At 54.8% G+C, this 115,343-nt stretch carries 100 protein-coding genes, 2 tRNA genes and 1 other RNA gene (2 of these 103 cut by a window edge); 49 read left to right on the top strand and 54 right to left on the bottom strand.

Going from position 1 to position 115,343, the window contains the following annotated elements:
• Positions 1-499, bottom strand: partial view of a sugar O-acetyltransferase gene (locus WA429_RS10395; RefSeq protein WP_287465981.1) — the 5' portion only. The gene continues 53 nt to the left of window position 1, outside the view; only the first 499 of its 552 coding nucleotides appear in the window; its start codon is at positions 497-499; its stop codon lies beyond the left edge, outside the window.
• A gap of 160 nt (positions 500-659) precedes the next feature.
• Complete coding sequence (locus tag WA429_RS10390; RefSeq protein ID WP_287465979.1) at positions 660-1,805, bottom strand: patatin-like phospholipase family protein; 1,146 nt, start codon at positions 1,803-1,805, stop codon at positions 660-662.
• A 190-nt stretch (positions 1,806-1,995) separates the two neighbouring features.
• Here WA429_RS10390 and WA429_RS10385 point away from each other — a divergent pair, with 190 nt between their 5' ends.
• Positions 1,996-3,543 carry a hypothetical protein gene (locus WA429_RS10385; protein ID WP_287465977.1) on the top strand — a complete coding sequence of 516 codons (1,548 nt, stop codon included), beginning with the start codon at positions 1,996-1,998 and terminating at the stop codon, positions 3,541-3,543.
• 8 nt (positions 3,544-3,551) lie between these two features.
• Here WA429_RS10385 and WA429_RS10380 read toward each other — a convergent pair whose 3' ends face one another.
• Complete coding sequence (locus tag WA429_RS10380; protein ID WP_287465975.1) at positions 3,552-4,559, bottom strand: alpha/beta hydrolase family protein; 1,008 nt, start codon at positions 4,557-4,559, stop codon at positions 3,552-3,554.
• 226 nt (positions 4,560-4,785) lie between these two features.
• Here WA429_RS10380 and WA429_RS10375 point away from each other — a divergent pair, with 226 nt between their 5' ends.
• Positions 4,786-5,373: a TetR/AcrR family transcriptional regulator gene (locus WA429_RS10375; RefSeq protein WP_287465974.1), complete on the top strand. Its 588-nt coding sequence runs from the start codon at positions 4,786-4,788 to the stop codon at positions 5,371-5,373.
• 441 nt (positions 5,374-5,814) lie between these two features.
• Here the strand turns inward: WA429_RS10375 and WA429_RS10370 are convergent, their stop codons facing one another.
• Positions 5,815-6,972, bottom strand: coding sequence for a LysR family transcriptional regulator (locus WA429_RS10370; RefSeq protein WP_287465972.1), 1,158 nt, complete (start codon positions 6,970-6,972; stop codon positions 5,815-5,817).
• 1,151 nt (positions 6,973-8,123) lie between these two features.
• Here WA429_RS10370 and WA429_RS10365 point away from each other — a divergent pair.
• Positions 8,124-11,171 (top strand): FAD-binding and (Fe-S)-binding domain-containing protein, encoded by a 3,048-nt coding sequence (locus WA429_RS10365; RefSeq protein WP_287465971.1) that lies wholly within the window; start codon positions 8,124-8,126, stop codon positions 11,169-11,171.
• A gap of 26 nt (positions 11,172-11,197) precedes the next feature.
• Here WA429_RS10365 and WA429_RS10360 read toward each other — a convergent pair whose 3' ends face one another.
• The 5 genes from WA429_RS10360 to WA429_RS10340 form a co-directional block, all read right to left on the bottom strand.
• Positions 11,198-11,662 (bottom strand): RES family NAD+ phosphorylase, encoded by a 465-nt coding sequence (locus tag WA429_RS10360; protein ID WP_287465970.1) that lies wholly within the window; start codon positions 11,660-11,662, stop codon positions 11,198-11,200.
• A complete protein-coding gene (gene parS / locus WA429_RS10355; RefSeq protein ID WP_287465969.1) occupies positions 11,659-12,108 on the bottom strand; it encodes a type II RES/Xre toxin-antitoxin system antitoxin in 450 nt (149 codons plus the stop codon). Before parS ends, WA429_RS10360 begins: the two co-directional genes overlap by 4 nt.
• 198 nt (positions 12,109-12,306) lie before the next feature.
• Positions 12,307-13,818: a YaaC family protein gene (locus tag WA429_RS10350; protein WP_287465968.1), complete on the bottom strand. Its 1,512-nt coding sequence runs from the start codon at positions 13,816-13,818 to the stop codon at positions 12,307-12,309.
• A 22-nt stretch (positions 13,819-13,840) separates the two neighbouring features.
• Positions 13,841-14,110 (bottom strand): hypothetical protein, encoded by a 270-nt coding sequence (locus tag WA429_RS10345; protein WP_287465967.1) that lies wholly within the window; start codon positions 14,108-14,110, stop codon positions 13,841-13,843.
• A gap of 248 nt (positions 14,111-14,358) precedes the next feature.
• On the bottom strand, positions 14,359-15,282 hold the full coding sequence (locus tag WA429_RS10340) for a LysR family transcriptional regulator (RefSeq protein WP_287465965.1): 924 nt from the start codon (positions 15,280-15,282) through the stop codon (positions 14,359-14,361).
• 121 nt (positions 15,283-15,403) lie between these two features.
• On the opposite strand from WA429_RS10340, the gene WA429_RS10335 reads away from it, so the two are divergent.
• The 7 genes from WA429_RS10335 (at position 15,404) to WA429_RS10305 (ending at position 22,929) form a co-directional block, all read left to right on the top strand.
• The gene (locus tag WA429_RS10335) at positions 15,404-16,708 is read left to right on the top strand and encodes an aspartate aminotransferase family protein (protein ID WP_287465963.1); all 1,305 of its coding nucleotides are present in this window, start codon (positions 15,404-15,406) and stop codon (positions 16,706-16,708) included.
• A 38-nt stretch (positions 16,709-16,746) separates the two neighbouring features.
• Positions 16,747-17,097: a Dabb family protein gene (locus WA429_RS10330; protein WP_287465962.1), complete on the top strand. Its 351-nt coding sequence runs from the start codon at positions 16,747-16,749 to the stop codon at positions 17,095-17,097.
• Positions 17,098-17,185: 88 nt separating this feature from the next.
• Complete coding sequence (gene vapB / locus WA429_RS10325) at positions 17,186-17,416, top strand: type II toxin-antitoxin system VapB family antitoxin (protein WP_228195922.1); 231 nt, start codon at positions 17,186-17,188, stop codon at positions 17,414-17,416.
• Complete coding sequence (gene vapC / locus WA429_RS10320) at positions 17,416-17,814, top strand: type II toxin-antitoxin system tRNA(fMet)-specific endonuclease VapC (protein WP_287465961.1); 399 nt, start codon at positions 17,416-17,418, stop codon at positions 17,812-17,814. The genes vapB and vapC overlap by 1 nt, the downstream gene beginning before the upstream one ends.
• 163 nt (positions 17,815-17,977) lie before the next feature.
• Entirely contained in the window at positions 17,978-18,988 is a 1,011-nt protein-coding gene (locus tag WA429_RS10315; RefSeq protein ID WP_287465960.1) for an HlyD family secretion protein, read from the top strand.
• Positions 18,988-21,783 (top strand): ribosome-associated ATPase/putative transporter RbbA, encoded by a 2,796-nt coding sequence (gene rbbA / locus WA429_RS10310; RefSeq protein WP_287465959.1) that lies wholly within the window; start codon positions 18,988-18,990, stop codon positions 21,781-21,783. The genes WA429_RS10315 and rbbA overlap by 1 nt, the downstream gene beginning before the upstream one ends.
• Positions 21,784-21,786: 3 nt before the next feature.
• Complete coding sequence (locus WA429_RS10305; protein WP_287466144.1) at positions 21,787-22,929, top strand: ABC transporter permease; 1,143 nt, start codon at positions 21,787-21,789, stop codon at positions 22,927-22,929.
• Positions 22,930-22,981: 52 nt separating this feature from the next.
• Here the strand turns inward: WA429_RS10305 and WA429_RS10300 are convergent.
• Both WA429_RS10300 and WA429_RS10295 read right to left on the bottom strand, forming a co-directional pair.
• Positions 22,982-23,058: transfer RNA gene (locus WA429_RS10300), tRNA-Val, on the bottom strand.
• 16 nt (positions 23,059-23,074) lie between these two features.
• Positions 23,075-23,151, bottom strand: a tRNA-Val gene (locus tag WA429_RS10295).
• A gap of 260 nt (positions 23,152-23,411) precedes the next feature.
• Here WA429_RS10295 and WA429_RS10290 point away from each other — a divergent pair.
• The 3 genes from WA429_RS10290 (at position 23,412) to WA429_RS10280 (ending at position 25,861) form a co-directional block, all read left to right on the top strand.
• Positions 23,412-24,278, top strand: coding sequence for an N-formylglutamate amidohydrolase (locus WA429_RS10290; RefSeq protein ID WP_068518084.1), 867 nt, complete (start codon positions 23,412-23,414; stop codon positions 24,276-24,278).
• On the top strand, positions 24,278-24,853 hold the full coding sequence (locus tag WA429_RS10285) for a GNAT family N-acetyltransferase (protein ID WP_068518085.1): 576 nt from the start codon (positions 24,278-24,280) through the stop codon (positions 24,851-24,853). Before WA429_RS10290 ends, WA429_RS10285 begins: the two co-directional genes overlap by 1 nt.
• A 165-nt stretch (positions 24,854-25,018) precedes the next feature.
• The gene (locus tag WA429_RS10280; protein WP_287465957.1) at positions 25,019-25,861 is read left to right on the top strand and encodes a hypothetical protein; all 843 of its coding nucleotides are present in this window, start codon (positions 25,019-25,021) and stop codon (positions 25,859-25,861) included.
• Positions 25,862-26,980: 1,119 nt separating this feature from the next.
• Here the strand turns inward: WA429_RS10280 and WA429_RS10275 are convergent.
• From WA429_RS10275 to dgcN, 3 genes are all read right to left on the bottom strand, one after another.
• Positions 26,981-28,087, bottom strand: coding sequence for a GGDEF domain-containing protein (locus tag WA429_RS10275; RefSeq protein ID WP_287465955.1), 1,107 nt, complete (start codon positions 28,085-28,087; stop codon positions 26,981-26,983).
• A 466-nt stretch (positions 28,088-28,553) separates the two neighbouring features.
• The gene (gene dgcA, locus WA429_RS10270; protein ID WP_101245946.1) at positions 28,554-29,534 is read right to left on the bottom strand and encodes an N-acetyl-D-Glu racemase DgcA; all 981 of its coding nucleotides are present in this window, start codon (positions 29,532-29,534) and stop codon (positions 28,554-28,556) included.
• Between the two features lies 1 nt (position 29,535).
• On the bottom strand, positions 29,536-30,540 hold the full coding sequence (gene dgcN, locus WA429_RS10265; RefSeq protein WP_068518089.1) for an N-acetyltransferase DgcN: 1,005 nt from the start codon (positions 30,538-30,540) through the stop codon (positions 29,536-29,538).
• A 270-nt stretch (positions 30,541-30,810) separates the two neighbouring features.
• Between dgcN and WA429_RS10260 the strand changes: the two genes are divergently transcribed.
• The 5 genes from WA429_RS10260 (at position 30,811) to WA429_RS10240 (ending at position 36,864) form a co-directional block, all read left to right on the top strand.
• Positions 30,811-32,160 carry a glutamine synthetase family protein gene (locus WA429_RS10260; RefSeq protein ID WP_287465953.1) on the top strand — a complete coding sequence of 450 codons (1,350 nt, stop codon included), beginning with the start codon at positions 30,811-30,813 and terminating at the stop codon, positions 32,158-32,160.
• Positions 32,161-32,385: 225 nt separating this feature from the next.
• Complete coding sequence (locus WA429_RS10255) at positions 32,386-33,486, top strand: polyamine ABC transporter substrate-binding protein (RefSeq protein ID WP_068518090.1); 1,101 nt, start codon at positions 32,386-32,388, stop codon at positions 33,484-33,486.
• A gap of 449 nt (positions 33,487-33,935) precedes the next feature.
• Positions 33,936-35,102, top strand: coding sequence for an ABC transporter ATP-binding protein (locus WA429_RS10250; protein ID WP_287465952.1), 1,167 nt, complete (start codon positions 33,936-33,938; stop codon positions 35,100-35,102).
• Positions 35,099-36,028: an ABC transporter permease subunit gene (locus WA429_RS10245; protein ID WP_068518092.1), complete on the top strand. Its 930-nt coding sequence runs from the start codon at positions 35,099-35,101 to the stop codon at positions 36,026-36,028. The genes WA429_RS10250 and WA429_RS10245 overlap by 4 nt, the downstream gene beginning before the upstream one ends.
• A complete protein-coding gene (locus WA429_RS10240; RefSeq protein WP_101245943.1) occupies positions 36,025-36,864 on the top strand; it encodes an ABC transporter permease subunit in 840 nt (279 codons plus the stop codon). The genes WA429_RS10245 and WA429_RS10240 overlap by 4 nt, the downstream gene beginning before the upstream one ends.
• A 116-nt stretch (positions 36,865-36,980) precedes the next feature.
• On the opposite strand, the gene WA429_RS10235 is transcribed toward WA429_RS10240, so the two are convergent.
• Complete coding sequence (locus WA429_RS10235; RefSeq protein WP_068518094.1) at positions 36,981-37,691, bottom strand: TetR family transcriptional regulator; 711 nt, start codon at positions 37,689-37,691, stop codon at positions 36,981-36,983.
• Between the two features lie 390 nt (positions 37,692-38,081).
• Between WA429_RS10235 and WA429_RS10230 the strand changes: the two genes are divergently transcribed.
• Entirely contained in the window at positions 38,082-39,323 is a 1,242-nt protein-coding gene (locus tag WA429_RS10230; RefSeq protein WP_287465951.1) for a YjgN family protein, read from the top strand.
• Between the two features lie 172 nt (positions 39,324-39,495).
• A complete protein-coding gene (locus WA429_RS10225; RefSeq protein WP_287465950.1) occupies positions 39,496-40,419 on the top strand; it encodes a M48 family metallopeptidase in 924 nt (307 codons plus the stop codon).
• Between the two features lie 9 nt (positions 40,420-40,428).
• Here the strand turns inward: WA429_RS10225 and WA429_RS10220 are convergent, their stop codons facing one another.
• On the bottom strand, positions 40,429-40,887 hold the full coding sequence (locus tag WA429_RS10220; protein ID WP_068518095.1) for an Lrp/AsnC family transcriptional regulator: 459 nt from the start codon (positions 40,885-40,887) through the stop codon (positions 40,429-40,431).
• A 204-nt stretch (positions 40,888-41,091) separates the two neighbouring features.
• Between WA429_RS10220 and ald the strand changes: the two genes are divergently transcribed.
• Positions 41,092-42,207: an alanine dehydrogenase gene (gene ald / locus WA429_RS10215; RefSeq protein ID WP_287465949.1), complete on the top strand. Its 1,116-nt coding sequence runs from the start codon at positions 41,092-41,094 to the stop codon at positions 42,205-42,207.
• 90 nt (positions 42,208-42,297) lie between these two features.
• Here the strand turns inward: ald and ilvD are convergent, their stop codons facing one another.
• Complete coding sequence (ilvD, locus tag WA429_RS10210) at positions 42,298-44,151, bottom strand: dihydroxy-acid dehydratase (protein WP_068518097.1); 1,854 nt, start codon at positions 44,149-44,151, stop codon at positions 42,298-42,300.
• 531 nt (positions 44,152-44,682) lie between these two features.
• Between ilvD and WA429_RS10205 the strand changes: the two genes are divergently transcribed.
• On the top strand, positions 44,683-46,752 hold the full coding sequence (locus tag WA429_RS10205) for a tetratricopeptide repeat protein (RefSeq protein WP_287465948.1): 2,070 nt from the start codon (positions 44,683-44,685) through the stop codon (positions 46,750-46,752).
• Positions 46,753-46,789: 37 nt separating this feature from the next.
• Here WA429_RS10205 and WA429_RS10200 read toward each other — a convergent pair whose 3' ends face one another.
• Positions 46,790-47,431: a D-glycero-alpha-D-manno-heptose-1,7-bisphosphate 7-phosphatase gene (locus WA429_RS10200; protein ID WP_287465947.1), complete on the bottom strand. Its 642-nt coding sequence runs from the start codon at positions 47,429-47,431 to the stop codon at positions 46,790-46,792.
• A 250-nt stretch (positions 47,432-47,681) separates the two neighbouring features.
• Between WA429_RS10200 and WA429_RS10195 the strand changes: the two genes are divergently transcribed.
• The gene (locus WA429_RS10195; RefSeq protein ID WP_068518100.1) at positions 47,682-48,557 is read left to right on the top strand and encodes an AEC family transporter; all 876 of its coding nucleotides are present in this window, start codon (positions 47,682-47,684) and stop codon (positions 48,555-48,557) included.
• 48 nt (positions 48,558-48,605) lie between these two features.
• On the opposite strand, the gene WA429_RS10190 is transcribed toward WA429_RS10195, so the two are convergent.
• From WA429_RS10190 to glmM, 4 genes are all read right to left on the bottom strand, one after another.
• On the bottom strand, positions 48,606-48,965 hold the full coding sequence (locus WA429_RS10190) for a hypothetical protein (protein WP_336107298.1): 360 nt from the start codon (positions 48,963-48,965) through the stop codon (positions 48,606-48,608).
• Positions 48,966-48,974: 9 nt separating this feature from the next.
• On the bottom strand, positions 48,975-49,523 hold the full coding sequence (locus tag WA429_RS10185; protein ID WP_287465945.1) for a DinB family protein: 549 nt from the start codon (positions 49,521-49,523) through the stop codon (positions 48,975-48,977).
• A gap of 49 nt (positions 49,524-49,572) precedes the next feature.
• A complete protein-coding gene (gene thiD, locus WA429_RS10180) occupies positions 49,573-50,370 on the bottom strand; it encodes a bifunctional hydroxymethylpyrimidine kinase/phosphomethylpyrimidine kinase (protein WP_101245935.1) in 798 nt (265 codons plus the stop codon).
• Between the two features lie 66 nt (positions 50,371-50,436).
• Positions 50,437-51,786: a phosphoglucosamine mutase gene (gene glmM, locus WA429_RS10175; protein WP_068518104.1), complete on the bottom strand. Its 1,350-nt coding sequence runs from the start codon at positions 51,784-51,786 to the stop codon at positions 50,437-50,439.
• A gap of 245 nt (positions 51,787-52,031) precedes the next feature.
• Here glmM and WA429_RS10170 point away from each other — a divergent pair, with 245 nt between their 5' ends.
• Positions 52,032-54,071: a sensor histidine kinase gene (locus tag WA429_RS10170; protein ID WP_287465944.1), complete on the top strand. Its 2,040-nt coding sequence runs from the start codon at positions 52,032-52,034 to the stop codon at positions 54,069-54,071.
• A gap of 1 nt (position 54,072) precedes the next feature.
• Positions 54,073-56,103, top strand: a complete 2,031-nt coding sequence (locus tag WA429_RS10165; RefSeq protein ID WP_287465943.1) for a sensor histidine kinase — start codon at positions 54,073-54,075, stop codon at positions 56,101-56,103.
• 123 nt (positions 56,104-56,226) lie between these two features.
• On the opposite strand, the gene WA429_RS10160 is transcribed toward WA429_RS10165, so the two are convergent.
• The 15 genes from WA429_RS10160 to WA429_RS10090 form a co-directional block, all read right to left on the bottom strand.
• A complete protein-coding gene (locus tag WA429_RS10160) occupies positions 56,227-56,952 on the bottom strand; it encodes a response regulator transcription factor (RefSeq protein ID WP_228195907.1) in 726 nt (241 codons plus the stop codon).
• Positions 56,953-57,283: 331 nt separating this feature from the next.
• Positions 57,284-58,399 (bottom strand): dihydropteroate synthase, encoded by a 1,116-nt coding sequence (gene folP / locus WA429_RS10155; RefSeq protein ID WP_287465942.1) that lies wholly within the window; start codon positions 58,397-58,399, stop codon positions 57,284-57,286.
• Positions 58,400-58,411: 12 nt separating this feature from the next.
• Positions 58,412-60,355, bottom strand: a complete 1,944-nt coding sequence (gene ftsH, locus WA429_RS10150; RefSeq protein WP_068518109.1) for an ATP-dependent zinc metalloprotease FtsH — start codon at positions 60,353-60,355, stop codon at positions 58,412-58,414.
• Between the two features lie 84 nt (positions 60,356-60,439).
• The gene (gene tilS / locus WA429_RS10145) at positions 60,440-61,906 is read right to left on the bottom strand and encodes a tRNA lysidine(34) synthetase TilS (protein ID WP_287465941.1); all 1,467 of its coding nucleotides are present in this window, start codon (positions 61,904-61,906) and stop codon (positions 60,440-60,442) included.
• 21 nt (positions 61,907-61,927) lie between these two features.
• Positions 61,928-62,929, bottom strand: coding sequence for a tol-pal system protein YbgF (gene ybgF / locus WA429_RS10140; protein ID WP_336107487.1), 1,002 nt, complete (start codon positions 62,927-62,929; stop codon positions 61,928-61,930).
• 294 nt (positions 62,930-63,223) lie between these two features.
• Positions 63,224-63,718 carry a peptidoglycan-associated lipoprotein Pal gene (gene pal, locus WA429_RS10135; RefSeq protein ID WP_068518111.1) on the bottom strand — a complete coding sequence of 165 codons (495 nt, stop codon included), beginning with the start codon at positions 63,716-63,718 and terminating at the stop codon, positions 63,224-63,226.
• A gap of 129 nt (positions 63,719-63,847) precedes the next feature.
• Positions 63,848-65,218, bottom strand: a complete 1,371-nt coding sequence (tolB, locus tag WA429_RS10130; protein ID WP_068518112.1) for a Tol-Pal system beta propeller repeat protein TolB — start codon at positions 65,216-65,218, stop codon at positions 63,848-63,850.
• Between the two features lie 40 nt (positions 65,219-65,258).
• Positions 65,259-66,224 (bottom strand): energy transducer TonB, encoded by a 966-nt coding sequence (locus WA429_RS10125; protein ID WP_114112604.1) that lies wholly within the window; start codon positions 66,222-66,224, stop codon positions 65,259-65,261.
• 6 nt (positions 66,225-66,230) lie between these two features.
• Complete coding sequence (gene tolR / locus WA429_RS10120; protein ID WP_068518114.1) at positions 66,231-66,686, bottom strand: protein TolR; 456 nt, start codon at positions 66,684-66,686, stop codon at positions 66,231-66,233.
• A gap of 2 nt (positions 66,687-66,688) precedes the next feature.
• Positions 66,689-67,420, bottom strand: coding sequence for a protein TolQ (gene tolQ / locus WA429_RS10115; protein ID WP_068518115.1), 732 nt, complete (start codon positions 67,418-67,420; stop codon positions 66,689-66,691).
• Between the two features lie 7 nt (positions 67,421-67,427).
• Positions 67,428-67,889, bottom strand: coding sequence for a YbgC/FadM family acyl-CoA thioesterase (locus tag WA429_RS10110; RefSeq protein ID WP_068518116.1), 462 nt, complete (start codon positions 67,887-67,889; stop codon positions 67,428-67,430).
• On the bottom strand, positions 67,889-68,962 hold the full coding sequence (gene ruvB, locus WA429_RS10105) for a Holliday junction branch migration DNA helicase RuvB (protein ID WP_068518117.1): 1,074 nt from the start codon (positions 68,960-68,962) through the stop codon (positions 67,889-67,891). The genes WA429_RS10110 and ruvB overlap by 1 nt, the downstream gene beginning before the upstream one ends.
• Entirely contained in the window at positions 68,959-69,654 is a 696-nt protein-coding gene (gene ruvA / locus WA429_RS10100) for a Holliday junction branch migration protein RuvA (RefSeq protein ID WP_287465939.1), read from the bottom strand. The genes ruvB and ruvA overlap by 4 nt, the downstream gene beginning before the upstream one ends.
• Complete coding sequence (gene ruvC / locus WA429_RS10095; RefSeq protein WP_068518119.1) at positions 69,651-70,226, bottom strand: crossover junction endodeoxyribonuclease RuvC; 576 nt, start codon at positions 70,224-70,226, stop codon at positions 69,651-69,653. The genes ruvA and ruvC overlap by 4 nt, the downstream gene beginning before the upstream one ends.
• Positions 70,227-70,310: 84 nt before the next feature.
• Positions 70,311-71,057 carry a YebC/PmpR family DNA-binding transcriptional regulator gene (locus WA429_RS10090; RefSeq protein WP_287465938.1) on the bottom strand — a complete coding sequence of 249 codons (747 nt, stop codon included), beginning with the start codon at positions 71,055-71,057 and terminating at the stop codon, positions 70,311-70,313.
• 487 nt (positions 71,058-71,544) lie between these two features.
• Here WA429_RS10090 and WA429_RS10085 point away from each other — a divergent pair, with 487 nt between their 5' ends.
• Together WA429_RS10085 and WA429_RS10080 are read left to right on the top strand one after the other, a co-directional pair.
• The gene (locus tag WA429_RS10085) at positions 71,545-73,719 is read left to right on the top strand and encodes a HAMP domain-containing methyl-accepting chemotaxis protein (protein ID WP_068518121.1); all 2,175 of its coding nucleotides are present in this window, start codon (positions 71,545-71,547) and stop codon (positions 73,717-73,719) included.
• 377 nt (positions 73,720-74,096) lie between these two features.
• Positions 74,097-76,319, top strand: a complete 2,223-nt coding sequence (locus WA429_RS10080) for a methyl-accepting chemotaxis protein (RefSeq protein WP_068518122.1) — start codon at positions 74,097-74,099, stop codon at positions 76,317-76,319.
• Between the two features lie 112 nt (positions 76,320-76,431).
• On the opposite strand, the gene WA429_RS10075 is transcribed toward WA429_RS10080, so the two are convergent.
• From WA429_RS10075 to WA429_RS10060, 4 genes are all read right to left on the bottom strand, one after another.
• A complete protein-coding gene (locus WA429_RS10075) occupies positions 76,432-77,247 on the bottom strand; it encodes a TIGR00282 family metallophosphoesterase (RefSeq protein WP_068518123.1) in 816 nt (271 codons plus the stop codon).
• Positions 77,248-77,369: 122 nt separating this feature from the next.
• Positions 77,370-77,530: non-coding RNA, 6S RNA (gene ssrS, locus WA429_RS10070), on the bottom strand.
• A gap of 161 nt (positions 77,531-77,691) precedes the next feature.
• Positions 77,692-78,030: a cell division protein ZapA gene (locus tag WA429_RS10065; RefSeq protein WP_287465936.1), complete on the bottom strand. Its 339-nt coding sequence runs from the start codon at positions 78,028-78,030 to the stop codon at positions 77,692-77,694.
• A gap of 3 nt (positions 78,031-78,033) precedes the next feature.
• Complete coding sequence (locus tag WA429_RS10060) at positions 78,034-78,300, bottom strand: hypothetical protein (RefSeq protein WP_068518125.1); 267 nt, start codon at positions 78,298-78,300, stop codon at positions 78,034-78,036.
• A 104-nt stretch (positions 78,301-78,404) separates the two neighbouring features.
• Here WA429_RS10060 and WA429_RS10055 point away from each other — a divergent pair, with 104 nt between their 5' ends.
• From WA429_RS10055 to WA429_RS09995, 13 genes are all read left to right on the top strand, one after another.
• Positions 78,405-78,599 (top strand): hypothetical protein, encoded by a 195-nt coding sequence (locus WA429_RS10055; protein ID WP_156480843.1) that lies wholly within the window; start codon positions 78,405-78,407, stop codon positions 78,597-78,599.
• Positions 78,600-78,721: 122 nt separating this feature from the next.
• Positions 78,722-80,704: a transketolase gene (tkt, locus tag WA429_RS10050; RefSeq protein WP_287465935.1), complete on the top strand. Its 1,983-nt coding sequence runs from the start codon at positions 78,722-78,724 to the stop codon at positions 80,702-80,704.
• A gap of 113 nt (positions 80,705-80,817) precedes the next feature.
• Complete coding sequence (gene gap / locus WA429_RS10045; protein ID WP_068518128.1) at positions 80,818-81,825, top strand: type I glyceraldehyde-3-phosphate dehydrogenase; 1,008 nt, start codon at positions 80,818-80,820, stop codon at positions 81,823-81,825.
• 124 nt (positions 81,826-81,949) lie between these two features.
• Entirely contained in the window at positions 81,950-82,672 is a 723-nt protein-coding gene (locus WA429_RS10040; protein WP_114112611.1) for a spermidine synthase, read from the top strand.
• A gap of 13 nt (positions 82,673-82,685) precedes the next feature.
• Positions 82,686-83,114 (top strand): hypothetical protein, encoded by a 429-nt coding sequence (locus WA429_RS10035; RefSeq protein WP_287465934.1) that lies wholly within the window; start codon positions 82,686-82,688, stop codon positions 83,112-83,114.
• Between the two features lie 63 nt (positions 83,115-83,177).
• On the top strand, positions 83,178-83,819 hold the full coding sequence (gene thiE, locus WA429_RS10030; protein ID WP_068518131.1) for a thiamine phosphate synthase: 642 nt from the start codon (positions 83,178-83,180) through the stop codon (positions 83,817-83,819).
• A gap of 196 nt (positions 83,820-84,015) precedes the next feature.
• Positions 84,016-84,582 carry an elongation factor P gene (efp, locus tag WA429_RS10025; RefSeq protein WP_068518132.1) on the top strand — a complete coding sequence of 189 codons (567 nt, stop codon included), beginning with the start codon at positions 84,016-84,018 and terminating at the stop codon, positions 84,580-84,582.
• Positions 84,583-84,635: 53 nt separating this feature from the next.
• Positions 84,636-85,445: an inositol monophosphatase family protein gene (locus WA429_RS10020; protein ID WP_287465933.1), complete on the top strand. Its 810-nt coding sequence runs from the start codon at positions 84,636-84,638 to the stop codon at positions 85,443-85,445.
• Between the two features lie 266 nt (positions 85,446-85,711).
• On the top strand, positions 85,712-87,004 hold the full coding sequence (locus WA429_RS10015) for an OmpA family protein (RefSeq protein ID WP_287465932.1): 1,293 nt from the start codon (positions 85,712-85,714) through the stop codon (positions 87,002-87,004).
• A 12-nt stretch (positions 87,005-87,016) separates the two neighbouring features.
• Positions 87,017-88,201, top strand: coding sequence for a flagellar motor protein MotA (locus WA429_RS10010; RefSeq protein ID WP_068518135.1), 1,185 nt, complete (start codon positions 87,017-87,019; stop codon positions 88,199-88,201).
• 4 nt (positions 88,202-88,205) lie between these two features.
• Entirely contained in the window at positions 88,206-89,369 is a 1,164-nt protein-coding gene (locus WA429_RS10005; protein WP_068518136.1) for a peptidoglycan -binding protein, read from the top strand.
• A 232-nt stretch (positions 89,370-89,601) separates the two neighbouring features.
• Entirely contained in the window at positions 89,602-90,450 is an 849-nt protein-coding gene (locus WA429_RS10000; protein WP_287465930.1) for a hypothetical protein, read from the top strand.
• Between the two features lie 145 nt (positions 90,451-90,595).
• Positions 90,596-91,771 carry a benzoate/H(+) symporter BenE family transporter gene (locus tag WA429_RS09995; RefSeq protein WP_287465928.1) on the top strand — a complete coding sequence of 392 codons (1,176 nt, stop codon included), beginning with the start codon at positions 90,596-90,598 and terminating at the stop codon, positions 91,769-91,771.
• A 57-nt stretch (positions 91,772-91,828) separates the two neighbouring features.
• Here the strand turns inward: WA429_RS09995 and WA429_RS09990 are convergent, their stop codons facing one another.
• The 4 genes from WA429_RS09990 to WA429_RS09975 form a co-directional block, all read right to left on the bottom strand.
• Positions 91,829-93,601, bottom strand: a complete 1,773-nt coding sequence (locus WA429_RS09990) for a SulP family inorganic anion transporter (RefSeq protein WP_287465926.1) — start codon at positions 93,599-93,601, stop codon at positions 91,829-91,831.
• Between the two features lie 44 nt (positions 93,602-93,645).
• Positions 93,646-94,530 carry an MBL fold metallo-hydrolase gene (locus WA429_RS09985; RefSeq protein ID WP_082817751.1) on the bottom strand — a complete coding sequence of 295 codons (885 nt, stop codon included), beginning with the start codon at positions 94,528-94,530 and terminating at the stop codon, positions 93,646-93,648.
• Between the two features lie 164 nt (positions 94,531-94,694).
• Entirely contained in the window at positions 94,695-95,357 is a 663-nt protein-coding gene (locus WA429_RS09980) for a Crp/Fnr family transcriptional regulator (RefSeq protein ID WP_250283014.1), read from the bottom strand.
• 186 nt (positions 95,358-95,543) lie between these two features.
• Positions 95,544-95,987 carry a VOC family protein gene (locus tag WA429_RS09975; RefSeq protein ID WP_287465925.1) on the bottom strand — a complete coding sequence of 148 codons (444 nt, stop codon included), beginning with the start codon at positions 95,985-95,987 and terminating at the stop codon, positions 95,544-95,546.
• A 393-nt stretch (positions 95,988-96,380) separates the two neighbouring features.
• Between WA429_RS09975 and WA429_RS09970 the strand changes: the two genes are divergently transcribed.
• A complete protein-coding gene (locus tag WA429_RS09970; protein ID WP_287465923.1) occupies positions 96,381-99,863 on the top strand; it encodes an indolepyruvate ferredoxin oxidoreductase family protein in 3,483 nt (1,160 codons plus the stop codon).
• Between the two features lie 57 nt (positions 99,864-99,920).
• On the opposite strand, the gene WA429_RS09965 is transcribed toward WA429_RS09970, so the two are convergent.
• Entirely contained in the window at positions 99,921-100,361 is a 441-nt protein-coding gene (locus tag WA429_RS09965; protein WP_287465922.1) for an MmcB family DNA repair protein, read from the bottom strand.
• Between the two features lie 107 nt (positions 100,362-100,468).
• Between WA429_RS09965 and WA429_RS09960 the strand changes: the two genes are divergently transcribed.
• The 3 genes from WA429_RS09960 to WA429_RS21440 are packed head-to-tail and all read left to right on the top strand — an operon-like array spanning position 100,469 to position 103,288.
• Positions 100,469-101,893, top strand: a complete 1,425-nt coding sequence (locus WA429_RS09960) for a hypothetical protein (protein WP_287465921.1) — start codon at positions 100,469-100,471, stop codon at positions 101,891-101,893.
• Between the two features lies 1 nt (position 101,894).
• Positions 101,895-102,893: a glycosyltransferase gene (locus WA429_RS09955; RefSeq protein WP_287465920.1), complete on the top strand. Its 999-nt coding sequence runs from the start codon at positions 101,895-101,897 to the stop codon at positions 102,891-102,893.
• A complete protein-coding gene (locus tag WA429_RS21440; RefSeq protein ID WP_353799164.1) occupies positions 102,890-103,288 on the top strand; it encodes a GtrA family protein in 399 nt (132 codons plus the stop codon). Before WA429_RS09955 ends, WA429_RS21440 begins: the two co-directional genes overlap by 4 nt.
• A 45-nt stretch (positions 103,289-103,333) precedes the next feature.
• Here WA429_RS21440 and WA429_RS09950 read toward each other — a convergent pair whose 3' ends face one another.
• The 3 genes from WA429_RS09950 to WA429_RS09940 all read right to left on the bottom strand — a co-directional run bounded on the left by WA429_RS09950 (position 103,334) and on the right by WA429_RS09940 (position 105,651).
• Positions 103,334-103,579 carry a DUF2312 domain-containing protein gene (locus tag WA429_RS09950; RefSeq protein ID WP_007090950.1) on the bottom strand — a complete coding sequence of 82 codons (246 nt, stop codon included), beginning with the start codon at positions 103,577-103,579 and terminating at the stop codon, positions 103,334-103,336.
• Between the two features lie 100 nt (positions 103,580-103,679).
• Positions 103,680-104,849, bottom strand: coding sequence for a carboxylate-amine ligase (locus WA429_RS09945; RefSeq protein WP_250283005.1), 1,170 nt, complete (start codon positions 104,847-104,849; stop codon positions 103,680-103,682).
• 1 nt (position 104,850) lies between these two features.
• Positions 104,851-105,651: an N-formylglutamate amidohydrolase gene (locus WA429_RS09940; RefSeq protein ID WP_287465919.1), complete on the bottom strand. Its 801-nt coding sequence runs from the start codon at positions 105,649-105,651 to the stop codon at positions 104,851-104,853.
• A 275-nt stretch (positions 105,652-105,926) separates the two neighbouring features.
• Here WA429_RS09940 and WA429_RS09935 point away from each other — a divergent pair, with 275 nt between their 5' ends.
• Positions 105,927-106,676 carry a FadR/GntR family transcriptional regulator gene (locus WA429_RS09935; RefSeq protein ID WP_068518147.1) on the top strand — a complete coding sequence of 250 codons (750 nt, stop codon included), beginning with the start codon at positions 105,927-105,929 and terminating at the stop codon, positions 106,674-106,676.
• Positions 106,677-106,732: 56 nt separating this feature from the next.
• A complete protein-coding gene (locus tag WA429_RS09930; RefSeq protein WP_228195883.1) occupies positions 106,733-107,995 on the top strand; it encodes a glycerate kinase type-2 family protein in 1,263 nt (420 codons plus the stop codon).
• Between the two features lie 19 nt (positions 107,996-108,014).
• Here WA429_RS09930 and otnI read toward each other — a convergent pair whose 3' ends face one another.
• Entirely contained in the window at positions 108,015-108,806 is a 792-nt protein-coding gene (gene otnI, locus WA429_RS09925; RefSeq protein ID WP_101248044.1) for a 2-oxo-tetronate isomerase, read from the bottom strand.
• Between the two features lie 81 nt (positions 108,807-108,887).
• Entirely contained in the window at positions 108,888-109,781 is an 894-nt protein-coding gene (gcvA, locus tag WA429_RS09920; protein WP_287465918.1) for a transcriptional regulator GcvA, read from the bottom strand.
• A 123-nt stretch (positions 109,782-109,904) separates the two neighbouring features.
• Here gcvA and WA429_RS09915 point away from each other — a divergent pair, with 123 nt between their 5' ends.
• On the top strand, positions 109,905-110,594 hold the full coding sequence (locus WA429_RS09915; protein WP_287465917.1) for an FMN-dependent NADH-azoreductase: 690 nt from the start codon (positions 109,905-109,907) through the stop codon (positions 110,592-110,594).
• Positions 110,595-110,656: 62 nt separating this feature from the next.
• Here WA429_RS09915 and WA429_RS09910 read toward each other — a convergent pair whose 3' ends face one another.
• Complete coding sequence (locus tag WA429_RS09910; protein WP_287465915.1) at positions 110,657-111,949, bottom strand: NAD(P)/FAD-dependent oxidoreductase; 1,293 nt, start codon at positions 111,947-111,949, stop codon at positions 110,657-110,659.
• A 191-nt stretch (positions 111,950-112,140) separates the two neighbouring features.
• On the opposite strand from WA429_RS09910, the gene WA429_RS09905 reads away from it, so the two are divergent.
• Positions 112,141-112,569 (top strand): HIT family protein, encoded by a 429-nt coding sequence (locus WA429_RS09905; protein ID WP_068518152.1) that lies wholly within the window; start codon positions 112,141-112,143, stop codon positions 112,567-112,569.
• 91 nt (positions 112,570-112,660) lie between these two features.
• On the top strand, positions 112,661-114,016 hold the full coding sequence (hemN, locus tag WA429_RS09900; RefSeq protein WP_287465913.1) for an oxygen-independent coproporphyrinogen III oxidase: 1,356 nt from the start codon (positions 112,661-112,663) through the stop codon (positions 114,014-114,016).
• Positions 114,017-114,078: 62 nt separating this feature from the next.
• Here the strand turns inward: hemN and WA429_RS09895 are convergent, their stop codons facing one another.
• Both WA429_RS09895 and WA429_RS09890 read right to left on the bottom strand, forming a co-directional pair.
• Positions 114,079-114,903 (bottom strand): aldo/keto reductase, encoded by an 825-nt coding sequence (locus WA429_RS09895; protein ID WP_287465912.1) that lies wholly within the window; start codon positions 114,901-114,903, stop codon positions 114,079-114,081.
• 93 nt (positions 114,904-114,996) lie between these two features.
• Positions 114,997-115,343 carry the final stretch of an MFS transporter gene (locus tag WA429_RS09890; RefSeq protein ID WP_206927323.1) on the bottom strand. 838 nt of this gene lie beyond the right edge of the window, so only the last 347 of its 1,185 coding nucleotides appear in the window; its start codon lies off the right edge, out of view — the gene reads right to left on this strand; it ends in the stop codon at positions 114,997-114,999.

Raw genomic sequence — 115,343 nt, 5'->3', positions numbered from 1 at the left:
CGCGGGTCACCACCGACCCGGCCCCGACAATCGCATCATTGCCGATGGTAATACCCGGCAGAATGATCGCGCCGCCACCGATCCACACATTTTCCCCGATCGTCACCGGCTTTCCGACTTCAAGATGTTCCTTGCGCAATTGCGGATCACGATGATGGTCCGCACAGTAAATCTGCACATTGGGGCCCAGCATCGAATGATCGCCGATATGGACCGGTGCGGTATCAAGGATCACGCAACCGACATTCAAAAACACATCACGCCCAAGATGGATATTGATGCCATAGGCACAATGAAACCGCGCTTCGATCCGCACATCATCGGCACAGGCGGCAAACAGGGCGCGCAAGGACGGCCCGATATTGCCGCGCTCTGCCGGGGACAGCACGCTATGCTCGTGGCTGGCTTCAAGCGCACGGCGGCGCAGGGCCGAAAGCTCCGGATCAAGGCAGCTATACCATTCCCCTGCCTGCATTTTCTCAAATTCGGTTTTGGACATTTCCGGTCGCACTTTGTTGGTTCTATCGGGCGGTTTGTCTTTGGACTGCCGTCTCATGACGGCCTTCTCTGGCCTGTCAATCTCCGGGCGCCATGTATCTGGTGCAGACGAACAAGCCTACGCCCCGCACGCGCAATGTGCAATCGCCCAACGGAGGGGCTCAGGACGTATAATCGGGCGCAAACAGATCAAGATCAAGCGACGGCCTGACACCGATATCACGGCGATGGCGGCTCAGAAACGCACTTGCCGCCTCCCGCCCGAGATCGCGCAACATGGTCATGAAGCTCCATTCCGCATTGAGTTTCGAGGAATGATCAAGATCGAGCATATCTTCACTGGCGATACAATGCATGCGCATCGCCCCCCATTTGGCGGCTTCGCACATATGTTCGGGCGCATCCTTGCGCAGGATCGAAATCATCCGCAGCTCTTTCATCAGGCTGCTGTTAAATGAAACCTCATTAAGCCGGTTGGCAATTTCACGTGACGTTTTGGGCACACCTGGTCGCCTGACCGGATTGATCTGCACCAGAACCGTATCATCGGACCCGCATTCCAGCACCAGCGGACCAAGGCTCGGATTGCCGGTATAACCGCCATCCCAATAGGGCACGCCATCAATCTCGACCGCCTTGTAAATCGTTGGCAAACAGGCCGATGCCAGCAACACATCAACCGTGATATCGGGATTGCGAAATACCCGCCCCTGCCCGGTTTCAACATTGGTGGCGGTGATAAAAAGCTTGGCCGGGCTACTGTTCAACGCCTTGAAATCCACAACCTCTGTCAGGATCGCGGCCAGCGGATTATCCCCCGCCGGATTAAGGTCATAGGGCGAAAACATCTTGGCACTCATATCCAGCCACATATAGGCCAGCGAGTTTTCAAGCGACCAGTTACCAAACAGAATATCAATCGGGCTGCGTTGCAGCGGGCTGAACCGCGCGGCTTCGGACACCGCCCGCCAAAAAGTCTCAAGATCGGCCCGTGCGCCTTCATACCCGCCCCTGGCAACCCCCGACGTCACCACAGCGGCATTCATCGCCCCGGCCGAGGTCCCCGAAATCGCCTCGATGCTCAGTTCCTCATCCTCAAGCAACCGGTCGAGAACACCCCATGTAAACGCCCCGTGCGACCCGCCCCCCTGAAGGGCAAGACTGATATTCTTGCGCGGCTTTTTGCCCGCACTGGCACCCTGAGCAGCCCCGGCATCCATGCGCGCATCACCCCCGGCATCAGCTCCGCCATCAGCCCCCTTTTCGGTTTCCGTATCCGTCCCCGCATCCGCGCCCTTCGCTCTCATACCGCCTCCTGCCTGACATCACACAACCCGCAATCATGATATGTCGCAGCCGGCACAAATTGCCAGTTTCTCTCCTGCAACGAACGACCATAACAATCCTAGGTTGATAAATTTACCATCATAAGTTACTAATATAATATTGCAACAGACGGCAAAGGGGGCTCTCCTGGGTCGACAGCACTTCAAATATATGCTTCCGGCCTTCCTGGGCCTCGCGACCATCACTGGTTGCACCGAGCTAAAATCAGGTCTGGTAAGCAACGACGGAAAAGAAGCACTGCAAGGGGGCGTTCTTTATAGCCTCCCCATGGCGCAATATAAGCTTGAAACAAGCTTTCGCTTAACAAGCTGCCCGGACCTCTCCATTGCCAATATTCCCGTTGAAGCAGGAAGAATATTGCTCGCCCCGGATTTCGAAATCAAACAAACTGCCGAAGAAAAGGTCATTCCCGACCCGGACAAGCTCTATATCCTGAACTATGAAGACATGTCAGGTCCGACCAAAACCTCGACTTTGAAAGTGGATTTGCACGAAAACGGCACACTCAAAAACATCAATGCAGGCGTCACGGATCGCACCACCGAGGTAGCAAAGTCTGCGATCAAAACCGGCTTCAAAATCGTCCAGTTGGCCTCTGGTCTTCCGACCTTCACGACATTGGGCAAAGCCACGCAACCCTTCGCGAATGGCGTTATTTGTACCGATTACGCCCATCAACTTGTCCTCAAGCGGAATGACACCGCCGAAAAACAGGAAACAGAAACAGGAACATTGCTTGGAGCGACACAGGCACTCGAGCAGGCACGGGCGGACGTAAAGGCATCGGACAAACCAAGTGATCAAGCAATCGCAGCGCTTGAGGCCGCCCTTAAACAAAGCCGTGATGCAGAAAAGGCACTGGCCGGGACTCAAAAACTGCTGGCAAGAATAGACGCTGCCTTGACGATCAAGGTTTCTGACACGTGGCCGAAACAAGGAACCGAGACGTCAACCCGAACCCGCATGCCTGCGCCACCGATTGCCAAGCTTTTAATGGATGGTTCATTCACGCTGGCAAACGACGATTTGAAGGCACAAGTGATCACAACATCCCTTGCTGAACTGCCTGAGCAGCTTGCTGTCCTCACCGAAATATCAAAGGCAACAAGCACCGGCGCAACGACGGGAAATTGCAGTGACAGTAATCGGGAATGCAGCTCTGACAGACAGGGCGTCTATTATCGTGTCCCGGCGAAGGCCTATCTGCGTTCTTGCATGACAAGTTCCGCTTTGAGTTCAACCTGTCTGGGCATCCCCGAAGGCAGCCTGCTTTTGAACGAGTTTCTCGATGTTCCGCAACTTGGTGTTCTTGCTGTCTTGCCTCTGAAAAATGGCGTTGGGCAGGATAATGTTCTGGCCGCGACATTCTCAGACAAGGGCATGCTGGAAACATTCAGCTATGAAGAAAAAAGCGCATCCCTTGAGAAAATCGCCGGTGTTCTTGATGACGCTGTCGATAATGCCTTGGCCTTCAAGGAACTTCGTCGAACTGCCGAACTTGAAGACCTGAAACTTGAAAAACAGGAGGTCGAAGCACGCAACGCATTGCAGGCCGCGATCGCCGAAGGCCAACCCGACCCGACAAGCGAAAGCACCGCACAAATCAACAGCGAGACAGAACTGCTAAATGCCCTGCTCGAGCGCATCAAGGCCCAAAAGGCCCTTGAGGAAGCTCAGGCTGCCCAAGCGGCTCAATGATCCTGCGATCAGGCGACGGCTCCTGATTGGGTTGGTTCCGTTGCGGCTTGCTTCGCCTCAACATACGCCAACTCGCCTGCATGTTGCGCAAGCCCCGCGCACGCGGTTGCCCATGCCGGGTCACCACCATAAAGCGCGGATCGCAGATAGGCCCATGTCATGCGCTGGGTGATGGCAAGGCGGTCCGGGTCTTCGTCGTCGGTTTCCTTGGCATCATATCCGGCAATGCCGCCCAGCCCGTGTTTGCCACCAATCAGTGTCAGCAAGAACTCCCCGCCCGGCGCATGATGAAACGGATCGGTGTGCCAGGCCGCCCCGCGCGTGGTCAGGTTCGGATTGATATCCTGATCGCCCGCCACCACCAATGTCCGCGTCGTCATATGCGAAAAATCGGGATTAAGCGCGGTATAGTTCCGGCGCGCATGATCGCTCAGGCTGTCGCCACCCCGGCCCGGTGCCGCCAGAAGAACCCCGGCCTTGATCCGTGGTTCGATCAGATTGACATCCTGCGCATCCGGGTCGGCACTGTCGCTCAGCCGCGCGCCCAGCAACATGCCCACCGTCTGCCCGCCAAGCGAATGACCGACCGCCGCCACCCGATCATGGTCCAGTCGCCCGTCCAGAATAGGGCTGGCACGTTCGATATCCTCAAGATGATCGAGAATGTTTTTGAAATCCTCGACCCGCGATCGCCAAAAGAACGGCGCGCCGGGCGCATCCGCGCCAAACCCGGCGACTTTGGAATTGCCATGGGTCGGCTGGATCACGACAAAGCCGTGCTCGGCATAGAAATTGGCAAGCGGCCCATAGCCATCCTTGGACGGGATATAAAGCGACGGACCATGCCCGTGCGACAACAGGATAATCGGCAAATCCCGCCCCTGTGCCGGGGCCGTCACCCGCATTTCGATCGGCTTGGGCCGCCCGGGTGCGGCCAGGATCACCGGACATACCGAAATGGTCGAAACAGCCTCATTGACCGGAATGTGGCGGGCCTTATCAATCAGGTTATTCATCGCTGAGATCCTTTTCCGATTGGCGAAACCGGATGTTTCACCTATATATCCCGAAACGGAACATTGATCCGATAAGCTGTGGCCCGTAAGTGGGCCCATAAATGGATCAACGTTCCGCTTATGCGAATGCAAATATGGAACATTGTTCCGTTTATCAAGCGCAAAATTTGACGCGACGATTCCGTCCGCGCGTCAAAACCCGATTTTGCTATTGGAAAACAATGAGATGACCGACGATACTGCCGTCGAAAAAAAAAGCATCCGTGCCGATGCCCTGCGCAACGAGGACGCGCTTCTTGAAGCCGCCAAGGAGATTTTTGCGACCTCGGGGGTGGATGCGCCGGTGCGTGAAATCGCCGCCAGGGCCGGTGTTGGTGTCGGAACGCTTTATCGTCGTTTTCCCAAACGCAGCGACCTTGTGGTTGGTGTTTACAAGCGCGAAGTCGATGCCTGCGTCAAAGCCGCGGCCGACTTTACCGGCCAATATGGTCCGGGTGATGCCCTGACCCACTGGCTGAAACGCTATTGCCAGTTCATCGTCACCAAGAAGGGATTGGCCGCGGCCCTCTATTCCGGCGATCCGGCCTTTGATGCCCTGCCCGCCTATTTCCGCGCCAATTTCGAACCGACCCTGCAATCCCTTCTGCAATCGGCGGCCAAGGCCGGTGAAATCCGTGGTGATATTGACGCCTTTGACTTGCTCCGCGCCATCGGCAACCTCGCCTCCGTCGGCGGCACCGAAGGCGCCGAACACACGCATCGTATGCTCGAACTGATGATTGACGGGCTGCGTTTCGGGGCGACGAAGCACTAGGACCAGCTCGCCAGCCGCACATCGCATTACCCCTTCCCCCAATCCGGGGATATCAGTTCAGGGACAGCCGGCACCTGCAAGATGCTGGCAGCGAAGCAAAGCTGCCTGGAACACCCCGCGCCCAAGATCACCTTTTCTCGGATGCCCCGCGCAGCAATTCATCCATCAAGGGGCCAATTTTTTCTTCTGTTGACGCCCATTTTGACGCGCTGAGCCCGTTACCGCAAACTCATCACTGGCAAGGACCAGCTTATCACCCGGCGCGGACTGGCATGTGCCCAGGCCCGCCCCCATCACACACGCAGCACCAGGCACTTGGCACTTGGCACTCAGGACCCGACACCCGACACCGGGCACTAGGCACTAGGCACTCAGTACTCGACACCGGGCAATCTGCCTCCCGCCCCTTTCGCATCGGTGCTGCCTCCTGTATCCCTTGCCTTAATACCATTCCAGTGCGGCTGGCAGATCAAGGCCTGCGGCCTGTTCGCGGACCTGATGCAGGAACAGGCTGGCAATCGGCGACAGGCTTTTGCTTTTGCGGGTGATGATGCCGATATGGCGCTGACGGACCGGGGCGGACAGCGGCACGAAGACAAGGCCCTTGTCACGCGTCATGTCCGATACCCGGGCGGCCAGTTCCGGCAGCACCGTGATCCCCACCCCCTGGGCCACCATGGCGGCCAGCGTGAGGGTATTGGACGCCTCCACCGTCGGGCGAGGCAGGGTGATCGGCATGGCCGAAGCACCGTCGCCCGCACCTGCGCGTGCTTCGGATTTCGCGGCTTGTCCCGTGCGCTGGTCGGTCAGTTTATTCTGTGCGCGCGCCAGCTTTTCGGCCTGTTTCATCACCCCTTTGGCCGCAGAGATGCCAAGCCTTGCGGCATCTTCGATGGCCGGACTTGTGAAATCCGAACCGCTATATTGCGGCGCCTTTGCCGTGCCCTCCCCCCGGGGCTCGCCGCTGACCCCGGCCATCATCGCCGATGTCCCGGATTCCGGGCCCAGCCCGACAAAGGGCTGATCGGCAAGCTGTGCCCAGGTCACGAACGGGTGTTTGGCAAAGGCATGATCGGCCCGGCACAGCACCCCGAACCGATCTGAAAACAGCGGCCGGAACGCAATATCGGGCAGTGGCTCCCACTCCCCGGCGATGCCGAAATCGGCCTCGTTCGCCGCCACGGCTGCATGGACCTCCCCGGCATTCATTTCATCAAGGCGCAAGCGCGCATCGGGATGATCGACCACAAAGCGCGATATCACGGCCGGCAGAATGCGGGTCAGGACCGACGGGGCCGCCGCAATGGTGATTTTCCCGCCAATCCCCTTGGACAGCGCATCAAGATCGCCAAGGGCTTCCTCGAAATCACCGATCAACCGCTTGGCCACCGGCAAAAACCGCTCCCCCGTATCGGTCAGGGTGACTTGCCGTGTCGTGCGATCAAAAAGCGCTGCCCCCGTCACATCCTCGAACTGGCGAATGGTTGTGGTCAGGCTGGGCGGGGTGACGCCAAGGACGGCTGCCGCCGCCGTAAAGGACCCGTGATCGGCCACCGCCACAAAGGACCGCATATGGCGCATATTCAGCGATGAAAACATCGAAACTTCCCCTTTTTTCAGCCATTTATGACCCGGTAATACCGGCCATCACAGCCCAATCAAATCACCCAATCCATTACATAGTTCCAGCACAGTTCCAACACAGCTTCTGCATTCTTTCCAACGGCTTCAGCACAGCTTGGGAACGGCTTCCGAGCGGCTTCAACATGATCTCAACACGACATCTGCATCCGCACGCCGCCAACACGGCCACTGCACAGTTGCAACCCGAGTGCTGCACGGCTTTTGCACGGTCACTGTACGACTTCCGCCTGGCTATTGCAGCGCTTCTGCACGACTTCTGCCCGGCGATTGCACTACTTCTACCCGGCGATTGCACCGCTTCTGCAAGGCTCCGGAAGACCTTCGGCTCACGCCCTTCCGCCCATGCCCTTCCGCTCATGCCCCGGCACAGAAACCATGCCCCAAATCCCCAATCCGCATGACACCCGGACGACCAAAGGCCGCCCAAACCGGGCTATAGCGCGCTGGGCCGGGCCGGGTCGGGTCGCACCGAAACGGACCAACTCAGAGCCAACCAGCCCAAACCAAACTTGTCCGAACCGAAACGAACCAAACAAGCCCTGTCCAGGCCAATCCGGACCAAACACCATCAGGCCAGGCACCATCAAACCAGCCCCCGTTGCTAGGACGGTTCACGCCAGAACAGACCGCGCCACCGCGGCTCAACCAAACAGCACCACGCGCTGTAAACTTTTCTTTACACAGACACTTTATGGCGGCTGCGCATCCACACCCTTTGATCGATGCCCGATGCAAATTTCACAGCCCGAAAATAAATCCTCATACAAATAAATGATGCTGTGGCTAAAAACGGCTTCCGGTTTCCCGGCGATGACGCCCGAATTCCAAAATTTTGTCAGGAGATGTCAGCAAGTCGGTCTTTGCAGCATGGTTTTCCAGTCGGGATTATTAGGCAAAAACTAATAATCATTCGGAATTTTCAATTTGTCCAATTAATCCTGATCGGGTCAAATAGGGAAAATTGCCATGACATCGATCCCGCCCCGGTGCCAGATCCGCCATGAAATCCGATATCAAGTCCGGTATCAAACTTGCTATCAGAACTGGCATCAAACCCGGAACCAAGCCGGCATCCAGCCCGGGGGATCGCAGACAGAGAGATCACCATGCCCGCCGCGACCGCCGCCAAAAGCGTTATAGCCAAATTGCCCCGCCTGACCCCGGACCGGTCGCTGGACAGTTTGACGCTAAGTTTCCTTAAAACCCTTGAATCCGAAGGAAAATTTAGCGGCGAGATCCATGCCGATTTCCCGACCCGCCTGATCCATGCGACCGACAACAGCGTCTATCAGGTGATGCCGCGTGCAGTGTTGCAGCCGCGTACCCGCGATGACATCAATATCGTCATGGAAATGGCCGGTCGCGAAACATTCAGCGAGGTCAAAATCACCCCGCGCGGCGGCGGCACCGGTACCAATGGCCAGTCGCTGAACAACACCATCATTCTCGATACTTCCAAATATCTCAATAACATACTGGGTTTTGATGCGGAAAAGGGACTGGTTCATGTTGAACCGGGCGTGGTGCTTGATCAGCTTAATGCCTGGCTGAAACCCCATGGTTATTTCTTCCCGCCCGCTGTTTCGACCGCAAGCCGGGCCACGGTTGGCGGCATGATCGGATCAGACAGCTCAGGCAAGGGATCGCGGATTTATGGCAAAACAAGCCACTATATCCATGACATGACCACGGTCCTGATTGACGGCACCGATTTCCGCACATCCGCCCTAAGTGCCGATAAAGCAGAGGAAATCATGTCCCGCGACGACCGGGTTGGCGCGCTTTATCGCAAGGTCCATGACGAAATCGCCCCGCGTCGCGATCAGATCAAATCGACCTTCCCGGAAATGAACCGCGGGCTTACAGGCTATAACCTTAAGGAAGCCGTTTCCGATCAAGGGGATATGAACCTTTCCTTCCTGATTGCCGGGGCCGAGGGTAGCCTTGGCATGGTCAAGGAAATCACCTTCCGTGTTATTCCCCTGCCCAAGCACAAGGCGATCACCGTTGTCCGGTATGACAGTTTTGATAGCGCCCTTCGTCACGTCCAAGCCCTTGTAAAGTTTGATCCTGTGGCGATTGAAAGCATCGATGACAAGGTCATGAAACTGGCCGAGCAGGATGAAAGCTGGCATATGCTGGGCAAGCTTTTGGGCACGGAAAACAGTACCATCGCCACGCGCGGCTTTAACGTCGTTGAATTTGTTGGCGAAACGCCCGAAGAAGTTTCTGCCAAACAGGACGAATTGCGCGCCTATCTTGATGGCAATCCCGACACGGCTTACGCCCCGATCGGTTTTGTGCAGGCCACCGACCCCGGCCAGATCGCCGCAATCTGGTCAATTCGGGCGAAATCGGTGGGGTTGCTCGGCAATCTAGAAGGCAAACGCCGCGCGACACCATTCGTCGAAGATACCGCCGTACCGCCCGAAAACCTTGCCGATTTTATCGCCGAATTCCGCGCACTTCTGGATGCCGAGGGCCTTGATTACGGCATGTTTGGCCATGTCGATGTCGGGTGCCTGCATGTGCGCCCGCTTCTTGATATGTGCGACGAAGAAGACGAAGCGCGCCTGCGCCGGGTCTCGGACGCGGTTGCCGAATTGACCAAGCGCTATAACGGCCTGATCTGGGGCGAACATGGCAAGGGTTTCCGCGGCGAATACAGCCCGATCTATTTCGGACCGGAACTTTATGATGTGCTTCGCCGCATCAAGGAAGCCTTTGACCCGGAAGGACAATTAAACCCCGGCAAGATCGCATCCCCCTATTCCAAAGACATCCCGATCACGGCAATCGACGAGGCCCCGATGCGAGGCCAGCTTGACCGCCAGATCGAAGATGCGCTTCGTGATGAATACCTGAATGCGACGCGGTGCAATGGCAACGGGGCATGCTTTAACTGGGACCTGATGGATGCCATGTGTCCGTCCTATAAGGTCACCCGGTCACGTGTGCATTCGCCCAAGGGCCGTGCGGGAATGCTGCGCGAATGGATCAGGCAGCTTTCGGTCGGCACCGACCCGATGAACCAGGATTTGGCGGTGATCAACGGGCGCGATTTCTCGCACGATGTCTATGAATCGATGGCCGGTTGCCTGTCGTGCAAGGCCTGCGCAGGGCAATGCCCGGTCAAGGTCGATATCCCGGAAATGAAATCCCGGTTTTTGGAGACCTATCACACCCGCTACAAGCGCCCGCTGAAGGATTATGTGATTGCGAAACTTGAATATATGGCCCCGCTTTTGGCAAGCGCGCCGGGCCTGTTCAATGCCCTGCAATCAATCCCGCCAATGCCGTGGATTTTCAAACGTTTCATCGGCCTGACCGATTTGCCGAAACTTGATACCCGGGGCCTTAAATCAGGCCTACGTGCGCGTGGCATCGGCAAGTTCCGACAGGCTGATCTTGATGGCCTGAGTGCCGATGAAAAGGCCAGGTCGGTGATTGTCTTGCAGGACTGCTTTACCACGCATTATGACACCGACGTGTTCCTTGCCCATGTTGACTTGCTGCAACGCCTTGGATACCGGGTGTTTGTGCCGCCCTATCGCCCGAACGGCAAGGCCATGCATGTCAAAGGCTTCCTCAAGAAATTCGATTATCAGGCCAAACAGAACGACATCGTTTATGGCCGCATGGCTAAATCCGGTGTCGCCATGGTCGGGATCGAGGCCAGTGTCACCCTGACCTATCGCCAGGAATATGCCCAGCGCCTTTCAGATCGGCCGGATTACCGCGTGCATCTGTTCCATGAATGGCTGGCGTCCGAAATCAATGAGGGTCGCCTGAACGCACCGAAAATTGATAACGCCGTTAACATCAACACCCCGGCAAGCCTGTTCCCCCATTGCACGGAAAAGACATCGATCCCGGATGTTGGCGTCAAATGGCAGAAAATCTTTGAGGCCTTTGGCCTTAAACTGACAACCGAGAAAACCGGATGTTGTGGGATGGCGGGCGTTTACGGCCACGAAACCCGCCATCAGGAAACCTCGCGCGAGCTCTATGACCTTAGCTGGAAAAAGAAGGTCGATGCGACGGGGGCAGCAAACATGCTGGTGACCGGCTATTCGTGCCGCTGTCAGGTCAAACGCTATGAAGGTGTGAAACCGCAGCATCCGGTGCAGTATCTGGCGAAACTTGTGGCGTGACCTTTGTTTGGTAACCGGCCTTATTGTTAAAGCCTCGGATCGGCAGAAAACTGAACCTCGCTGGCAGTTTGTACAACCGCCTCGAACATCGGGTGATTGGGGTTCAGCAGATAGTTCCGTTCCTGCGGGATGATCACGCTTGGTACGGCAAGCGCCAAGGCGCTTTTTGCATTCAGCCATGCGTCCCCTACCCCTGCGGTGGAAGGCGGTGCCGGTTCGGCCCGCCAGTCCGCAGGAACAAGGTTTTCGGGCAATTCTTCAATCGCGGCCAAAGGGATGTTAAGGGCGAACATGACATAACTGCCAAGGAGCCGATAGTCGTTCAGATGCACCATGACTTCCAGCAATGCCAGCGATTGCGACCCCGCCAGATAGATCGCCGGTTGTCCCCGACTGTTCCATCGCCCGCCATAAAGACGCGCACCTTCGCCATCAAAGGCCGCAGCCATCCACTTTCGCTTGACCAGACGAAAGGCGGTAATGTCCCTCATGCAAAGACGCCATGTTCCAGACGCCCGATCAGGTCAAGAACCGCGCCGGTTCCGGCAGATGTTGCAACCATCTCGACCGGACGCAGCCCGCCCAGTCCCTGCACCGGTTCAAGCAACCAGCTTCGCGCAGCTTTGCCATCCCCTTCAAACAGGTCTGTTGCAGCCTTGAGAATTTCGGCAAAGCGATAAAGCCGGTCACTTTCCTCGACCTTGAACCGCCCCAGCTTGGCACGACGCTGTAATGTTGCCATCGGAATGACGACATATTTTGCAAGTTCCTTGCGGTCAAGTCCGGCCGCTGCCGCCAGCTTGCCATAGGTGGCATAGGATATTCCCCGCTGCAAAGCAGCGTGAAGCTCTGGCCCGCGCGGCGGAATCCCGACCATTTTCCAGAACCCGGTCTCGGCATCAAGAACGGGATCAGCTTGAGCAAGACTTGAGGTCATGACAGCCTCCTGAACATCAAATGATATACTAATTATATATCAATTGATGCCTCATCACAAGAAAACCTATAAATCACACCTGCGACACGAAGGGCGTTTACGGCCACGAAATCCGCCTCGTGCCAAATGCTGTGAACGCGCGTTAAGTTCATCTTGAGAAGATTACACACCAAAGATGCGAACCTGATCAAGCACACTTCACATCCAACTTCCGGGTTGAGCTGCTAACACCCTTTCATCAGCGATGCTCTCAAGGAACTTCTCAGGGATTACACGCTCCCATACCCCTAACAGAGCCTTTATGATCGCAAGATATTCATCTTCTTTTCCGCCTTCTACCTGCCTCCAAGTACTAGGCATGTATCGAACGGCTATCGAGAGAACATATAAACCAATCAAAGCTAAAACTCTGTAATCACTCAATCCAGCAATCGAAGGCAACAATAAGCTGTTATTGTTCTTGCTAGGAGAACTGTGCGTTGGGAGGACCTCCCACCAAATGTCATACCCAACATGGTCAACCCTAGCACGATAAACCTTCGCACCGGGTGGACATTCGCCGTCAACTATCTCTGTTATTTCAGCGAGTGGAAGGCAGGCTGCGCTAAGTCGTTCCAGCGTTATCTTCCCCGAATAATCAACTATTTGGCAATAGGTGCTACCAATGCTTCTTGTTTTCGAGCGCGATAAGCCAAACGTGTTTCCTAGTCGATCAAACTGCGGGAGCACCCAACTTGGTTCTCCACCAACCACTTCATGATACAGATCATCTATTTCGGGAAAAGATCCTAACAGATGACCAAAGGTGCAACTCATGTGGCGAGTATCATCAGAAACATCCCCAATGTTCTTCGCTTTTTTTCTTGGAAATCGACTGGTATCGACCCCTAAAAAATTCAGCCACTGAGGCAAAAAACCACTAGCCAGCACTCCGACATGCAAGTCGGATATCGAGTGCTGATCACTTGAGAACGTAAACAAACCATGACCAGATTTTGTCATAGACTCAACATCATCTAGGCTTTCAGGCCCATTTGGAGAGGCAAGCATCTCGCAAAAAGCAAAGGATAGAGTTCCGTAGTACAGCCCTAAAATTCGGCTATTAAGAGAATTCCCCGACGTAGACTTATAATAATCTAAGGCATTTCTCATCGAATAAGCCACGCCTTCTGCTTTCGCCCGAACGACTTCTTCGTCCTTGACTACATTCTCTTCCTCTAGCCGTCGCCTTACTAGTTTTTCGCACAACTTCACGCTAGTGAATTGCTCCAACCTAGAAAAGATAGCCCCTATAGGATTTTCATCGGTAATTCGTTTAATTCGGCGCTTTCGAGGCCTTTGCTTCGTCGGAGTTTTATCGGGCTCAATTTCTTTATTCAATTCAACTAATACGGGGAAAAATTCCTCCAAAGGTCCAACGGGAACCGGAACATTTCTCGCAAAAACCTCTAACTGATATTCTTGCCCATGGAAGAAAATTCTCTCGTTCTCCCGGGAAAGGCTTAGATAGTGGTCATTATCCGTAGCTGATCCATACAGAACAGCAAAGTTAAAAACTCTCTGCTGTTTTCTAGCTCTGCACTCAAGAGATGAGTGATAATCATGTTCACGCACAAATTCTGTAGACCACCCGTGATTTCGTAACGGCCTAAAAACTTGCTGCTCAACATCTCTTTTTAGAATTTGAATACGCGGGTTTACTTCGGACATATGCGAGCTCTTGTTGTAGCATTCAGCTTATAAGCACACTTAAAAGTAGCCACATATCAAAAAAAACCATCAACAAATAACAGACAAGTCTGCCTTTGGTTTTAATAGTTTTCACCCCACCTATTAATCTAGAAAATCCGTCAGCTTTAACTACTTCACAACCAAGTTCGACTTCTGCCTCAGCAAAAATTTGCCGCGCCATTTTTTGCCCCATAACTTCCCCGTCTTTGACCACGGTTTCGCTGCGGACGATGGTGTGGACGGGCCAACCTTTGACTTCACAGGCCTTCATAGGGGCTTTAGTCGCAGCCCTGTTGCATGATGTCGTTGGCGATGGTGACGTTTTTGGTCTGGCCCCAAAGAGCGAGGTCGGCATCTATTTCAATCACAATCGTGCCAATTTGCGGGTAAATGCCGTATTATTTGGCGTGGCTGGCTGATGTGACGGCGACAAAGCGGTTAGGGTCGATTCGGTCTTTTCACAAGCCGTTAGGGGACTGGGGCGGCAGCCGGACTTCGGTGACCGCCCTTCCGAAAAAATCACAAAAACGGCAGCATGTTTTTGACGTGATCGGCGAAGGCGGTTGTGGCGGGGGTTTGAGTGCCCTCGCCTGCGATGACTTTCAGGCCGAGTTTGGGTAAGGCTGGCAGCGGGGCCTTGAGGATATACAGGTCATTGGGCACTGCCTTTTGCATCATCACACTGATGGCAAGACCGGAACGGGCCACGGCGATCAGGCCGGTCAGGCTGCTGCTGGCATAGGAAATCTTGTAGGGGATTTGGGCTACGTTCATGGCATCACAGGCGGCCTTGTGATCAAGGGCATTTGATGCGGGCAAGGCCAGCGGGATGGTTCGGGCGGTTGTCGGGCTGCCTCCTGCCCCCGATCCATCGCCGATCCCGGTGCCGGTTCCGCTCCCTGTGCCGAAATCATGGAGATCAAGGGTCGGCTTGGCACCGACCCAGGCCAGTTGTTCTGTCCGTGCGATATCGGGCTCCCCGTCCGGGTTGGCGATCGAGACCAGTGCCAGATCGATCTGACGCGCACGCAGCATTTTATGAAGTTCCGGCGTCGGGGCCGAAACCACCCTGATCTCGACATCCGGGTAGATCGTCCCGAAGCTTTTAAGCAGGGCCGGGAAAAAGGCGATCAGGTAATCCTCGGGACAGCCAAACACCATCGATCCGCGCAAACCCCGGTCGGAAAAGGCAAAGACCGCCTCGTCATGCAATTTCAAAATCCGTTCGGCATAACCAAGGAACCGTTCGCCGCTTCCGGTCAAGGTAACGCCACTGCCGCTGCGATGAAAAAGCGTCTGGCCCAGCGCATTTTCAAGACGCTGTATCTGCATGGTGACGGTTGATTGGGTGCGCCCGACCTGAAGGGCGGTGGCGCTGAGCGTCCCGGAATGGGCGGCGCGCACAAAGGTCGTCAGCAGTTTAAGATCAAGCAGGGTTTGCATGACATCGTCCAAGTAGTATCAATTTTTCCAATACCGGAATGCCATCATTATCAATTTTACGAAGATATCAACAGTCGATACCCTGTATCCATCAAAGACACACCCTTGCAGGGAGCCAACCATGTCAAACAATGCCGATCCGAAATTCTGGGATGCCGCCCAAAAACACCTGATCCGCTATGGCGGAACGTTCGAGCCAGCGATCATCGAACGTGCCAAGGGATCGTTTGTATATGATGCTGACAACCGTCCGATCCTTGATTTTACATCCGGGCAAATGAGTGCGGTTTTGGGCCATGGCCATCCGAAAATCGTCGAGACTGTGCAGCGTCAGGTCGAAACGGTGGTCCACCTGTTTAGCGGCATGTTGACCCGCCCGGTGGTGACCCTGGCCGAACGTTTGGCCGCCCTTGCGCCGGGGCTTGATCGCGTGCTTTTGCTGTCAACGGGTGCCGAAAGCAACGAAGCCGCCATTCGCATGGCAAAGCTTGTGACCGGCAAGCATGAAATTGTGGCGTTTTCCAAAAGCTGGCACGGGATGACCGGGGTTGCGGCATCGGCGACCTATAGTGCGGGGCGCAAGGGATATGGCCCGGCGGCGGTCGGATCGCTTGCCATTCCGGCCCCCAATGCGTTTCGCCCGCGGTTCAAAAATGCTGACGGATCGCTTGACTGGCAGACCGAGCTTGATGACGCCTTTAACCTGATTGATGCGCAATCAACCGACAATCTTGCGGCATTCGTCGCCGAGCCGATCTTATCCAGCGGCGGGATGCTGGAGCTTCCCAAAGGGTATCTTGCCGCACTCAAGCAGAAATGCGTTGAGCGCGGGATGCTGTTGATCCTGGACGAGGCCCAGACCGGTATTGGCCGCACCGGCACCATGTTTGCCTTTGAACGTGATGGCGTGATGCCCGATATCCTCACCCTTTCAAAAACCATCGGGGCCGGATTGCCGCTTTCGGCCGTGATGACCACGCCGGAAATCGAAGATGCCGCCCATGAAAAGGGTTATCTGTTCTATACCACCCACGTGTCAGACCCCATGCCCGCCGCGGTTGGCGTAACGGTTCTTGATGTTGTGGCCGAGGAAAACCTTGTGGCGCGGGCCGGTTTGATGGGCAAACGGCTGTTTGACGGGTTGACCGCGCTTAAAGACCAGTATGCGTGCGTTGGCGATGTGCGCGGACGCGGGCTTATGCTGGGTATGGAGATCGTAAAGGATGGCGGCGCGCCCGATCATGATCTGGGGGCCGCGATTGCGAGTGAGGCGTTCAAGCGCGGGCTTAGCATGAATATCGTCAAGCTTCCGGGCATGGGCGGTGTATTCCGCATTGCCCCGCCGCTGACCATTACCGAAGAAGAACTTGATCTGGGCATTTCGATTATCGGGGACAGCATTGCGGCAAGCCTTCAGGGTCGCTGATCACGTTCACATCAGTTGACAGACCGGACGAAACAAAGGTGAAATCAGGCAAAGCCAACCTTCACAAAGGTCTTGTCATGATCCGCCATATTGTTCTGGTCAAATTCCAATCGGGCATCAAACAGGATGACATCACATGCCTGTTTGATGCCCTTGCCAATCTTGGCACCCTTATTCCCGGTATGCGGGGATTTGACGGCGGCATATCGGTCAGCCCGGAAAAGCTTGAACAGGGCTTCCGCCACGGGTTCTGCATCGACTTTGATGATGCCGCATCACGCGACGCCTATCTTGAACATCCCGAACACCAGAAACTTGGCGGGCAACTGGTCGGGATGCTTGACGGTGGTTTGGCGGGGTTGGTGGTGTTTGATCTTGAGATGGCCTAACCCGCATCATTCAAGTATATACAATTGACATATACATCCAAAATCCCGACAATACCCTCCCCCTGATCCATCCTTGCAGGAGGTCACCATGACGCAAGCATCCGTATTCCTGAACAACAAGACGCAGGCCGTGCGCCTGCCCAAGGATGTTGCCTTTCCCGAAGGCACGAAAACGGTTGAAGTGATCTCGGTCGGGGTGACTCGCGTGATCGTTCCAAGCGACCATCTTTGGGATACGTTCTTTGATGGTCATGCCGTCAGTGACGATTTCATGGAAGACCGCAACCAGCCCGCCATGCAGGAACGGGATGGGTTTTAATGCTGCGGTTCATGCTTGATACCAATATCTGCATCTATGTCATCAAGAACCGCCCGGCCTCCTGCCGCGAGAAGTTCCGCACCCATAGCGGTGCGATGGCAATTTCATCGGTGACACTTGCAGAATTGATTTATGGCGCCATGAAATCGGCCAAACCCGAAAGCAACCTTCGCACCATCGAAGAATTTGCTGCACGCCTGAATGTTCTTGATTTCGATACCGATGCTGCCGGTCATTACGGCGATATCCGAAGCACACTTGAACGCGAAGGCAACGTCATCGGGCCATATGACATGATGATTGCCGGTCATGCGCGCAGTCACGGCCTTATCCTTGTCACCAACAACATCCGTGAATTTGAACGGGTCGACGGCTTACGGCTGGAGAACTGGGTTTAGCGTCGAACAGTTTGCGCGACATCAAAGAACGGCACGTGACAACCCTTTAGGATCATTCCAGAAAATCGGACATTGCAAGCGTAAGCGAACTCTGGTCAGATATTACGATTAGAGATTGTAGATCCCTTGCCCCCTGTCCTGGCCCCGTTTCTCGGAGAATGGAATGAAGAACCTGCGTTCTGTGCTGATTGTTCTTGTGGTGATTGTGGCAGTTGCCGGTGGCGGCTTTGCCTATTGGAAATCCCAGCAATCCGAGCTTCCCGACTTTATCGCATCGGGCAATGGCCGCATTGAAGCCGAAGAAATCCGGGTGGCAACCAAATATGCCGGGCGGGTCGACGAGGTTCTGGTTGATGAGGGCGATACGGTCAGCGCCGGTCAGGTTCTGGCACGCATGGACACCGCCGAACTGATGGCCAGTCAGGCGCGTGCGCGGGCCGAAGTTGCCGGTGCCGAACAGGGCATTGCCGAGGCCGAGGCCCTGATCATCCAGCGCCAAAGCGAGCTTTCCTTTGCCCAGCAGCAATTGGCGCGCGCCAATGAACTGGTGAAAAACAACAACATTTCCCGCGAACAGGTCGATCAGCGCCGGGCCGACCGGGATGTTGCGCAGGCGGCCCTGAGTGCCGCACAGGCCAAGCTTTTGAGCGCGCAACGCAATGTCGAGGCGACCGAAGCGGAACTTAGACGCATTCAGGTCCAGATTGATGATTCAGTCCTGAAAGCACCGCGCGATGGGCGCGTACAATATCGCCTTGCCGAACCGGGCGAGGTTTTGTCAGGCGGCGGGCCGGTGATCACGATGATTGATCTGAGCGATGTTTACATGAATGTGTTCCTGCCCACGCGACAGGCAGGTCTGGCCTTTGTTGGCAATGAGGCGCGCATCATGCTCGATGCCGCGCCGGGCTTTGTGATCCCGGCCAAGGTATCGTTTGTTGCCGATGACGCGCAATTCACCCCGCGCGAGGTCGAAACACGGTCCGAACGTGACAAGCTGATGTTCCGGGTCAAGGTGCGGATTGATCGGGAATTGCTTGCCGAACATATCAAGCGGGTCAAGACGGGCCTTCCGGGTGAGGCCTATATCATGCTGGCCGATCATCAGGACTGGCCCGATGCATTCACGCCAAATGTGCCCGATGACGCCACCCTTCGCCAGAGCATGAAATAATGACCGACACCGGCTCAAAGCCCGTTCACGCTGTCGGTCAGGGCGTCGGTCATGCCATTGATCATGCCGTGCGGCTTAAAGATGTGTGCCACCGCTATGGCAAGGTCACGGCGCTTGATCATATTGATCTGGAAATCCCGACCGGACAGACCGTGGGCTTTATCGGGCCGGATGGTGTGGGGAAATCGACCGCCCTTGCCTTGATATCGGGCGCGCGCAAGGTTCAGGACGGGTTGGTTGAAACATTGGGCGGATCAATGGCCGATCGCGGCCACCGCAACGATATCCTGCCCCGGATTGCCTATATGCCCCAAGGGCTTGGCAAGAACCTTTATATGGATCTGACAATCCGCGAGAACCTTGATTTCTTTGGTCGATTGTTTGGCCAGGGCAAGCGAGAACGCAACGAGCGGATTGCGTCCCTTACCAAGGCGACCGGACTGGCACCCTTTACCGAACGGCCCGCCGGAAAGCTTTCGGGCGGAATGAAGCAGAAGCTGGGCCTGTGTTGCGCGCTTATTCATGATCCCGATATCCTGATTTTGGATGAACCGACCACCGGGGTTGATCCCCTGTCGCGACGGCAATTCTGGCAACTGATTGATGCAATCAGAGAAACCCGGCGCGAGATGACGGTTCTTGTCGCCACCGCCTATATGGATGAAGCCGCCCGGTTTGACCATCTGATTGCGATGAATGACGGCAAGATCCTTGCGACCGGCTGTGCCGATGACATCCTGAGCCGGACCGGTACGGATAACCTTGAAGCGGCCTTTATCGCCCTTTTGCCCGAGGAAGAACGCAGCGGGCATCATGAACTGGTCATTCCGCCGCGCACCAGCCATGGCGACAGACCGGCCATTGTTGCCGAAAACCTGACCCAGCGATTTGGCAGTTTTACCGCCGTGGACAATGTCAGCTTCCGCATCGAGAAAGGCGAGATTTTCGGGTTTCTGGGCTCGAACGGTTGCGGCAAAACCACGACCATGAAGATGCTGACCGGGCTTTTGGCAGCAACCGAAGGCACGGCAGAACTTTTTGGCAAGCCGGTCGACGGACAGGATATCGAGCTTCGCCGCAAGGTTGGCTATATGAGCCAGGCCTTTTCGCTTTATTCCGAGCTGACCGTGATGCAGAACCTTGAGCTGCATGCGCGGCTCTTTCACCTGCCAGATGATCAGATCAAATCGCGTATTGACGCGCTTTCCGAACGGTTCGGGCTTGGTGAATATCACGATGACCTGGCCGAGCGCCTTCCGCTTGGCGTGCGGCAACGCTTGTCGCTGGCGGTTGCGATCATTCATGATCCGGAAATCCTGATCCTTGATGAACCGACATCAGGTGTCGATCCGGTGGCGCGCGACGGGTTCTGGGAATTGCTGGTCGAACTTTCGCGCAAGCAGGGTGTGACGATCTTTATTTCCACCCATTTCATGAATGAGGCGGAGCGGTGCGATCGCATTTCACTGATGCATGCCGGCAAGGTGTTGATCAGCGACACGCCCGACGCGATTACCAAGGGACGCGGATCAGACACCCTTGAAGAAGCCTTTATCAGTTATCTGGTCGAGGCCAGCGGCGAACAGGAAACCGCCCCCGAACCGGACCCGGATCAGATTTCGGGCGATGACATTCAACCCGATCACTGGAAACCGGCAAAGGCATCGATATTCAGCCCGCGTCGACTTTGGGCCTATTCATTGCGCGAAACCATGGAGCTGATCCGCGATCCGATCCGGCTGATGTTTGCCCTGATCGGGACGGCGATCCTGATGCCGGTCTTTGGTTATGGCATTACGTTTGATGTTGAAAACCTGACCTATGCGGTGCTGGATCGCGATCAGACACCGGAAAGCCGGACCTATATCGAAAATCTTTCGGGATCGCGCTATTTCCGGGAACAGGAACCGCTGATCAGCAATGCCGATCTTGAAGCACGGTTGTTGTCGGGCAGCATTTCACTGGCGATTGAAATCCCGCCCGGTTTCGGGCGAGATGTCGGCCGGGGTGCCAGCCCGGAAATCGGGGCCTTTATTGACGGCACCATGCCGTTCCGGGCCGAGACCATTCATGGCTATGTCGAAGGCATCCATCAACGGTATCTGAGCGAAACAGCCCGCCGCGAGGATGGCAGCACGACATCATCCCTGCCGATCCAGATTGAAACCCGGTATCGCTACAATCAAGATTTCAAAAGCATCTATGCCATGGTGCCATCGGTGATTGCCCTGCTTTTGATGTTTATTCCGGCCGTTCTGATGGCAGTGGGCGTGGTGCGCGAAAAGGAACTGGGATCGATCACCAATCTTTATGTCACCCCGGTTTCAAAGCTTGAGTTTCTGTTGGGCAAACAGTTGCCCTATATCGCGCTTGGCCTGATCAACTTTGTTCTGATGAGCGCCATGGCGCTGTTCTGGTTCGAGGTGCCGTTGCGCGGCAATGGATTGACGCTTTTGCTTGGGGCAACATTGTTTGTGATTTCGACCACGGGGCTTGGTCTTTTGATTTCGTCCTTTACCAGCACCCAGATTGCCGCCCTGTTTGGCACGGCAATCATTACCATGGTGCCATCGGTGATGTTTTCAGGAATGATGCAGCCGATTTCATCACTGGAAGGCGCGCCGGCGGTTCTTTCGACCATCATCCCGACATCGCATTTCATGTCGATCAGTGTCGGCACCTTTACCAAGGCGCTTGGCTTTGCCGAGCTGTATCCCGAACTGATCAAGCTTGCGATCTTCTTCCCGGCACTCAGCATGATTTCGATGCTGCTTTTGAAAAAGCAGGAGGCCTAAGTGATGTTGGCAAGACGGATCAGCAATATCTATCGGCTTGGCATCAAGGAGCTTTACAGCCTTAAACGCGACATCGTTCTGATGATCCTGATTGTCTGGGCGTTTTCATTTGCGATCTATAACGCGGCGACCGGGTTTTCCCATGACCTTAACCATGCGTCGATCGCGATTTCCGATCAGGACGGATCGGCGCTTTCTCTGCGCATCCGTGATTCATTCCTGCCACCATTTTTCCAGAACCCGGTCCAGATCGAGGAACGCGACCTTGATGCGGCAATGGATAGCGGTGAATTCACCTTTGTACTGGTGATCCCGCCGCAATTCGAACGCGACCTGATTGGCGGACGCAATCCGGAAGTGCAGCTTAATATCGATGCCACGGCAATGATGCAGGCCGGGATCGGCCAGGGATATGTCAGCAATATCATATCGCGCGAAGTATCAACCTGGCTTGGTGGCAAATCGGCCTATGCCGGGGCCAATGGCGACAGCACGGCACAGATCGTCACGCGCTATGCCTATAACCAGAATGCGACCAGTTCGTGGTTTACCGCGACCATGGAAATCATCAATGCCATTACCATGCTGTCGATCATTCTTTCGGGGGCGGCCCTTATTCGCGAACGCGAACATGGCACGATCGAACACCTTCTGGTCATGCCGCTTGATCCGTTTGAAATCATGATGGCAAAGGTCTGGGCCAACGGGCTTGTCATCCTGATTGCCAGCACGCTGTCGCTGACCCTTGTGGTCGAGCTGATCCTTGGCGTGCCGGTGATCGGATCGAAACTGTTATTCATGGCCGGTACGGTGCTTTATCTGTTCTTTGCCACTGCCCTTGGCATTTTCCTGGCGACCATGACGCGATCCATGCCGCAATTCGGGTTGCTGTTTATCCTGGTCGTCCTGCCGCTTCGGATGCTTTCGGGGGGCACCACCCCGCTTGAAAGCATGCCCGAAACCCTTCAGAACATCATGCAGATCGCGCCATCAACCCATTTTGTGAAATACGCGCAAGCCATCCTGTTTCGCGGAGCGGGCATTGATGTGGTGTGGCCGGAATTTCTTTTGGTCTTTGTGATCGGCAGCGCCTTTTTCGCATTCAGCGCCATGCGGTTCAGAAAAAGCATCGCGCAGATGCGATAATCATTCAGGCCAGAAACACAAAACCCCGCGCGGCAACCCGGCGGGGTGGGAATGGTGGGCCTAACAAGACTCGAACTTGTGACCTCTCGCATGTCAAGCGAACGCTCTAACCAACTGAGCTATAGGCCCCTATGGGTGCAAAAGATGGTGGGCCTAACAAGACTCGAACTTGTGACCTCTCGCATGTCAAGCGAACGCTCTAACCAACTGAGCTATAGGCCCGCAAATCCATCTTTTGAAAGACCGCCCCGATCAGGGTGAAAGGATTGGTCCGTGCCGTTTGCGTCGGCGAGGCGGTATTTAGCCCAAGGCAGACAAAGGTGCAACCCCAGAAATGGTTTTTTGACAAAAAATCTTCATCAATTCTGCTCCAATTACCATATGCTAGGGAAGCCTGCTGCACCTGATCGGGTGCAGGATGGTTTTGGGGACCGCGGGATATTGAAGAACACTGTTACCAGGGATGGACGTTACGCACGACAATGAACCAGTTGCCTTCGGAAATTACCTCAACCGGCCCAGCTACTGTTATCCTGCCACCACGGCAAACATTGCCGGTGGTGTTTGCATCCCCACATTCAGGACGCCAGTACCCCCAGGACCTTATTGAAAGCGCGCGGATCGGATCGTTCGAACTGCGCGCATCGGAAGATGCCTTTGTCGATCAGCTGTTTACAGCCGCCCCGAAACTCGGCGCACCGCTTTTATGCGCGACATTTCCGCGTGCCTATGTCGATGTGAACAGGGCCGCGATGGAGCTTGATCCGCGCATGTTCGAAGGCGATCTGCCCGATGATGCGGAAATCAATTCGATGCGCGCACTTTCGGGGCTTGGATCGATCCCGCGCGTGGTCAGCGGCGGGGTCGAGATTTACAAAAGCCGCCTGCCCGTCGAAGAAGCATTCGAGCGAATTGATACCTATTACCGGCCCTATCACAGCGCGTTGCAGAAACTGATTGATCAGACACGCGACAGTTTCGGCTATTGCATTCTGATTGATTGCCATTCAATGCCCGGTGATTCCACCGACAGCATGAAAAACCGCGTTGATCTGGTGCTTGGCGATTGCTATGGAAGTTCATGCCACCCGTCATTGACGCGGTTTGTGGATGATTGTCTTCGCAATATGGGCTTTGGCCCGGCGCATAATGACCCCTATGCCGGGGGATATTGCACGCGCCATTACGGCCGCCCCGAAGAGCATGTGCACAGTCTTCAGATCGAGCTGTCACGCGCGCTTTACATGGACGAAGCCACAATCACCCCGCATCGCGGCTTTGACATTCTGCGTGATCAGATGACCAATCTGATTGCGGCCTTCCATGATCTCGACGGGAACCCGTTTTAATGACCGATACTGCGACCAGCGTTGTTTTGCACGATCTGGTGATCCGCGATGCCGAACCCGAAGATTTCGAACGCATTACCGAAATCTATGGCCATCACGTCCTGCACGGGCTGGCATCATTTGAAGAACGTGCACCCGAAATTGCCGAACTGACATCACGCTGGCAGCATGTGCGCGAACGCGGCCTGCCCTATCTTGTCGCCGAACTTGATGGCCGGGTCGAAGGCTTTGCCTATGCCGGATCATACAGAACGCGCCCGGCCTATCGCTTTACGGTCGAAGACACGATCTATATCGCGCCCGATGTTGTCGGCAAGGGTGCGGGGCGCGCCCTGCTTTCGGAACTGATCAAACGGTGTACCGCCCTTGGTTACCGCCAGATGGTGGCCGTGATTGGCGATAGTGCCAATGTGGCATCGATCGGGCTTCATGCGCGGCTTGGCTTTAGGGTTGCCGGAACCCTTCAGTCGGCCGGGTTCAAGCTGGGCCGCTGGGTCGATAGCGTGATCATGCAGCGCGGCCTTGGTGATGGCGACGGCACAACCCCGCAAAACAACCCCTCGCGCGAGAAATAATTCCGGAATCAAGCGCCTGATCCGGGAACATATCCAGCCCGACACACTTATTATTCGATTTTTCTAAAATAAACTGCAAAACCTACTCTTGCAGCTAGTTCCGCGGGGCCTGAAACGCTCTTATTCTCCGACGCGTGATCCGCAATCGGGGGAAAGAGCGATAAGATGCTGAACGATCTTGCGACCAGCTATGCCGGCCTGCCCGATCAGGCCGCCCGTGCGGTGAATTTCTGCATGTTTGCCGCTGCCGGATTGCTTGGCGCGATGTCGCGCAGAAACAACGTATCGATCACGCGAACACAGTATTTTGTCAGACTTTCGCTTCTGGGATTTGCCATTGCGCTTTCCGGGGTCGCCTATGTTTTCACCATGCCCGCGATCGAGCATAATCTTTACTGGGTGATCACGGTATATCCGCTACTTGTCGCCATGGTGGCGGGCTTTGTTCTTGCCCGCCTTTCGGTTGCCCGGGCACTTGATATCGGCGGGCAGAAGCAACTGGCCATTCTGGGATTTATCCCGGTTCTCAATCTTTATCTGCTTTTGAAAAGCGGGCGAACAAGGCCAGGCATCATAAGATCCGGCTCGGCATCCCTGCTGTCTGGCGGCAAAGGCATCATGATCGGACTGGCGATCATGATGCTGGGTGCCTATACGTCATTCAATTTCAAGACATCCGCCTTTACGATCGATGATCAGCAACAGCTCAGTGCGAAGCTTGGCAAGATCGCAAACGACCTTCAGCCGATGCTGCCGATCACAACGGGGGAAACGGTTGACCTGGTCATGATCAAAGCTGCCAGGAACGAGCTTCAGCGGACCTATATCGTTTATGATCCCGCCTTTGCCTTTACCGCAGACTCACATGATCAGATCGCGGCCTATTTATGCAGCGATCCGAAAATTGCACTGTTGGTCAATGCCGGCGCCGTATTTGTCGAGAACTACGTCACCAGTCAAAAACATCTCAATACATTCCGGGTCAGCCGAACCGATTGCAGCCATTAGGGCAATCGTGCCCCGAAATATCAGCCCCGCGCATACTGGCGCGGCGTGGTTGATTTGCAACGCACAAAAATCCGCGCATAAATTCAAACCGCATATCAACAGGATTATTGAGACAGCCGAAATCAACCTAAATGGCTGAATTCAGGCAAAAAAGAAGGCCGCCTGTGACAGCGGCCCAAGTCTAGGGAGGAAACGTCCAAGAAACGAGCGACAAGTCGCTCGCCGGAATGCACTGCGTCCTACCGCAGCGCACAAATGGAGATTACCCATTTGACGGGGAGGACGCAATAGCTTTTTGACTATTTTTTCGTCAAAAATATCGATGCATATTTTTTCATCACAATTTTATGACAATGCCCGCCAATCGGTCTGAATTTCCGATATGGGAGGCTATTTTTTGATCACCAAAGAAAAGCGGATTTTCGAATCTGGAAAAAGAATCGATGCGAATCCATCGCATCAATCGCCCACAATCCCCCTGCCCGGTTCGGGTGATTCGGGAAAATCACCCCCGAAAGCGAGAAAACCACCCGGGACAAGCACATCAAACGGCGTTTCGCCCGTCAAACACAGACCGAAAGCCCGAGAGATGCACGCAAGCGTCGATTGCATCAGAACTCTTTCCCCCAATACCGGTGATTAAAGTCGATCACAAAAGAAAATAAAAACCCGCGATTTGATGGCCTGCCCGCAAACACCGTCATGGGCACCAAACGATGTGCCACACCGCCAAAGCTTGAGAACCCCCACAGCCCGCTTGAACCACCGTGCGAAGGGCGTCGCAAATCGGAAGTGGTTATGAGAGCTTCGGATATTGGGTGCTTTAGGTGAGTGCAGCGTACTGGATGGCCCGCGCCGAGCAACCAACCGGCAATGGATGGCAGATGCTGGTGCTCAGATGCTCCGGCGCCAAGCGTCCGAGAGACGGCCAACAAACAGGCATCTGACGTTAAGCGCCAGAAACATGGCCCGTGGTGTGAAGCGCAGAGAGAGACAGTCCCGGACATGGACTTAAGGAGCTGCGGTGCTTCCGATGCAAATTGTCAGTTGAAGAACAGGAGCACGTACCGCCGCCGTCCTTTACCCGATGCTGGCAAAGGGCATACAGGATCAGACCGATCAATTCAGGGTACGGTCAACCGACTGGACATTGGCGCTGCAGGGTGCGCCAGCAGGCTTGCGGGTCGGGTGACGGCGCCCGGACAGCCCGTTTGCAATCATGTCATCATGATCGCGGCGTTTTTTGGCTTCATACATGCGGCGGTCGGCCAGTTCGATCAGGTTTTGCGGCAAGGCGATTGCATCTTCGATCCGTTCGGACAGACCGACGCTGGCTTTCTGGACCTGACCATTTTCAAGAGCGGCCAATCCCGGTGCCATGACACGGTCAAGGACCTCGGCGGCGCGGGCACGATCAAGTTCGGGCAGCAGGACCAGGAATTCCTCCCCACCCCAGCGCACGACAAGATCGGAACGCCGGAACCGGGCAACCAGATTTTCACCGACCTCGCCCAGAATGCGATCGCCATAGTCATGCCCGTAGCGGTCATTGATCTGTTTGAAATCATCAAGATCGATAAAGGCCACCGTATAGGGCACCTTTTTGCGCAGGGCACCATCAAAGCTGACCTTGATCATTTCCATGCCAAAGGCACGGGTGTAACAGCCGGTCAAAGGATCAATGGCGATTTCCTGGGCCGCGACAATCGTGCGATAGAGCTGTACCAGTGCCGAAAAGACCGCAAGCGGCAGCAGCACCATCAACAGCAATTCAAGCGGGATCATGCCGGTGGCAAGGTCGACATAGCCCCCGACCACCAGAAGCCCGAGAATCGGCACACACAGCATGACTGCTTCGACCAGGGTCACGGGCATGATCGCAATCATCACCACCAGCCCCAGCATCAGGAAACTGTGCGCGGTATGCATGCGTTCGGTCGCCTGAAGATCATTGCCGCAAAATACCGTCAGCAGACAGACCGCAACAATCAGCATCAACATCGGCAAATAGGGAAAATGCCGACGCAAGCGCGCACTGACCGCCCGGTTGGTGATGACGGCCAAGGCCACCCCGGACACCAGCAGCCGCATCACAAAGACCTGTGAGGACCACATATCAATCGAAAGAGAACCATCCCAGAACGGGACAGCCAGCATCAGCACCAATACAAAGAAGGCGGCGAAACGCGCCGATAGCAGAATCGTTTCCTTACGCCGCAGATGCAATAATTCCGCATGTCTTGGCGTATAGAGGAAGTCACGATAGCAACACCGCAAAGACCCGGCAGTGCGCCTACTATCTCTGAAGAGATCAGATAGCACGCAGAACAGCTCCACCTTCAATAATTTCAGGGACCTACCTGTCCCCGAATGTGACCATCATGGTTCCCTTATTTAACCAAAGATACAACTATCCATTGGAGGTGGTCGTATCCAAACGACATAGCGATCTTTGCAACACCGTCGAGAACCGTGGCGCAACATATTGATAAAAAAGATAATTATTCAAGTTTCAATTTTGGAATCACTTTAAAAAAACTGAAACTTTTTTCAAAATGGCGGCAAAGGCAATTCGACCTGCGGTCATATTACGCAAAAGAAAAAGGCCGCACCCGAATGCCGGGGCGGCCTTTTGAAACATATCAGTCAGATGACAGGATGCGCACAGATCACCGACCCGCGCGTATCGGCATCAGCCCCAAAGGGCACGATCGGGAAGCCCCATCACCCCGTTTTTGAAGGTCAGGGCGTGGTCGCGATCCTTAGCCATCCAGATCGGACCATCAAGATCAACAATGCGCGACATTGCGCCGATGATCATGGCCGGTGCCATTGCAAGCGATGTCCCGACCATGCAGCCGGTCATAATTTGCATGCCTGCCTTGGAGGCTGCTTCGGCAAGTTCGAGCGCGCCGGTAAGGCCGCCGGTCTTGTCGAGCTTGATATTGATCATGTCATAGAGATTGGCCAGACGCGGAATGTCTGCCACCGTATGAACCGACTCATCGGCACATAGCAGAACCGGGCAATCGATATCGATCAGACCATCATCCTGACCGGCAGGAAGCGGCTGTTCGATCATTTCGACTCCCAACCCGTCAAGTTCGGCGCCGATATCTTCGAGCAGATCAAGTGACCAGGCTTCGTTGGCATCGACAATGATGCGGGCCGTCGGGGCACCTTCGCGAACCGCACGCACGGATTCGAGAACATTTTCCCCGTTCAGCTTGACCTTCAACAACGGCGCATGGGCGATTTTGCGTGCTGCTTCGCGCATGTTGTCGGGGGTATCGATGCTGAGCGTTTCGGCCGTTACCAGACCTTCCGGTGCCTTGTGCCCGATCATTTCCCAGACACGACGGCCGAACCGCTTGGCTTCGAGATCCCAATAGGCGCAATCAACTGCATTGCGTGCCGCGCCGGCCTTCATGGCATCCTGAAGCTCCTTGCGGGTCATGCCGCGCGACAGGGCATCGGCCTGGGCATTGATATCAGCAATGACACCATCGACCGTTTCCCCGTAACGGGCATAGGGAACGCATTCCCCATAGCCCGTATGGGTGCCGTCCGTCAGGGTCACCTTGACCACATGTGCCTCGGTCCGGGCCCCCCGCGAGATTTTGAAAACCTGTGCAAGGGGGAAGACTTCGGAAATCACAGTGAGTTGAGGCAACTTAAATCTCCTGAAGCTTGTCGACGATCGACGCAACGCCGGTGCGGACCGGGTCAACAGCCGGAAGACCGAATTCGGCTTCGATATCGGCCAGAAGCTTGGTCGCGGCGGCATCGTCAAGCGCCTTGGTGTTGATGGCAAAACCGACAACCACACAGTTCGGGTTGGTCAGTTTGGCATGCATCAGATTGACATCCATGCAGGTCTTGAGATCCGGAAGCTTGTAGCCCGGAAGACCACGCATATGCGCACGGGTCGGTTCATGACAGACAACCAGCGCATCGGGCTGGGAGCCGTGGATCAGGCCCATGGTCACACCCGAGAACGAAGCGTGGAACAGGCTGCCCTGCCCTTCGATAACGTCCCAGTGATCGGCATCATTGGCCGGCGCAATGGTTTCAACCGCACCGGAGATGAAGTCGGAAATCACCGCGTCAACCGAAATGCCTTCGCCAGCGATAAAGATGCCGGTCTGGCCAGTTGCGCGGAAGTCGGACTTCATGCCGCGTTTTTTCATTTCGGCATCAATGGCAAGAGTGGTGTACATTTTACCAACCGAGCAGTCGGTACCGACTGCCAGCACGCGCTTGCCGGAACGTTTTTCGCCGTTGCCGACCGGAACCTTGCCATCGAAGTGGCGAACGTCAAACAGCTTTACACCCTTGGCGGCAGCTGCTTCGACCAGCTCGGGAATCGTCGAAAGACGGGTATGAAGACCGTTTGCGATATCCATGCCGGCATCAATTGCGGCAAGCAGGGTTTCCATCCATGCCGGGCCGATAATGCCGCCACGGTTGGCAACACCAAGAACCAGGGTTTTGACGCCAGCGGCCTTTGCTTCGGCGATCGTCATTTCCTGCAGACCGAGATCAGCCTGACAGCCCGGCAGGCTGAGCTGACCGACGCACCATTCCGGGCGCCACTGCTTGATGCCGATTGCGGTTTTTGCAGCCAGTTCGTCCGGCGCGTCACCAAGAAACATAAGATAGGGATGTTCGATTTTCATAATACCTCCTTGACCAGCGTCCAAGCGCTGCCCTTATAATCTGGAGCAGTTATACCGCAATATGGTGGGGTCGTTCCAGAGATATGAATTGATATCTTCGACGATCACACCGATATTTCGACTATAATTCGAAAAACCAAAACAATAACAAAATAAAATACAAAACTCTTCGAAGACCAACATTCTTTCTTGTGAAATTTGTCGGGAATGGCCCGAAAAACGCAAGAAAATGCAATTTTGAAGGACTGGCGTGAAAGCGCCCGACTACATATGAGCACCGATCTCAAGAAGTGGCTATCTGAGCGAAAAATCGAAGAAGTCGAATGCATTGTACCGGACATGTCAGGGGTGGCCCGGGGCAAGGTTCTGCCGACGCAGAAGTTTCTGCGCGGTCTGGAAGCCAAAAGCCTTGCCATCCCGGAGGCGATTTTCTGCCTGACTGTAACCGGCGGCTATCCGGAAGAAACCGATGCATTCCTTGACCCGGCGGAAAAAGACGTCGTCATGGTTCCCGATCCGGAAACCATCCGCGTCGTGCCGTGGTACGAGGAGCCGACTGCCCAGATCATCTGCGATTGCTATCACTTCTCTGGCGAGGAAGTTTCGACCTCGCCGCGCGGGGTTCTCAAACGTGTTCTCAAGGCATTTGAAGAACGCGGCATGAAACCCGTCATTGCCCCGGAACTTGAATTTTATCTGGTGGCGAAAAACACCGATCCGGACAACCCGCTTGAACCGCCGATTGGCCGTTCCGGCCGCCCGGAACGTGCATCGAACGCGTTTGGCATTGATGCGATCAACGAGTTCGACCCGCTGATCGAAGATCTTTATGACTATTGCGAAGCCATGGATATCGATGCCGATACCATGAGCCACGAATCCGGTCCCGCCCAGCTTGAAATGAACTTCAACCATGGTGAGCCGCTTGAACTGGCCGACCAGTCGTTCCTGTTCAAGCGCACGCTGCGCGAAACCGCACTCAAGCATGGAGTCTATGGTACCTTCATGGCCAAACCGATGGGCAACCATCCGGGCAGTGCGATGCATATTCATCAGAGTCTTGTCGATATCAATACCGGCAAGAACCTGTTTGCCGATGATGACGGCGAAAACTCCAGGATGTTCCTGAACTATATTGGCGGCTTGCAGCGTTATCTGCCTGCGGCCATGCCGCTTCTGGCACCGAATCTGAACAGTTATCGCCGTTTGCAGCCCTGGTCGGATGCCCCGATCAACATGCACTGGTCGCTTGATAACCGAACGGTCGGTCTGCGTCAGCCCAATGGCCCGGCAGCCGCACGCCGGATCGAAAACCGCATTCCGGGTGCCGATGCCAACCCGTATCTTGCAGTGGCAGCGTCCCTTGCCTGTGGTCTTCTGGGTATTCTTGAAGAAGTCGAACCGACGTCACCGATCGAAGGGTCGGGCTATGACCGGGCGCATTCCCTGCCCCGTCATATCCACGAGGCACTGGCGAAATTCCAGCGTTGCAAGCCGCTGAAAGAACTTCTGGGCGAGGAATTCTCGGCTGCGGTTCTGGCGGTGAAGGAAGCGGAATGGGATGCCTATCAGACCGTGATCAGCGCCTGGGAACGCGAGCACCTGTTGCTCAACGTTTAAAATCAAAGATCGAATTTTGCGCCGGGATCCTGAACCCGGCGCAAGATTATTGCATCTCGAATGCCCAAATTTTCACTTGATTCGAAAAATGCACAATTTTCCATCTTGTGTTTGACAATATCCTGATGCATTCGAAGGATATTGGACGTGTCCTCTTGTCCTGGGGGAATGAAACAACAGGACGCCCAAACTTTTCAAACGCTGCCACATGGGAGGCTCAGCGAAATGAAATCTCTTCTTAAATCTTCAAGCCTTGTTGTGCTTGCATCCGTTGGCCTTGCCGGCGCGGCGCAGGCCGAAGATGTTCTGAACATCTATAACTGGTCGGATTATATCGGCGAAGAAACCATTGCCAATTTCGAAAAAGAAACCGGCATCAAGGTTAACTACGACGTGTATGACAGCAACCAGGTTGTCGAAGCAAAGCTGCTGGCAGGCAATTCCGGGTATGACATTGTTGTCCCGACCCTTGCCGATGCCGAACGCCTGATCAAGGCCGGTATCTTCCAGGAAATCGACAAATCGAAATTGTCCAATTATGGCAATCTTGATCCGGTCATCCTGAAACAGCAGGCCAAATACGACCCAGACAACAAATTTGCCGTTCCGTATTTCTGGGGTACGAACGGCTATGGCTATAACGTCGAGAAGGTCAAGGAAGTCCTTGGCGACGACGCACCGGTCGATAGCTGGTCGCTGATTTTCGATCCGAAATATGCCGAGCCGCTGTCGAAATGCGGTCTGAGCCTTCTCGATGATCCGGGCGAGGTTGTGCCGCTGGTCAACTTCTATCTCGGCAATATGGAAGACGGCGCACCGTCCGCAGAATCGATTGAAACCGCGATTGCCGAGCTGGAAAAAATCCGTCCTTACGTGACCTATTTCCACAGTTCGCAATACATCAACGATCTTGCAAACGGGAACACCTGTGTTTCTGTTGGCTGGTCGGGTGACGTTGGCATGGCTGCCCTTCGCGCCGAAGAAGCCGGCAACGGCAACGAGATCAAGTATGTCATTCCCAAGGAAGGCACCCTGATCTGGTTTGATGCCATGATGATTCCGGCCGATGCGCCGAATGCGGAACTGGCACACAAATTCATCGATTATGTGCTGCGTGCCGACGTTGAAGCCGACATTGCCAACTATGTTGCCTATGCCACCCCGAACCTGGCGGCAATGGAACTGGTTGACGAGGAACTCCTGAACGATCCGGGCATCTACCCGCCGCAGGAAGTCAAAGAACGTCTGCGTTCGAAAGTCGAACCGGGTTCGCGCGAACTGCGTACCCGTACCCGTCTTTGGACCAAGCTTAAAACCGGTCAGTAAGACTGTCGTTGCGATCATCCCCTGATGATCGGACAACAAAACAGTTCGAACCATCAAAGGGCGCGATTTTCATCGCGCCCTTTTCTTATCGGCGACGCCCCGTACCAGATGTCCCGTGCCGTCTACCTCCCGCACCCCGGCATCGCTGTGACTCGCAAAGCTGTGAAGACAGTCACACAATCCCCGCCCGTCCGCGCGCTGTCCTCTGCGGTCGAAGAATGCACATTTTCTGAACACCCAAAGGCCATTTTCTGCCGTTTTGGGCGGCAAATCATATTTGTTGTTCAAAATATCGCACACCCCTCTTTACAGATTGTAGAATTGCTTCATCCTGTTATCAGAGCGAACCGACACCCGGCGCCGACGCAATAATCAAAAACTTGCGCAGCAGATCATCAGGGACTGTCGTCTGGTCAAATCGGTTCATCATGACACTGAAAAAGGGGAGAATGCTGGTGCCTGAGGCGGTTTTCGATCGCGCGCATGAGGACGTGCATAAGACGCAACCTTGGAACAATCCAGATGCGGTTCCCTATATCCGCTTCGAGAATGTGACCAAAAAATTCGGCGACTTTTACGCTGTCGATGACGTTTCCCTTGATATTTATCGCCACGAGCTTTTCGCCCTTCTGGGCGGTTCGGGCTGCGGGAAAACGACACTTCTGCGTATGCTTGCCGGATTTGAAGAACCCACATCGGGCAAGATTTTCATTGATGGTGTCGATATGGCCGGCGTCCCGGCCTATGAACGCCCGACAAATATGATGTTCCAGTCCTATGCGCTGTTTCCGCATATGAGTGTTGAACAGAATGTGGCGTTCGGCCTTGTTCAGGACGGCGTTTCGCGCGCCGAGATCAAGGAGCAGGTTGCTGATATGCTTGCCCTTGTGCAAATGACCAAATTTGCCAAACGCAAACCCCATCAGCTTTCCGGTGGTCAGCGCCAGCGTGTTGCCCTTGCACGGTCACTGGTCAAGCGCCCGAAGGTGCTTTTGCTTGATGAACCGCTGGGCGCGCTTGATAAGAAGCTGCGCGAACAGACCCAGTTCGAACTGGTCAATATTCAGGAAAAAGTCGGCACGACCTTTGTCATGGTGACCCATGACCAGGAAGAGGCCATGACCATGGCATCACGTATCGCGGTGATGAATGAAGGCGTGATCAATCAGATCGGCACCCCGTTCGAGCTGTATGAATATCCCAACAGCCGCTATACCGCGAACTTCCTGGGCCAGGTCAATCTGATCGAAGGCGTTCTGGTTGATGATGATGAAAAATACGCGGTCATCAAATCGGACGAGGCCAATTGCGATATCTATATCGATCACGCTGTTCAGGGCCATGAAGGCATGACTTTCTGGGTGGCACTGCGCCCGGAACGCCTGCGTCTGACCAAGGATGCGCCGGAAGACACCAAATATAACTGCCTGTCGGGCAAGGTCGAAGAGATCGGTTATCTTGGTGGTATTTCGACCTATCACGTGCGCCTTGAAACCGGCAAACGCATCAAGGTCACCGAGCCCAATTCCACCCGCCAGATCGAACCGCGCTATACGTGGGAAGACAGCGTGTGGGTATCGTGGGAGGCCGGGGCTGCGTCGGTTCTGAACAAATGAGCAGTGACAAGCTAACCATCAAGCAAAAATTTGACCGCTGGATGATCAAGCATGGCCGGGTATTGGTGATCGGGATCCCTTATTTCTGGCTTTTCCTGTTCTTCCTTGTGCCGTTTCTGATCGTTCTGAAGATCAGTTTTTCAATGGCGGAATATGCACAGCCGCCCTATAGCGCCCTGTTTGCATGGATTGATGAAGGCGTCACGATCACGCTTAATTTCGGGAACTATCTGTTCCTGTTATCTGACAGCCTGTATGCCACGGCCTATCTTAATTCGATCCGGATTGCCGCCATTTCCACGATCATTACCCTTTTGATCGGTTATCCGATGGCCTACGGGATTGCACGCGCCCGCGGATCGATGCGCAGCGTTCTTTTGATGCTGGTGATCCTGCCGTTCTGGACCAGCTTTCTGATCCGTGTTTATGCCTGGATTGGCATTCTCGACCGCGAAGGTCTGATCAATGCATTCCTGATGTGGACGGGGATCATTACCGAACCGCTGATCATGCGTCAGACCGAGTTCGCGGTTTATGTCGGCATTGTTTATACCTATCTGCCATTCATGATCCTGCCGCTTTATTCGACGCTTGAGAAAATGGATATCAGCCTGATCGAAGCGGCGATGGATCTTGGCTGCAAACCGTGGCAGGCCTTTGTGAAGGTGACCTTGCCGCTGTCCCTGCCCGGTATTCTGGCAGGGTCGCTTCTGGTGTTTATTCCAGCTGTTGGCGAATTCGTTATTCCGGAACTTCTGGGCGGTCCGAATACGCTTATGATCGGGCGAACGCTTTGGAATGAATTCTTTGCCAACCGTGACTGGCCGATTGCATCGGCGGTGGCGATTGCGATGCTGATCTTCCTTGTGGTGCCAATCATGTGGTTCCAGCATATCCAGACCAAGCAGGAGGAACGCGAACAATGAGTGGTAAACGTTCAACCTTCCTGATTTCGGCTTTGGTTTTCGGCTTTGCGTTTTTGTATGTGCCGATCCTGCTGGTCATTGTCTATTCGTTTAACGAAGGCAAGCTGGTTACTGTCTGGGCCGGGTTTTCGACCAAATGGTATGTGTCGCTGTTTAACAATGACGGCATGATCGATGCCGCCTGGAACAGCCTGCGGATCGGAGTGATGTCTGCAACGCTTGCGCTGGCACTTGGCACACCGGCCGGGCTTGTCATGTCGCGCTTTGGCCGGTTCAAGGGCCGAACCCTGTTTTCAGGCATGATTGCCGCCCCGCTTGTCATGCCCGAAGTCATTACCGGTCTGTCGCTTTTGCTGTTGTTTGTGACCCTTGAACAGTTGATTGGCTGGCCGGCCGGACGCGGGCTTTCGACCATCACGATTGCGCATACGACATTCTGCGCGGCCTATGTCGCGGTGGTCGTGCAATCGCGCCTGTCAGGCATGGACATTTCGGTTGAGGAAGCGGCGATGGATCTTGGCGCCAAACCGGGCAAGATCTTTTTCGTGATTACCCTTCCGATGATCCTTCCGGCATTGATGGCCGGGTGGCTTCTGTCCTTTACGCTGTCGCTTGATGATCTTGTGATTGCAAGCTTTGTCGCAGGGCCGGGTTCGACCACCCTTCCGATGAAGGTATTTTCATCGGTGCGTCTGGGTGTATCGCCGGAAATCAACGCGCTTGCGACGCTGATTATCCTGGCGGTATCGATCCTGATTGTGATTGCCAGCATCCTGATCCTGCGATCAGAACGCCTGCGCAACCGGGCCGCCAATGGCGGTGCCGAGGCCACCTGATCATCAGGTCCTGCAAAGCTACAAACAAAAACAGCGCCGGAAGAAATTCCGGCGCTGTTTTGCATTGTGATCCGATTTATCTGATCTGTCCGATCTGTACCGCACTGTGCGCGGTGCTAGCACTCGCCAGATGCGGCACGGCGCATCATTTCACGGCATTTCATGCCAGGTGCCGCCACCTGCCAGTAAGACACGACAGCCTCTTCGGCAGCTTCTTCGAAATCAATGATCAGATTGGTCAGCGCATTCTGTTCCATCAGCTTTTTGACGCGATCAGGCAGCTGCGACATCTGCCAAAGGCCAATCACCAGCGCATAGGATGACCGCATCAGCTTGCTGGCATCGTCCGGCGTGATTTCGTAAAGCTCGGCCAGGGCATCGGCCGTACGTTTGACCATTGACGCCAGAAAACGGCGGTGGCCGACGACCATTTCATCGTCCGATCCCGATTCCAGCACACCTTGTGACAAGGACGCCAGATACAGGAACTTTTCGTTTTTCACGAGATACTGCACAAATTCGCGCGCCACACGGGTTGAATCCCGTTCCTCTGGCCGTCGCAGTGCTTCCTGATCAATGACGTCAAGATTGTTCTCAAACCAGCCTTTCTGAAAATGGCGCAGCACTTCAAGGAAGAGTGCTTCTTTGCTTGAGAAATAAAGATAGAGGGTCCCTTTTGCCAGATTGGCCTTGCGGGCGACCTCGGCAGCCGATGGCAACGTCCCATCGCCTTCCAGATACAGCTCGCGTGCAGCATCCAGAATATCTGCACGGCGTTTCAGTTTCTGTTCGTGGCTACGCGCACGAACAAGATTCTCTTGTTCCATGTTGGTTAACTTCCCCCAGCGTTTTTCCCCGCGCATATTATTGCATTGTAATTCACCTAAAAGTCAAACCGTGGAACCAGAATAAATTGACAATTTTGATGACGCCTTGAAATAGCAGGGATTTTGCTTGTGCAAAGCTTCTTCCACTAGATGAATTGCAGTCATATAAATCAACCGACCTTGGCAATTCTGAACATTTTCCGCGAATCTGTACAGTTTTTGGGCGAGTCGTATTGTACAATTTCCGATCTCACCTAACCTTTTGAGTGAGTGATCATGAGCTCACTACACGCTAAAGCTTAGTGCGGGGGAGATCAGCAACCTGAGACACAAGCAGGTGCCTTTTTCACTTCACCACGTTTGCAAAAGCAAACAGGGCACGAGGGGCTCATGACGAATCGAGACAATGACCAAAGTGATGTTCCGGAAACAGAAGATCACAACGAAGTTGTGTTTTCTGAACCACCCTTGGATCAAACACATCACAAACTTGAATATACCGGCACATGGAACAAGATCATGGCTCTTGCCATGTGGAATGCCCTTTGGACCATTTTGACGCTGGGCATTTTTCGGTTCTGGGCCAAGACCCGGGTACGTCGTTATGTCTGGTCGCATACCAGAATTGACGGTGATGGGCTTGAATATACCGGACGCGGGCTTGAACTGTTTCTGGGCTTTGTGATTGTCGCACTCTGTGCGGGCCCGTTCATTGCCCTTTTCGTTTATGCGCGCATGCAGGTTCCGGTTGGAAATGCCGGGATCAATTTCGCGATTGATCTTGCAACCTGGATACCTTTGATCTTCCTGATGCATATAGCCATGTACCGCGCACAGAGATACCGGCTGTCGCGCACATCGTGGCGGGGTATTCGCGGCCATCTTGGCGGATCATCGCTAAAGTATGCAGGGAATGCGCTTGTTTCCCTTTTCTTTACCGGCCTTACCCTCGGTATCTGCAAACCATACTATGACATCGAACTAATGAAGTATGAGCGCAACCATACGATGCTTGGCGATGCCAAGATGGCCTTTGGCGGCATGTTCACGCCCGCATTCAAGAAGTGGCTTGTTATCTGGTTTATTTTACTTCTGACCTATCTGGTCACGTTTGGGTTATTTGTGGCACTGGTGAAGGTGTTATTGCCACTTGCCATTGTGATCGGGCTTGTCGGCGCTGGTTTCGGAGCCTATCAATTCGCGCGGTATCAGGCCTGGTTCTTCCGCTATACGACCGGTGAAACATCACTGGGTAACCTTGCCTTTTCGTCGGAGCTTACCCCGAAGAAGCTGTTTAAGATCTATGCGGTCTTGCTGATATCCTTGGTGGTCCTGTTTGCACTGATCGTCATGATCTTTTCTATGGTTATCGGTGCTTCTATCGCTGCAAGTGGCAATGCTGGCCCCAACATGCCGTTTGTCTTTGCGATGACGTTCCTGTTTCTGGTCCTGCTTGGCCCGGTTCAGCAAATCGTCCTGTTGCCGATGTTTGTGCAACCGCTTATTGCCGCGAAGGTTTCATCCATTACAATGACTGGTGAAATTGATCGCTTCACGGTTCAGCAGGTCGCACGTAGCGAACCAAAGACCGGTGAAGGACTTGCCGAGGCATTTGATCTTGGCGGAATCTGACGACCCCATGCAAGGACAGGCACGTTTCTTCGACGGTCTGTCAATAACGTCGCATCATGTGGCGGTCACAATTGCTGACCGTCACCTGATCGTTGAACTTGATGATGATCGCCGACGATCATACCAAATCGACAATCTGGTCCTTTGTGAAAAGCCGACCGGAATGCAACCCGTGCGCCTTCGCCCGCACACGGATGATGGTGTGCGGATCGTTATTGATAAAGGTCCGTTCACTGACACGCTGATCAGGCAGTTCCCGAAATTAACGGTTGCCGAGGGGTCATCAAAATTTCGGGCTCTTCTGATTGGAGGCATTTCTGCACTGGTTGCCTGTATCGGACTATTGGTGTGGTTTGGGGTGCCAATTACGGCAGAACTGCTTTCGAACGTTTATCCGCGCGACAGTGAAATCCGCCTTGGCGAGATCGCCCGCGATCAAATCATCTCAGCCTTCGCACTTGAAAACGAAGAGAACGACGAAGAAGTTGTTTGCGTGCCAAACGCCGATGCAATGCGCGGTCTTGATCAGATCATGCATCAGCTGATCAAGTCCGGCGATCTTGACTATACCTACGAGATAACAGTGATACGCAGCGATATGGCCAATGCAATCGCATTGCCCGGAGGCCAGATTGTCCTTTTTTCCAACCTGCTGCAGATGGCGACATCACCCGAAGGACTGGCAGGCGTCCTTGCCCACGAGATCGGCCATACCGAGATGCATCATGGGCTTAGGAAAATGTTCTACGGGATCGGGCTCGGCCAGCTGATCTGGCTGTTTGGTGGCGGGCTGGACGCGCCGATTGATTTGCTGTTTCAGCACAGTTATTCGCGCCAGATGGAACATGACGCCGATCTATATGCGCTTGATCTTTTGGGGAAGGCCAAGGTCACCAGCCACGATCTGGCAGCGCTTCTGGAAAAGATGTCCCGTCAACGCACCAGAAATGGCTTGCAAAACACCATTCCGGAGTTTTTAAGCAGCCACCCCGATACCGACGGGCGATCTGCCCTGTTCAAAGAAGCCCGGTTGACGGGCAAGGTCGACATTCCCTATGCCGACTGGCTTGCCATCGAGAATATCTGCCGTTTCTAGCCTATTCGATCACACCGGCAATTCGGTTGTGCGTTTGACTTCGCGAAGGGTAATGACCGTCTGGACACGTTCGACACCGGGAAGCTGGGTCAGGACTTCGCTGTGGATGCGTTCATAATCAGCGGTGTCGCTATAAACGACATGCACCAGATAATCGCTTTGCCCGGCCAGAAGATAGCATTCGACGACCTCGGGCACCTTCTGGACTTCCTTTTCAAAGGTTTCCAGGGCTTCGCGGGTCTGGCGGGTGATGGCGATATTGACGAACGCATTGCCCGGTTTGCCAATACGGGCCGGATTGAGAAGCATGGTGTAATGGTCGATGAAACCGGCTTCTTCAAGCAGGCGCACGCGCCGCAGGCAGGCCGATGCGGACAGGTTTACCTTTTCGGCCAGATCCGCATTGCTGATACGTCCGTCTTTTTGCAACAGACGCAGGATCATGCGATCACGTTCATCCATCTGCATTTGAATAATCCTCCGAGATTTCGGTCATTCTTTTAAATTATCTAGCAATGATACCACCAACACCCCCTAGAAATGAAGATTAATTGCCCTATTTTTAGGGTATCATTCACAAACAATAACAAAATGGGCGCAAAACGCCCGGGCGTCCCCGGTCGATCCCGTGAGACACCCCGATTGCCACCTATTTCGTCGGGAGAAAACGAAATGCTGATTGGTGTTCCAAAGGAAATCAAAAACCACGAATACCGTGTCGGACTGACGCCAAGTTCAGTCCGCGAACTGACCGCCCATGGCCATGCGGTCAAGATCGAAACCATGGCCGGCGCCGGTATTGGTTGCAGCGATGAGGATTATGTCGCCGCCGGTGCGGAAATTGTCGGTACCGCCGCCGAGATTTTTGCCACCGCCGAAATGGTCATCAAGGTCAAAGAACCGCAAAAAGTCGAATATGAGCAGTTGCGCGAAGGCCAGTTGCTGTTCACCTATTTGCATCTGGCGCCTGATCCGGATCAGACCGCAGGCCTGATCAAGTCGGGTGTCACGGCGATTGCCTACGAAACCGTGACCGATCGAAATGGCGGGTTGCCACTTTTGGCACCGATGTCGGAAGTCGCAGGACGCATGGCCCCGCAGGTGGGTGCGGCCGCCCTGCAAAAGGCCAATGGCGGACGGGGCATGCTGCTCGGCGGTGTGCCCGGCGTTGCCCCGGCCAAGGTTGTGGTAATTGGCGGCGGTGTTGTTGGTACCAATGCCGCGCGCATTGCCGCGGGCATGGGGGCGGATGTCACCATTCTTGATAAAAACGTCAAACGCCTGACCTATATCGATGATGTATTTGGTCCGCGCATCAAAACCCAATATGCCACCATCGACGACACAGAGGCGCTTGTCTTTGATGCCGATATGGTGGTCGGTGCGGTTCTTATTCCCGGTGCGGCAGCCCCGAAACTGATCCGCCGCGAACAGCTTGCAAAAATGAAGCCGGGTTCGGTGATTGTCGATGTCGCCATCGATCAGGGCGGATGTTTTGAAACATCCAAAGCCACCACCCATGCCGATCCGACCTATATCGTTGATGACGTGGTGCATTACTGCGTTGCCAACATGCCCGGTGCAGTTGCGCGCACATCAACCTTTGCGCTGAACAACGCCACCCTGCCCTTTGCCCTGGCACTGGCCAACAAGGGATGGAAACAGGCCTGCAAGGATGATCCGCATCTGGCCGCGGGCCTTAATGTTCATAACGGCAAGATTACCTATCAGGCGGTCGCCGACGCGCTGGGATATGACAGTTTGTCGCTGGAAAAGGCGCTGACCTGATCAACAGCGCCCAAAGCACTCAAAGCACCAAAACAAAAAAAGGGCACCGAAAGGTGCCCTTTTTCATGTCTTTGGCGTATGCCGGATCGATCAGAATTCGACCTGGGTCACGTCACGCACGGCCCCCTGATCGGCACTGGTTGCCATGGCGGCATAGGCGCGAAGGGCGGTTGTGACTTTGCGTTTGCGCGGTTTGGCCGGGCGCCATGCTTCTGGCCCCTTGGCTTCCATTGCCTGACGGCGGGCGGCAAGGGTTGCGTCATCGACAGCAATCTTGATCGTGCGGTTCGGAATGTCGATTTCGATCATATCCCCCGGCTCGACCAGCGCGATATCCCCACCAGCCGCAGCTTCGGGGGAGACGTGACCAATTGAAAGACCGGAGGTCCCGCCCGAGAAACGACCATCGGTAATCAGCGCACAGGCCTTGCCCAGCCCCATCGATTTCAGGTAGCTGGTCGGATAGAGCATTTCCTGCATGCCCGGACCGCCTTTGGGGCCTTCGTAACGGATGACGACAACATCGCCTTCCTTGACCTCGCCACCGAGAACCTTGGCGACGGCTTCGTCCTGACTTTCGCAAATCACGGCCGGGCCGGTGAATTTCAGGATGCTTTCATCCACGCCACCGGTCTTGACGATGCAGCCATTGACCGCAAGGTTGCCAAACAGAACTGCAAGACCGCCATCCTGACTATAGGCATGGGCAACGTCACGAACGCAGCCTTCCTTTTCATCGAGATCAAGGTCATCCCAGTAGCGTTCCTGACTGAACGCGGTCTGGGTCGGGATGCCGCCGGGCATGGCGCGATAGAATTTATGGACCGCCTCGTTTGTGGTGCGTTTGATGTCCCACTTTGCAAGGGCATCGGCCATGGTTTTGGTATGGACGGTTGAAACATCGGTATGCAGCAACCCGGCACGATCAAGTTCACCCAGAATGCGCATGATGCCACCCGCACGATGGACGTCTTCCATGTGGAATTTCGGATGGTTCGGCGCGACCTTGGACAGATAGGGGATCTTGCGCGACAGGCGATCCATATCGGCCATGGTGAAATTGACTTCGGCTTCCTTGGCGATCGCCAGAAGGTGGAGAACCGTGTTGGTCGACCCGCCCATTGCGATGTCAAGCGCCATGGCGTTTTCAAACGCCTCGAACGTGGCGATACCGCGCGGGGTCGCAGTGACGTCTTCTTCTTCGTAATAACGACGTGCCAGCTTGACCGAGGTACGGGCCGCTTCGAGGAAAAGCTCCTTACGGGCGGCATGGGTTGCCAGAACCGAGCCGTTACCCGGCAATGCAAGGCCGAGGGCCTCGGCCAGGCAGTTCATCGAGTTGGCCGTGAACATGCCCGAGCATGACCCGCAGGTCGGGCAGGCAGAACGTTCAACGGTCTTGACCTGTTCATCGGAAATTTTCGGGTCGGCGGCCTGAACCATCGCATCAACCAGATCAAGGTGATGCTCTTCGCCATTCAGGACGACCTTGCCGGCCTCCATCGGGCCACCGGAAACAAAGACCGCCGGAATATTCAGGCGCATTGCAGCCATCAGCATCCCGGGCGTGATCTTGTCACAGTTGGATATGCACACCATCGCATCGGCGCAATGGGCATTGACCATATATTCAACGGAATCGGCAATGATTTCGCGCGACGGCAAGCTGTAAAGCATGCCGTCATGGCCCATCGCGATGCCATCATCGACCGCAATGGTGTTGAATTCCTTGGCGACACCGCCAGCAGCCTCGATCTCGCGGGCGACCATCTGGCCAAGATCCTTGAGATGGACGTGACCGGGCACGAACTGGGTGAAGCTGTTGACGACCGCGATGATCGGCTTGTCGAAGTCTTCATCTTTCATACCAGTGGCGCGCCAAAGGCCGCGCGCACCGGCCATGTTGCGGCCATGGGTTGTTGTACGGGACCGATATTCCGGCATGGAAGGAACCTCTCTTTTTCGCGGGGTACGTTTCTTTAATATACTCGCGTTCTAGCACAGTATTCGCGCTTTTTGACAGTTTTTTGCCTGAAAATTTCACCAGACCCGAACATTTGGTACGATTGATACATCGGACAGTGCAATGACCCGCCGAAACGTCCGATCGGGAATGCCCCGCCCCGGCGCGAAGCGCCTTGACCGTCCATCAGGGCCAATTTTGTGACCCAGTTCACAATTTACATTACATCATTATGAAGTACCTATCCCAAATACCAAGAATACTATCCCCTTGGATAGGCGATCTTTACCTGAACAATCCATATCTTAGTGGATGATTATCGCCGCCAGGCGATTCTCCCACTCCCATTCTCACCCCGGACCTGTAGCGGTTCGGGGTTCTTTTTTTGCCTTTTGGGCAAACGACTGATGGCGTGTCAGAACTGTCTACTTTAAAGGTGTCCCGTAACCCTTTAATGTCGGGGGTCAGTCATCCATTCGGAATGAGAAGATCAGGCGGAGAAGCGCACCCAGATGTCGGACCAACTCAAGACATTGTTGCGACGCGGACTTAGCGCGCATGAGGGGAACCGGCCAGACGAGGCCGAGAAGATCTATCGCCAGGTTCTTGATATCGCGCCCAACAATGCAGAGGCAGAGCATCTTCTGGCGACCCTTCTGACCGGACAGGGCCGCCATGGCGAAGCGATTGACCTGTTTGAAAGCTGCTTGTCGAGCTTTGGCGCCAATCCGGCCGCCCGGTGCAATTATGCCATCGCGCTTGAAAGTTCGGGACAGATCGAAAAGGCCATCGATCAGTTCAAGCAGGCCATCAGCTATCACGGGGATTTCCCCACCGCCCTTTATCATCTGGCGCGTCTTGAGATACCGCGCGGCCATCTTGGTCAGGCGGTCGACCTTCTGGGGCGGTTGCTGGGCCTGAAACCCGACCATTATGAAGGGTTGCTTCTGTTCGGGGATGCATTGCATGCACTCGGCCAGGAAGAAGCCGCCCTGACGTCCCTTGAACATGCCGCCCAGGCCGCCGGAATTTCACCGGACCTGATTTGCCGGGTTGGCGGGGCCTATTTGCGGCTGGGCTATCCGAAACCGGCACAGGAACTTTATCAGCGTGCCCTGAGCATCAATGCCAAATTCGTTCCCGGTTTGCGCGGACTTGGACAGGCACTTGCCCATCAGGGCCAATATGCCAAGGCAATCGCCCTTTTGAAAACGGCGCGCCAGCTTGCCACCCAAACATCGGATATTGATCTGGTTCTGGCCGATATTACCCTGAAATGCGGTGACCTAACTGAGACCATCGCCCTTCTTGAAGGGATCCTGGCAAAGGACCCGGACGATGCGACCGCGGATGCGCTTTTGGTCCGAACAAAGGCCAAACTTGGATCAACAGACGGCACAGACCACGCCAAGGCGGCCAAGAACTGGGCAAAGCATCATATGCCGATTGCGGCCAAGCCCAGCTTTGCCAATATCAGACAAGCCGACAAGCGGTTGCGCATCGGGTGGCTGTCGCCGTTCTTTTGCGATCACGCGACCCACGGGCTTTTGCGGCCGCTGGCACGTCATCTGAACCGCCACGAGATCGAACTGTTCCTGTATTGCGCAACGCCGCGCCCCGATGATGTCACCCGGTCCTGGCAGGTCATGGCAGATGGCTGGCGCGAGGTTTTCGGGCAGGACCCGATGCAAATTGCCGACCGCATCCGCAAGGACAAGGTCGATATCCTGATTGATGTTTGCGGCATTCACCCGACCCAACCGATCGAGGTTTTCGCGCTTTATGCCGCCCCGGTTCAAGCCAGCCTGTCGCCGATCACAACAGGTATCGCCCAGATCGATTATCTGATCGGGCATAAGGAAATGTTCAGTGGCAAGCTTGCCGCCAACAAGCTGTTTTCCGAACGTCCGCAGAAGCTTGAACTTGGGCCGTATCTTCGTGATGAATATGATGACGCGCTTCCTGTCAGTCCGCTTCCTGCCGCGGTGGGCGATGATATTATCCGGTTTGGCTGCATCGACCGGGTTGCCAATATCAGTGATGAAACACTCAATTGCTTTGCGCGTATCCTGAACAAGGTCAAAAACAGCCGCATTGTCATCCAGGACGACGTTCTTGAAGACAGTTATGCCGCCAAGACGTTTCTTGACCGTACCCGTCAGGCCGGGATCAAGCGCGACCGGCTTGATCTTGCCGGGGCTGTCGCCAAAGAAGACCGCCCTGCCCTGTTTGCTCAGATTGATATCGGACTGGCGCCGTTCCCGGCGATTTCGATCGAGAATTATTTTGACATGTTGTGGTTCGGGGTGCCGTTTGTATCGCTTGCAAGCGACTTGCCGGGATCCCGCATGGGACTGGCATTGCTGGGTGATATCGGGCTTGAAGCATTATGTGCCCAGACCGAAAAGGGCTATGTCGATAAATGCATCATGCTGAGTTCCGACCTTAAGGCGCTGGCCAGCATCCGGGAAAACATGCGCGAGCGCATCCGCAACAGCAAGGCATTCCACGGCCCGGCAGTCGCCCGCGAGTTCGAGGAAGCCTGTCGCGAGATGTGGCAAAACTGGTGTCTGGCCAAATAGCAGGCCCGGATCGGCAATCGCACAATGCGAACGCGGCCTAACGGACGATCATCGAGCGCAGAATTTCATCAACAGCAGCCGCCAGATCATCGGCGATGAAGTCGGCTTCTGATGATTCCGGTTGTCTGGTTTCCTTGGCCCCGTGCCCGGTTCGCACCATGATGGCACGTGCCCCCGCGGCATGACCGGCGCGGATATCATTGATGCGATCACCTACCAGCACGCTGTCAGGCAGTGAAATCGCAAATTCATCGGCCGCGGCCAGCAACATGCCCGGTTCGGGTTTGCGACAGGTCGTTTCGCGACGATAATCGCCTTCGCCCTTTTCGTGATAGGGCGAATAGAAAATCCCCTGAAGGGATGCATGTTGTTCGGCAAGCATCGCAACCATCGCCTTGTTAATATCAAAAAGCTGGTCTTCGGTAATATAACCGCGCGCAACACCGGACTGGTTGGTCACAACGATCACCGGAATGCCGGCATCGTTCAGTTTGCGAATGGCGTCAGCGACACCATCAATCAGGCGCAAATCTTCGATGCGTGACAGGTAATGAACTTCTTCATTGATCACGCCGTCCCGATCCAGAAAAACCGCCGGCAACAGATTGCGGCGATCGCGAAACCGCGGGGCCGGATCAATCAGGTGACGTTTGACAGGATCATCGGAAGGGTTTTGCATCAGGAACCTTTTACGCAATCAATCTGGGGCAACAATACCGCAAGCAACAATACTGCAAGCTTGGGGCCTGAGCCCATTTTAAACAGTCAATCAAGTTCAGCCCCAAGCCAATATGGCAAGATCGCCGGGAAAAGCCACCCCGCATTCCGCAGCGCGAAAAACAAAGTGGTATTACCATTATTCACTTGCAGGAAGACCGTCTGCCATGACAGGTTCTGGTTAAAAGAACCTGATCAGGAACACGTATCCAATGTTTGCCGATATCCTAGCCATTCTGGCGCCCGTCTTTATCACCGCTGGACTTGGCTATTTCTGGGCCCGTGCAGGCAAGCATTTTGACACCAATCTTGTGACATCCATCGTCACCTATTTTGCGACACCGTGTTTAACATTTGCCGCCCTTGCAACGGTCGAACTGGGTGGGGATACACTGATCCTGATGGGGACGGCAGCACTTGCGGCCAATATTCTTTTTGCCCTGATCGGATGGCCGATCCTGAAGGTTTTCAAGCTGTCGCCGCGGACATATTTGCAGTCGCTGACCTGGCCGAATGTCGGCAATGTCGGCTTGCCGCTTTGCATGCTGGCCTATGGCAAGGAGGGACTGGCGCTTTCGGTGGCGTTTTTTGCGACCTATGTGGTGCTTCAGCTGACCATCGGGGTCGCCTTTGTTTCCGGCAGCTTTTCACTGAAATCATTGGCTAAGATGCCGATCATTCCGGCAACCCTGATCGCCACCATCTTTCTTGCCACCGATACAGACGTTCCGGCATGGCTTTACAACACCACCAACCTGATCGGGCAGCTGACCATTCCATTGATGCTGTTTACCCTTGGCGTATCGCTTGCCAAGTTGCGCCCGGTCAGCCTTGCACGCAGCACAGCGCTTAGCCTGTTGCGCCTTGGCATGGGTTTCGGGGTTGGGGTTGGTCTTTCGGAAGTCATGGGTTTGACCGGGATCGAGCGCGGCGTTGTAATTTTGCAATGCTCGATGCCGGTTGCTGTTTTCTGTTATCTTTTTGCGCAGCTTTACAACCGCGAACCCGAAGAAGTCGCGGGTGTGGTCATCAGTTCAAGCTTCCTTGCCGCCATCGCCCTGCCGGCCCTTCTCTGGTACGTGCTGTAAGGCCCGCGACCTTGAGCAGGTTCCGTTTCAATCCAAACGGAACCTGCACTAGCGGATGATCAGGCGATAGTCCCCCGAAACAGTGCCTTCCGCTGCACTTTTATCGGGATAAAATCCGACCGCGCATTCAAAGCTTCCTTTCTGAAGATCAGGGTCGCCTTTTTCGGCTGCCAGTTCCATCACGTGATCCCGGCAGGCCGCAACATCGGCAAAGACGGCCTCGGTAATCTGGATTTTGCGCGGTTCGGCCCGATCGGGTGTATAGACAGCTGTGACATTTTCCCAAGGTGCTGCATCATCAGACCAGAACAGGTCGGCGATATGGCGTTCAGGATTGCCAAAACTTGCGACAGCAAGACCGGCAATCGCCAGTGCAAGAACCGCACGACGTAGCATTCGTTTATTCATCTTCTTCCTTCAGGCCCCTTTGCCGCGAAGCAACGTGAAATCGATTGCCGGAAACGGGGCATCATATTCAAGATGGTAATCATCCATTGGTGGTGGCGACTGTGTCGTGGTTGCAAGCAGGATGTGAACCTGCCCGCGCTGATGGGTTTGATAGACAAACAGATGTGACAGGATGTCGGCAACAGTTTCATATGTGACCACATTGTTGCGACGTTCAAGTTCAACATCACGCATCGCATCCTTTTCCCCGAGCTGATCACAAAATGCCATCAGTTTATGGTCGGCATCGCGTTGGGCCGCCGCCAGACCGGCGATGTCGGAAAAGGGTGTCATACGGCCCGAATATAGGTCCCCCTGCCCGTGCCCGCCATCCAGCAAGGCATCAAGATAATAGCTGTCGACCGTCAGGGTCTGGTTCAGGGCTTCGAGGATCGAAGGGGTGAAACGTGTCCGTTTGGCGTTGAGTTCACGCGGTGTGAGCTTTTGACACACACCAAACAGACGATGATTGGACCAGGCATTGTTTCGCGCCTGATGAAAAAACGAAGTTCCCGGCATACCGCAAGTGTCCCAATTTATGGCACCCGGCGACGTTTGACAGAAATGTCTATCCGGTCACAGGGTGCGCATGGTTTAGCGGACCGTTTCCTTTGCCGTAATTTGGTGCGGTTCGGATGGCTTCGCGGACATAAGCCCGTGCGCGAGCAACAGAATCACTCAATCCCATGCCCTGTGCCAGCCCGGTTGCAATCGAACTTGCAAGCGAGCAGCCCGTACCATGATTATTTTCAGACGGAATGCGAGAACCTTCGAAGCCTTCGACATCACCGTCCCGGCGCCACAAGATATCGACGATTTTATCCCCTTCGGCGTGACCACCTTTGATCAGGACAGCCTGCGCGCCCAGATCGCCAATTTTGTGCGCCGCAGCAATCATGTCACCTTCGTCGGCGATTTTCATGCCTGACAGTACTTCTGCTTCGGGAATATTTGGTGTCAGAACCGTTGCAAGCGGGATCATTTGTTCGATCAATGCCGAAACCGCATCATCTTCGAGCAGTTTTGAACCGCTTTGTGAAACCATCACCGGATCGACAACCACAGGAATCCCGTCTGCTTTTTCCTTGATGAATTCCGCCACCGCATTGATCACCGGCACAGAGTGCAGCATCCCGGTCTTGATCGCATCGGCACCGATATCATCAATCGTTACCGTTGCCTGATGGACGATCATTTCCGGTGCGATGCCCAGAACGTCGAAGACTCCGGTCGTATTTTGCACCGTAAGCGCGGTAATGGCCGTCGCAGCATAGCCGCCAAGTGCTGTGACCGACTTGATATCAGCCTGAATACCAGCCCCGCCCGAGCAATCGGACCCGGCAATAATCAAGACGCGACCTTTCATGATCGACTTCCTTTATCCGTGCAAAACGATGTTCTGTTTAACGCCAAACCGGCAACCGGTCACGGCTTAGCCGGCAACGGCGGTGATCTGGGCCACAATTCCGTCGACGATTTTTTCGACCTTGGCGGCGTCGTCGCCTTCGGCCATGACACGGATCAGCGGTTCGGTCCCCGATTTGCGGATCAGAACACGGCCATCGCCATTAAAGGCCTTCTCGGCCGAGGAAATGGCTTCGATCACGCTGCTGTCCGACAGCGGATCGGAACCGGCCGAATAGCGCACATTTTTAAGGATCTGCGGCAGCGGTTCGAACACGCGGCTCATTTCCGAAACGCGGCCTTCGCGGCTGGCAAGAACGGCAAGCACCTGAAGGGCAGCAAGCAGGCCATCGCCGGTCGATGCAAAATCAGACAGCACGATATGGCCGGACTGTTCGCCGCCGACATTGCAGTCAAGCGCGCGCATCTGTTCAACCACATAGCGGTCGCCGACCTTGGTGCGGATCAAACGCACGTCATTGCGTTCGAGATAGCGTTCAAGACCAAGGTTGGACATCACGGTCGCCACCAGCGCATTGCCGCGCAACTGTCCGGTGCGTTTCCAATGGGTGGTGACAAGGCCCATCAACTGGTCCCCGTCAATCAGCTGGCCTTTTTCGTCGCACATCTGAACACGGTCGGCATCACCATCCAGCGCAATCCCGACATCGGCCTTTTCCGCCAGAACGCGGTCGCACATGGTTTTGGTATAGGTCGAACCGCATTTGTCATTGATGTTCAGGCCATTCGGGCTGGTGCCGATTTCAATCACATCAGCGCCGAGTTCGCGCAGAACCTTGGGGGCGACGGAATAGCCCGCACCATGGGCGCAATCAAGGACGATACGCAGCCCTTCGAGCGTCACCGAACCGGGCAAGGAAGATTTGACCGCCTCGATATAGCGGCCCGGGGCATCATCAATACGCTTGGCACGACCAAGGGCATTGGCCGGTACCAGTTTGCTTGAAAGGTCGCTTTCCATCAGTTGTTCGAGTTCGAGTTCGACCTCGTCGGACAGTTTGAAACCATCCGGCCCGAACAGCTTGATGCCGTTATCCTGGAACGGGTTGTGCGAAGCAGAGATCATGACGCCGATATCGGCACGCATGGATTTGGTCAGCATGGCGACCGCAGGCGTCGGCATCGGCCCGACCAGCATCACATCCATCCCCATCGACGTAAAACCGGCCACAAGTGCAGGTTCAAGCATATAGCCCGACAGGCGGGTATCCTTGCCAATGACGACCTTGTGGCGATGGTTGCCGCGCGTGAAATAATGGCCTGCTGCCATCCCGACCTTAAGTGCCACTTCGGCAGTCATCGGGGCCGTATTGGCCGTTCCACGAATTCCATCGGTACCAAAATATTTGCGGCTCATGCTTCTTTTCTCTGTTTCTTCAACGGGCGGTCATGCCCGTCCTATGAATTCTGATTGCCGGTTATATCAAAGTGACGTTTCAATGCTACTGTTCAATGTGTTCGGCAAGCGCGCATTTTAGCCCAACTCACCCACCAATCCGTTAACGCGCCCGGTACTTTGTCGGCCGATAAAAGCAATGACCTGATGGCAAAAACCGGCTATCACAAAGCGACATGTTTTAAAGGCTTGAAACCGGGGGAATTTTGGGGGTTTTCCGCACAAATCTGGCATTGCTTGCGATGATCGTGGCAATCGGTTGCGGTGTGCTTGTTTCCCGGACAGCGCCATCCCATGCCCATGAACTGCGCCAGCATTTTGTTCTCGATGGCAATGGCCCGAAAAACACCGTCAATCTGAACCGGTTTCTTGAACGGATGATCACCGACCGGTCGATCATCATTCCATCCGATGTCGTCAATCTTCCCGATTCCGAATTCGAAAAGGTGTTTGGCACACCAGGTCCCGGCTATACCGACAGGACAATCTGGTATCGGGCATCATTCCTTGTCGAGGCTGATGACAGCGACAGCAAGGCGTTATCCTATCTTGAAGTTGGCGCGACCTATCTGAATGACATCCAGATGTATGTGCTGTCGGAAGAAAGCGGTCGCACCATCTGGGAGGGACGCGTTGGCGATCGCATCCCCAATGGGCCCGATGCGATTGCCGGGTTAAAGCATATGGCGCAATGGCCCATATTGGGCCCGGGCCATTACTGGCTGGTGATGGCGGTCAGAACCAACAGTTCGCATGTTTTCGAAGTGACGCTGTCGCCAGAATCCGTTGTCATCGCCGATGCCGGTTCTGAAAGTTATCTCAAGGGCAGTTATCTTGGCATTTTGCTGGTGGCGTTCGGGGTTTATCTGACCTTTGGGGTTCTGACCCGTGACCGCGCGATCAACTGGTATGCGGGCTATATTCTTTCGCTGTTTTTGATCAATCTTGGCACGTCGGGTTATGCGCAGCTGATTTTCAAAGATCTTTGGCCGCTTGCCAGTGATTTCGTTACCGGAACGGGGACGGCACTTGCGCTTGGAACCAGTCTTGCGATGTGGGCATCGATTGTCGAGCTGGACCGTCACAACCGGGTTCTGTACCGGGTGATGATGTGTTTTGCCGGTGTTGCGATGTGCGGTTTCCTGACATCGACATCCGATCTTTATATCTATTTTGCCAAACTGTTTTTCGTTCCCGACATCTTTTTGCTGATTGTGTTGCTGGTCTATTTTGTGATGATCGGCTATCGCGAGAAGCGCCTGGCGCGGTTGAGTTTCCTTCTGGTGGCGCTTGGCGTGCCGACCCTTGCGGTGATTGTGCATTTGTTGATGCTGATGGGGCTTGTGCCGATCAATGCCTTTACCGGCAATATCTATTCGGCAAGTTCGACGGTGCATCTTGTCATGGTGGCCCTTGCCATGGGATATCGCACCTATGCGCTTGCCAACCGGCGCCTGGATGCATTTCAGAACAGCCAGCGCGCCAATCAGCTTGCCGGGGAACAGCGCACCTTTATCACCATGCTGTCGCATGAATTCCGCACCCCGCTTGCCATCATTCAGCGGTCGGCGGAAATTCTTGGCCTGCATCTTCGTGACGAACAGGAAGCGGTCCATACCCGGCTGGCCACCATCCGCAGCAATGCCGGACAGTTATCGGGACTGGTTGATGCGTTTCTGACAAAGGAAACACTTGATAGCGCGACCTTTACGACATCGCGCCAACCGGTCGCCATTGACCTTTTCCTGAGCGAACTGATCGCGCGGCGCACCCGGGAAGTCCCCGAACAGAACGTCAATCTGATCAATTCGGAATTCGCAATTGTCGAGGTTGATCGCATTCTTCTGGAACGGGCGATCGTCAATCTGATTGAAAATGCCCGCAAATATGCACCGGGATCACCGGTATGGATTGCGTGTAACCGGGCGGCAAACGGGTTTGTCTATATCCGGGTCCTCGATGAAGGACCGGGCATTCCCCCGGAAGATCTGAGCAATGTGCTTAATGCGTTTTATCGTGGCCGGGAATCTTCGGTCACCCAGGGGGTTGGTCTGGGACTTCATATCACCAACCAGATTGTCGAAGCCCATGAGGGCACATTATCGGTCAGTGTCGGTGAACGCGGCGGCACGACCATTTTGTTAAAGATCCCCTATAACCACGAAGCAACGATTGCGCGCACCAACGAAATATATCTTGGCGTTCCCGGCAAGTTTCGCCCCAAATCCCGCGGGGAGGACCGGTAACATGCGCAAAACCATGATGCCAGGTCACCTGTCGGACCGCTTGCACAAGGTCGCGATGATGGTTGGTGCGGTGATATTTGCGATTGCTTGCGCCCTGCCCTTCGGGATCGGAGGCGGATTTATCGGCGGCTCCGGATCCGCATTTGCGCAAACCGGGTCCGCATCCCAAAATGGTGCGGCGGTCCTTTCGGGGCGTCTTGAAACAGCAATCGACCTGACACCGTTTATCCGGTCCTATGTCGACAAATCGCGCCATCGTTCATTGCGCGAGATCCTTGCCCTGCCCGATCAGAGTTTCGCGCAATCCGAACATATCCCGTCATTTGGCTATACGCAGGATATCATCTGGTACCGGATGGCGCTTTCCATCGATGCGCCGGTTAGCAATCAGGCACTTTTTGAATTTGCGCCAACCTATCTGGATTTCATTGATGTGTTTTTGTTCGCCAAGGGCGACGATCAGCCTGTCTGGACGGTAAATCTTGGTGACAATATTCCGGCAAGTGCCCGCCCGTACAAGGGCGGCACCCATATTGCGGCCCTGCCGCCGCTGATATCTGGCCAGTATGAGATGTATATCCGGGTGCAAAGCAACAGCACCAATATGATGCAATTGAAGCTTTGGCCCAGCAACGCCCTGATCACGTCCCTGACCTATCGGAATTTGACGACCAATGTGTTTTTCGGGCTGGTGGTGACACTTGGCATTGCCTATTTCACGTTCGGTCTGATTGCGCGCGATTATGTGGTGTCGCTTTATGGCTGCTGGATTGTCACGGTCGGGGCCGTGGTTGCGATTGTCAACGGGCTGGTCCTGAGCGAAATCAGCCCGGAAATACCGTGGCTCAATGATTTCCTGTTGAGTGAAACCAACATATTGTCGCATGCGGCAATTGCGTTTTTATGGCTTTACATCACCGACATTCGAAAACGCCATCCACTGATTTTCAAGCTGTCATGTTGTTATGCCCTGTTTGTCCTGGCCTTTACCCTGACTGGTGGCGGGCGCTATTACACGTGGTTCGGGACCTATGTCGTTCCCAGTCATGCGCTGTTCATGGCGATGATGTGCCTGTTTCTGGTCAAACGGTTGATCGAGGATATCCGTTCCTGGCTCAACTGGGCCTATCTGGTTGTTCTGGCCATTCCGACCGCAGCGGGGATCACGCTTCAGCTTGTTCATAGCGGCTGGATTGATGCAACACCGCTGCGTATCGGGCTGCATCAATATACCCTTGTGCTGCATCTTGTCGGCATGGGCATTTTGATGGCGGTGCGGCTGTTTCATATGAACAGCGAGCGCCTGTCGGTTTCGCGGCAGGCATCGGAAACCACGACGCTTGTCGAAGAACAGCGCAAACTGATTTCCATGCTGTCCCATGAATTCCGCACCCCGCTTGCCGTTATTCAGCGGTCAGCCGAAATGTTGATGCTGCGCCTTAAGGGCGGGACGCGTGACGTGATGGATCGTTTGGAACGGATCCAGTTACAGGCCCGCAAACTTGCCCGTCTGGTTGATATTTTCCTGAGCAAGGATGGCATTGATAATCAGGAATTGTCGCTGGCGCGTGAACTGGTCGCGATTAACCGGTTCATGGAAGATTTCGTTGCCAACACCACCCGCGAAGGGGCGGAAATCTTTGTGACCTGCCACGATACGGACGGATTCGAGGCCTTTATTGATGAAACCCTGATCGGGCTTGCGATTACCAATCTGATCGAAACATCGCGCCGGTTCGCCCATGGCCGGCCATTGCACATCCAGGTGGTGCGTCATAGCAGCGCAATGGTTGAAATCGCCATTCCGTGCAGCGGGCCGGAATTAAATGATGACGAAATCAGATTGATCGGCGATGCGCTGTTTCGTCAGAACATGGAAGCCAAATCCATGCGCAGTGCCCTTGGCCTGCATATTTCCCAACGCATCGTCGATGCCCATGGCGGATCGATCAAATTGCGTGACCAGGGACGTTTGGGGATCGAGCTTTGTCTGTTGCTGCCCTGTGAAGAAGCCGGCGCGGGCGAACCGTAAGACGGGCTACTTCCAATCCCCCGCCATCACTGCTGGCAACAACCCCCAAAGGTCCGGCACAGTAAAATACCTGCATCGGGCAAAAGGTATCGAACGCCAGAACGGGGCGATATGCCCGAAAAGTCAGGACGCGTCAGCCGCACCCTGAACAATTGCGGTCGAAGTAAAGGCATAACCGCGACCATAGGCCGTTCTGACCGGCAGCTCTTCGCCGATTTCCTTGAGGATTTTCTGACGGACACGACGGATGGCGGTATCAAGGTTACGGCAATTTTCCGCCGTGTCTGCCTTGCCAAGTTCAATAACGATTTCCGGGCGGGTCAACCAGGCACCGTTTGCTTCGATCAGCAATTTGATGATCGTGCGTTCAGTCGCGGTCAGGGTTGCTTCATCCCCGTTGGGATTGCGCAAAGTCCAGTTCAGCATGTCGAGAACCCAACCGCCTTCAAGTCCGGCCTGTTCGGGACCGGAGTCGACATCGCTGCGCGTTGTCCGGCGCATCAACGGTTTAAGGGCTGCTTCGATCACGGAAAGCGGGCTGTCTTTGGTCAGGTAGACATCCGCGCCGGATTTGTAACCGGTCAGATGATTATCCATGCCCGAAAGCGATGTCAGCATCATGATCCCGCAATCAATCGTTTTACGGACATGTTTTGCCAGTTCATAGCCATCCGCATCAGGCAACATGATATCAAGAATGACCGCGTCGGGTTGCTTGGTTTCCAATGCACGATAGAAGGCTGCGCCGGTTTCACATCCCACGACGTCAAACCCGCACATTTCCAGATACTCGCACAGATCCTTGTTCAGGTCTGTGTTGTCTTCAACGACAAATACACACTGTGTCATAGCATCCCGGCCGGATGTGACGCTGCTGAAATCAGGCTGCGTCAGGCCGCCAATTCCGTTCATACAAAGACCTTCGCGTTTGCTTTTTTGTGCCAACCAAGAGTTGTGGCTTTGTGCCACTTGTATTCATTCAATATCTGGTATGTGACGATGTGCCCTATTCTGCAAGCCCCAACCGTCAAAGGTCAGAAAATGCCAGAATCCAAACAGAAAAAGGCAAGACCACATCAGGTTGGGTAAGAAGTCCCCAACCTTTTGAATGATCTTGCCTTTTAATCGAAACGTTAAAAATCACAAGCTATACAGCCAGTGAGTGTAAAGGTCTTATCGGCTATACCATAGAGGTAGAACTGGACACTGAAAGTGCCTGCACCGTTTCCTGAACATCATGGACGCGGATCATCTGAACCCCGTGGCGCCAGCCATTGACCGCCGATGCAATAGATCCGCCAAGGCGCTGCTTGGGATCTGCATCAGGGTCGATCTTGCCGATGAAGGATTTGCGCGACGTCCCCAACAGGATCGGACAGCCCAAACCATGGAAGATTGCCAGACGCGACAGCAGTTCAAGATTGTGCGACAACGTTTTGCCAAAACCGATGCCCGGATCAACACAGATGCGTTCGCGCGCAATCCCTGCCCGTTCGCAGCTTTCGATACGATCCAGCAGATAGTCATAGACATCAAGAACCGCGCAATCATATTGCGGATCGGCCTGCATGGTGCCCGGTTCGCCCTGCATATGCATCAGCATGACGGGTTTGCCCGATGCGGCGGCGACTTCCATTGACCGTTCGTCGCCTTCCAGCCCGGTAACGTCATTGATGATCGCGGCCCCGGCTTCGAGTGCGGCCTCCATCACCGAGGCATGACGGGTATCGATCGAAATCACATGACCGTCGGCTGCGAGTTCCCGAATGACCGGAACCACACGGTTAATTTCCTCGTCTTCGGACACATCGGCTGCACCGGGACGGGTTGATTCGCCACCGATATCAAGGATCGATGCCCCGGCCTTTGCCATGGCACGACCGCGTGCAACCGCATCGGACGTGGTGTTGTAATCCCCACCGTCCGAAAAGCTGTCGGGCGTCACATTGATGATGCCCATGACATGGCAGGTCGCCATATCAAGCCCGGCATATTCCGGACGTTTGGCCATCAGGCGATCCAGAACATTGTTGATTTCATCGACACGTCCGCTGTTCTGAACCCAGCCTTCAAGGGCGAGCAGCGGCAGGATCATGCTTTCGGCCCCGCCACCATCGCGGCGGCGGATGATCTCAAGCGCAGAAAAGCCGCGGCGCGATCCGGCCAGCGGAAGCGTGTTGGGATCATCGGCGTGGTCAATGAAACCCGTAGGTGCGTAGTAAAGCGGTCCATCAAAATCAGCAAAGCCCCGCACATCGGCGGGGCTTCGCAGGACCGATCTTTTGATCTCGTCCATCAGTCTCTTTCGTTAGCTTCCCGGTTGCGGTTCCGGGGACAGATCCCCGCCACCTTCGCCAGGGTTGTCTTTGCGGGCACCACCGGTGCTCGGCACGGTGGAACGGCGTCCACCACCTGCATCCTTGCCGCCGCCGGTCGAATGGCCCGGACGGTTGATTTCCTCGCCGCGCAGCAGCGCATTGATTTCATCACCCGACAGGGTTTCATATTCCAAAAGACCTTTGGCCAGAACATGCAGGTCATCAAGATGTTCGGTCAGAACACGCTTGGCGAATTCATAAGCCTCGTCGGAATAACGACGGACTTCGTCATCGATCAGCTGTGCCGTTTTCTCCGACACGTTTTTGTGCTGTGCGACGCTGTGACCAAGGAACACTTCTTCCTGGTTATCAACGTATTTGACGTTACCCAGTTTGTCCGAGAAGCCCCATTCGGTCACCATCTTGCGGGCATACTGGGTCACCATATTGATGTCCGAAGATGCGCCCGTGGTGACCTTGTCCTTGCCAAAGATGATTTCTTCGGCAACACGGCCACCCATGGCAACAGCCAGATCCGAGATCAGCTGTTCATAGGATTTGGAAACCTGATCACGTTCCGGCAGGCGCATGACCATCCCCAGTGCACGACCGCGCGGGATGATGGTTGCCTTGTGGATCGGATCGGATGCCGGGGTATGAAGGGCAACCAGTGCGTGGCCACCTTCGTGATAGGCGGTCAGCTTTTTCTCGTCATCGGTCATGATCATCGAACGGCGTTCCGCCCCCATCATGACTTTGTCCTTGGCATTTTCGAAATCGGCCATGGTGACGACGCGCTTGCCAAGACGGGCCGCAAGAAGGGCCGCTTCGTTGACAAGGTTTGCCAGATCAGCACCCGAGAAGCCCGGTGTACCACGTGCAACCGTGCGCAGATCAACATCCGGACCCAGCGGAACCTTGCGGGCGTGAACACCAAGAATATGTTCGCGGCCTTCAAGATCGGGGTTCGGCACCACGATCTGACGGTCAAAACGACCCGGACGCAGCAATGCCGGGTCCAGAACGTCCGGACGGTTGGTTGCCGCAACCAGGATCACGCCTTCGTTGGCTTCGAAACCATCCATCTCGACCAGAAGCTGGTTAAGGGTCTGTTCGCGTTCATCGTTACCGCCGCCAAGGCCGGCGCCACGATGGCGACCAACCGCGTCGATTTCATCGATGAAGATGATGCAAGGTGCGTTTTTCTTGCCCTGTTCGAACATGTCACGGACACGCGATGCACCGACACCAACGAACATTTCCACAAAGTCCGAACCCGAAATGGTGAAGAACGGAACGTTTGCTTCGCCAGCGATTGCACGTGCCAGAAGCGTTTTACCGGTACCCGGAGGACCAACCAGCAGCATGCCTTTGGGGATTTTACCGCCAAGACGCTGGAATTTCTGGGGATCACGCAGGAAGTCGACGACTTCTTCAAGTTCGCCCTTGGCTTCTTCGATGCCCGCAACGTCTTCAAAGGTCACGCGACCGGACTTTTCGGTCAGCATCTTGGCCTTTGACTTGCCAAAGCCCATGGCCTTGCCGCCGCCGCCCTGCATCTGGCGCATGAAGAAGATCCAGACACCGATGATCAGCAGCATCGGGAACCAGCTGATCAGTGCGCTCATCAGCGGCGAAAGGCTTTCTTCCGGCTGTGCGATGATGCGAACACCCTTGTCGTTCAGTTTTTCGACAAGGTTCGGATAATCGGGGGTGTAAACATTAACAGAGCGACCGTCGCGCGTTTCTGCTGTCAGATTATTGCCCTGGATGGTGACTTCCGAAATCTGGCCGGTATCAACTTCGGCAAGGAAGTCCGAAAATGCCAGCGACGACTGGCCGGACCGTCCGGAGGGCGACTGAAACAGGTTAAACAAGGCCACCAAAAGGATGGCAATGATAACCCACAGTGCGAGATTTTTTCCCATATTCATTCCAAGCTACTGGTCGCAATTATGTGTGCCGTGACGCAAAACTTCCTGCGCAAGGCTTGATCATCAGATAGTCACAAGCCCTGCTTACGCAAGTAGGTTGTCGGGTTTCGGCGACGATTTGAAACCACTTTCCCACAAAGGTACTGGTGGTGCAAACCGCCATCGCCCGCCAAATGCAAATTTTCCCCTGCCCGAAGGCGGTTCACAGTCGGCGGCGGATAATACGTCGGAAAGCTCCGAAACCTCAAGCCCGCCAACGGATCGCAAGCCTTCTTTATCGTAGAGTGCAGGCATGGATGCAAGGGCCGCGCGCGGCAAATTGCCAATAAATGGTACGATTTCGCGCAATGCAGCCCGAAATGCCTTTGTGTGAAACACATCACAAAGATCAAGCGGCCCGATCCACGGATCGGTCAAGCCCCCGAAATCGGCGCGATTTAGCAGCAATTCGAACCGGTTATCCCAACAAACCGATCCGGTTTTGACATCCGCAGGCACATCCATTGTCACGGCCAGATGCACTGCCGGACCATCAAGTCGACCCCGTTCGCGATACACGCAAACCTGATCGCGGCGCGCATGCAAAACGCATCCGCCCAAACTAAGACGTGCGGACGGATTTTCAGAAATCCGCGCCAAGGCACCCGCCAGACTGTCAAAAGCCGGCATATAGCCCGCCCCGCCAACCGTTCGAACCACCTGCCCCACAGCATAAATGCGTGCGGTATCGTCGTGATGCCCGGTCATGAACAGGGATCGGTCGCAAAGCGCAACCCCATTGCCATGAAGGGTTACGCACCCGGCCAGAAGGCGTCCGATCGACTGTTCAAGCGCCCGCCGTTCCCCGGCAATATCCGCAAGGTGTCGTGATGGCCCGCAGTTGTCGGCAAGCCGGTTGCGAACCCGGACACGTTCGAATTTCTCATTGCGATTTGACGGGTCTTCGACCCAGGTTTGATCGCGGTTCTGAAGGGTTGCGACCAGATCGGCCTTTTTCACAGCCAAAAAAGGGCGCAGCACACGGGCATGTTTCATAAAGCGCCGTGCCGACATGCCCGCCTGCCCCAGCGGGGTTGGCCCACGCATTTCGCGCATGGTAATTGTTTCGGCCTGATCACCGGCATGGTGGGCCACCAGCAGATGGAAAATACCGCGATCGGCCAACAACTGATCCATCAGATCATAGCGCGCCCGTCTGGCCTGTTCCTGAACCGCACGCGACGGTTTGGTGCCCAGCCATCGCAAAATGACATGTTCAATCCCGTGTTCGGAAAGCTGATCGCCGACCCATTGCGCTTCCTGGGCGGAATCGGCGCGCAACCCGTGGTCGACAGTGATTGCCAGGATTGCGCCGCCCCGCGCCCGACACCATTCATGGGCCAGTAATGCCAGTGCCATGCTATCTGCGCCCCCCGAAACTGCGACCCCCACAACCGGGGCTGCTTCGAACGGGGCAAATTCGGCCATCAGCTTTTCAAAGACAACGGCGTCCAGTGGAACTCCACTGGACGCCGCAGCATGTTCGGATCTGTTCGGGACGCTGTCGGTCATGACATGCCTGTTGCCAATGGCCTATTGCGCGCAACCGCGGCTTTTGCGTTCCTGACGGGCGCGATCAAGGACAACATTCGATGCATTCGGGAAGTTATCGATCAGATGGCCGAATGCGGTGCAGGCATCTTCGTTTTTGCCAAGATTGGCCAGCGACATGCCGAGTTTCAGAAGATTATCCGGTGCCTTGGTGCTGTCGGGATAGGTCTGGAAACCTTCGGTGAAGGCGATGGCGGCATTTTCATACTGTCCGCGCACATAATAGGTTTCGCCCAGCCAGTATTGTGCATTGCCCGCCAGCGGATCATTGGGATGTTCGGCGACAAAGCTGCTAAGAGCCTTTTCGGCAGCCGGGAAATCCTGTTTGCGCAGCAGGCCAAAGGCTTCGCGATATTGTTCTTCGGGGGTGCCGGTCGATGCCGATACCGATGCGGACTGGGTCGATGCCGCAGACACATTGCCCGACGGGCCGGACGGAATTTTTGGCGGCTGACCTTCGCTTTCGATCACGCCAAACAGCTTGGTGCCGCGTTCGTTAAGACGTTCGCCACTTGCCGATCCGCCCAATTCGCTTGATGCGACCGCATCACCGGTTGGCGTCGGACCATCCGCAGCCCCCGCAGCCAGCGGCGCAGCACCGGACGGGGCCGCACCGGACATGGCACCACCATTTTCAAGCTGGCCAAGGCGGAAATCGATATCGGCAACCAGACGTTCCAGACGTTCTTCCATCTTGCGAATACGGAAATCGAACTGTTCGAGTTGCCCGGTCAGTTGCGACGCATTGCGCTGAAGTTCATTGATCTGAACCTGCTGGCGGGCTGCTGCCGGGGTTGAGGCGCTGTCGCCACCAGATGCAGCAGCGCCGGCAGCCGCACCTGCGCCACCGGTCCCTTCGCGGTAGACATAACGCTGCAAAAGATCAAGATCCTTGCGCAGTTGTTCGACCTGGCGGGACATGTTGGCGTCCTGGGCGTGGACCGTTCCTGATCCAAGTGACGTCATGGCAAACACGGTTCCCATGGCCAAAGCCACAAGAATCCGGCGGCCTTTACGCGAAGTTGCGGCCCCTGTTGCGCGTGAACCCGTGGCACTGGCCCGATCGGATCGGATCGCGGCACAGGCAGCAAGGTGCGATTCAGTGGTGGGTCGAACTCGGATCATTATCAGGTCCTTTGTCGTCAATGCTGTCTTTGTTGCGTCACTATGAACAGGACACGATGACATTTTCAACATTTTCAGGCGGCAAAAATAAGGCGCCTGCCCCGGACGGGACAGGCGCCTTGGTATTCAAGTCAGGCTTTCACCTGCACGCGCTTAGCGGATAACCGATACAGCGCGGCGGTTTTTCGCCCAGCTTTCTTCGTCATGGCCAAGAGCGACCGGACGTTCTTTACCATAAGAAATGGTTTCAACGCGCGACGGGTCGATACCCAGAGCGATCAGGTAATCTTTAACCGAGTTCGCGCGACGTTCGCCGAGTGCAAGGTTGTATTCACGGGTGCCGCGCTCGTCGGCATGACCTTCAACAACAACTTTGTACTGCGGGTATTTTTTCAGCCAAGCGGCCTGCAGTTCGAGGGTGCGACGTGCTTCGCCAGCCAGATCGTATTTATCGAAGCCGAAGAAGACGCGGTCACCAACGTTAACAGCGAACCACTCTGGGCTGCTTTCCGACAGCGACGTGCTGGTGGACGGCTGGTTTACAGTCGATACACCCTCGCCACCAGTGGTCGCAGAGCTATCAGGTGCAGTTTCACATGCAGCCAGAAGAGCGGCAGCAGCAAAAACGCTGAGAATACGAAGTTTCATTTAAGTTTTCCCCTTAACACCGGACGCATTCGCCCGAGGTTGGTGTTTTCCATGTCTCGCGACACCGAAAATGCCCGCGATAAAAGCGAATCGCATTCAGTGCTTCGCGATGACTATACTCTTGAGATATCAGGGAATCAAGGGTGACCATGCTGGATCCGACCCATCCGCAGGTGTAACGATCTCTCGCTCGTTATAACCTGTGAGATCTATCGAATACAGACGATAGCGATCCTTGGTCCCGTCCCTGGACGGGTGCTGGCGGTGATACATCAACACTCTTCCGTTCGGAGCCCATGTTGGTCCCTCTACGAGGAACCCTTCGGCCAGCAGCCTTTCACCACTGCCGTCTGGCCGCATGACACCGATATAGAACCTACCTCCTTGTGATTTGGTGAATGCAATCAGGTCTCCGCGTGGCGACCAGACTGGTGTGGCGTAAAGACCCCCACCAAAACTGATACGCTGAACGCCACCACCATCTGCATTCATCACGTAAATTTGTTGTGACCCACTGCGATCAGAGTTGAACGCAATGCGCGAACCGTCAGGCGAATAGGAAGGCGAGGTATCCACGGCGGCATGACGCGTCAGCTGATGCTTTTCGCGCGTGCGCAGGTCCAGTTCATAAATTTCACTGTTCCCGTCAAGCGCTTGCGACATGACAACCGAGTTCCCGTCTGGCGCGAATCGGGGCGCAAAAGTCATCCCCGGAAAATCGCCCAGCAATTCCAACTCGCCGGTATCGATATCCAAAACATAGACGCGTGGCTTGTCGTTGAAATACGACATATAGACCACTTCCTGTGCTGTCGGCGAGAAACGCGGGTTCAGCACAAGGAACCGACCGTCCGACAGGAACCGGTGGTTTGCACCATCCTGATCCATGATCGCCAAACGTTTTACACGTTTGTCGGCCGGGCCTGATTCAGACACATACACAATTCTGGTGTCGAAATATCCGGTTTCGCCGGTAATGCGCTTATAGATCTCGTCAGCGATCTTGTGCGCAATACGGCGCCAGTTATTGGGCTGTGTACGGTAGGCAACACCAGACATCTGGGTTTCTGCCAGCACATCCCAAAGACGGAATTCGACACGAAGCAATCCGTTTGGTTCCGTAACAACGCGACCATTGACCAGTGCCTGGGCACTGATGGCGCGCCATTCGGCGAAGTTCGGATTGACCGCCAATGATGCGGCACTCTGGATGAATGCCTTTTCATTGATCGGTGCAAACAGCCCCGAACGTTCGAGGTCGGCAGCAATCACCTGTGTCAGGTTCTGGCCGATCTCGGTTTCGGCAACGCCTTCACCCGGGAAGCGGGTGACGGCAATTGGCATTGGCTTGAGTTCACCCCGGGTGATGTCAATCCGGAGTTCCGCCTTTGCCGGCGACATGAAACCGACATTCAGGCCAGCGACAACGGCAAGGGCACACAGTGTCGCGACACTGCTTCTTACCCAAAATCGTTTTCCTGCGTTGGTCTTGATCGTCATCCTGCCTCGCTATTTTCCACGCGTGTTCAAGAACTTATCATTAAAGGCCCAGCATTTCACGCATGTCGAAATTAAACGTGAATGTGCGCCACATTTCATATTTATCCAGCGGCAGTTTTAGAGGACTGCATTGCGGATTTAGCACTGCTCGCAAAGCACTTTCTGCAATCGTACGGCGAGAAGAATCGCCCTGTATGTCATTCAGATTACTGATACGTGCCTGTCGAACGGTTCCGTCAGGGTTTGCGCTGACGTGAATTTCAACAGCAAAGCTCCCGGCTTCCTTGGCACCGGCCGGCGGGCTCCAGCATTTTTCAATCTGGCGCTTTACGGCATCAAGCTCGCTCATGGTCAGATTCGCATCCAGTCTGGTTGCCACGACCTCGCTGGCGTTTTCTTCGGGCACCTGATCAGGTTGCGGCTCCGGGGTTGCCTGTGCCGTTTCCTTAAGCTTGCTCACATCCTTGAGAACACTCATCAGGTCGCGCTTTTTCGGCTCTTCCTTCTTGGGTTCTTCCTTTTTCGGTTCCGGCTTTTTGACCGGCTCGGGTTTGGGCGGCTGTGGCTTGCTGTCGGGCTTTACCGCAGCCAGTTCGGTCGGCTGTGGTTCCGGTTTGGGTTCAGGCTGCTTTTTAACCTCGGGCGTGGGCACCGGTTCCGGCTTTGGCGCCGGTTTTGGTTCGGGCTTCGGCTCGGGCTTTGGCTCTGGCTTCGGTTCCGGTTTGGGCTCGGGTTTCGGTTCGGGCTTTGGTTCCGGTTTCGGCTCAGGCTTTGGCTCGGGCTTTGGTTTCGGCTCGGGCTTGGGTGCCGGTTTTGGTTCCTTTTTCGGTTCGGGCTTTGGCAATGCCTTGGTCGGGGCAGCGGAAAACTCGTCCACTGTCACGACTTCGACCGAAATGGACTGCAATTCCAGCGGCGTTTCATCAAACAGGTCAGGCAAGCCCAACCACGCAATCAGAAACAGCGCAATATGCAAACCAAGCGATATGAGAGCGTAACGCAGCATAGTCTGTTACGAACCCTTGTTGGGCAATTCGGCGATCAGGGCGACCTTGGTAAAGCCGGCATCCTTGATCAGCCCCATAACTTCCATCACCCGGCCGTAATCAATGGCCTTGTCACCGCGCACAAAGATGCGGGTGTCGGCCTTGTTATCGGTAATGGCCGCGAGCTTTTCGGTCAGGGTGTCCTGCGCGATTTCACTATCCATAATATAGATGGTGCCTTCACGCGAAACCGAGACGACAAGCGGCTCGTCCTGCCCGGTCATCGGGGCGGCACTGGTTTCGGGCAGATCGACTTCGACACCAACCGTCATCAGGGGGGCTGCGACCATGAAGATCACCAGCAGCACCAGCATGACGTCCACCATCGGCGTGACGTTGATGTCGCTCATCGCTGCGCGTCGGTTGCTCCGACGTCCGCGACGGCGTCCTCCACCAGATCGGGATGCGAGTTGAGCGCCCATAATCAGTCTCTCGTATCGTCAAGTTGGCGCGAGAGGATCGAGCTGAACTCGTCCACGAAGGCTTCAAGACGGTTGCTGTAGCGATTGAGATCACTGGAAATCTTGTTATAGGCAACCACGGCCGGAATTGCGGCGACAAGACCCATCGCGGTTGCAAACAGGGCTTCGGCGATCCCCGGTGCGACAACCGCAAGCGAGGTGTTTTTGGATGCGGCGATCGACTGGAAGGACACCATGATCCCCCAGACAGTACCGAACAGACCGACAAACGGTGCGGTCGAGCCGACTGATGCCAGGAAGGTCATGTAACGTTCGACGCGATCCATTTCACGACCCAGCGTGATTTCCATGGATTTTTCAAGGCGCTGCTGCAAACGGGCGCGCATGGTATCACCATGAACACCGCGCGCATTCGAACGACGCCATTCGCGCATTGCCGAAACAAAGATTGCCGACATCGGATCCCGCGGCTTGTCCGCAATCCGGTCATACAGGTCTTCAAGCGAACCGCCCGACCAGAATGCTTCTTCGAATGTGCTGGCTTGCGCGCGCAGTTTGCGCAGGCGCATCAGCTTTTCGATGACAATCGCCCATACCCAGACAGATGCCAGCAACAGTCCGATCATCACCGTTTTGACGACCAGTCCAGCCTGCATGAACAGTCCCCACAGAGACATGTCATGCGCCATGACCGACTGCCCCAGCGTTACCGCGTCGACCACTTGATTTTCCATATTCCCGTTAGTCCTTGTTCACATCCAGATATCGACTAAATACTGTTCTTAATTCTTCGGGCAGTCTTTGTGCCCGGAGTTCTTCCAACGACATGCAGGCGAGATAAATCTCGATCACCACAAGTTCTTCTTCGCCGCGCATGATCTTTTGTTCATACCCGAGTGATGCGCCCCCTAGCTTAATCACCCTGGTTTCCACCGTCAGGCGGTCTTCCAACTGGGCGGCGCGACGAAAATCGAGCGTACAGTGTCGAACGGCTATGGCAACTTTGTGGCGTTCTGCAACATTTCGATTGGTAAAGCCCAACAGGTTAAGCATCGCTGAACGCGCACGTTCCGCAAATGCAAGATAGTTGGCGTGATACACGATTCCGCCGGCATCGGTATCTTCATAAAATACGACTAAAGGATAAATGTGACGTTTGCCGTCCATGTAGCCCAACAGGGCATCATGCGTGTCCTGTCCCATCAGGAATCGCTCCTTGATGATCCATTACCCTGACTGTCAAAAAGATCGGACATCGGCATCCCGCCCGCTTCACGCGGCGGCGTCAGACCAAGATGCTGGAACCCCTTGATGCCCAGCATGCGCCCGCGCGGGGTGCGCTGGATCAGGCCCTGCTGAAGCAAATATGGTTCGATCACGTCTTCGATGGTGTCGCGTTCTTCCGACAGGGCCGCAGCAAGGGTATCAACCCCGACCGGTCCACCACCGTAATTTCCGGCAATACAATTAAGATAGCGACGGTCCTGACTGTCCAGACCAAGGTTATCGACCTCAAGCCGGGTCAGCGCCGCATCGGCAATAAATTTATCAACCGGCGACTTTTCAGCCACGGCGGCAAAGTCACGCACACGTCGCAACAAACGCCCGGCAATACGGGGCGTACCGCGCGACCGGCGTGCAATTTCCATCGCACCTTCTTCGGTCATGTCGAAATTCAACAACCGCGCACCGCGCGATACAATCGAAACCAGTTCTTCGGGCTCATAGAACCGCAGACGCAGCGGAATGCCGAAACGATCACGCAGCGGCGTGGTCAAAAGCCCCGAACGCGTGGTCGCACCAACCAGGGTAAAGGGCGGCAAATCGATACGCACCGAACGGGCTGCCGGCCCTTCGCCGATGATCAGATCAAGCTGGAAATCTTCCATTGCCGGATAGAGGATTTCCTCAACCGCCGGGTTCAAACGGTGAATTTCGTCAATGAACAGAACATCGCGCGGCTGAAGGTTCGTCAAAAGAGCGGCAAGGTCGCCCGCCTTGGCAATGACCGGACCGGACGTTGCGCGGAAACCGACGCCAAGTTCACTGGCAACAATTTGCGACAACGTGGTTTTGCCAAGTCCGGGCGGACCAAAGAACAGGACATGGTCCATGGCCTCTTCACGCGCACGGGCCGCCTGAATGAAGACATCAAGGTTTTCGCGCACTTCTTTCTGGCCGGTGAAATCATCGAGCCGGCGCGGACGCAGCGATCCTTCCTGATGGTCTTCTTCGCGACGCTCACCACTGAGCAGACGGTCTTCTTCTTCGCTCACGCGCTAAGCTCCTTCAGTCCCAGACGGATCAGGGTATCGATTGTCTTGTCATCGCCGGCCTGCTGGGCGGCCTTGCCCACCGCACCGAAAGCTTCGGACCGGCCATAACCAAGATTGACCAGTGCCGATACGGCATCCGCCATTACGACACTATCATCCACAACCGGTTCGGCCGGGGCTGTGTCGATTTTCACATCTGTTTTGGATTTTGCGGTTTTCTTTGCCTTGGATTCCGGCTTGGCGGGTTCCGCGGCCGGGCTTGCCGGTGCGGCCACCGGACCAAGATTAAGCTTTGCGGCCTTGTCTTTGAGTTCACCGACAATGCGGGTTGCGACCTTGGGCCCGATGCCAGGTGCGCGGCACAATGCCGTCGTATCCTGGGCGGCAAGGGCGCGCAAAAGATCGGTCGGGCTCAGCACCGACAACAGGGCAAGTGCGACCTTGGCCCCCACCCCCTGTACGGTGGTCAGCAACGAAAACCACTGTTTTTCGGCGTTATCGGCAAAGCCATACAAGTGAATGTGATCTTCGCGAACGTGGGTTTCGATCATCAAACCGGCATCCCCGCCCTTTGGCGGCAACATGGAAAGCGTGCGGCGCGAAGCAAACACAAGATAGCCAACGCCATTCACATCAATGATGACGCTGTCTTCGCCAATGAAATCGACAATTCCGCGCAGTTTCGCGATCACCTGTATCGTCTCCCGTTTCCTGTTGGTTTGGCCGCCATGCTTGCCGCAAGCGACCGGTTCCCGGCATGTTGCGCGTGACAGATCGCCACCGCAAGCGCATCGGCCGCATCTGCCCCGGCAATTTCACATCCCGGAAGCAGGGTCGAAACCATCATTTCGACCTGTTGCTTCGCGGCGTGACCGGCACCGACAACAGTCTTTTTGACGGCATTGGGTGTATATTCCGTTACCGGAATGCCATTGCGCGCCGGTGCGAGCAAGGCAACACCGCGTGCCTGACCGAGTTTAAGGGTGGATACCGGGTTCTTGTTGACAAAGGTTTCTTCGACCGCGGCCTCGTCCGGGTCCCAGGTCTGGATCACCTCGATCAGGCCGGAATGAAGCTGATCAAGGCGTTCGGCAAGGCTTAACGACTGGGTGGATGTGACGATGCCGTTGGCGACATGGCGCATCCGGTTGTCCTGAAGGTCGATCACCCCCCAGCCCGTGCGTTGCAGACCGGGGTCAATTCCAAGTACGCGGACCACTATGTCACCCCATTTCCCGGAAGCCAGATACAAAACACCCGCCATTCAAACATGAAGGGCGGGCATCAAACCGCCCCCGAACATGATGGCGTTTGCAACCATATTCGGGGGAGTGGTTTTTAAACAAGTCTAGTTATCGAGACCAGCGACGATTTCGTCGGTCCAGGCAACGTTGGTCCAGACGTTCTGGACGTCATCATTGTCTTCGAGAACATCAACAAGCTTCATGATGCTCTGGGCCTGTTCGACATTGATTTCGGCCTCGGTCACGGCACGGAAGACCATTTTCGCACTTTCCGGATCGCCAAACTTTTCGGTCAGCGCTTCGCGAACAGCGTTCAGGTCTTCAAGTTCGGTATCAACAATGTGGCTGTTTTCATCAGACTCAACGTTTGCCGCACCGGCTTCGAGGGCCGCTTCGAAGATTTCGTCAGCATCAGCGGCATCCGCCGGATAGACGATTTCACCAAGACGGTTGAACATAAAGCCGACCGAACCGGTTTCGCCAAGGTTGCCACCGCTTTTTGCAAAGGCAGCACGCACTTCGGACGCAGTACGGTTACGGTTATCAGTCAGGGCTTCGACGATGACGGCAACACCAGCGGTGCCATAACCTTCGTAGCGGACTTCTTCGTAATTGTCGCCCTCGCCTGCACCGGTCGCCTTTTTGATGGCGCGTTCGATGTTGTCCTTGGGCATGTTCTGGCCGCGGGCCGCCGCGATCGCAGCACGCAGACGCGGGTTGCTGTCAATGTCTTCGCTGATTTTTGCCGCAACCGTGATTTCGCGGGCAAGCTTGGTGAAGATCTTGGCGCGTTTTTTATCCTGGGCACCTTTGCGGTGCATAATGTTCTTAAATTGGGAATGGCCGGCCATAACCTAAAACCTGTATTCATTGAACTCGATGTGGAACGGTATCGGGTGATACCACGCCGGTCATGCGGGAGTTCCCTGTCAGACCAGCCCGTCCGGACATCTGCAAGACAATGCTTTGTGTCGTTTGCAGCAGGTACGAACGAAAATTTCGACCGCTCCTATAGCCTGTTTACCTGCCAAGGTCCAGCGATGCTTGGTATCGCTGCCAAGATCACCGGGAACGAACCGCCCCGGACCGCCGATCACACCACCAATCCAGGTGGCAATTTTCTTGCATTTTACAGCTTCGGTTTGGTTAGATGTTGCAGTCGCAAAGATATTCTTTCATTAATAATACGAATGTAACTTATTAAACTAAAGAAGAACACTCTCCGGGGTCCAAGATGCCGGCCTGGTTGAAAAGACCATTTTCTTTTCAGGCGGCCGAAACAACCCGAATGGACACAGAAGCCATACGGGAACAGTCAGGAAACAAAGGTTAGATAGAATGGGAACTAAATTCGGGGTCCAAAGCAAGTTACTGATTTCATTTGCTCTGGTTGGATTGATGGCGGTTATTTCCGCTGTTGTCGGCGCTGTATCCTTCAACAAATTCGGTGATGCTCTTACGACCATCACGGAAGAAAAGCTTCCGCCTATTGCTGCGGCACAGGCCTTGGCAACCGAAAGCGCAGAAATTGTCGCCATTGCACCGCGTATCGTTGCATCCGCCAACACGGATGAAGAAAACGCGATCAATGACGAACTTGCTATCCGTCTTCAGGCGCTGGTTTCGAAAATCAACGAAATCGAAGCCACCGGCTTCATGCCCGAGGTCATTGCAAGCATCAATGACAATCGCGGTCTTTTGCAGGACAACCTTGAAAAGCTTCATGCGGTAACGCAGGAACGTTTCCAGATTGCCAACGAAAAAGCTGAAAAACTTACAGAATTCCAGAACCTGTCCAAACGGTATGCAGATACCCTGAAACCGGTTCTGTCCTATACGCAGAACGATATTTCCCAGGGTGGCCAGTTCGCCGCATCGCTTAAAGATGACCCGGCAAAGAAATTCAGCACCGACAAGGAAGAAATTCTTGAAGTCTTCCAGAAATATTCTTCTGCCATCGAGACCCGCACCCCGATCCTTGACATTGAGCGTCTTGGATCGTCTGCGTCGAACATGATCATTTCGAGCACCACGGAAACCCAGGCGGTGCGTCTTTCGATCATTCCGGTGCGTATTCGCGGCACCTATAGCGACGCGCTGAGCCAGCTTGATGCCATCGGCAATGACCGTCTGAAGGCATTTTATGTCGATCTGATTGACAAGATGCAGAAGCTTTCGGTCGGCGAAGGCAGCCTTCCGGATCTTCGCAAACGCGAACTTGAAGCCAGCGAACAAAGCCAGGCACTGGTTGTGCAGAGTGGCGAATATGCCAATGCGATGCGTGCAAGCGTTGCCGAACTGGTTGCCGGTCTGAATCAGGAAGTGGCAGAAGCCGCCGCCGAAGCCGGTATTGTTGAAAAGCAGGGCCTGACCGCCCTTGCCGCAGTTGCCGCAATCGCGATCATCATTTCGCTTCTGATCTATGTTCTGTATGTCCGCGGCAACGTTCTGCGTCGTCTTGGCGGCCTTCAGAAAACCATGGTTCAGCTGGCGGATGGCAATCTTGACGTTGATGTCCCGGCCAAGGGCAATGACGAAATCAGCGCCATGGGCCGTGCGGTTGAAGTCTTTAAGGACAACGCCCTTAAGGTTCGCGAAATGCAAGCCGAGGAAGAGCGCCTTAACCGTGAACGTAACGAAGCCCTTCGTGACGAGCTTCTGGGTCTTGCCGATACGCTGCAGAACGAAGTTGAAAGTGCCGTGAACGAGATCGCCGCCCTTGGTGATCAGCTTCAGGGTGTTTCCGGTCAGATGACATCGAGCGCCGAACTGGTGTCGGGTCAGACCGAAGATGTTGCCAATTCCGCACAGGAAGCCACCGGCAATGTCGAAACCGTTGCAGCCGCAACCGAGCAGCTTTCGGCATCGAATGCGGAAATCAACCGTCAGATGGCGGAATCAACCCGCATTTCGAGCGAAGCATCGACCCGTGCACAGCAAACCAACGAACTGGTTGTCAGCCTGTCGCAGTCAGCTGATCGCATCGGCGAAGTGATCGCCCTGATCACCGACATCGCCGAGCAGACCAACCTTCTGGCACTTAACGCGACCATCGAGGCCGCCCGTGCCGGTGATGCCGGCAAAGGCTTTGCCGTGGTTGCCGCCGAGGTCAAAAACCTTGCCAACCAGACTGAAAAAGCGACCGAGGAAATCTCGGGTCAGATTGCGGGTATCCAGAAAGCCACCGGTGAGTCTGTTAACGCGATTGGTGACATTGGCCGCATCATTGAAAACATCAATGAAATCGCCACCACTATTTCGGCCGCGGTCGAAGAACAGGGTGCCGCAACCGATGAAATCACCCGCAACGTGCGCGGTGCTGCGGACCGTACCCGTTCGGTATCGGCGTCAATCACCGAGGTTGCCAGTGAAACCGGTAAAACCGGCGAACTGTCCAGCCAGGTTCTGGCCACAGCCCAGAACGCATCGGAAAAAGTTGAAAACCTTCGGTCGCGGATCAACGGCATTCTCGATGACTTGCGCAAACAGGCGCATGATCGGGCTGCTTCCTGATCGAAGAATCGACACCATCCTGACTGAAAGGGTCCGCCATCCGGCGGGCCCTTTTTCATTTTGCCCCTGTGACCGGGCATCCGATTTATCGAAAATTCGGCAGAAACGCCCGTAAAAACCCGTAGCAAAACCGCACAACCTATACGTCTGTTTAAGCATAAAAACTCATGCTTAGTTTGCGTGCAATGTGCTATATGGGCTTTAACTATAACAGAAAAGTCGCTTTTTCCGATCAAGCCGCCCCACAACCTGGCAGACCGGCCCTACCCTTAAAGTGACATATCCAGGGAAGCTACATCTGAGAGACCCACAATAAGCAGGTCGACACAGCACGTGTGTCGGCACGGGACTCATTCGTCTATGGGGTATCATGAACTATGGGACTTAAATTCAAGCGCGGCAGCTCCCCGTCGCCATCCAGTAAAACAAAAACATCGGGACTTGGTGTCCGTGAAAAGCTTGCCGGTGCGTTCTTTCTTGTCGGTCTGATCGCTGTGCTTGCCGCGACTGTTTCGGTCTTTTCATTCAACAAATTTGGCAGCCAGCTTGACGAAATCACCCATGCCCAGCTGCCACCAATGTTCACCGCCCAGCAGTTGGCCACCGATAGTGTAAAGGTTGTCGCATCCGCACCGCGCATCGTTGCCGCCACGTCCCCGGAAGAAGAACAGGTCGTCAAGATCGAACTGGACATGCTGCTTGACAGTCTGCGCGAGAAACTTGAACAGCTGTCGCAGTCCGGCCTGCCGCCCGCATCGCTGTCTCATATTGAAACCAACGGCAAAAACCTTGCCGATAATCTTGAGAAACTGCACGACACCACGCTTCGCCGTTTTGAAGCCGCCAACAAGCTGGCAGAAAGTCTTGATAAGTTTCAGCAGCTCAATAACCGGTTTGGTTCGATGCTCAAGCCATTGCTGGCAATGTCGCAGAACCAGATTTCCAACATCGGCACCCAGGTTGAAGACATCCGCAAAAGCGGTTCTTTCCTGACGCTGGATCAGAAAACCCAGGGCACCGAGCTTCTGGTCAAGCTTGATCAGACGATTGCCGAACGTGCACCGATTCTTGAGCTGTCGAAACTTGGCGGTGATATGGCCAACACAATTCTGGCCGCGGCATCAAGCACGGATGAAACCCGCCTGAAAATCATCGGCGTGCAGGTCAACGGGGCGATCGGCACCATCGAGACCCTGATCAAGAATCTCGAAAACAAGAAACTTCAAACATATTATTCCGACCTGATGGGCGACATCAAAACGCTTGCCGTCGGAGATCAGAGCATTCCGGCATTGCGTCTGGCCGAACTGCAACTGATCAAGGAACAGGGTGAAGTTGTTATTGAAAGCGCCGATTACGCAACCACCATGGAAAGTGGTGTGAATGCATTGGTCGAGGCCTTGCAGACCGGTGTTGACCGTTCTGCCGGTGCGGCCAACACGCTGAGCATCCAGAGCACCTATGTGATGTATGCGGTCGGCGCGCTGGCGGTTCTTTTACCGCTTTTGATCTTTGTATTCTATGTGCGGGGCAACCTTCTGCGCCGTCTGGCCGGCTTGCAGAAAACCATGGTTGCACTGGCAGCCGGGGATCTTGCGGTTGATGTCCCGTCCAAGGGCAATGACGAAATCAGCGCCATGGGTCGCGCGGTTGACGTGTTCAAGGAAAACGCCATCAAGGTCCGCGACATGCAGGCCGAGGAAGAGCGCCTTAACCGTGAACGCAACGAGGCCCTTCGTGATGAACTGCTTGGCCTTGCCGATACCCTTCAGGGGGAAGTGGAAACCGCAGTGAACGAAATCGCAGCCCTTGGCGAACAGCTTCAGGGTGTTTCCGGTCAGATGACCGAAAGTGCCGAACTGGTTTCAAGCCAGAGCGAAGATGTGTCGACATCGGCACAGGAAGCCACCGGCAATGTCGAAACCGTTGCCGCCGCGACCGAGCAGCTTTCAAGTTCGAATGCGGAAATCAACCGTCAGATGGCGGAAACCACCCGTATTTCCAACGAAGCCGCCCAGCGGGCCCAGCACACCAACGAGCTGGTTGTCAGCCTGTCACAATCGGCCGGCCGCATTGGCGAAGTGATCGCCCTGATCACCGACATCGCCGAACAGACCAACCTGCTGGCACTGAATGCGACGATCGAGGCCGCCCGTGCCGGTGATGCCGGCAAGGGCTTTGCCGTGGTTGCCGCCGAGGTCAAAAACCTTGCCAACCAGACCGAAAAGGCGACCGAAGAAATTGCAGGTCAGATTTCCGGTATTCAGAAGGCCACCGGTGAGTCCGTGACCGCAATCGGTGAAATCGGGACAATCATTGATAATCTTAATCAGATTGCCACGACGATTTCCGCTGCGGTTGAGGAACAGGGTGCCGCCACCGACGAGATCAGCCGCAACGTTCGTGGTGCTGCCGATCGTACCCGTGCGGTATCGGCATCGATCACCGAGGTCGCCAATGAAACCGGTCGCACCGGCCAGTTGTCGGGCGAAGTTCTGACCACGTCGCGGGCTGCATCGGAAAAAGTTGGCGAGATGCGCAATCGTATCGCCAGCATCCTTGAAGATCTGCGTCAGCAGGCCCGTGATCGCGCAGCGTGATCGCGCCCTGCCCGACGGTTCCAATCTGAATGACAAAGGCCCACCGGTTGGTGGGCCTTTTTTTCATCGCGGATCCGATTGATCCGTATATGCAATCTGATTGCAGGGGCGATCAGGCGCTTGGCCAGCTGCCTTTAAGGCGTCCGCCGATGCGAACCGATTCAATACGTTTGGCAAGGCCGGTCTTGTCATCGGTTTCAACAAACACACCGCACACGGTCGCCGGGCCTTCGGCCGGTTCAAAACGACCGGACGGCATTTTGGTCAGGAATTTGCGAACCGAGTTTTCCTTTTTCATGCCGATGACGGAATCAAAGTCACCACACATGCCAACATCGGTCTGATAGGCCGTACCATTTGGAAGAATTTGCGCATCCGCCGTTGGCACATGGGTATGCGTGCCCAGTACAAGCGATGCCCGCCCGTCGCAATGATGACCAAACGCCATCTTTTCCGACGTGGTTTCGGCATGGAAATCCAGAATGATCGCATCGACATTCTTGCCCAGCTTGTGCTTGCCAAACAGCTTGTCCGCGCCCTGGAACGGGCAGGAAAGCGGATCCATGAAAAGACGGCCCATCATATTGATGACGCAGACCTTCTTGCCCGATCTGGTTTTGAACACGTAATCGCCATTGCCCGGCGTCCCATCAGGGAAATTCCAGGGACGCAGGAGTTTTTCATCCTCGTCGATATAGGCGATGATTTCGCGTTGATCCCAGACATGGTTGCCGGTGGTCAGGACATCCGCCCCCGCCGCGTAGAATTCCTTGCAGATTTTGGCGGTCACACCGAAACCATGGGCCGCGTTTTCGACATTCACCACAGCGATATCAACAGACAGGCGATCGCGAAGCATCGGTAATGCTTCCAGCGCTGCCTTGCGGCCGGTTTGGCCGAGAACGTCGCCAAGATGAAGTAAACGCATATTCTTTCCTGTGTTTTTTTACATACCTCAACTTGCAGGCATGATTTTAGCAATGCTCCCTGATCCGGGACGCACCGCATACTGCATTACGCAAAGGAGAAGGGATTTGTTCAATAAGATAAGCGGGAGCCGCCGCTGCCGTTGGCCATGTGGTAATTCCTCGTGACCTGCAGGTGCAGGTGGGCGCCGTATAACCAGACCACGGCCTGGCAAGGGACAGCTCCCTAGAGAAATGAGCATCGGCCCCGGGAATTAGCGAACCTGACGAACAGGGCAGCCCCCTTATGCTGGGTTCTTGATCGCCGCGTACGGCGCATCGCAAACGGTCAGCGACGGGAACTTAGTCCCCGGTCATTGGAATTTCAAGTGGATTACACGCATTTGTCAGCGTCCCCCACCCGGCATCTGACCATCGCGCCATCACGGATCGCCGATAATCGGTAATCAGCTTTGCGCAAGCTTGTCGGCGATGGCTTCGACCCGGGCGGCCATTGTTTCGATATTTTCAGCCAGTTCATCACTTTGCGCATCGGATAAACCGACCGGTTGTGGCTGTTGCGGGGTCTGGTTTGCGATCTGTTCCTGCGCATTGCCAAGTTCATCGGCAATCAGCAGGCTGGTCATGACCAGCAAACGCTGTTCCCCGATCTGGCCGACCGCATCGGCAATTTCCTTAACACGGTCATTCACATAACCCGCAAGGGCGTGAATGCGATCTTCCTGCCCGTCATCACATGCGATGTCGTAGCTGCGACCATTAATGCGGATGGATACCTGTGCCATGGATTACGCCTGTTTCTTTACGGGGTCTTCGGCAAGAACGAATTTAAGCTGATCTACTGCACCGTCGAGCCGGGCGGAAACCGTTTCGGTTGCCTCGGTCAGACGATCATAATCCGCGCGCATCGCCGAAAGTTGCGCACGCAATGCTTCAACTTCCTGGGTGTCTGAAACGGCGGACTGATTTTTCTGACTGATGGCCGACTCCGCTGCCAGTTCCAGACGGTCCAATGCTGATTTCAGTCGATCACTTGCCTGTTGCAACCGCGACATGGATTATTACCCGATTGTTTGCTGTTTTTCCCTAGACCACAGAACGAGTTGATCTGTGACGAATCACTATCGGCCTTATCAAGACCTGTGAAGATGTCATGATCATGGCTTTAACACCCGACACCCTGATCAACAACATTTTTGCCCGGCTGACGGCAAAAACACCACAAGCCGACATTGGTGATAACATCAGGAAAACACGGGGTGCCAATCACAAACCGGTCAGCATGGCGAACCGCAGCCATGCACAACCGACACATCTGTTAGCCGGAATCCGGGTAACAGGCGTCGTTTTTTGACAGAAGCGGTTGACGGATGCCCCCCATAAGGGCATCTTCCGCGCGAATTCCGTTAATTATGGAATAACCGTATTTAAAGTGTTTTCATCGCCCGACCGCGAAACCCCCAGGAACCGCATCACATGACGACGCAAGTAGAACACAACCGCATGGCCAATGCCATCCGCTTCCTCTCGGCAGACGCTGTTGAGAAAGCCAACTCCGGACATCCCGGCATGCCGATGGGCATGGCAGACGTTGCGACTGTTCTTTACACCAAATTCTTGAAATTCGATCCGAAGCATCCGAACTGGCCGGACCGCGACCGTTTCATCCTGTCGGCTGGTCACGGCTCGATGCTTCTTTATTCGCTTCTGCACCTGACCGGTTACGAAGATTTCGATCTTGATCAGATCAAGAATTTCCGTCAGATGGGCTTCCGCACTGCCGGCCACCCGGAATTCGGCCATGGCGCGGGCATCGAAACCACCACCGGCCCGCTGGGTCAGGGTATTGCGACCTCGGTCGGTTTCGCACTTGGCGAACGCATCATGAATGCCCGTTTTGGCGATGATGTTGTTGATCACTACACCTATGTGATTGCGGGCGACGGTTGCCTGATGGAAGGCATCTCGCAGGAAGCCATTTCGATGGCCGGTCACATGAAACTGTCGAAACTGATCGTTCTGTTTGACGATAACGGCATTTCGATTGACGGCCCGACGTCGCTTTCGACGTCTGAAGATCACACCAAGCGCTTCGAAGCTGCTGGCTGGGATGTTCAGGAAATTGACGGCCACGACCCGGTCGCCATCGAAGCCGCCATCGCCAAGGCAAAAACCACCAACACTCCGTCGATGATCGCCTGCAAAACCCAGATCGGTTTTGGCGCACCGACCAAAGCTGGTAGTTCGGCAACGCACGGTGCTGCCCTTGGCGCAGAAGAACTTGCCGGCATGCGCAAGAAACTGAATTGGGATTACGAGCCGTTCGAAATCCCGGCTGATATCCGTGATGCATGGCTTGCAGCAGGTAACCGCGGTGCGGATGATTTCAATGCCTGGGGGTCACGTTTCGAAGGTCTTGAAGCTGGTCTGAAAGACGAGTTCGAGCGCCGCGTCGAGGGCAAACTGCCGGAAAACTGGATCGAAGCGTTCAACGACTACAAAAAGCAGATCACCGCTGATCAGCCGAAAGTCGCGACCCGTAAGGCTTCGCAGAACATTCTTGAAGTTCTGACCAAAGCGATCCCGGAAATGATCGGCGGTTCTGCCGACCTGACCGGTTCGAACAACACCAAGACCGGCGTTCAGGCACCGATCACTGCCGAAGGCGGTTATGAAGGCGCGTATATCTATTACGGTATCCGTGAACACGGCATGGCAGCAGCCATGAACGGTCTGGCCCTGCATGGTGGCGTTCTGCCGTATGGCGGGACCTTCCTGGTCTTTACCGATTATTGCCGCCCGTCGATCCGCCTGTCGGCCCTGATGAACCAGCGCGTTGTTTATGTCATGACCCATGATTCCATCGGTCTTGGCGAAGACGGCCCGACCCATCAGCCGGTCGAACATGTTGCGTCGCTTCGTGCGATGCCGAACGTTACCGTGATCCGCCCGGCGGACGCGGTTGAAACGGCAGAAGCATGGGCAATGGCGATCACCAATGAAAGCGGCCCGACCGTTCTGGCACTGACCCGTCAGAACCTGCCGACGCTGCGTACCGACTACCGTGAAGACAACCTTGTCGCACGTGGCGGTTATGTGATTTCCGATTGCGATGGTGATCGTCAGGTTACCCTGATTGCGACCGGCTCCGAAGTCGAGATCGCAGTTGATGCGCAGGCCAAGCTGAAAGCAGACGGCATCAATGCCGCTGTTGTTTCGCTGCCGAGCTGGGAACTGTTTGACGCCCAGTCGCCGGAATACCGCAAGGACGTTCTGGGCAGCGCACCGCGCGTTGCCATCGAAGCCCTGTCGGTGTTTGGCTGGGAAAAATATGTTGGCGATAACGGCAAGGTTATCGGCATGCACGGTTTCGGTGCTTCGGCCCCGGCCCCGGTTCTTTACGAGCATTTCGGCATCACTGCCGACGCGCTGGTCAAAGCAGCCAAGGAACTGGTTTAATTTACAGGGCCGGATCGGTAACATGCCGATCCGGCCTTTTTTCTATGGGTTTTGAACCCTAAGCCGTGATTGATACTCCCCAGGTACCAATCATTATAATTTTGGAGGGATGAATGGCTATTCGCGTAGCGATTAATGGTTTTGGTCGTATCGGCCGTCTTGTTCTGCGTTCTATCGTTGAAAGCGGTCGCACCGACGTTGAAGTTGTTGCCATCAACGACCTGGGTGACGTCAACACCAACGCACATCTTCTGAAATATGATTCCGTTCATGGCGTTCTTGCCAACGAAGTCAAAGCCGAAGGCGACAACCTGGTCATTGACGGCAAAGCCATCAAGGTTTGCTCCGAACGTGACCCGGCGAACCTGCCGTGGGCAGCGCTGAATGTTGATATCGCATTTGAATGCACCGGTATCTTCCTTGACGAAGCCGGCGCAGGCAAACACCTGACCGCTGGCGCAAAACGCGTTCTGATTTCGGCCCCGGCAAAGGGCGATATCAAGACCGTTGTTTACGGTGTTAACTCCGACACCCTGACGGCTGATGACGTCATCGTTTCGAACGCTTCGTGCACCACCAACTGCCTGGCACCGGTTGCAGACGTTCTGAACAAGACCGTTGGCATCACCAAAGGCTTCATGACCACTGTTCACGCCTTCACCGGCGACCAGAACACCGTGGACAGCCTGCACAAGGACCTGCGCCGCGCACGTTCGGCATCGCTTTCGATGATCCCGACCTCGACCGGTGCAGCCAAGGCTGTTGGTCTTGTTCTTCCGGAACTCAAGGGCAAACTCGATGGTACCGCCATCCGCGTTCCGACCCCGAACGTTTCCATGGTTGACCTGACCTTCGTTGCTGGCCGTGACACCACCGTTGATGAAGTCAACGCTGCCATCAAAGAAGCTGCAAACGGCCCGCTCAAAGGCGTTCTTGGCGTTTGCGAAGCACCGCTGGTTTCGGTTGATTTCAACCACAACCCGAACAGCTCGACCTTTGATGCGACCCAGACCCAGGTTATGGACGGCAACTTCGTTCGTATCCTGTCCTGGTATGACAACGAGTGGGGCTTCTCCAACCGTATGAGCGACACCGCTGTCGCCATGGCAAAGTTCCTCTAAGCTTCGTTTGATCCGAATTTGGAAAGAGCCCGAAGTATTCTGCTTCGGGCTCTTTTCTTTTGGCGGCCAATCGGTCAGTCTTGCCGTCACCCTGCCCGCCCGGTCAACGCAAAGGAACCAGACCGTGAGCCTATTGTTCAAGGAACTCGATTATCGACCGACCCCGATGGGGGTTTTGAGCCTGCGCCGACGTCGCGAGCTCAGCCTTGATATCGATGTTTATGAAATCAAGCTTGATGACGAATACCTGATGTCGAGCCTGTTTACCGATGCTGAAATCGCGCTGGCCGACCTTGGGCTGGCGGACCTTGCCGGTGACAGCCTTGATGTTGTGGTTGGCGGGCTGGGCCTTGGCTATACCGCAAAGGCGGCGCTCGATAATCCGAAGACCGGAAAGCTTACGGTTCTTGATACCCTTCCCGAAGTCATCGAATGGCACCAGCAGGGATTGCTGCCACTTGGTGAACAGCTTTCGGGTGATCGGCGCTGCGAACTGGTTCATGCGGATTTCTTTGGCGCATCACTTTCCGATATTGCTGGCATGAACCCGCAACGCCCCGATACCAGACATGATGCCATTCTGCTTGATGTTGATCATTCACCGGGCAATGTTTTGCATGATGATCACAAACGCCTTTATACAAAGGACGGCTTGCAGAAACTTGCGACACATCTGGTGCCGGGCGGGGTCTTTGCACTTTGGTCCACAGAATTGCCCGAACCCTGGTTTGAAGAAAATCTGGCGGCGGCCTTTGACGACATTCGCGCCGAGGTCATTACATTCCGCCATCCGCTGATTGACCGTGAAGATATCAATACGGTCTATATCGCACGCAAAGCATCGTAAGACGGATCTGCCGATGACGGTATTTCACGATCCGGTCATTCGTATTCATGGCATCAAAGGTGCCAGATCGGCCTGTCGTGTGTTGGCCGACCGGCCATTTGTTTTGCTGTCGCCTGAACATGCCGCCCAAATCAACGGGGCACAGTGGTTTGCCGATCTGGTCGTCTTGACACGTGATGAGTTTCCGACAGCGACCTTTCGCGCCATTCTTGATTGTCGCGGTCGTATGTCCGGGGCACTGGCGGCACTTGAAATCGGTCTGGATGGCGTGATCATTGATCCGACTGGCGACAGGCAAACCGAAAACCTGCGCGACATGGGTCGGCAACGCGGATGTCAGGTTTTCACAGCCCCGCCCCCGTCCGATGCGATATACGAGATGGAAGACCACCGGCTTCCCGATCATGAACTTGACCGGCGCCTTGGTGACAGCCTTGGCTAGGCAATTGCCAAAAGCAGCGCCAGGCGTTACATAACACCCAGGAAATCATCAGGAATTATCACCGTGAACACTGACGAACTTGCCGGTCTTTATCTTTTGACCCCGCCGAAAATCGAACTTGCATCCTTTGGCGAGACGCTGAAGTCGGTTCTTGATACCGGTGCGGTTGATTGCCTGCAACTTCGTCTGAAAGATGTCAGCGATGATGAAATCCGCAAGGCGATCGATACCATCCTGCCGATGTGTAACGACCGCGACATTCCGCTGATCCTTAATGACCGCCCCGACATTGCCAAAAAGTCCGGCTGTGACGGCGTCCATGTTGGCGAAGAAGACGCCAGCTACGACGAGGCACGCGCCATCATGGGCGAGGAACATATCGTTGGGGTATCGTGCTATGACAGCCGCCATCGCGCGATGATCCTTGGTGAAAAGGGTGCGGATTACGTTGCCTTTGGCGCGTTTTACCCGACCCAGACCAAAGAAGCCAAAACCAGCGTTACGCCGGAAATTCTTGAAATCTGGACGACCTTTACCACGGTGCCATGTGTTGCCATCGGCGGCATCACCGCGGACAATGTCGCCCCGATTGTTCTGGCCGGGGCGGATTTTGTCGCCGTGACCGGCGGGGTCTGGAACCATCCGGACGGACCCGAAGCCGGTGCCAGGGCCATCAAGGCGGCAATTGCCGCAACCGAGGCCTGAGACGGCTGACATCGTAAAATGTCAGGGGTGGCAAAAGCTTGGCCCCAGCCATGCGGGAATGACGGGCTGTCATGCGCGATAACCCTGATCAATCTGCTTGCAGCAAAACAGCCAAACTGATAGTTAGAGCCCCTTAAATGGGGCGAGTGCCCCCTATTGCATTGTGAATCTGTGATCTGAAAGAACGGTTGGTGCCATGAAAATCAACGGCAACGAAATCCGTCCGGGTAACCTTATCGAACATAAAGGTGCCCTGTGGCGTGCAGTAAAATGCCAGGCTGTAAAGCCGGGTAAAGGCGGTGCTTTTAACCAGGTTGAACTTAAAGACATTCGTACCGGCACCAAGCTGAACGAGCGTTTCCGTGCATCGGAAACCGTCGAAAAGGTTCGCCTTGAGCAGAAAGAATACACCTACCTGTTCGCCGATGGTGACATGATCACCTTCATGGACACCGAAACCTATGATCAGATCACGATCAATTCCGACCTTGTTGGCGAACCCGCTGTTTATCTTCAGGATGGCATGGTTGTTACCATCGAATCCTTCGAAGGTGAGCCGCTTGGCGTGACCCTTCCGGAACATGTCGTCTTCCAGATTGTCGAAGCCGATGCTGTTGTCAAAGGTCAGACCCAGTCTTCTTCTTTCAAACCGGCCGTTCTTGAAAACGGTGTTCGTGTGATGGTGCCCCCGCATATTGAATCGGGTACGCGCATTGTCGTGAACACGGTTGAAGGCACCTATATCGAGCGTGCCAAGGACTAAGGGCGTTCCCTGCCCTTCGGTTTTTCTTTAATTCAAACACCGGGAGATATGCCGTGCGAGGCGCCGCCCGTCGTTCTGCGAATATCAACGTTATGTACAAGGCTGTCGAAAAGGCAGCCTATGGACTGAAACGCGACTTCGGTGAAGTCGAAAACCTTCAGGTGTCGATGAAAGGCCCGGCAGATTTCGTATCTGCGGCTGATCACCGTGCCGAGAAACGCCTGCGTGAAGAACTTGAACGTGCCCGTCCGGGTTACGGCTTCCTTCTTGAAGAAGGCGGTGAGGTCAAGGGTTCCGATCCGGAACATCGCTGGATCATTGATCCGCTTGATGGCACCACCAACTTCCTGCATGGCATTCCGCATTTTGCCATTTCGGTTGCCCTTCAGAAGGGTGACGAAATCATCGCTGGCATGATTTATGACGTTGCCAAGGATGAGTGCTTCTGGGCGGAAAAAGGCCTTGGTGCGTTTCTTGACAACCGTCGCCTGCGTGTTTCCGGCCGCCGTCGTTTGAACGAATGTGTTCTGGCTTGTGGCATTCCGCATCTTGGTCATGGTGATCATGCTGCATTCGAAAAACAGCTGCATTCGGTCATGGACCGTTGTGCAGGTGTTCGTCGCATGGGTGCCGCATCCCTTGATCTGGCCTATGTCGCAGCCGGTCGTTATGACGGCTATTGGGAAGCACATCTCAATGCCTGGGACATTGCTGCGGGTCTTTTGATCGTGACCGAAGCTGGCGGTTATGTCCGCGACGCCAATGGTGGTACCAACATGCTTGGTACCGGCAGCGTGGTTGCAGCCAACGACTATATCCAGCCGGTTCTGGCCAAAACGCTTAAGAAAGCGATCACGGACTAACATCCCGCTTTTATTACCGTTTTTTGAAAGGGGCACTTCGGAATTTACCGAAGTGCCCCTTTTGCTTTATCGGTCAAAGCGGTTGTCCATTATCTGTCTCTAAGCTATGGTGCATGGTACTGCGTAGCCATTTGACGGGCTGCCAGACAACAGGGGTGGCATTCGATAATTTTTCCGGGTGCCTAACGATCGACACAAAACTGTGTAAAAAAGAAAAACGTTATAAGACGATTTCAAACACAGGGTATTAAGGGGCCTGCGATTTGATGAAGGGGTATTCCAAGATTTCCGTGCTTGCGATGTCGGCTGCACTGGGAACCACCGTGTTCTTTGCTGCGAACGCATCCGCACAGCAATACTCCCCCGTCTCGGTTGACAATAGCGTCCAGGTAAACTGGGACGTCGCAGACGGTTTTGGTGATCAGCCAACCGTCCCGCAATATCTTTCACCGTCCGTATCACGCGAACATATCGTGATGCCCGGTGGTGATCTGATCTTTCCGGAAACCAAACCGAAATCCGAATTTCTTGCCAGCAACCAGTTTGCCGAAACCGGCAGTGCAGGCACCTATGACAGCGACTTTGAGACGGTTGTCATCGATGGTTCGGCTGGCGGCAGCGCATTTCCGACCCAATCAGAATTTTATGGTGTCCCGGGTGTAAACCCGTCAGCCGCAATGGATGATGGTGCCAATCAGGTCATCGCCCTTGAACAGCCTGCACCGACGTCTGCGCCGCGCAGCAAGCCTGCCGCACCGGTCGCGGTTGCCAGCAGCACATCAAATGCAAATGCGCCCACACCGCTGACCAAACCGGCATCTGCCCCGGCAACGACATCGGCACCAGCCGCACCGGTCATGGCCGAAGCACCGGCTTCGAGCCCGGCACAGGCAACACCGGTCGCAGCGGCGTCCACATCTGCGCCAGTATCAGCACCCGTATCAGCACCGGCACCTGCCCCGGCGACGGAAACGGCCGAAATGGTCGAACCGCCAAAGGCCCCGCCGCTTTTGTCTGATGACAGTGGCGCATCGTCGGCACCAAGTGCACCGGTTGTCGAACCGATTGCCAAGGGCAACGAAGTTCCCCCGCCGCCGGCACCGTCACCCGACACCACACAATCTGCCGCCACCATGGCGGAAACAGCCCCGGCAGTGAAAGCAGAACCGGCACCGAAACCGGCTGCCGAGGAAGCAGCCATTCCCCCGGCAAACCAGGCCGCACCGGCCCCGATGCCGGCCGCTGGCAGTGACGAATACAGCCTTGGCTTTGCCGCTGACAGCTTTGAGCTGACCGGTCAGGCCAAAAGCGCGCTTGATCAGGTGATTTCGGCAATGAACAAGGATGACAGTCTTCGCATCCAGCTTCAGGCCTATGCCCAGGGCGATGGTGCCAATGCATCCAAGGCGCGCCGCCTGTCGCTGTCGCGCGCGCTTCAGGTTCGTTCCTATCTGATTGATCAGGGCGTGCGTTCAACGCGCATTGATGTTCGTGCCCTGGGTGCGAATGTTCCGTCCGGCCCTGCCGATCGCGTCGATATCAAAACCGTTCAACGCTAGGATTATTCCATCATGAGCAGTCAATCGGCCAATGGTGCAGGTACGCTCCTGCCCATTACCAAACCCGGAAGTTATCTGACACGTATGGCGATCTTTGTTGCCATCATCGTCGGGGTCGGCGCCCTGCTGTTCCCTGCATTGTCTGATGCCTTTATGGCCAATGCTGTTCTTAATGGCTTGATCCTTGGCGTATTTGTCGTCGGGGTGATTTACACCTTCCGCATGGCTGCCAGCCTGTCACCGGAAGTCACCTGGATCGAGGATTTCCGTCGGTCCCGCCCCGGTCTGACATCACAGGTTCCGCCGAAACTTCTGGCCCCGATGGCCAGCATGATGGCCGAACAGCGCCGCGATCGCCCGCAACTTTCGACCACTTCGACCCGTACCATCCTTGATTCCATCCGGTCGCGCCTTGATGAAAGCCGCGAATTGTCGCGCTATATCGTTGGTCTTCTGGTGTTTCTTGGTCTGCTGGGTACCTTCTGGGGCCTGCTTCAGACCGTGAACTCGGTTGCCGATGTCATTGGCAATGTCAATGTCGGCAGCGGATCAAACATGGATCTGTGGTTCTCTGATCTTAAGGAAGGCCTGTCAGAGCCGCTGAGCGGCATGGGAACGGCGTTCTCGTCCTCGCTGTTTGGTCTTGCCGGTTCGCTGGCACTTGGTCTTTTGGATATGCAGGCCGGTCAGGCCCAGAACCGGTTCTTCAACGATCTTGAAGAATGGCTTTCAAGCTTCACCCGTCTGGGTTCGGGAAGCGCGCTTTCGGATGGCGAACAGTCGGTTCCGGCCTATCTTTCGGCACTGATCGAACAGATGGCCGACAATATGGAAGGACTGCAAAATTCCATCCAGCGTTCGGAAAGCTCCCAAATCAAATCGCACAACACCCTGATTGATCTTGCTGACAAGCTTTCCACCCTGACCGATCAGATGAAGGCCGAACAGCAATTGATGGTCAAGTTGGCGGAAAACCAGATGCACCTGAAACCGGTGCTTGATCAGTTGGCGGACTCCATGAAAATGGGCAGCTTCGGGATTGACGACAACACACGTGCCCATATCCGTTCGCTTGATAACCAGCTTGGCCGTGTTGCCGAAGAACTGACCGTCGGCCGCCAGCAGTCCACACAGGAAATCAGAAGCGAGATCAAGCTTCTGGCCCGTACCATCGCCGCCATCGCCGAGGAGGGCTGATCGCATGATCGGGCTTTCGCGCCGTCGTAACCGCGATGTGAATACCTGGCCGGGCTTCGTTGATGCGCTGGCAACGCTTTTGATGGTGATCATCTTTCTTCTGATGATCTTTGTCATTGCGCAGGTTTATCTGGGTGCCGCCCTTTCGGGACGTGACGAGGCACTGAGCGATTTGACCGCCCAGGTCAACGAGCTGACCAATCTTTTGTCGCTTGAACGTGGAAACAATCAGCGGATGGAACTGGAACTGACCCAGTTGACCACCGAGCTTTCCAATACCAGCGACCAGCGTGACGACTTGAAGTCCCGCGCAGCCGCCCTTGCGACCCAGCTTGCCGATGCCAAACTTTCGGCTGACGAGATCGAGAAGAAGCTTCTTGCTGCTTTGGCGACCCTTGAAACCAAGGAGACCGAGCTTTCGGAACTGCGCAGCAACAGCGAAGAAAAGATCGCCGATCAGGAAACCCGCATCGAAGAACTTTCTGCCCTGCTCGCCTCGCGGGCATCGGAACTTGAAACCCAGAAAAATCTGAGTGCAGAAGCACAGGCACAGGTCGCTGCCCTTAATCAGCAGATGCTTGCCCTGCGCCAGCAATTGCAAAAGATCGAAGCCGCACTTGAGGCGTCCGAGCGCGAAAATGCCGACAAGGAAGCCCAGATCGTCAATCTTGGACAGCGCCTGAATGCGGCACTTGCCACCAAGGTTGCCGAGTTGCAGCGTTATCGTTCGGAGTTCTTTGGCCGCCTGCGCGAAGTTCTTGGCGACCGTCAGGATATCCGCGTTGTCGGTGACCGCTTTGTGTTCCAGTCCGAAGTTCTGTTTGGATCGGGATCGGCCGATCTTGGCGAAGAAGGTCAGGAACAGCTGGCAAAACTGGGGCAGACCCTGACAACGATTGCATCGGAAATTCCCGACGATATCGATTGGGTCATGCGTGTTGACGGTCACACGGACAAGGTTCCGATCCGTAACCTCAAATTCGCATCGAACTGGGAATTGTCATCGGCACGTGCCATATCGGTGGTCAAATTCCTGATTGATCAGGGCGTCCCGCCCAACCGACTGGTGGCAGCGGGATTTGGTGAATATCAGCCCCTTGATAACCGCGACGATGAAATCGCCTATCGCCGCAACCGGCGCATCGAGTTCAAGATCACCGAGCGATAAACGCCCTGCTCAAATCCTTAAACAGCCCGCTGCAATTGCGGGCTGTTTTGCTTTGGGGAGAACAATTTATGATGGAAATGCATCCATAAAATATCTTAGTTTAATTGCAGGCAACTAAACAGAATGAGAAATATTAGGGATGCTCTCAAGAATATGTCTTGCGTTTATAATGTCCGCTTCATTGACCGCATGTGTCACAACTGATGGGCCGACAGATGTAAAAGGTCGATCTTTGAAAATCGACACAAAGGGTTCATTTACGCCAACAGAAAGCCGGTTTAATACCTTCGCGTTTTTAAAGCCCGCCAGCGACTACATAACAGAAGCAAGTGAGCGTAATAACGGTCAAGGCTGGATGGAATCTGTCTACTGGGATTCAGGGCGCTCATTCATTTCGATTGAATTTATAAATGTCGCTTGGTTTTCAAGCAGTACCGAACGACGTTTGGCGGATGTGGAAATTTTCACAAAACTGGCGAAACGATATCCGGTTTCCCAAGAAGATTTCACTGAACTTGATGTGATTTCTCCGCGAACACGGGGATGGCTTGCCAAAAACGAAAAATGTAGCGTTGGCGGCTTTGCCAAGCGATTTAAGGGCCCAACTCCATACGACAATGACCGTGGCCTTCCCGATGCTATCGTTCGGTTCGGTACGTGCGGCGACCGGCTGATCGCATCGCCTGAGCAACTTTTGCAGAAAATCGACTTGATTACTGATAATGACAAAAAGAACATTGCGTCTGCATTTTCCAATGTGAACCCGTTGCCGGGCGCAAAAAAATTGCCGCTAACAACAATCAATGGTTCCTGGGCCGGGTTGGTTGATGAATTTTCTGGCTCCGTTACCCGCGAAACAGCAGCGCAAGTCGAGTTTAAATTCTCGCTCCCAGATGAAAGTGCGCAATGCACAGGAACAGCGGTGAATGCACAGAAAACGACGCTGACAGGTAGCAGGGAATTGGAATGCACCAATGGCCTTCACGCTGACGGCATTTGGACGAACCGCCCAGGACAAAACTTTGTCGCAAGCGGATCGGACACCGAAAAACGCAGAGTGCAATTTGAACTGCGTTCGTAAATAACCTGAAAAATCCGAAACACCGAATCTGGCCCTGCAACCTCATGGTGCAGGGCCTTAATTTTTCTGGTGGGATCAAGGACTTCCCGCTAGGGTCGAAAACCGCGTCACCTTGATATCAAAACATCCATATTCCGGAGCCACCATGCTGCGCGATATTTCGCCCCAGAGTATTTTCATGGGCCTGTTGGCAGGCTTTGTCGGGTCTGCCAGTTCGTTTGCTGTTGTCCTTCAGGGGCTGAGTGCGGTTGGTGCAACACCGCAACAAGCCGCATCGGGTCTGATGGCGCTTTCGATTTCCATGGGTCTGTGTGCGATTGTGCTATCGCTCAAGACCCGTCTTCCGATCAGCATTGCCTGGTCAACGCCCGGTGCGGCTTTGCTTGCCACATCCGGTGCGATCGAAGGCGGCTTTGCGGTTGCGGTCGGTGCGTTTATCGTCTGTGCAATCCTGATCATCATAAGCGGCGTGTGGAAACCGTTGGGCCGGGCCGTTGCCGGCATTCCTGCGCCCCTTGCCAATGCGATGCTGGCCGGGGTGTTGCTGGGCCTGTGTCTGGCCCCGGTCAAGGCGGTTGCATTTGATCCGTTACTTGGCCTGCCGATTGCGGTTGCCTGGCTGGTGGTCGGGCGATTTAACCGTCTTCTGGCGGTGCCTGCGGCCTTGCTGGCCTTTATCGCCGTCATGATTTTCGGGGTCGATTTCCCGGAAAATGCGCTGTCGGATTTAAGTGGATCCATCGCCCCGCCGGTCGAATTTGTGATGCCGGTTTTCACGCTTGGTGGTCTGGTCGGCATTGCGCTTCCGTTGTTTATCGTCACCATGGCATCGCAAAACATTCCGGGCACGGCGGTCTTGCGCGCCAATGACTATGACACCCCGCCCGGCCCGCTTTTTACCGTGACAGGTATTTTTTCACTGCTTTCGGCCCCGTTCGGTGGTCACGCGGTCAATCTGGCGGCCATTACCGCGGCCCTGTGCGCGGGCAAGGATGCCCATCCTGATCCGACCAAACGGTATTGGGCGGCTGTATCGGGCGGTGCTTTCTATATTGTGTTCGGATTGCTTGCCGGTCTTGTCACGGCCTTTATCAGCCTTGCACCGGGCATCCTGATCGAAGCGGTTGCCGGACTGGCCCTGATTGGCGCCTTTGCCGGATCAGCCGTTGCCGCCTTTCGCGAGGAAGACGCCCGCGAGGCCGCAGCCGTGACCTTTATCGTTACGGCCGCCGGACTGACATTCTATGGAATTTCCGGGGCATTCTGGGGATTGCTTGCCGGTGGTCTGATTTATCTTCTGACCCATCTCAGAAACCGCTAGATATTCTGAATTACGAAAAAGCCCGGCAAATCGAATGCCGGGCTTTTTTTTATGTTTTCAGCCGGTTTTGGCAGATGAATTGTCATTCATGTCAATCGCATCAGACACCGATAATTTGCCAAGCAGCTCGCGCATGGCGTCATATTGCGACAGAAAAACCCTTCCGGTCAGATCATCAAGAAAATGGGCGCATTTCAGACGGTCCATCACCGGGCCTTTGACTTCTGACAGATGCAGGGCAATACCCATTTCATCAAGCCGGTGATTGATGGCTTCAAGCGATTCAAGTGCGCTCAGATCAATCTCGTTGATGGCCGAACACATCAGAATGACATGCCTGAGCCGGTCATCCCCGACCACACGATCAAAGATGTAATCTTCAAGAAAGCGGGCATTGGCGAAATAGAGGCTTTCGTCAATGCGGATCGTCAGGATCGATGGATCGGTAATCACCTTGTGACGTTTGATGTTGCGGAAATGTTGGGTGCTTGGCACCAGTCCGACTTCCGCAATATGGGGCCGTGACGTTTTATACAGGAACAACCCGATCGACAGCACGACACCCGACGTCACCCCGACTTCAACACCGAAGCCCAGCGTCAAAAGGATCGTTGCCAGCACCGCGACGAAGTCGGCCTTTGAATATTGCCAGCTGGTTTTAAGGATCGAAAAATCGACCAGAGACAGCACGGCCACAATGATCGTGGCGGCAAGCGTTGCCTTGGGCAGGAAATAAACAAGTGGCGTAAGGGCAATGGCCGCGATCGCCAAACCAATTGCGGTAAAGGCACCGGCCGCCGGGGTTTGCGCACCGGCATCGAAATTGACAACCGAACGGGCAAAGCCACCGGTCACCGGATAGCCACCGGTAAAGGCCGCCCCGATATTTGCCGCGCCAAGACCGATAAGTTCCTGATCCGGGTTGATGCGCTGACGGCGCTTGGCGGCCAAGGTTTGCGCAACCGAGATCGATTCAACAAATCCGATTACAGAAATCAGAATGGCTGGCACCAGCAAATCCGACACCAGTCCGACCGAAAAATCGGGCATGGTCAGCGGCGGCAGACTTTGGGGCACGTCGCCGACAATTTTGACGCCACCATCGGCCAGATGAAACTGCCAAACCGCAAATGTCGTCACCATGACCGCGGCAACCGGTCCGGCCTTTGTCACGACATCGGCAATTCGTGGCCCCATGCCGATCTTGCGCAAGGCGGGTTTAAGCCCCTTGCGCACCCAGAACAGAAACAGCGTTGCAAGCCCGCCAATCAACAGGGTCATCGGATTGGTTTGCGGAAGATGCGCAACAAGGGATGTCACCATTTCCCAAAGATTATGCCCGCCGGCATCCACGCCCAGAATGTGCCTGATCTGGCTTGTCGCAATCAGAATGCCCGATGCGGTGATAAATCCGGCAATCACCGGATGGGACAGAAAGTTGGCCAGGAAACCAAGCTTGAACACCCCCATCGCAAGCAGGATCGCCCCGGAAAGCGCCGCAAGTGTAAGGGCCGCCACCGCATAGCCCATCGTGCCTGTCTCGGCCACATTGCCGATCGCCGCGGCCGTCATCAGCGAAACCACGGCCACCGGCCCGACGGCCAATGCGCGGCTTGTGCCGAAAATGGCATAAAGAATGATCGGGACAATCGATGCATAAAGCCCGGCTTCTGGCGGCAATCCCGCCAGAAGCGCATAGGCCAGCGATTGCGGGATCAGCATGATCGTCACAATGATGGCGGCAACCATATCATTGCCGAACGCAGTCCGGTCATAGCTGCGGCCCCAGTAAAGGACGGGGATATATTTCCCAAGACGCGGCAAGGTCATGTTTGGCAACTTTCGATCATATTGCAAAGGTTCAAGGCGCAGCCTTACAACCCGTTCAGGGGAACCTTGAGCATCAGGCGTCCGCTTTGATCCTTGGGCAACTGGCCCGCACGCATATTGACCTGCAGCGATGGCAGGATCAGACGCGGCATATCAAGCTGTGCATCGCGTTCAGTGCGGAATTTGATGAACTCTTCGCGCGTCTTGCCCGCGCCAACATGAATGTTGAAGCGGCGTTCGTCACCAACCGTGGTTTCCCAGCGGATGTCACGGCCATTGGGTCCATAGTCATGGCACATGAAAAGACGCATCTCGTCGGGCAGTGACAGCACCTTTTGAATGCTGTCATACAAAACACCGGCATCCCCGCCCGGGAAATCGGCGCGCGCCGAACCACCATCAGGCATGAACAGCGTATCGCCGACAAAGGCGGCATCCCCCATGACATGCACCATGCAGGCCGGCGTATGGCCCGGGGTAAAGATCGCAAAGCAGGTCATGGATCCAACCTGATAGGTATCGCCATCTTCAAACAGCTTGTCGAACTGACTGCCATCGCGCTGGAACTCGGTCCCTTCGTTGAAGATCTTGCCAAAGGTTTCCTGAACAACCCGGATATTGGCCCCGATGCCCAGCTTTCCGCCCAGCTGTTGCTGGATATAGGGGGCTGCGGACAGGTGATCGGCATGAACGTGGGTTTCAATGATCCATTGCAGATCAAGTTCGCGTTCGCGAATATCCTTGATGATGGCGTCTGCGTGATCAAAACTGATGCGGCCCGCAGCATAGTCGATATCCATGACGGAATCGACCACAGCACAGGCGTTGCTTTCCGGGTCCTTGACCACATAGCTGATGGTGTTGGTTGCGTCGTCAAAGAATGCGCGCACGTCTGGCTTTACAGACATATTTACCGGATACGGGGACATGGTATCTCCTTCGGTCAGGCGCACAGTTCCGGCGCCGTTAAACACTGTTGAGATCATCCTACCCAGTCATGGTGAAGCGCGTCTGTGACCAAGTCACCAAACACATTCAAATATTATAATTTTTTGATTTTATTGATGAAACAGAAGCCTGAAAGCAGGTGCCTTTACTGTTTAGCCAACGCCTTGATCTGATCGCGGTCAAGAATATGGATGACTCCGCGCGCCTGTTCGATCCAGCCCCGACGCTGAAATTCGGCAAGCTGGCGGGAAATGACTTCGCGCGCGGTGCCAAGCTCGCCTGCAAGTTTTTGGTGGGTTGTCTGGATGGTTTGCTGTTCGGATGACAATTCGATCAGCTTTTGCGCCAGCCGGATATCGAGCCTGCGAAACGCGATTTCTTCGACCACTGCAAACAGGTCGGTCATGCGGCGCGAATAGGCCATAAAGACGAACTGGCGAAATTCCGGTGAATCCGCAACCATGCGATCAAACACATCACGGGGAATGGCCACCGCCTGCAATCCGGTTTCTGCGATGCCTTCGGCGGAATAATCTTCATATGCCATCAGACAGGCTGTGGTTAACACACAGCTTTCACCGGCATGCACACGGTACAGAACAATTTCACGCCCGGTTTCAGATGTTTTCTGAACCCGCACCGTGCCACTTAGCAGCAACAATAACTGTTCGGGTGGCTTTCCCGGGCCAAAGATCACGGTATCGACCGGAATATCAATAACCCGGCTGTTATCGGTCAGATATTGGCGAAGCTCCGTCGACAAACGCGACAATCCGGGAAACTGCATGATCCAGTCTGCGTGCGACATATTTTATCCTGTCTGTTTCCCGCGCCATTCAAAACAACAAAAACCTTTTGTGTTTTGTCTTCTTGGCCCTGCAAATGCAAGCCCAAAGCACTGATCTGAAATCCGGGGGATGGTGGGCAGCCCCGGAACCCGCGGCCAGTTTCCGCCTTTACGGCAACCGGATACGGGGTCGCCCGGAAGATATGGTCATTCCTTGTTGGTCGGGATGATCAGATTGCCACGATCATCGATTTCCCAGAACGGGTTAAAGGCAACCTCCCAGGCATGACCATCCGGGTCGCGGAAATATCCGGAATACCCGCCCCAGAACACCTTTTCGGCCGGCTTCTGGATTTTGGCCCCGGCTTTCTCGGCCTCGGCCATGACATGATCGACTTCTTCTTCGCTGCGCGCGTTAAAGGCCAGGGTCAGACCGGCAAAGCTGGCGCCTGTATCATCATCGAACTTGCCGTCTTCCTTAAGCGCATCACGCCCGAACAGGCCAAGCGCAAGGCCATTGGACAGCTGGTAAAACACCACCTGCCCTTCGACCATTTCGGTCATTTTCCAGCCAAGGCCGTTTTCATAGAACCGGCGCGAACGATCCAGATCGGTAACACCCAAGGTAATCAGCGAAACGCGCTGTTCCATCTTATGCCCCCACTGATTGCTGCATTAAAATCTGCCTGACCATAACACATTGTTTTTCCCGGCCAGAAGGCAGACTCGATCATCGCTGGAATATCGCATCGCAACAAAGACGCAATTATATTGCGCGTAAATCGGTACCGGAATAAGTAAATAATAAGTTGACCCAACGTCAACCGATACAATCGGGCGTTTTACGCATTGCGATGCGAGTTCATTTTGAAAAAAGGTCAGTATTCATTACCATTCTTGTATTCGGTGATGGTCCCGCAAACCGACCCGAATGAATGAGAGAACAGGTCATACCGAAACACTGCACCACATCCCATATAATAAAATGCAGTGCGTAAGACCCGAATGACCCGAATATCAGAGAGATCCCAAGGGAGACCGGTCATGGCACAATTGGCGGCAATCAGTCTGGACGACAAATATACCCTGGAAGAGGGTCGGGTTTACCTGACAGGCATTCAGGCCCTGGTACGCCTGCCCCTGATGCAGCGCCAGCTTGACGCGCGCGCCGGGTTGAATACGGCAGGCTGTATTTCGGGGTATCGCGGATCGCCGCTGGGCGGACTGGATCAGCAGCTTTGGCGGGCCAAGAAGTTCCTGACCAAACAACAGATCGAATTTCAGGCCGGAGTAAACGAAGACCTTGCCGCAACCGTCGTCTGGGGCAGCCAGCAGGTCAATATGTACAAGGACGCCAAATATGATGGCGTCTTTGGCATGTGGTACGGCAAGGGCCCGGGTGTTGACCGGTCCGGTGACGTGTTCAAACATGCCAACCATGCCGGCACATCCAAACATGGCGGTGTTCTGGTTCTGGCCGGGGATGACCATTCGTGCAAATCATCCACCCTGCCCCATCAGACCGAATATGCGTTTATTGACGCACAGATCCCGGTGCTGAACCCGTCAGGTGTGCAGGATATTCTTGATTTCGGTATTCATGGCTGGGCCATGAGCCGCTATTCCGGGTGCTGGGTGGCGATGAAAACCATCGCCGAAACCGTTGAAAGCTCGGCCGCGGTTGATGTTGCCCCGGACCGCATCACGCCCGTTATCCCGATCGATTTTGTCATGCCCGAAGGCGGGCTTCATATCCGTTGGCCCGATACGCCAAAGGAACAGGAACACCGCCTGATGAAGTACAAGCTGTATGCCGCACTGGCATATGCGCGTGCCAACAAGCTCAATAAAACCGTGATCGATAGCCCGAATGCGCGGCTTGGCATCATTACCACAGGCAAGGCCTATCTTGATGTCATGCAGGCGTTTGACGACCTTGGCATTTCCGAGGAAGACGCCGCAAAGATCGGTATCAAGGTTCTCAAGGTCGGGATGAGCTGGCCGCTCAACCGTGACGATGTACGAGAATTCGCCATGGGCCTGGAGGAAATCATCGTTGTCGAGGAAAAGCGCGCGGTGATGGAAAACCAGGTCAAGGAACAGCTTTATAATTGGCGCGAAGATGTCCGCCCGACCGTGATCGGCAAATTCGATGAAAAAGGCGAATGGATCCTGCCATCGATGGATGAACTGACCCCGGCACGTATTGCCGTGGTTCTGGCCGAACGCATCAAACGTTTCTATGACAGCCCGGCCATTCATGAACGCATCGACTGGCTTGCCGAAAAGGAAAAGGAAATCGCCGAACCGCGCCCGGATGTGGCCCGCATTCCGTGGTTTTGCCCGGGTTGCCCGCATAACAGTTCGACCAAGGTTCCCGAAGGAAGCCGTGCGATGGCCGGTATCGGGTGCCATTACATGGTCAACTGGATGGACCGTTCGACCGAAACCTTTACCCATATGGGCGGCGAAGGTGTGACCTGGATCGGTCAGGCACCCTTTACCAATGAAAAGCACGTTTTCCAGAATCTGGGCGATGGGACCTATTACCATTCCGGGTCTTTGGCCGTGCGTGCCGCCGTCGCGTCGGGTGTGAATATTACCTACAAGATTCTGTTTAACGATGCGGTCGCCATGACAGGCGGACAACCGGTTGACGGTCCGTTGACCGTACCGCAAATCACCCGGCAAATGTATGACGAGGGTGCAAAACGCATCATCGTCCTATCCGACGAACCTGACAAATATCCGATGGGATCGGACTTTGCGCCGGGTGTTGATATTCGCCACCGCGATGAGCTTGATAGTACCCAAAAAGAACTGCGTGAAATCGAAGGTGTTTCGATCCTGATCTTTGATCAGACCTGTGCTGCGGAAAAACGCCGTCGTCGCAAACGCAAACTGATGGTCGATCCGCCCAAGCGCGTTTTCATCAATGATCTGGTTTGCGAAGGCTGTGGCGATTGCGGTGAAAAGTCCAACTGCCTTGCGGTTGTGCCGGTCGAAACCGAATTTGGCCGCAAACGTGCGATTGACCAGTCGGCTTGTAACAAGGATTTCTCCTGTCTGAATGGCTTCTGCCCAAGCTTTGTCACCATTGAAGGCGGGTCATTGCGCAAGCCCGAAGCCGCGGCCAAGGGCGATAAAACAGGTGATGCGGTATTTGCCAGCCTGCCACGTCCGACCCTGCCCGATATTGATGATCCGTGGTCGGTTCTTATCACCGGGGTTGGTGGTACGGGTGTTGTGACTATTGGCGCGTTGCTTGGCATGGCAGCCCATATCGAAGGCAAAGGTATTGTCGGCCTTGATATGGCGGGTCTGGCGCAAAAAGGCGGTGCGGTTGTCAGTCATATCCGCTTTGCCAATGACCAGAACAAACTGCATGCCGCCCGCATTCCGGCCGGTGAAGCCAATGTGGTTCTGGGCTGTGATCTTCTGGTTGCGGCAAGTTACGAAGGCCTTGCCAAGATGCGCCGCAACTTTACCCAAGCGGTGATCAACACCCATGAAACCGTCACCGGTGCTTTTACCCGCAATCCGGACTTCCAGCTCAAGACCAACGAGCATATGAAAGTCATCAATGATGCGTGTGGGGCGGATGCGGTGCATTTTGTCGAAGGCAGTGACATTGCAACCCGCCTGATGGGCAATTCGATTGCGACCAACCTGTTCATGCTGGGTGTTGCCTGGCAGCGCGGTCTGATCCCGATCAGTGAAGAAGCCCTGATGCAGGCGATCGAGCTTAATGGTGTTGGTGTGGACATGAACAAGCAGTCCTTCCACTGGGGCCGCCTTTATGCCCACGATCCCAAACGGGTAATTGATGTGGTCGGCCCGAACGAAGCCGAAGCCCATCCGATCGCAACCGAACTTTCCGACATCGTTGCCAAACGTCGGGCCTTCCTGACCGACTATCAGAATGCTGCTTACGCGGATCGCTTTGTTGCCCTGGTCGACAAGGTTGCTGCTGCAGAAAAGCGGCTTGGTGGTGGTGATGAATTGTCCCGCACGGTTGCCAAATATTACTTCAAACTGATGGCTTATAAGGACGAATACGAAGTCGCGCGTCTTTACACCGATCCAAGGTTCCTTGCCAAACTGGCGAAAAACTTTACCGGTGATTACAAGATCAACTTCCACCTTGCCCCGCCGGCCATTGCGACCCAGGACCCGGAAAGCGGTCAGCTGAAGAAATCGACCTATGGCCCCTGGATGATGAGTGTTTTCCGCATACTTGCGAAATTCAAATTCCTGCGCGGATCATCGCTTGATCCGTTTGGCCGTACCCATGAACGCAAGATGGAACGCCAGTTGATTGCCGATTACGAGAAGCTTGTTACAGAAGTTATCGACGGCCTGACTGCGGATAACTTCCGCATTGCCAACGCATTGCTGGCGCTTCCGGAACAAATTCGCGGTTATGGACATGTCAAGGACGCCAATATCGCCAAGGTCAAGAAACGCGAAGCCGAACTGATCGAACAGTTCCGCAACCCGCCAGAGCACCTCAAGGCAGCGGAGTAAATCCCTGCAATCGACAAAAGGCCCCGGGTATTCTCCGGGGCCTTTTGTTTATGCCGCTCAGGTCACAAACACCGCGTCACCGCCCCCGCCCTGAAGACGGGTCGCCGCCGTTTGACCAAACGAAATCAAAAGCTTTTTCCGCCTTGCTGCCAAAAGTGAGGATTCCTCACATTGTCGAATGATCGCGGCTTCAAATCGATCTGCGACAATCAAGCCGACATCATCAGGGATCAGATCGCGCGGAAAATCCATCGGCACGGCAAAGAAAAAGCGGTCACAATAATCAAGATAGCTTTGCCATTTCTGATCAGCCCGGAAATCCTCGACCGAGGATTTGACTTCGACTGCCCACAATTCCCCCTTGGCCCCCAATGCCAAAACATCCAGCCGACGACCATTCCCCAACCGAAGCTCGGTCAGACAGGACATCTGATGATGATACAAAAGCCGACAGACGCCATCAGTGACTTCGGCGGTAATTTGGGGACGGGAAATCATCGGGCACATTCAGACATCAATAAAACAGATCCGATCAACACTAAAAAATTTACCTACAAATTCAATGCCATTATGTTACCCGCAATATTAATGGGGGAGCGAGTTTTATGATCGGCAGCCTGATAGCAACACTGAAACCTTTGGGAAGGTCGCAGGTGTTCTGGTGCACGCTGGGCGCCATTGTTTGCCTAGTTTGGATGGGCACATTAAAACAGGCACAGCAACCGGACTATGCCGATGCCCGGCAATATATCGGCATTGCTGTCAATCTCGCCAAATTTGGTACTGTCAGTGAAAATATCAACGCGACCGAAGAAACGATAACGCCTGCAATCTCTCGCGAGCCAGGCTATCCGCTGTTACTCTCGCAAATATTGAAAATCGATGGCAGCATTGACAGTATTACCGGGGCTTGCCTGCCGGACAAAGGATGCGGGACAGAGCCATACATACTGACAAAGTGGACAAATCGGCTTCTGATTGTTGCGGCAGGCTTTGCGATGTTCTTTGCCATACGTGGCATTACCGGAAGCCCCTTTGCCGCAATTATGGGCGGCATGCATATCTGGCTGAACCATCAGGCGCATAAAAATCATGATTATGTGATTTCTGATCCGCTGGCTCTTTTTCTCGCCAGTTTGCTTGTTTTCGCCGTCGTGTGGGCTTGGAAACAAAGAAATCCGCTTTGCTGGATATTCCCGGGGGCTACATTTGTATGGCTGGCATTTACCAAAGCCATATATGTCTATTTCATCCCTGTGGCACTGTTAGCGGGCCTTTGCTTTGTCATTTTAAGCAAAAATGATTGGCGTTCATCTCTTGCAAAAGTTTTGGTGTTTGCAACCGTGGTGATCACGCCAATTGCATTTTGGATGGATCGCAATCACGATATTTCTGGCCGATATCAGTTCACTGATGACCGCGGTGGAATTGCATTAAGTACCCGCGTTGTATTCAACGAAATGGACTTAGTTGACTACCTGGCGGCTTTCACCTACTGGACACGGGGAGCCGGAGACGGTTGGGCTGAAAGCCTCTTTCCAGAAGAGGTTGTCAAACCGTTTGAATGGTATGCTCCGGAAGGCTATTACCTGAGAGGACAACTTGGATTTGGCAAACGTGTGCAGGAAATCATAGAGACTACAAATCTGACCGCTCAAGAAGCCTACGATCAGGCCGAAGGCGAAATGAAATCCGCCATTCTGTCGCACCCCATAAAACATATGGTGACCACGCTGCCGCTGATCTATCGCGGAATTTGGATAGACGAATTTGCAGTACTTACGTTTCCCGCGTTTATCGTGCTGTTGATCTGCGCGATCAAAAACCGAAATACTCTGTTGGTTGCCGTATTATTACCATCTCTGTTTTCGCTGGTGTTCTATGCAGCTTTCAGCTTGAACCTCGCCCGATACCAAATGACCGCCCTTCCCGGATTTGCCATTGCTTTCGCATTTTTCTCGACGTGGTTGGTCGCCCGGATCAAAGAACGGCGCCGGTACAAAAATGCAACCAAAACAGAAGGAAGCTGAAATGACAGCCACTAACCCGCTGAACAGTTCATCGATATACGAACATGCACGTATCGCTGTTCTGTTGCCATGCTTTAACGAAGGAAAGGCAATCACACATGTTGTTAAGTCCTTTCGCGATGTTATTCCTTCTGCTGAAATCGTTGTCATCGACAATGCCTCCAAAGATGATACCGCCGAAAAAGCCCGTGCAGCGGGTGCGACGGTCATTTCAGAACTCCTTCCAGGAAAAGGAAACGCAGTTCGTCGTGGTTTTTCCGAAGTCGAGGCAGACATCTACGTTATGGCCGATGGAGACGGAACATATGATGCAAAGGCACTTCCCGACCTTATCAATCGTCTGGTCAGTGAGCGGTTGGATATGGTAGTGGGGACACGTGCAGAGAAAGAAGAGGCAGCCTACCGTAGCGGCCATCGTATGGGAAACCGATTATTCAACTCTGTATTTGCCAGACTTTTCGGCGCTCGCTTCACTGATATTTTTTCCGGTTATCGCGTATTTTCCCGGAGGTTTGTTAAGACATTCCCCGCCATCTCGACCGGGTTTGAGATTGAAACAGAAATCTCAGTCCACGCAATCATGCTGCGTGCACCCGTTGCAGAAATCCCGACATCATATGGTGCCCGTCACGAAGGTACCGAGAGCAAACTACGTACATATCGTGATGGCACAAGAATCCTTAGTCGAATCCTTCTATTCACTGCGACGCATAAACCGTTTGTATTCTACGGTTTGATTGCCGCTGCCCTCGCTACCTTGTCGGTGCTACTGGGGCTCCCCTTGATATTTGAATATCTAGAAACCGGCATTGTTAGCCGCTTGCCAACGGCAGTCCTCACGGTTGGAATTATGATCTCTGCCGTTTTGAGTTTTGTTACCGGGGCCATACTGTCCAACATCGGAATTGGCCAATGGGAAGTAAAAAGGCTTTCCTATTTACTACATACAGATCGTCTCGAAACTATACGTACTGCTCTTGAAAATAGCGCAGCAAAATGATCAGCCGCTCGACGATCAAGAAAGGAATCAGGTTCGGTATTGTCGGATCGCTAGGCTTTTTAACCGATGCAGGATTACTCTGGGTGATGACCAACATGCTAGGTCTCGATCCATACAGCGGACGACTTGTATCATTCTCCACTGCTTTACTCACAACTTGGTTGATGAACAGCAGATTTACGTTTCAAAGCACCGAACGACGTGGAAAGCGGCAGTTCACAGGCTACATTGTCGTCCAAGTCACTTCGTTTTTCATGAACTATTTTGTGTACAGTTTTCTTGTGTGGCACAACGTTGCTACACCGATCATTTCGCTGTTGTTTGCTGCAATTATTTCAATGTTCTACAGCTTCACAGCCATGAACCTCTGGGTCTTCAGAGACCGGAGACAATAAAAAAGGGCCCTTCTGCGGGCCCTTTTCACATTGCATCTGCTGAACTCAGCTCATTCCCAGTGCGCGTTTGTAAACTTCGAGGATTTCTTCCTGTTCGGTGCGCTCGTGGTCTTCCATTTTGCGCAGACGGATGATCTGGCGCAGGATTTTCACGTCATAGCCAAGGGCCTTGGCTTCGCCATAGACTTCCTTGATGTCGGCCATCAGGTTGGCCTTTTCTTCTTCGAGACGTTCGATACGCTCAACATAGCTCGCAAGCTGATCGGCTGCGATACCACCGACTTCGGTCATCAATTCTTCTCCGATGATGGATTGCACAGCGGATACCCGGTGCGCGAAATTTTCAATGCGGCGCGACGATACTCAATGCACTGGCCGCTGACAAGTGCCATCAGGACAGATTGCCTGATCCCGGCACGGTTCGTTCGATCAGACAATCTGCCACCGCCAGCAAGGCATCATTGACACTGGCCCCGCGTTCGATGGCGGCATTATAGATCTCGCGCTGACGGCGTGCACTGGTGCCGCGATGGATGATTTCGCGGGCATGTTCGACCTCGGCAACACAGCCGAAATACTCGGCATCAGGGCGGATCAGTTCAAGGATTTCCTCGACCAGATCGGCATAGGGCACGATTTCCCCGCGCCCGAAATCAATCAGTCCCGCCTTGTCCCCGGCATCACTGCCATATCGGCAGGCCCGCCAGCGGTTTTCACGCACCAGCATGTTCGAGTAAATGCGCCAACGCTGATTATTGCGCCGCAAACGATACAGCATGCGCATCACACAACGGGTAATCGATGCCACGCAAATCGCATCTTCCAGATCGGTACAAACATCGGCAATGCGCATTTCAAGCGTCGGCCAGCGATCAGAGGGCCGCAAATCCCACCATAGCTTGGTGCCGTCTTCGATCACGCCTGCCTGGATCAGCATATCGACATGGCGACGATATTCCGCCCAAGACCCGAAAACTTCCGGAAGGCCTGTGCGCGGCAGGTTGTCAAACACCGACAAACGAAATGTCTGAAGGCCGGTATCCCTGCCCCGCCAGAACGGCGAACTTGTCGTCAGGGCCAAAAGATGTGGCAGGAAGTAACTTGCCTGCGCCATCAATTCGATCCGAAGATCATCATCCTCGATCCCGATATGGACATGCATCCCGCAAATCAGCAAACGATCAACCACGGTACGCAGATCACGCGCAATCGTGTTGTAGCGTTCACCGTCGGTATGTTTCTGACTGTCCCATTGCGCAAACGGATGGGTCGAGGCCGCAAGCAGCGCCATGTCATATTTCGCAGCCACCCCGGACAGGGTGGAACGCATATGGACAAGTTGCGCACGGGCCTCGGCCGCACTGTTACAGACCGTGCTTCCGGTTTCGATCTGACAGCGCATGAATTCGCTGGAAACCTGATCGCCAAGTTCTGCCTTGGCGTCTTTCAGGAAATCGGCGGGCGGGTCCTTGGCAAGATCGCGGCTTTGGCGATCAACAAGCCAGAATTCTTCTTCGATCCCGATGGAAAATCCCGGTTCGCGCGCACTGGACCCAACCAAATCAGTCTCTCCGAATCTTGTAAAGGTTCGGGTCGGCAAGAATATCGACAAAGGCATCGCCAAGGATCTTTGCCCATTTCTCGCAACCTTCGTCAGTATCAATCAGATCCTGACGGATTTCAATCGACACACAGGGAAGCCCGCCGGCTTCGCCATGATGGTCAATGGTGTAATCGGCCATGTGTTGCCCGGAATAGGGTTCGTTATCGCCAATGGTCAGATCGGGATTCTGTTCGCGCAGCTTGGCCAGAAGCGGTACCGGAATACGATCATCCTGATCCCACAAAACACCGATTTCCCACGGACGTTCAAAGCCCTGGAACACCGGGGTGAAGCTGTGGATCGCAATCAGGGCCGGGACGATTTTATGCGCGTGGAAATTGGCAATGCGTTCTTCGATCGCACCGTGATAGGGCAGGAAAATCTCGCGGATGCGTTTCATATGTTCGGTCGGCGAGACATTCTTGTTACCCGGAACAACCGTCTGATCGGCGATTTCCGGCATGCCGGTCGGATCCCAAAGTTGACGGTTGCAATCAATCACCAAACGGGAATACCCGCCAAGAACAGCCGGGCAATCGAACCGTTCAACCAGAATTTCGGTCACTTTGCGCGCACCGATATCCCAACCGATATGACGTTTGCGTTCCTGTTCGGGCAGGCCAAGGGTGCCGAGACTTTTGGGAATAGCGCGCGATGCATGGTCGCAAACAAAAAGCGAATGCCCTTTGCCATTTTCGTTGAGAACTTCAAACGGGGCCGGATCATCTTGGCCCAACAGGGCCCCTGCATGGTGAGACACGCGTATTCTCCTGAAAGTCAGTATTTTGGGTAAAGGTGGCAGGTCAGGCTGAACAGTTCCAGACAGTGTGAAAACGGTGCTGGCAATCGTTCAGGCACTTGTTGAACTATCAATTTATCGCCCAAGAGACAAGATAGCCCTGCAATATCGCATCACTTCACACATCGACGCTTTGCGTCGGCCCCCAACATCCCGTAAAGTGGTATGACCATTATGCTCAGAACCCGATTTTCACCTGCGTTGGCGCCGAAGAACACGATTGGAGTAAACCCAACATGCCGTCTGCCAAATCAAGCCCGGCATCCGACAACCAGGACGCCAAACGTCCCAAACGGATTGCCGATCAGGTTGCTGATCAAATTCTTGAAAAGATTGCCGATGGTATCTTCCTGCCCGGGGACCGCCTGCCTGGTGAACGTCAGCTTGCCGAAAGCATGAAAGTCAGCCGGGTCTCGGTACGTGCGGCCCTGCAAAAACTTAAGACCCGCGGCTATTTGCGCGCGGTTCAGGGGGGCGGCACCGAAATCCTGTCATCGACCGGGATCGATATGGATACGGCGATGACCGATCTTGTGCGCGATTCGATCAATAACCTGCGCGATTTGCAGGAAATCCGCTGCACGCTTGAAACATGGGCGGCACGGCGTGCGGCCATCAATGCCAGTGACGAGGATATCAAACTGTTGCGGCTGGCCTTCCGTCAGGCCCATGACCCGCGACGTGCGGCCAAATATCGCGCCGATGATGACCATCGTCTGCATATGATGATCGGACGTGCCACCGGGTCGATCATTTATTATCACGTGATGAAGATGCTTCATGACGTGTTGCAGGCTGCCCTTACTGAAATCCGTTTCAATTCAATGAGCGGCCCGTCCTTTGACCGTATGGTTCAGGACCACCATCGCGACATCATCGAAGCAATCGCCGCCCGTGACCCGGATGCCGCGGAAAAGGCGATGTCCAATCACCTTCAGGCCGTGCTTGATTTCTTTAAAACGGCTTCGGACAAACAGGCGACCTGATCGCCACCCCGAAACAAGGCCGAAAACATCATAAAATACATTCAGGGAACCCCGATATGACGACGTCTCGCGAGAAACTTCTGGCTTTGATGGATGCGGCCCTTAAGGCGGCTGATCCCGGTGTTCAGATCCCCCGCAACATGCCATCCCCGCCCAAAGGAAAAACCATTGTCATTGGTGCTGGCAAGGCATCGGCCAACATGGCGCGCGCCTTTGAGCAGGAATGGAAAGGCGATCTTGAAGGACTTGTTGTCACGCGTTATGGCCACGCTGTTCCCTGTGAGAAGATTGAAATCGTCGAGGCATCACATCCTGTGCCGGATGCTGCGGGCGAAGAAGCCGCGAAACGCATTCTTGAAATCGTTCAATCGGCGGGCCCTGATGATCTGGTGGTCTGCATGATTTCGGGCGGCGGGTCGGCCCTGCTTGCCCTGCCCGGTCCGGGACTGACCCTTGATGACAAGCAGTCGATCAACAAGGCATTGCTGCGCAGTGGCGCGACCATTTCGGAAATGAATTGCGTGCGCAAACATCTTTCGGCGATCAAGGGAGGACGCCTTGCCAAGGCCGCCGCACCGGCCCGCATGATTACCTATCTGGTGTCAGATGTACCCGGCGACGATCCGGCAATCATTGCATCGGGACCGACCGTTGCCGACCCGACATCGGGTCAGGACGCGCTTGATATCATCCGCCATTACCAGATCGACATCCCCGCGGCCGCCGAAAAGCTTTTGCGCAGTGCCGATGATGAAACGGTCAAACCCGATGATCCCTGCTTTGACGGGCATGAAACCATCATGCTGTCACGCCCGCAAGACAGCCTTGAAGCCGCGGCGGAAGTGGCCCGCAAAATGGGTCTGAACCCGGTGATCCTTGGCGATGCAATCGAAGGGGAATCGCGCGAGGTCGCCATCATGCATGCCGGTATCGCCCATCAGGTCGCCAATCACGGGCAACCGGCCGCCAAACCTTGTGTCCTGCTTTCGGGCGGGGAAACAACGGTAACAGTACGAAGCAAAGGCGGACGCGGCGGACGCAACAGCGAATTTTTGCTGTCGCTTCTGATCCAGTTGCGCGATCAGCCGGGGTTCAGCGCCATTGCCATTGATACCGACGGTATTGATGGCAGCGAAGACAATGCCGGTGCGATCATGGATGGGACAAGCTGGCAAAAGGCACAGAAAGCCGGTGTTGATTTACGGCAATATCTTGCCAACAACGATGCCTATAGCGCCTTTGCGCGGATTGATGATCTGATCATCACCGGCCCGACATTAACCAACGTCAACGACTTCCGGGCCATTCTGATCGAATAGCCAACCTGTCAAGACGGGCTCAGGCACCGGGTTTTGGCATCCATGGCCGAACCCAGCCAAGCCCGTCTTCGGTTTTGCCATGCGGCTTATATTCGCAACCGATCCAGCCGTCATAGCCAATGCGATCAAGCATATAAAACAGGAACGGATAGTTCAGTTCCCCGCTATCAGGTTCATGACGACCCGGCGCGCCGGCAACCTGAACATGGGCAATGCGATCAAGATGCTTATCGAGGCGGGCTGCGATATTACCGCCGACAATTTGTGCGTGATAGATATCAAATTGCAGCTTCAGGCGCGGATGACCCAGCTGTTCAAGGATCACGGCAGCCTGTTCGACGGAATTCAAAAGATATCCCGGCATATCAACCGGATTGATCGGTTCGATCAGGATATCGACACCGGCCTGATCGGCAAGGTCGGCGGCATAAAGCAGGTTGTCGCAATAAAGACGCGCCAGTTCGCCGGAATTTTCGTTTTCCCCCATCACACCGGCCATGCAATGAAGCATCTTGCAGCCGGTTGCGGCCGCGTAATCAAGCGCCTTGACCACGGAATCGCGAAATTCGTCTTCGCGTCCCGGACGACAGGCAAGGCCGCGGTCACCGGATTCCCAGTTGCCGGCGGGAAGGTTGAACAAGACCTGTTCAAGGCCGTTATCGGTCAGCAGTGATTTGACCGTCGATAACGGCATGTCATAGGCACCGATATATTCAACCCCGACAAATCCCGCATCGGCCGCCGCCGCAAATCGTTTTTCAAACGGAAGATCGGCAAACAGAAACGAAAGATTGGCGGCAAAACGTGGCATATCGCACCTGACGGGTGAATGGAAACGGGCACGTATGGTTTCCCAACTGCCTGATCAGGTCAATGATCAATCAGCGGATTTTCAGGATGCGGTTGGCAATTGGGCAACCTGATTTGAAATCCAGTCGGCGAATGCATCGACCTCGGCCCGGTTGGTGCCGCGTCCGGTATGCAGGAAATGATACTGATGACCGTCCAGATGCTGATCAAAGGGCATGGTCAGAAGGCCGGCATCAAGTTCATCGCGCGCCATTGCCGGACTGGCAAGAACCACACCCTGCCCGGCAATTGCCGCCTGAATGGCGTGGGTATCATCGGAAAAACTGATGCCCCCCGATGTTTTAAGCCCCTTGATCCCGTTTGACGCTGCCCAGCGTTCCCAAGTCGGCGTCACGTCATCGGGACTAAGCCAATCAAGATGCAGCAAGGTCGCATTGCAAAGATCATCACCGCTTTGAATGCCCAACATCGGGCTGCAAAGCGGGGCAAAGGTTTCACGAAACATCGTTTGGGCAACAAGCCCCGGATATGGACCACGCCCGTATCTGATCGCGGCATCCACCGCCCCGCTGGCAAGATCAACCGCCGCAGCCGAGGTATGAAGACGCAGATGAATATCAGGATAGCGTTTTTGAAAATCCGGCAAACGGGGCAACAGCCATTTGGCCGCAAAAGACGGAAGAACCGAAACCGTCAAACCACGCGATGTCTTGCGATGGCGAATGGCATCAACCGCATTGGCAAAGGATACAAAGCCGTCGCGCAGCACCGGGTACAGTTCCTGACCGGCCTGGGTCAACACGACCTGGCGTGGTTTGCGATCAAACAGACGCACACCCAGCGTTTCTTCCAGAAGGCGTATCTGATGGCTGATGGCCGTTGGTGTTACGGCAATCTCGCCAGCAGCCTTTTTAAAGCTTTGATGACGCGCAGCAGCTTCGAACGCGCGCAAGGCAGCAAGGGGCGGCAAAGACATATGGATGAATTCAACTCATCTAGAACATGATCAATTCGATTTTGCCCGAGGCATCAAAACAAGGCAAGTCTTGGTCATCACATGAACACAGATGAAGTGATTTCATCAAAAATGGAGACCGCGATGACCAGAATTCTTCATATCGACAGTAGCGCCCGCCCCGGCCGATCCGATCAGAAACCGCACGGCTCCCACAGCCGCCGTCTGACCGCCAAATTCATCGAACATTGGCGTTCCGCGCGGCCCAATGACGAGATCATTTATCGTGATGTCGGTGCAAATCCGCCCGCACCGGTCACAGGCGACTGGGTCCATGCAGCATTTACCAAACCCGATGATCGCGAAGACTGGATGCATGACGTTCTTCGTGAAAGCGACCTTTTGGTCGATGAACTTTTGGGTGCCGACATTATTGTCGCGGGCGTTCCGATGTATAATTTCGGCATGCCCGCCCAGATGAAGGCATGGGTCGACAACATTGTGCGTGTCGGCAAAACATTCGGCTTTGACCGGTCCCGCGACGGGGTTCCCTATTGGCCGATGGTGACGGACGGCAAATCGATTGTCGTTTTGTCATCGCGTGGCGATTACGGTTATGACGCGGGTGGTCGGGTCGCGCATCTGAACTTTGTCGAACGCGGGATTTTTACCCCGCTTGAATATATCGGCATCACGGATCAATACGGAACCGCGATTGAATATGACGAGTTCGGTGATGACCGCACCCAAAAGTCGATCGCACTGGCCGAGGCCGAGACAATCTCAATTGCCGAAAAACTGATCCGAATACACGCGACCAAAAATGCCGCCTGAAACCCGGACCGGGCACGGTTGATCGCCCTGCCCGGTCCGTTCACAAGCAGCGTCGTGCCAGATCATCCGGCTTTCTGTTTGGCGGCTGGCACGACCGCACGGGCATTGTCCTTGTCCAACCCGGTAATCAGACGCGCGCCCTTTTTGCGGAAAAGGTAGCTCCAGACCCATTGCACCATGACCAGTGCCGGGGCCCGAATACCGATCAGGAAGTAAATATGCGCAAGCCCCCAGAACCACCAGGCAAGCCAGCCTTTCAGCTTGAACCCGTTAAGGTCAATCACCGCACGGTGGCGACCGATCGTCGCCAGATTACCGGCATGGCTGTATTTGAATGCCGGTGTTGATCGCCCATCCATCAGATCGAGAATACGACGCGCAACATACTTGCCCTGTTGCTTGGCTGCCGGCGCAATTCCCGGAACCGTCAAACCATCCCGCCAGGGCACATGGGCCGCATCACCGATGACAAAAACATTCTGATGGCCCGGCACGGAAAGATCGGGTTCAACAATAATTCGCCCGCCACGATCAGCGGGTTTCTGTACCCAGTCCTTAAGATCGGGCACCTGAACCCCGGCCCCCCAGATCACATTGGCTGCCGGGATAAATTCGTCACCGATCTTAACCCCCTGTTCGGTGATGTCGGAAACCGGACTGCCAAGACGGACTTCAACGCCAAGACTTTCAAGGGATTGATGGGTATATTCCGACAGGCTGCGCGGAAATGCGCCAAGAAGCCGGTCACTGCCTTCGACCAGAATGATACGGGCATCACGCGGATCAATCCGGCGGAAATCGTCGGTCAGGGCCTTTTTCGCCAGTTCGGCAATTGCACCGGCCATCTCGACCCCGGTCGGGCCACCGCCCACGACAACGAAATTGAGAAGACGGCGTTTCTGTTCTTCATCCTCGCTGTTTTCGGCACGCTCAAAAGCCAAAAGCAGGTTTTTACGGATGTCGGTGGCCTCGGTAATGTTTTTAAGCCCCGGCGCCAAAGACGCCCAATGGTCATGGCCGAAATAGGATGTGACCGCACCGGTCGCCAGGATCAGATAATCATATTCAAGATGATGATCCCCGGACAAAACACGTTGCCCGGCCAAATCGATCCCGGTGACCTCGCCCATGAAAACCGAAACATTCGGTGCGTGGCTGAAGATGCTTCGGGTTGGCCAGGCGATTTCAGCGGGCGAAAGATCGGCTGTGGCGACCTGATATAACAGGGGCTGAAACAGGTGATGATTGCGCTTGTCAATCAGAACGACTTCGACATTCTTGCCCGCCAGTTTTTTGGCGGCACTCATTCCGCCAAATCCGGCCCCGACAATGACCACACGTTTCTGATCGGACATGCTGGCATACTCCGTTTTGTCCATAACCGGCCGGGCATGGCCCGGTCCCAGGCGAAAGCCTGGATCAGGACCTAGTGACAATATCGGGAAAGCGCAAGAAATCCAATGTGATCAACGGCACACGCAACCCAAGACAAGCACGCACCTTGCCGTTATAAGAACGGTCTGTTGTCATCAAGATAGAGGCCCACATGAACAACGCCTTTTCGCTTCATCCCCAACTTGCCGCCGATACAACGCTGGTTACCGACGGCCCGCTTTCGCATGTGTTGTTGATGAATGATGCGCGTTATCCCTGGTTGATCCTTGTGCCCAAGCGCCCTGATCTTGTTGATTACGATGATCTGAGCCCAGAGGACCGCATCACGCTGGGCAATGAAGCCGCCGCCGTTTCACAGGTGATCAAACGCCGGTTTGATGCGCATAAGACAAATGTCGCAATGCTGGGCAATATGGTGCCGCAACTTCATTGTCATGTTGTCGGACGGTTCAAGGATGACCCGGCATGGCCCGGCCCGATCTGGGGCGTTGGCACGGCCGAACCCTATGACGAGGAAGCCGGGCGTGACCGGCTTGCGGCATTGCGCGCCGATCTGATTTCGGCCTTCAAGCATCTTTGATCATCGATGCTCTTTGCTTGACGCACATCAAGGCAGCGCAGATTGGAATAATGCAAAAGACGGATAGAACGAATTAATCGGGATATCCGTCATGCAGCTGGCTCTTTACGAAAAATACGATCTGCGACTGCCGCGTTACACCAGCTATCCGACAGCCCCCCATTTCCATGCCGGGATCAACGGCACCGTGTTTGAAGGCTGGCTTGGGGAACTTGACCCCGCACAGCCGCTGTCGCTGTATCTGCATGTTCCCTATTGCGAAGAAATGTGCTGGTTCTGCGGATGCAATACCAAGATCACCAAACATTACAAGCCGGTCACCAGCTATGTCGGGGCCCTGCTTGGTGAAATTGAAAGCACGCTTGGCAAGCTGCCAAAGGGTAGCCGATTTGTCGTTTCCCATATCCATTTCGGCGGCGGCAGCCCCACCATCCTAAAGGCCGACGACCTGCGCACGATCATGGCTGCGATCAGCAACCGGCTGGATCTGTTGCCTGATGCCGAAATTGCCATTGAAATGGACCCGCGCACCGCAACGGCCGACTTCATGGATGCCATGGTCGAATGCGGCTTTAACCGTGCCAGCATCGGTATTCAGGATTTCCATGACGACGTCCAACGGGCAGTCAACCGCATTCAAAGCATTGATCTGGTCCGTGATGTGATTGACGGGCTTCGGAATCGCGGGATTACGGGCATCAATGTCGATCTGATGTATGGCCTGCCCCATCAGACGATTGATACATTGCGTGACACGGTTGATCAGACCGTTTCGCTGCGCCCTGACCGGCTGTCGGTTTTCGGATATGCCCATGTGCCATGGATGAAAAAGCACCAGCAACTGATCCCGACCGAAGTTCTGCCCGACACACAGGAACGCTGGGCGCAGTATGAAGAAATCCAGAACCGGCTATCGGCCCATGGATATATCGCCATCGGGCTTGATCATTTCGCCCATGAAGCCGACAGCATGGCTGTTGCAATTCGCAATGGTGAATTGCACCGCAATTTTCAGGGATACACAACTGATCGGGCCGAAGCCCTGATCGGGTTTGGTCCATCGGCGATTTCGTCGCTGCCACAAGGATATGCGCAAAACGATCCGGCACTGGCGCGCTGGCAACGCAGTGTCGAGGCCGGAATGTGCGCGATTGAAAAAGGCGTCGCACTAAGCGGCGAAGACAAGCTGCGCCGCGAAATCATCAACGAATTGATGTGCAATCTTTCGGTCGATCTTGATGATGTATGCGCCCGTTTTCAGACATCAGCCGACCGGTTCCGCCCGGAACTTGATCGCATCGACGCAATGAGTGCGGACAACATCGTCAAAGTTAACGGCCATAACATTATTTTGACCGAAACCGGGCGCCCGTTGGTACGTGCAATCTGTGCGGCCTTTGATACCTATCTTGATCCTGCGCATGGGCGCCATTCACAGGCTGTCTGACCGAACATTCGCGTAAAAAAGGGGCCATATGGCCCCTTTTTTCGTGGAATGGTGCCTTGTGATCAATCCCAGTCCGGGGCCAGCCCGTCCGGGCTTACGATCCGGCCGTTTTCATCGGCAAGGTCATGGATGGCCTGCATCTGTTCACCGGTCAGTTCGAAATCAAAGATATCGAAATTCTCAAGCAGGCGCTTTTCCCCGACGGTTTTTGACAGGGCGATGACGTTGTTTTGTTCAATCACCCAGCGCAACACGATCTGGGCCACGGATTTTCCCTGGTCTGCGGCAATCGCCTTAAGGGTATCGTTTTCAAACACCTTGCCATCGGCCATCGCAAAATAGCTTGTCAAAGACATGCCAAGCTTGTTTGCGGTTTCCATGACCACCGACTGATCGATGAAGGGATGATATTCGATCTGGTTGGTGACAATCGGCGCATCGGACAGGGCGACTGCTTCGTTCATCAGGGCGGTGTTAAAGTTGCTGACACCGATATGACGCACCTTGCCGGCTTTGCGTACTTCGTTCAGTGCACCGATCTGTTCGGCAAGTGGCACATCCTTGTTCGGCCAATGCAGCAACAACAGATCGACATAGTCGGTCCGCAGCTTTTTCAGGCTTTCATCAACCGATGCGATGAAATCATCATGGCGGTAATTCGACACCCAGACCTTGGTTGTCAGGAAAATATCCTGACGCGGGACGGATGACAGTTCGATGGCTTCGCCAACGGCTGCTTCGTTTTCATAGATCTGGGCGGTATCGATATGGCGAAAACCGGTTTCCAGTGCCTTGGGCACAATCCGTTTCACGTCATCTTCGGAAATGCGAAATGTCCCAAATCCCAATGCCGGGATGGTGGCGCCATTTGTCGTTACTTCAAACATGTTTTCAAACCTCGTTGATTATGGGTCTGTCTGCGAAACATCCCGCGGATGGTTTCGTTCCGGACCCGATGAAAATTCTTTGGGAAAGGCCGGTTATTCGGCCGGTTGCAGACGGGCAACGTCACGACGGTCAAGCGACCCGCTCAGCACGGTCAGGCCAAGGGCAAGAACCACAAGAATCGCCCCGATCCACGGTGTTGCCGCCAGTCCAAGTCCGGATGCCACAACATGCCCGCCAATCCATGCGCCCAGCGCAATGCCAAGATTGAAGGCCGCAATATTGAGCGCGGATGCAACATCAACCCCACCCGGCCGGTGTTGTTTGGCAAGTTTCACGACATAAAGCTGCAAGCCCGGAACATTGGCAAATTGCAGGAAGCCAAGCGCCCCAAGGGTCACAATGGTCGCAACCGGTGAAATCGCGGTAAAGCTGAACAGCA

Origin of the sequence: Thalassospira sp. CH_XMU1420-2 (assembly GCF_037029325.1) — a bacterium.
Taxonomy (GTDB): domain Bacteria; phylum Pseudomonadota; class Alphaproteobacteria; order Rhodospirillales; family Thalassospiraceae; genus Thalassospira; species Thalassospira povalilytica.
The sequence above is the reverse complement of the archived record's forward strand: the minus strand, read 5'-3'. Positions and strand labels throughout refer to the sequence as shown.

Excerpts from the sequence above, each read along its gene's own strand:
- WA429_RS10390 (WP_287465979.1), bottom strand. The coding sequence starts at position 1,805 with ATGAGAGCGAAGGGCGCGGATGCGGGGACGGATACGGAAACCGAAAAG.
- WA429_RS10385 (WP_287465977.1), top strand. The coding sequence starts at position 1,996 with ATGCTTCCGGCCTTCCTGGGCCTCGCGACCATCACTGGTTGCACCGAG.
- WA429_RS10380 (WP_287465975.1), bottom strand. The coding sequence starts at position 4,559 with ATGAATAACCTGATTGATAAGGCCCGCCACATTCCGGTCAATGAGGCT.
- WA429_RS10375 (WP_287465974.1), top strand. The coding sequence starts at position 4,786 with ATGACCGACGATACTGCCGTCGAAAAAAAAAGCATCCGTGCCGATGCC.
- WA429_RS10370 (WP_287465972.1), bottom strand. The coding sequence starts at position 6,972 with ATGTTTTCATCGCTGAATATGCGCCATATGCGGTCCTTTGTGGCGGTG.
- WA429_RS10365 (WP_287465971.1), top strand. The coding sequence starts at position 8,124 with ATGCCCGCCGCGACCGCCGCCAAAAGCGTTATAGCCAAATTGCCCCGC.
- WA429_RS10360 (WP_287465970.1), bottom strand. The coding sequence starts at position 11,662 with ATGAGGGACATTACCGCCTTTCGTCTGGTCAAGCGAAAGTGGATGGCT.
- parS (WP_287465969.1), bottom strand. The coding sequence starts at position 12,108 with ATGACCTCAAGTCTTGCTCAAGCTGATCCCGTTCTTGATGCCGAGACC.
- WA429_RS10350 (WP_287465968.1), bottom strand. The coding sequence starts at position 13,818 with ATGTCCGAAGTAAACCCGCGTATTCAAATTCTAAAAAGAGATGTTGAG.
- WA429_RS10345 (WP_287465967.1), bottom strand. The coding sequence starts at position 14,110 with ATGAAGGCCTGTGAAGTCAAAGGTTGGCCCGTCCACACCATCGTCCGC.
- WA429_RS10340 (WP_287465965.1), bottom strand. The coding sequence starts at position 15,282 with ATGCAAACCCTGCTTGATCTTAAACTGCTGACGACCTTTGTGCGCGCC.
- WA429_RS10335 (WP_287465963.1), top strand. The coding sequence starts at position 15,404 with ATGTCAAACAATGCCGATCCGAAATTCTGGGATGCCGCCCAAAAACAC.
- vapB (WP_228195922.1), top strand. The coding sequence starts at position 17,186 with ATGACGCAAGCATCCGTATTCCTGAACAACAAGACGCAGGCCGTGCGC.
- vapC (WP_287465961.1), top strand. The coding sequence starts at position 17,416 with ATGCTGCGGTTCATGCTTGATACCAATATCTGCATCTATGTCATCAAG.
- WA429_RS10315 (WP_287465960.1), top strand. The coding sequence starts at position 17,978 with ATGAAGAACCTGCGTTCTGTGCTGATTGTTCTTGTGGTGATTGTGGCA.
- rbbA (WP_287465959.1), top strand. The coding sequence starts at position 18,988 with ATGACCGACACCGGCTCAAAGCCCGTTCACGCTGTCGGTCAGGGCGTC.
- WA429_RS10305 (WP_287466144.1), top strand. The coding sequence starts at position 21,787 with ATGTTGGCAAGACGGATCAGCAATATCTATCGGCTTGGCATCAAGGAG.
- WA429_RS10290 (WP_068518084.1), top strand. The coding sequence starts at position 23,412 with ATGAACCAGTTGCCTTCGGAAATTACCTCAACCGGCCCAGCTACTGTT.
- WA429_RS10285 (WP_068518085.1), top strand. The coding sequence starts at position 24,278 with ATGACCGATACTGCGACCAGCGTTGTTTTGCACGATCTGGTGATCCGC.
- WA429_RS10280 (WP_287465957.1), top strand. The coding sequence starts at position 25,019 with ATGCTGAACGATCTTGCGACCAGCTATGCCGGCCTGCCCGATCAGGCC.
- dgcN (WP_068518089.1), bottom strand. The coding sequence starts at position 30,540 with ATGAAAATCGAACATCCCTATCTTATGTTTCTTGGTGACGCGCCGGAC.
- WA429_RS10260 (WP_287465953.1), top strand. The coding sequence starts at position 30,811 with ATGAGCACCGATCTCAAGAAGTGGCTATCTGAGCGAAAAATCGAAGAA.
- WA429_RS10255 (WP_068518090.1), top strand. The coding sequence starts at position 32,386 with ATGAAATCTCTTCTTAAATCTTCAAGCCTTGTTGTGCTTGCATCCGTT.
- WA429_RS10250 (WP_287465952.1), top strand. The coding sequence starts at position 33,936 with ATGCTGGTGCCTGAGGCGGTTTTCGATCGCGCGCATGAGGACGTGCAT.
- WA429_RS10245 (WP_068518092.1), top strand. The coding sequence starts at position 35,099 with ATGAGCAGTGACAAGCTAACCATCAAGCAAAAATTTGACCGCTGGATG.
- WA429_RS10240 (WP_101245943.1), top strand. The coding sequence starts at position 36,025 with ATGAGTGGTAAACGTTCAACCTTCCTGATTTCGGCTTTGGTTTTCGGC.
- WA429_RS10235 (WP_068518094.1), bottom strand. The coding sequence starts at position 37,691 with ATGGAACAAGAGAATCTTGTTCGTGCGCGTAGCCACGAACAGAAACTG.
- WA429_RS10230 (WP_287465951.1), top strand. The coding sequence starts at position 38,082 with ATGACGAATCGAGACAATGACCAAAGTGATGTTCCGGAAACAGAAGAT.
- WA429_RS10220 (WP_068518095.1), bottom strand. The coding sequence starts at position 40,887 with ATGCAGATGGATGAACGTGATCGCATGATCCTGCGTCTGTTGCAAAAA.
- ald (WP_287465949.1), top strand. The coding sequence starts at position 41,092 with ATGCTGATTGGTGTTCCAAAGGAAATCAAAAACCACGAATACCGTGTC.
- ilvD (WP_068518097.1), bottom strand. The coding sequence starts at position 44,151 with ATGCCGGAATATCGGTCCCGTACAACAACCCATGGCCGCAACATGGCC.
- WA429_RS10205 (WP_287465948.1), top strand. The coding sequence starts at position 44,683 with ATGTCGGACCAACTCAAGACATTGTTGCGACGCGGACTTAGCGCGCAT.
- WA429_RS10200 (WP_287465947.1), bottom strand. The coding sequence starts at position 47,431 with ATGCAAAACCCTTCCGATGATCCTGTCAAACGTCACCTGATTGATCCG.
- WA429_RS10195 (WP_068518100.1), top strand. The coding sequence starts at position 47,682 with ATGTTTGCCGATATCCTAGCCATTCTGGCGCCCGTCTTTATCACCGCT.
- WA429_RS10190 (WP_336107298.1), bottom strand. The coding sequence starts at position 48,965 with ATGAATAAACGAATGCTACGTCGTGCGGTTCTTGCACTGGCGATTGCC.
- WA429_RS10185 (WP_287465945.1), bottom strand. The coding sequence starts at position 49,523 with ATGCCGGGAACTTCGTTTTTTCATCAGGCGCGAAACAATGCCTGGTCC.
- thiD (WP_101245935.1), bottom strand. The coding sequence starts at position 50,370 with ATGAAAGGTCGCGTCTTGATTATTGCCGGGTCCGATTGCTCGGGCGGG.
- glmM (WP_068518104.1), bottom strand. The coding sequence starts at position 51,786 with ATGAGCCGCAAATATTTTGGTACCGATGGAATTCGTGGAACGGCCAAT.
- WA429_RS10165 (WP_287465943.1), top strand. The coding sequence starts at position 54,073 with ATGCGCAAAACCATGATGCCAGGTCACCTGTCGGACCGCTTGCACAAG.
- WA429_RS10160 (WP_228195907.1), bottom strand. The coding sequence starts at position 56,952 with ATGACACAGTGTGTATTTGTCGTTGAAGACAACACAGACCTGAACAAG.
- folP (WP_287465942.1), bottom strand. The coding sequence starts at position 58,399 with ATGGACGAGATCAAAAGATCGGTCCTGCGAAGCCCCGCCGATGTGCGG.
- ftsH (WP_068518109.1), bottom strand. The coding sequence starts at position 60,355 with ATGAATATGGGAAAAAATCTCGCACTGTGGGTTATCATTGCCATCCTT.
- tilS (WP_287465941.1), bottom strand. The coding sequence starts at position 61,906 with ATGACCGACAGCGTCCCGAACAGATCCGAACATGCTGCGGCGTCCAGT.
- ybgF (WP_336107487.1), bottom strand. The coding sequence starts at position 62,929 with ATGGGAACCGTGTTTGCCATGACGTCACTTGGATCAGGAACGGTCCAC.
- pal (WP_068518111.1), bottom strand. The coding sequence starts at position 63,718 with ATGAAACTTCGTATTCTCAGCGTTTTTGCTGCTGCCGCTCTTCTGGCT.
- tolB (WP_068518112.1), bottom strand. The coding sequence starts at position 65,218 with ATGACGATCAAGACCAACGCAGGAAAACGATTTTGGGTAAGAAGCAGT.
- WA429_RS10125 (WP_114112604.1), bottom strand. The coding sequence starts at position 66,224 with ATGCTGCGTTACGCTCTCATATCGCTTGGTTTGCATATTGCGCTGTTT.
- tolR (WP_068518114.1), bottom strand. The coding sequence starts at position 66,686 with ATGGGCGCTCAACTCGCATCCCGATCTGGTGGAGGACGCCGTCGCGGA.
- tolQ (WP_068518115.1), bottom strand. The coding sequence starts at position 67,420 with ATGGAAAATCAAGTGGTCGACGCGGTAACGCTGGGGCAGTCGGTCATG.
- WA429_RS10110 (WP_068518116.1), bottom strand. The coding sequence starts at position 67,889 with ATGGGACAGGACACGCATGATGCCCTGTTGGGCTACATGGACGGCAAA.
- ruvC (WP_068518119.1), bottom strand. The coding sequence starts at position 70,226 with ATGGCGGGTGTTTTGTATCTGGCTTCCGGGAAATGGGGTGACATAGTG.
- WA429_RS10090 (WP_287465938.1), bottom strand. The coding sequence starts at position 71,057 with ATGGCCGGCCATTCCCAATTTAAGAACATTATGCACCGCAAAGGTGCC.
- WA429_RS10085 (WP_068518121.1), top strand. The coding sequence starts at position 71,545 with ATGGGAACTAAATTCGGGGTCCAAAGCAAGTTACTGATTTCATTTGCT.
- WA429_RS10080 (WP_068518122.1), top strand. The coding sequence starts at position 74,097 with ATGGGACTTAAATTCAAGCGCGGCAGCTCCCCGTCGCCATCCAGTAAA.
- WA429_RS10075 (WP_068518123.1), bottom strand. The coding sequence starts at position 77,247 with ATGCGTTTACTTCATCTTGGCGACGTTCTCGGCCAAACCGGCCGCAAG.
- WA429_RS10065 (WP_287465936.1), bottom strand. The coding sequence starts at position 78,030 with ATGGCACAGGTATCCATCCGCATTAATGGTCGCAGCTACGACATCGCA.
- WA429_RS10060 (WP_068518125.1), bottom strand. The coding sequence starts at position 78,300 with ATGTCGCGGTTGCAACAGGCAAGTGATCGACTGAAATCAGCATTGGAC.
- WA429_RS10055 (WP_156480843.1), top strand. The coding sequence starts at position 78,405 with ATGGCTTTAACACCCGACACCCTGATCAACAACATTTTTGCCCGGCTG.
- tkt (WP_287465935.1), top strand. The coding sequence starts at position 78,722 with ATGACGACGCAAGTAGAACACAACCGCATGGCCAATGCCATCCGCTTC.
- gap (WP_068518128.1), top strand. The coding sequence starts at position 80,818 with ATGGCTATTCGCGTAGCGATTAATGGTTTTGGTCGTATCGGCCGTCTT.
- WA429_RS10035 (WP_287465934.1), top strand. The coding sequence starts at position 82,686 with ATGACGGTATTTCACGATCCGGTCATTCGTATTCATGGCATCAAAGGT.
- efp (WP_068518132.1), top strand. The coding sequence starts at position 84,016 with ATGAAAATCAACGGCAACGAAATCCGTCCGGGTAACCTTATCGAACAT.
- WA429_RS10015 (WP_287465932.1), top strand. The coding sequence starts at position 85,712 with ATGAAGGGGTATTCCAAGATTTCCGTGCTTGCGATGTCGGCTGCACTG.
- WA429_RS10010 (WP_068518135.1), top strand. The coding sequence starts at position 87,017 with ATGAGCAGTCAATCGGCCAATGGTGCAGGTACGCTCCTGCCCATTACC.
- WA429_RS10005 (WP_068518136.1), top strand. The coding sequence starts at position 88,206 with ATGATCGGGCTTTCGCGCCGTCGTAACCGCGATGTGAATACCTGGCCG.
- WA429_RS09995 (WP_287465928.1), top strand. The coding sequence starts at position 90,596 with ATGCTGCGCGATATTTCGCCCCAGAGTATTTTCATGGGCCTGTTGGCA.
- WA429_RS09990 (WP_287465926.1), bottom strand. The coding sequence starts at position 93,601 with ATGACCTTGCCGCGTCTTGGGAAATATATCCCCGTCCTTTACTGGGGC.
- WA429_RS09985 (WP_082817751.1), bottom strand. The coding sequence starts at position 94,530 with ATGTCCCCGTATCCGGTAAATATGTCTGTAAAGCCAGACGTGCGCGCA.
- WA429_RS09980 (WP_250283014.1), bottom strand. The coding sequence starts at position 95,357 with ATGTCGCACGCAGACTGGATCATGCAGTTTCCCGGATTGTCGCGTTTG.
- WA429_RS09975 (WP_287465925.1), bottom strand. The coding sequence starts at position 95,987 with ATGGAACAGCGCGTTTCGCTGATTACCTTGGGTGTTACCGATCTGGAT.
- WA429_RS09970 (WP_287465923.1), top strand. The coding sequence starts at position 96,381 with ATGGCACAATTGGCGGCAATCAGTCTGGACGACAAATATACCCTGGAA.
- WA429_RS09965 (WP_287465922.1), bottom strand. The coding sequence starts at position 100,361 with ATGATTTCCCGTCCCCAAATTACCGCCGAAGTCACTGATGGCGTCTGT.
- WA429_RS09960 (WP_287465921.1), top strand. The coding sequence starts at position 100,469 with ATGATCGGCAGCCTGATAGCAACACTGAAACCTTTGGGAAGGTCGCAG.
- WA429_RS09955 (WP_287465920.1), top strand. The coding sequence starts at position 101,895 with ATGACAGCCACTAACCCGCTGAACAGTTCATCGATATACGAACATGCA.
- WA429_RS21440 (WP_353799164.1), top strand. The coding sequence starts at position 102,890 with ATGATCAGCCGCTCGACGATCAAGAAAGGAATCAGGTTCGGTATTGTC.
- WA429_RS09950 (WP_007090950.1), bottom strand. The coding sequence starts at position 103,579 with ATGACCGAAGTCGGTGGTATCGCAGCCGATCAGCTTGCGAGCTATGTT.
- WA429_RS09935 (WP_068518147.1), top strand. The coding sequence starts at position 105,927 with ATGCCGTCTGCCAAATCAAGCCCGGCATCCGACAACCAGGACGCCAAA.
- WA429_RS09930 (WP_228195883.1), top strand. The coding sequence starts at position 106,733 with ATGACGACGTCTCGCGAGAAACTTCTGGCTTTGATGGATGCGGCCCTT.
- otnI (WP_101248044.1), bottom strand. The coding sequence starts at position 108,806 with ATGCCACGTTTTGCCGCCAATCTTTCGTTTCTGTTTGCCGATCTTCCG.
- gcvA (WP_287465918.1), bottom strand. The coding sequence starts at position 109,781 with ATGTCTTTGCCGCCCCTTGCTGCCTTGCGCGCGTTCGAAGCTGCTGCG.
- WA429_RS09915 (WP_287465917.1), top strand. The coding sequence starts at position 109,905 with ATGACCAGAATTCTTCATATCGACAGTAGCGCCCGCCCCGGCCGATCC.
- WA429_RS09910 (WP_287465915.1), bottom strand. The coding sequence starts at position 111,949 with ATGTCCGATCAGAAACGTGTGGTCATTGTCGGGGCCGGATTTGGCGGA.
- WA429_RS09905 (WP_068518152.1), top strand. The coding sequence starts at position 112,141 with ATGAACAACGCCTTTTCGCTTCATCCCCAACTTGCCGCCGATACAACG.
- hemN (WP_287465913.1), top strand. The coding sequence starts at position 112,661 with ATGCAGCTGGCTCTTTACGAAAAATACGATCTGCGACTGCCGCGTTAC.
- WA429_RS09895 (WP_287465912.1), bottom strand. The coding sequence starts at position 114,903 with ATGTTTGAAGTAACGACAAATGGCGCCACCATCCCGGCATTGGGATTT.